Source organism: Streptomyces sp. NPDC031379 (assembly GCF_055569615.1).
The window spans coordinates 103,275-215,422 of sequence record NZ_JBVIIT010000001.1 but is presented as its reverse complement, the minus strand read 5'-3'; the positions used below and the strand labels follow the sequence as shown (position 1 = coordinate 215,422).

103 protein-coding genes, 1 tRNA gene and 1 riboswitch (1 of these 105 only partly in view) are annotated in these 112,148 nt (G+C 72.3%); of the genes, 52 read left to right on the top strand and 52 right to left on the bottom strand.

The features are described from left to right. The 4 genes from ACZ5CW_RS01065 to ACZ5CW_RS01050 form a co-directional block, all read right to left on the bottom strand. Nucleotides 1-647 carry the 5' end (the start) of an acyclic terpene utilization AtuA family protein gene (locus ACZ5CW_RS01065; RefSeq protein ID WP_468597208.1) on the bottom strand. Its footprint begins 1,030 nt before the window's first position, so the window shows 647 of its 1,677 coding nt (coding positions 1-647); it begins with the start codon at nt 645-647; the stop codon falls past the left edge of the window. Further along, complete coding sequence (locus ACZ5CW_RS01060; RefSeq protein ID WP_468597206.1) at nt 644-1,438, bottom strand: TIGR03084 family metal-binding protein; 795 nt, start codon at nt 1,436-1,438, stop codon at nt 644-646. The genes ACZ5CW_RS01065 and ACZ5CW_RS01060 overlap by 4 nt, the downstream gene beginning before the upstream one ends. 95 nt (nt 1,439-1,533) lie before the next feature. Next, the gene (locus ACZ5CW_RS01055) at nt 1,534-2,889 is read right to left on the bottom strand and encodes a glycosyltransferase (RefSeq protein WP_468597204.1); all 1,356 of its coding nucleotides are present in this window, start codon (nt 2,887-2,889) and stop codon (nt 1,534-1,536) included. A gap of 38 nt (nt 2,890-2,927) precedes the next feature. Further along, nucleotides 2,928-3,104, bottom strand: a complete 177-nt coding sequence (locus ACZ5CW_RS01050; protein ID WP_468597202.1) for a hypothetical protein — start codon at nt 3,102-3,104, stop codon at nt 2,928-2,930. A 216-nt stretch (nt 3,105-3,320) separates the two neighbouring features. Here ACZ5CW_RS01050 and ACZ5CW_RS01045 point away from each other — a divergent pair, with 216 nt between their 5' ends. Then, nucleotides 3,321-4,166 (top strand): helix-turn-helix domain-containing protein, encoded by an 846-nt coding sequence (locus ACZ5CW_RS01045; RefSeq protein WP_468597201.1) that lies wholly within the window; start codon nt 3,321-3,323, stop codon nt 4,164-4,166. Then, complete coding sequence (locus ACZ5CW_RS01040; RefSeq protein ID WP_468597199.1) at nt 4,126-4,338, top strand: DUF397 domain-containing protein; 213 nt, start codon at nt 4,126-4,128, stop codon at nt 4,336-4,338. The genes ACZ5CW_RS01045 and ACZ5CW_RS01040 overlap by 41 nt, the downstream gene beginning before the upstream one ends. Before the next feature lie 63 nt (nt 4,339-4,401). Here the strand turns inward: ACZ5CW_RS01040 and ACZ5CW_RS01035 are convergent, their stop codons facing one another. The 6 genes from ACZ5CW_RS01035 to ACZ5CW_RS01010 form a co-directional block, all read right to left on the bottom strand. After that, nucleotides 4,402-5,340 (bottom strand): EamA family transporter, encoded by a 939-nt coding sequence (locus ACZ5CW_RS01035; RefSeq protein ID WP_468597197.1) that lies wholly within the window; start codon nt 5,338-5,340, stop codon nt 4,402-4,404. Between the two features lie 130 nt (nt 5,341-5,470). Continuing rightward, nucleotides 5,471-7,339: an ABC transporter ATP-binding protein gene (locus ACZ5CW_RS01030; RefSeq protein ID WP_468597195.1), complete on the bottom strand. Its 1,869-nt coding sequence runs from the start codon at nt 7,337-7,339 to the stop codon at nt 5,471-5,473. 86 nt (nt 7,340-7,425) lie between these two features. Beyond that, nucleotides 7,426-7,557: a hypothetical protein gene (locus ACZ5CW_RS01025; RefSeq protein ID WP_468597194.1), complete on the bottom strand. Its 132-nt coding sequence runs from the start codon at nt 7,555-7,557 to the stop codon at nt 7,426-7,428. Nucleotides 7,558-7,726: 169 nt separating this feature from the next. Further along, nucleotides 7,727-8,848 carry a lipid II:glycine glycyltransferase FemX gene (locus ACZ5CW_RS01020; protein WP_468597192.1) on the bottom strand — a complete coding sequence of 374 codons (1,122 nt, stop codon included), beginning with the start codon at nt 8,846-8,848 and terminating at the stop codon, nt 7,727-7,729. 36 nt (nt 8,849-8,884) lie between these two features. Beyond that, a complete protein-coding gene (locus ACZ5CW_RS01015; protein WP_468597191.1) occupies nt 8,885-9,730 on the bottom strand; it encodes a metallophosphoesterase family protein in 846 nt (281 codons plus the stop codon). 1 nt (nt 9,731) lies between these two features. Further along, nucleotides 9,732-12,629 (bottom strand): FAD-binding and (Fe-S)-binding domain-containing protein, encoded by a 2,898-nt coding sequence (locus ACZ5CW_RS01010; protein WP_468597189.1) that lies wholly within the window; start codon nt 12,627-12,629, stop codon nt 9,732-9,734. Nucleotides 12,630-12,785: 156 nt separating this feature from the next. On the opposite strand from ACZ5CW_RS01010, the gene serC reads away from it, so the two are divergent. Then, the gene (gene serC / locus ACZ5CW_RS01005) at nt 12,786-13,904 is read left to right on the top strand and encodes a phosphoserine transaminase (protein ID WP_468597187.1); all 1,119 of its coding nucleotides are present in this window, start codon (nt 12,786-12,788) and stop codon (nt 13,902-13,904) included. Between the two features lie 58 nt (nt 13,905-13,962). Here the strand turns inward: serC and ACZ5CW_RS01000 are convergent, their stop codons facing one another. Further along, nucleotides 13,963-14,934, bottom strand: a complete 972-nt coding sequence (locus tag ACZ5CW_RS01000; RefSeq protein ID WP_468597185.1) for a WD40 repeat domain-containing protein — start codon at nt 14,932-14,934, stop codon at nt 13,963-13,965. 88 nt (nt 14,935-15,022) lie between these two features. Here ACZ5CW_RS01000 and ACZ5CW_RS00995 point away from each other — a divergent pair, with 88 nt between their 5' ends. The 3 genes from ACZ5CW_RS00995 to ACZ5CW_RS00985 all read left to right on the top strand — a co-directional run bounded on the left by ACZ5CW_RS00995 (nt 15,023) and on the right by ACZ5CW_RS00985 (nt 17,126). Beyond that, a complete protein-coding gene (locus ACZ5CW_RS00995) occupies nt 15,023-15,706 on the top strand; it encodes a GDSL-type esterase/lipase family protein (RefSeq protein WP_468597183.1) in 684 nt (227 codons plus the stop codon). 246 nt (nt 15,707-15,952) lie between these two features. Continuing rightward, on the top strand, nt 15,953-16,084 hold the full coding sequence (locus tag ACZ5CW_RS00990; protein WP_468597181.1) for a hypothetical protein: 132 nt from the start codon (nt 15,953-15,955) through the stop codon (nt 16,082-16,084). 49 nt (nt 16,085-16,133) lie between these two features. Further along, a complete protein-coding gene (locus tag ACZ5CW_RS00985) occupies nt 16,134-17,126 on the top strand; it encodes an aldo/keto reductase (protein WP_468597180.1) in 993 nt (330 codons plus the stop codon). Nucleotides 17,127-17,345: 219 nt separating this feature from the next. Here the strand turns inward: ACZ5CW_RS00985 and thpR are convergent, their stop codons facing one another. Further along, nucleotides 17,346-17,918: an RNA 2',3'-cyclic phosphodiesterase gene (thpR, locus tag ACZ5CW_RS00980; RefSeq protein WP_468597178.1), complete on the bottom strand. Its 573-nt coding sequence runs from the start codon at nt 17,916-17,918 to the stop codon at nt 17,346-17,348. A gap of 40 nt (nt 17,919-17,958) precedes the next feature. Here thpR and ACZ5CW_RS00975 point away from each other — a divergent pair, with 40 nt between their 5' ends. Continuing rightward, entirely contained in the window at nt 17,959-18,474 is a 516-nt protein-coding gene (locus ACZ5CW_RS00975) for a GNAT family N-acetyltransferase (RefSeq protein ID WP_468597176.1), read from the top strand. Nucleotides 18,475-18,495: 21 nt separating this feature from the next. On the opposite strand, the gene ACZ5CW_RS00970 is transcribed toward ACZ5CW_RS00975, so the two are convergent. Continuing rightward, the gene (locus tag ACZ5CW_RS00970) at nt 18,496-19,845 is read right to left on the bottom strand and encodes an MFS transporter (RefSeq protein WP_468597174.1); all 1,350 of its coding nucleotides are present in this window, start codon (nt 19,843-19,845) and stop codon (nt 18,496-18,498) included. A 27-nt stretch (nt 19,846-19,872) separates the two neighbouring features. Continuing rightward, nucleotides 19,873-20,310 (bottom strand): MarR family winged helix-turn-helix transcriptional regulator, encoded by a 438-nt coding sequence (locus ACZ5CW_RS00965; protein ID WP_468597172.1) that lies wholly within the window; start codon nt 20,308-20,310, stop codon nt 19,873-19,875. 154 nt (nt 20,311-20,464) lie between these two features. Here ACZ5CW_RS00965 and ACZ5CW_RS00960 point away from each other — a divergent pair, with 154 nt between their 5' ends. Next, a complete protein-coding gene (locus tag ACZ5CW_RS00960; protein WP_468597170.1) occupies nt 20,465-20,647 on the top strand; it encodes a ribbon-helix-helix protein, CopG family in 183 nt (60 codons plus the stop codon). 19 nt (nt 20,648-20,666) lie between these two features. Here ACZ5CW_RS00960 and ACZ5CW_RS00955 read toward each other — a convergent pair whose 3' ends face one another. After that, nucleotides 20,667-22,118: an NCS2 family permease gene (locus tag ACZ5CW_RS00955; protein ID WP_468597168.1), complete on the bottom strand. Its 1,452-nt coding sequence runs from the start codon at nt 22,116-22,118 to the stop codon at nt 20,667-20,669. Between the two features lie 150 nt (nt 22,119-22,268). On the opposite strand from ACZ5CW_RS00955, the gene ACZ5CW_RS00950 reads away from it, so the two are divergent. Continuing rightward, entirely contained in the window at nt 22,269-22,535 is a 267-nt protein-coding gene (locus tag ACZ5CW_RS00950) for a DUF2530 domain-containing protein (RefSeq protein ID WP_468597166.1), read from the top strand. A gap of 94 nt (nt 22,536-22,629) precedes the next feature. Continuing rightward, the gene (locus tag ACZ5CW_RS00945) at nt 22,630-25,023 is read left to right on the top strand and encodes an HAD-IC family P-type ATPase (protein WP_468597164.1); all 2,394 of its coding nucleotides are present in this window, start codon (nt 22,630-22,632) and stop codon (nt 25,021-25,023) included. 31 nt (nt 25,024-25,054) lie between these two features. Here the strand turns inward: ACZ5CW_RS00945 and ACZ5CW_RS00940 are convergent, their stop codons facing one another. The 3 genes from ACZ5CW_RS00940 to ACZ5CW_RS00930 form a co-directional block, all read right to left on the bottom strand. Beyond that, nucleotides 25,055-25,885 (bottom strand): hypothetical protein, encoded by an 831-nt coding sequence (locus tag ACZ5CW_RS00940; protein ID WP_468597162.1) that lies wholly within the window; start codon nt 25,883-25,885, stop codon nt 25,055-25,057. Nucleotides 25,886-26,107: 222 nt separating this feature from the next. Beyond that, nucleotides 26,108-26,866, bottom strand: a complete 759-nt coding sequence (locus tag ACZ5CW_RS00935; protein WP_468597160.1) for a calcium-binding protein — start codon at nt 26,864-26,866, stop codon at nt 26,108-26,110. Nucleotides 26,867-26,988: 122 nt separating this feature from the next. Further along, the gene (locus ACZ5CW_RS00930; RefSeq protein WP_468597158.1) at nt 26,989-30,165 is read right to left on the bottom strand and encodes a sacsin N-terminal ATP-binding-like domain-containing protein; all 3,177 of its coding nucleotides are present in this window, start codon (nt 30,163-30,165) and stop codon (nt 26,989-26,991) included. 735 nt (nt 30,166-30,900) lie between these two features. Here ACZ5CW_RS00930 and ACZ5CW_RS00925 point away from each other — a divergent pair. The 3 genes from ACZ5CW_RS00925 (at nt 30,901) to ACZ5CW_RS00915 (ending at nt 34,379) form a co-directional block, all read left to right on the top strand. After that, entirely contained in the window at nt 30,901-32,304 is a 1,404-nt protein-coding gene (locus ACZ5CW_RS00925; protein ID WP_468597156.1) for a sporulation protein, read from the top strand. A gap of 58 nt (nt 32,305-32,362) precedes the next feature. Continuing rightward, nucleotides 32,363-33,397 (top strand): sporulation protein, encoded by a 1,035-nt coding sequence (locus ACZ5CW_RS00920; RefSeq protein WP_468597154.1) that lies wholly within the window; start codon nt 32,363-32,365, stop codon nt 33,395-33,397. Between the two features lie 79 nt (nt 33,398-33,476). Beyond that, the gene (locus ACZ5CW_RS00915) at nt 33,477-34,379 is read left to right on the top strand and encodes an alpha/beta fold hydrolase (RefSeq protein WP_468597152.1); all 903 of its coding nucleotides are present in this window, start codon (nt 33,477-33,479) and stop codon (nt 34,377-34,379) included. Between the two features lie 34 nt (nt 34,380-34,413). Here ACZ5CW_RS00915 and ACZ5CW_RS00910 read toward each other — a convergent pair whose 3' ends face one another. Beyond that, nucleotides 34,414-35,340 carry a DUF3027 domain-containing protein gene (locus ACZ5CW_RS00910; protein ID WP_468597150.1) on the bottom strand — a complete coding sequence of 309 codons (927 nt, stop codon included), beginning with the start codon at nt 35,338-35,340 and terminating at the stop codon, nt 34,414-34,416. A gap of 301 nt (nt 35,341-35,641) precedes the next feature. Between ACZ5CW_RS00910 and ACZ5CW_RS00905 the strand changes: the two genes are divergently transcribed. The 4 genes from ACZ5CW_RS00905 to ACZ5CW_RS00890 all read left to right on the top strand — a co-directional run bounded on the left by ACZ5CW_RS00905 (nt 35,642) and on the right by ACZ5CW_RS00890 (nt 39,185). After that, nucleotides 35,642-37,042 (top strand): MFS transporter, encoded by a 1,401-nt coding sequence (locus ACZ5CW_RS00905; RefSeq protein WP_468597149.1) that lies wholly within the window; start codon nt 35,642-35,644, stop codon nt 37,040-37,042. A 106-nt stretch (nt 37,043-37,148) separates the two neighbouring features. Continuing rightward, nucleotides 37,149-37,619, top strand: coding sequence for a DUF2771 domain-containing protein (locus ACZ5CW_RS00900; RefSeq protein ID WP_468597147.1), 471 nt, complete (start codon nt 37,149-37,151; stop codon nt 37,617-37,619). An 11-nt stretch (nt 37,620-37,630) separates the two neighbouring features. Beyond that, nucleotides 37,631-38,341, top strand: coding sequence for a futalosine hydrolase (locus ACZ5CW_RS00895; protein ID WP_468597146.1), 711 nt, complete (start codon nt 37,631-37,633; stop codon nt 38,339-38,341). Continuing rightward, the gene (locus ACZ5CW_RS00890; RefSeq protein ID WP_468597145.1) at nt 38,328-39,185 is read left to right on the top strand and encodes a 1,4-dihydroxy-6-naphthoate synthase; all 858 of its coding nucleotides are present in this window, start codon (nt 38,328-38,330) and stop codon (nt 39,183-39,185) included. Before ACZ5CW_RS00895 ends, ACZ5CW_RS00890 begins: the two co-directional genes overlap by 14 nt. 34 nt (nt 39,186-39,219) lie before the next feature. Here the strand turns inward: ACZ5CW_RS00890 and ACZ5CW_RS00885 are convergent, their stop codons facing one another. Continuing rightward, the gene (locus tag ACZ5CW_RS00885; protein ID WP_397985359.1) at nt 39,220-39,603 is read right to left on the bottom strand and encodes a cold-shock protein; all 384 of its coding nucleotides are present in this window, start codon (nt 39,601-39,603) and stop codon (nt 39,220-39,222) included. Between the two features lie 174 nt (nt 39,604-39,777). On the opposite strand from ACZ5CW_RS00885, the gene ACZ5CW_RS00880 reads away from it, so the two are divergent. After that, a complete protein-coding gene (locus ACZ5CW_RS00880) occupies nt 39,778-40,029 on the top strand; it encodes a hypothetical protein (RefSeq protein ID WP_468597143.1) in 252 nt (83 codons plus the stop codon). On the opposite strand, the gene ACZ5CW_RS00875 is transcribed toward ACZ5CW_RS00880, so the two are convergent. Together ACZ5CW_RS00875 and ACZ5CW_RS00870 are read right to left on the bottom strand one after the other, a co-directional pair. Next, complete coding sequence (locus tag ACZ5CW_RS00875) at nt 40,005-40,634, bottom strand: HAD family hydrolase (protein WP_468597142.1); 630 nt, start codon at nt 40,632-40,634, stop codon at nt 40,005-40,007. The genes ACZ5CW_RS00880 and ACZ5CW_RS00875 overlap by 25 nt on opposite strands. 150 nt (nt 40,635-40,784) lie before the next feature. Then, entirely contained in the window at nt 40,785-41,849 is a 1,065-nt protein-coding gene (locus tag ACZ5CW_RS00870) for a hypothetical protein (protein ID WP_468597141.1), read from the bottom strand. 135 nt (nt 41,850-41,984) lie between these two features. Here ACZ5CW_RS00870 and ACZ5CW_RS00865 point away from each other — a divergent pair, with 135 nt between their 5' ends. Then, on the top strand, nt 41,985-44,546 hold the full coding sequence (locus ACZ5CW_RS00865) for a helicase-associated domain-containing protein (protein WP_468597139.1): 2,562 nt from the start codon (nt 41,985-41,987) through the stop codon (nt 44,544-44,546). Between the two features lie 7 nt (nt 44,547-44,553). Here ACZ5CW_RS00865 and ACZ5CW_RS00860 read toward each other — a convergent pair whose 3' ends face one another. Continuing rightward, a complete protein-coding gene (locus ACZ5CW_RS00860) occupies nt 44,554-45,093 on the bottom strand; it encodes a hypothetical protein (protein WP_468597138.1) in 540 nt (179 codons plus the stop codon). A gap of 191 nt (nt 45,094-45,284) precedes the next feature. On the opposite strand from ACZ5CW_RS00860, the gene ACZ5CW_RS00855 reads away from it, so the two are divergent. Both ACZ5CW_RS00855 and ACZ5CW_RS00850 read left to right on the top strand, forming a co-directional pair. Then, complete coding sequence (locus tag ACZ5CW_RS00855; RefSeq protein ID WP_468597136.1) at nt 45,285-46,391, top strand: RICIN domain-containing protein; 1,107 nt, start codon at nt 45,285-45,287, stop codon at nt 46,389-46,391. A gap of 104 nt (nt 46,392-46,495) precedes the next feature. Continuing rightward, the gene (locus ACZ5CW_RS00850) at nt 46,496-48,139 is read left to right on the top strand and encodes a DNA repair helicase XPB (RefSeq protein ID WP_468597135.1); all 1,644 of its coding nucleotides are present in this window, start codon (nt 46,496-46,498) and stop codon (nt 48,137-48,139) included. A gap of 16 nt (nt 48,140-48,155) precedes the next feature. On the opposite strand, the gene ACZ5CW_RS00845 is transcribed toward ACZ5CW_RS00850, so the two are convergent. The 3 genes from ACZ5CW_RS00845 to ACZ5CW_RS00835 are packed head-to-tail and all read right to left on the bottom strand — an operon-like array spanning nt 48,156 to nt 49,825. Further along, nucleotides 48,156-48,491: an SH3 domain-containing protein gene (locus ACZ5CW_RS00845; RefSeq protein WP_468597133.1), complete on the bottom strand. Its 336-nt coding sequence runs from the start codon at nt 48,489-48,491 to the stop codon at nt 48,156-48,158. Then, a complete protein-coding gene (locus ACZ5CW_RS00840; RefSeq protein ID WP_468597131.1) occupies nt 48,455-49,624 on the bottom strand; it encodes a glycosyltransferase 87 family protein in 1,170 nt (389 codons plus the stop codon). The genes ACZ5CW_RS00845 and ACZ5CW_RS00840 overlap by 37 nt, the downstream gene beginning before the upstream one ends. 18 nt (nt 49,625-49,642) lie before the next feature. Then, entirely contained in the window at nt 49,643-49,825 is a 183-nt protein-coding gene (locus ACZ5CW_RS00835; RefSeq protein WP_468597129.1) for a hypothetical protein, read from the bottom strand. A 439-nt stretch (nt 49,826-50,264) separates the two neighbouring features. On the opposite strand from ACZ5CW_RS00835, the gene ACZ5CW_RS00830 reads away from it, so the two are divergent. The 6 genes from ACZ5CW_RS00830 (at nt 50,265) to ACZ5CW_RS00805 (ending at nt 56,963) form a co-directional block, all read left to right on the top strand. Then, entirely contained in the window at nt 50,265-50,375 is a 111-nt protein-coding gene (locus tag ACZ5CW_RS00830; RefSeq protein ID WP_468597127.1) for a keywimysin-related RiPP, read from the top strand. A gap of 34 nt (nt 50,376-50,409) precedes the next feature. Further along, the gene (locus ACZ5CW_RS00825) at nt 50,410-52,257 is read left to right on the top strand and encodes a lasso peptide isopeptide bond-forming cyclase (RefSeq protein ID WP_468597126.1); all 1,848 of its coding nucleotides are present in this window, start codon (nt 50,410-50,412) and stop codon (nt 52,255-52,257) included. 62 nt (nt 52,258-52,319) lie between these two features. Beyond that, nucleotides 52,320-52,574, top strand: a complete 255-nt coding sequence (locus ACZ5CW_RS00820) for a lasso peptide biosynthesis PqqD family chaperone (RefSeq protein ID WP_468597124.1) — start codon at nt 52,320-52,322, stop codon at nt 52,572-52,574. Then, nucleotides 52,571-52,996, top strand: a complete 426-nt coding sequence (locus tag ACZ5CW_RS00815; protein WP_468597122.1) for a lasso peptide biosynthesis B2 protein — start codon at nt 52,571-52,573, stop codon at nt 52,994-52,996. The genes ACZ5CW_RS00820 and ACZ5CW_RS00815 overlap by 4 nt, the downstream gene beginning before the upstream one ends. Further along, on the top strand, nt 52,993-54,792 hold the full coding sequence (locus ACZ5CW_RS00810; RefSeq protein ID WP_468597121.1) for an ABC transporter ATP-binding protein: 1,800 nt from the start codon (nt 52,993-52,995) through the stop codon (nt 54,790-54,792). The genes ACZ5CW_RS00815 and ACZ5CW_RS00810 overlap by 4 nt, the downstream gene beginning before the upstream one ends. A gap of 119 nt (nt 54,793-54,911) precedes the next feature. Then, complete coding sequence (locus ACZ5CW_RS00805; protein WP_468597120.1) at nt 54,912-56,963, top strand: HelD family protein; 2,052 nt, start codon at nt 54,912-54,914, stop codon at nt 56,961-56,963. A 15-nt stretch (nt 56,964-56,978) separates the two neighbouring features. Here the strand turns inward: ACZ5CW_RS00805 and ACZ5CW_RS00800 are convergent, their stop codons facing one another. After that, nucleotides 56,979-57,671: a copper homeostasis protein CutC gene (locus ACZ5CW_RS00800; protein ID WP_468597119.1), complete on the bottom strand. Its 693-nt coding sequence runs from the start codon at nt 57,669-57,671 to the stop codon at nt 56,979-56,981. 78 nt (nt 57,672-57,749) lie between these two features. Then, the gene (locus ACZ5CW_RS00795; protein WP_468597117.1) at nt 57,750-58,418 is read right to left on the bottom strand and encodes a maleylpyruvate isomerase family mycothiol-dependent enzyme; all 669 of its coding nucleotides are present in this window, start codon (nt 58,416-58,418) and stop codon (nt 57,750-57,752) included. 51 nt (nt 58,419-58,469) lie between these two features. Between ACZ5CW_RS00795 and ACZ5CW_RS00790 the strand changes: the two genes are divergently transcribed. The 4 genes from ACZ5CW_RS00790 (at nt 58,470) to ACZ5CW_RS00775 (ending at nt 65,476) form a co-directional block, all read left to right on the top strand. Next, a complete protein-coding gene (locus ACZ5CW_RS00790; protein ID WP_468597115.1) occupies nt 58,470-59,132 on the top strand; it encodes an HD domain-containing protein in 663 nt (220 codons plus the stop codon). 9 nt (nt 59,133-59,141) lie between these two features. Next, nucleotides 59,142-60,245 (top strand): GNAT family N-acetyltransferase, encoded by a 1,104-nt coding sequence (locus ACZ5CW_RS00785; protein ID WP_468597113.1) that lies wholly within the window; start codon nt 59,142-59,144, stop codon nt 60,243-60,245. A 97-nt stretch (nt 60,246-60,342) separates the two neighbouring features. Beyond that, nucleotides 60,343-60,717 (top strand): Pepco domain-containing protein, encoded by a 375-nt coding sequence (locus ACZ5CW_RS00780; protein ID WP_468597111.1) that lies wholly within the window; start codon nt 60,343-60,345, stop codon nt 60,715-60,717. A 13-nt stretch (nt 60,718-60,730) separates the two neighbouring features. Further along, nucleotides 60,731-65,476, top strand: a complete 4,746-nt coding sequence (locus ACZ5CW_RS00775; protein ID WP_468597110.1) for a caspase family protein — start codon at nt 60,731-60,733, stop codon at nt 65,474-65,476. Here the strand turns inward: ACZ5CW_RS00775 and ACZ5CW_RS00770 are convergent. Further along, the gene (locus tag ACZ5CW_RS00770; RefSeq protein WP_468597109.1) at nt 65,391-65,672 is read right to left on the bottom strand and encodes a DUF4031 domain-containing protein; all 282 of its coding nucleotides are present in this window, start codon (nt 65,670-65,672) and stop codon (nt 65,391-65,393) included. The genes ACZ5CW_RS00775 and ACZ5CW_RS00770 overlap by 86 nt on opposite strands. 7 nt (nt 65,673-65,679) lie before the next feature. Beyond that, nucleotides 65,680-66,060 carry a hypothetical protein gene (locus tag ACZ5CW_RS00765; protein ID WP_468597108.1) on the bottom strand — a complete coding sequence of 127 codons (381 nt, stop codon included), beginning with the start codon at nt 66,058-66,060 and terminating at the stop codon, nt 65,680-65,682. 56 nt (nt 66,061-66,116) lie between these two features. Between ACZ5CW_RS00765 and ACZ5CW_RS00760 the strand changes: the two genes are divergently transcribed. The 4 genes from ACZ5CW_RS00760 (at nt 66,117) to ACZ5CW_RS00745 (ending at nt 70,170) form a co-directional block, all read left to right on the top strand. Further along, the gene (locus tag ACZ5CW_RS00760) at nt 66,117-67,022 is read left to right on the top strand and encodes a MurR/RpiR family transcriptional regulator (RefSeq protein ID WP_468597107.1); all 906 of its coding nucleotides are present in this window, start codon (nt 66,117-66,119) and stop codon (nt 67,020-67,022) included. 46 nt (nt 67,023-67,068) lie between these two features. Beyond that, the gene (gene murQ / locus ACZ5CW_RS00755) at nt 67,069-68,016 is read left to right on the top strand and encodes an N-acetylmuramic acid 6-phosphate etherase (protein ID WP_468597106.1); all 948 of its coding nucleotides are present in this window, start codon (nt 67,069-67,071) and stop codon (nt 68,014-68,016) included. 16 nt (nt 68,017-68,032) lie between these two features. Continuing rightward, nucleotides 68,033-69,523 carry a PTS transporter subunit EIIC gene (locus ACZ5CW_RS00750; RefSeq protein ID WP_468597104.1) on the top strand — a complete coding sequence of 497 codons (1,491 nt, stop codon included), beginning with the start codon at nt 68,033-68,035 and terminating at the stop codon, nt 69,521-69,523. 71 nt (nt 69,524-69,594) lie between these two features. Next, complete coding sequence (locus ACZ5CW_RS00745) at nt 69,595-70,170, top strand: hypothetical protein (RefSeq protein ID WP_468597103.1); 576 nt, start codon at nt 69,595-69,597, stop codon at nt 70,168-70,170. Between the two features lie 5 nt (nt 70,171-70,175). On the opposite strand, the gene ACZ5CW_RS00740 is transcribed toward ACZ5CW_RS00745, so the two are convergent. The 6 genes from ACZ5CW_RS00740 to thrC all read right to left on the bottom strand — a co-directional run bounded on the left by ACZ5CW_RS00740 (nt 70,176) and on the right by thrC (nt 77,256). Then, nucleotides 70,176-71,723: a carboxylesterase/lipase family protein gene (locus ACZ5CW_RS00740; protein ID WP_468597101.1), complete on the bottom strand. Its 1,548-nt coding sequence runs from the start codon at nt 71,721-71,723 to the stop codon at nt 70,176-70,178. A gap of 55 nt (nt 71,724-71,778) precedes the next feature. Continuing rightward, nucleotides 71,779-72,903, bottom strand: coding sequence for an NADH:flavin oxidoreductase (locus ACZ5CW_RS00735; protein WP_468597099.1), 1,125 nt, complete (start codon nt 72,901-72,903; stop codon nt 71,779-71,781). Nucleotides 72,904-73,116: 213 nt separating this feature from the next. Next, a complete protein-coding gene (groL, locus tag ACZ5CW_RS00730) occupies nt 73,117-74,739 on the bottom strand; it encodes a chaperonin GroEL (protein WP_468597097.1) in 1,623 nt (540 codons plus the stop codon). Between the two features lie 311 nt (nt 74,740-75,050). Further along, entirely contained in the window at nt 75,051-75,254 is a 204-nt protein-coding gene (locus ACZ5CW_RS00725) for a cold-shock protein (protein ID WP_004929928.1), read from the bottom strand. Between the two features lie 443 nt (nt 75,255-75,697). Next, entirely contained in the window at nt 75,698-75,976 is a 279-nt protein-coding gene (locus ACZ5CW_RS00720; protein ID WP_468597095.1) for a MoaD/ThiS family protein, read from the bottom strand. After that, the gene (gene thrC / locus ACZ5CW_RS00715) at nt 75,973-77,256 is read right to left on the bottom strand and encodes a threonine synthase (RefSeq protein WP_468597093.1); all 1,284 of its coding nucleotides are present in this window, start codon (nt 77,254-77,256) and stop codon (nt 75,973-75,975) included. Before thrC ends, ACZ5CW_RS00720 begins: the two co-directional genes overlap by 4 nt. A 17-nt stretch (nt 77,257-77,273) precedes the next feature. After that, a riboswitch (SAM riboswitch) is annotated at nt 77,274-77,439 on the bottom strand. Between the two features lie 172 nt (nt 77,440-77,611). Here thrC and ACZ5CW_RS00710 point away from each other — a divergent pair. Beyond that, complete coding sequence (locus ACZ5CW_RS00710) at nt 77,612-78,556, top strand: glucosyl-3-phosphoglycerate synthase (RefSeq protein ID WP_468597736.1); 945 nt, start codon at nt 77,612-77,614, stop codon at nt 78,554-78,556. 91 nt (nt 78,557-78,647) lie between these two features. Continuing rightward, on the top strand, nt 78,648-80,075 hold the full coding sequence (locus ACZ5CW_RS00705; protein ID WP_468597091.1) for an alpha,alpha-trehalose-phosphate synthase (UDP-forming): 1,428 nt from the start codon (nt 78,648-78,650) through the stop codon (nt 80,073-80,075). Here ACZ5CW_RS00705 and otsB read toward each other — a convergent pair. From otsB to ACZ5CW_RS00690, 3 genes are read right to left on the bottom strand one after another with little or no spacing between them, the layout of a single operon-like run. Continuing rightward, nucleotides 80,063-80,938 (bottom strand): trehalose-phosphatase, encoded by an 876-nt coding sequence (gene otsB, locus ACZ5CW_RS00700; RefSeq protein ID WP_468597090.1) that lies wholly within the window; start codon nt 80,936-80,938, stop codon nt 80,063-80,065. The genes ACZ5CW_RS00705 and otsB overlap by 13 nt on opposite strands. A 36-nt stretch (nt 80,939-80,974) precedes the next feature. Continuing rightward, nucleotides 80,975-81,199, bottom strand: coding sequence for a DUF3263 domain-containing protein (locus tag ACZ5CW_RS00695; protein ID WP_468597088.1), 225 nt, complete (start codon nt 81,197-81,199; stop codon nt 80,975-80,977). 34 nt (nt 81,200-81,233) lie between these two features. Beyond that, nucleotides 81,234-82,520 carry an extracellular solute-binding protein gene (locus tag ACZ5CW_RS00690; protein WP_468597735.1) on the bottom strand — a complete coding sequence of 429 codons (1,287 nt, stop codon included), beginning with the start codon at nt 82,518-82,520 and terminating at the stop codon, nt 81,234-81,236. A 112-nt stretch (nt 82,521-82,632) separates the two neighbouring features. On the opposite strand from ACZ5CW_RS00690, the gene ACZ5CW_RS00685 reads away from it, so the two are divergent. From ACZ5CW_RS00685 to ACZ5CW_RS00675, 3 genes are all read left to right on the top strand, one after another. Next, entirely contained in the window at nt 82,633-83,577 is a 945-nt protein-coding gene (locus ACZ5CW_RS00685; RefSeq protein ID WP_468597733.1) for an ROK family protein, read from the top strand. A 92-nt stretch (nt 83,578-83,669) separates the two neighbouring features. Next, nucleotides 83,670-84,797, top strand: coding sequence for an N-acetylglucosamine-6-phosphate deacetylase (nagA, locus tag ACZ5CW_RS00680; protein ID WP_468597731.1), 1,128 nt, complete (start codon nt 83,670-83,672; stop codon nt 84,795-84,797). Between the two features lie 121 nt (nt 84,798-84,918). After that, entirely contained in the window at nt 84,919-85,848 is a 930-nt protein-coding gene (locus tag ACZ5CW_RS00675; RefSeq protein ID WP_468597086.1) for a 1-phosphofructokinase family hexose kinase, read from the top strand. Nucleotides 85,849-85,863: 15 nt separating this feature from the next. Here ACZ5CW_RS00675 and ACZ5CW_RS00670 read toward each other — a convergent pair whose 3' ends face one another. From ACZ5CW_RS00670 to cdgB, 3 genes are all read right to left on the bottom strand, one after another. Further along, nucleotides 85,864-86,751, bottom strand: a complete 888-nt coding sequence (locus ACZ5CW_RS00670) for a hypothetical protein (RefSeq protein WP_468597085.1) — start codon at nt 86,749-86,751, stop codon at nt 85,864-85,866. A 250-nt stretch (nt 86,752-87,001) separates the two neighbouring features. Then, nucleotides 87,002-87,946, bottom strand: a complete 945-nt coding sequence (locus ACZ5CW_RS00665) for a carbohydrate-binding protein (protein WP_468597083.1) — start codon at nt 87,944-87,946, stop codon at nt 87,002-87,004. A 118-nt stretch (nt 87,947-88,064) separates the two neighbouring features. Next, on the bottom strand, nt 88,065-89,720 hold the full coding sequence (cdgB, locus tag ACZ5CW_RS00660) for a diguanylate cyclase CdgB (protein ID WP_468597082.1): 1,656 nt from the start codon (nt 89,718-89,720) through the stop codon (nt 88,065-88,067). A gap of 337 nt (nt 89,721-90,057) precedes the next feature. On the opposite strand from cdgB, the gene ACZ5CW_RS00655 reads away from it, so the two are divergent. Both ACZ5CW_RS00655 and ACZ5CW_RS00650 read left to right on the top strand, forming a co-directional pair. Next, nucleotides 90,058-90,630, top strand: coding sequence for a flavin reductase family protein (locus ACZ5CW_RS00655; RefSeq protein ID WP_468597080.1), 573 nt, complete (start codon nt 90,058-90,060; stop codon nt 90,628-90,630). 48 nt (nt 90,631-90,678) lie between these two features. Further along, nucleotides 90,679-91,137 carry a GNAT family N-acetyltransferase gene (locus ACZ5CW_RS00650; RefSeq protein WP_468597078.1) on the top strand — a complete coding sequence of 153 codons (459 nt, stop codon included), beginning with the start codon at nt 90,679-90,681 and terminating at the stop codon, nt 91,135-91,137. Nucleotides 91,138-91,240: 103 nt separating this feature from the next. Here ACZ5CW_RS00650 and ACZ5CW_RS00645 read toward each other — a convergent pair whose 3' ends face one another. Together ACZ5CW_RS00645 and arfB are read right to left on the bottom strand one after the other, a co-directional pair. Further along, nucleotides 91,241-92,146: a sigma-70 family RNA polymerase sigma factor gene (locus ACZ5CW_RS00645; RefSeq protein WP_468597076.1), complete on the bottom strand. Its 906-nt coding sequence runs from the start codon at nt 92,144-92,146 to the stop codon at nt 91,241-91,243. Nucleotides 92,147-92,256: 110 nt separating this feature from the next. Next, entirely contained in the window at nt 92,257-92,694 is a 438-nt protein-coding gene (gene arfB, locus ACZ5CW_RS00640) for an alternative ribosome rescue aminoacyl-tRNA hydrolase ArfB (RefSeq protein WP_468597075.1), read from the bottom strand. Nucleotides 92,695-92,854: 160 nt separating this feature from the next. Here arfB and ACZ5CW_RS00635 point away from each other — a divergent pair, with 160 nt between their 5' ends. The 3 genes from ACZ5CW_RS00635 (at nt 92,855) to ACZ5CW_RS00625 (ending at nt 96,398) form a co-directional block, all read left to right on the top strand. Then, nucleotides 92,855-93,430: a TerD family protein gene (locus tag ACZ5CW_RS00635; protein WP_468597073.1), complete on the top strand. Its 576-nt coding sequence runs from the start codon at nt 92,855-92,857 to the stop codon at nt 93,428-93,430. 141 nt (nt 93,431-93,571) lie between these two features. Then, nucleotides 93,572-94,510 carry a GNAT family N-acetyltransferase gene (locus tag ACZ5CW_RS00630; protein WP_468597072.1) on the top strand — a complete coding sequence of 313 codons (939 nt, stop codon included), beginning with the start codon at nt 93,572-93,574 and terminating at the stop codon, nt 94,508-94,510. A 328-nt stretch (nt 94,511-94,838) separates the two neighbouring features. Beyond that, entirely contained in the window at nt 94,839-96,398 is a 1,560-nt protein-coding gene (locus ACZ5CW_RS00625; protein WP_468597729.1) for a M4 family metallopeptidase, read from the top strand. A 37-nt stretch (nt 96,399-96,435) separates the two neighbouring features. On the opposite strand, the gene ACZ5CW_RS00620 is transcribed toward ACZ5CW_RS00625, so the two are convergent. Further along, a complete protein-coding gene (locus tag ACZ5CW_RS00620) occupies nt 96,436-97,827 on the bottom strand; it encodes a M1 family metallopeptidase (protein ID WP_468597070.1) in 1,392 nt (463 codons plus the stop codon). 70 nt (nt 97,828-97,897) lie between these two features. Here ACZ5CW_RS00620 and ACZ5CW_RS00615 point away from each other — a divergent pair, with 70 nt between their 5' ends. Beyond that, a complete protein-coding gene (locus ACZ5CW_RS00615; RefSeq protein WP_468597068.1) occupies nt 97,898-98,398 on the top strand; it encodes a hypothetical protein in 501 nt (166 codons plus the stop codon). Nucleotides 98,399-98,401: 3 nt separating this feature from the next. Here ACZ5CW_RS00615 and ACZ5CW_RS00610 read toward each other — a convergent pair whose 3' ends face one another. Beyond that, a complete protein-coding gene (locus ACZ5CW_RS00610) occupies nt 98,402-99,094 on the bottom strand; it encodes a pentapeptide repeat-containing protein (RefSeq protein WP_468597067.1) in 693 nt (230 codons plus the stop codon). A 142-nt stretch (nt 99,095-99,236) separates the two neighbouring features. On the opposite strand from ACZ5CW_RS00610, the gene ACZ5CW_RS00605 reads away from it, so the two are divergent. Both ACZ5CW_RS00605 and ACZ5CW_RS00600 read left to right on the top strand, forming a co-directional pair. After that, on the top strand, nt 99,237-100,397 hold the full coding sequence (locus ACZ5CW_RS00605) for an FAD-dependent oxidoreductase (RefSeq protein ID WP_468597065.1): 1,161 nt from the start codon (nt 99,237-99,239) through the stop codon (nt 100,395-100,397). A gap of 58 nt (nt 100,398-100,455) precedes the next feature. Next, on the top strand, nt 100,456-101,466 hold the full coding sequence (locus ACZ5CW_RS00600) for a zinc-binding dehydrogenase (protein ID WP_468597064.1): 1,011 nt from the start codon (nt 100,456-100,458) through the stop codon (nt 101,464-101,466). Between the two features lie 233 nt (nt 101,467-101,699). Here the strand turns inward: ACZ5CW_RS00600 and ACZ5CW_RS00595 are convergent, their stop codons facing one another. Further along, entirely contained in the window at nt 101,700-103,106 is a 1,407-nt protein-coding gene (locus tag ACZ5CW_RS00595) for an NAD(P)/FAD-dependent oxidoreductase (protein WP_468597062.1), read from the bottom strand. A gap of 10 nt (nt 103,107-103,116) precedes the next feature. After that, nucleotides 103,117-103,770, bottom strand: a complete 654-nt coding sequence (locus ACZ5CW_RS00590) for a rhomboid-like protein (protein WP_468597728.1) — start codon at nt 103,768-103,770, stop codon at nt 103,117-103,119. On the opposite strand from ACZ5CW_RS00590, the gene ACZ5CW_RS00585 reads away from it, so the two are divergent. Further along, a complete protein-coding gene (locus ACZ5CW_RS00585) occupies nt 103,769-104,680 on the top strand; it encodes an aminoglycoside phosphotransferase family protein (protein ID WP_468597060.1) in 912 nt (303 codons plus the stop codon). The genes ACZ5CW_RS00590 and ACZ5CW_RS00585 overlap by 2 nt on opposite strands. A 37-nt stretch (nt 104,681-104,717) precedes the next feature. On the opposite strand, the gene ACZ5CW_RS00580 is transcribed toward ACZ5CW_RS00585, so the two are convergent. Beyond that, nucleotides 104,718-104,791 (bottom strand) — tRNA-Thr (locus ACZ5CW_RS00580). Between the two features lie 262 nt (nt 104,792-105,053). On the opposite strand from ACZ5CW_RS00580, the gene ACZ5CW_RS00575 reads away from it, so the two are divergent. The 3 genes from ACZ5CW_RS00575 (at nt 105,054) to ACZ5CW_RS00565 (ending at nt 107,710) form a co-directional block, all read left to right on the top strand. Then, nucleotides 105,054-106,190, top strand: coding sequence for an ABC transporter ATP-binding protein (locus ACZ5CW_RS00575; protein WP_468597058.1), 1,137 nt, complete (start codon nt 105,054-105,056; stop codon nt 106,188-106,190). 208 nt (nt 106,191-106,398) lie between these two features. Then, the gene (locus ACZ5CW_RS00570; RefSeq protein WP_468597056.1) at nt 106,399-106,857 is read left to right on the top strand and encodes a hypothetical protein; all 459 of its coding nucleotides are present in this window, start codon (nt 106,399-106,401) and stop codon (nt 106,855-106,857) included. A gap of 121 nt (nt 106,858-106,978) precedes the next feature. Further along, entirely contained in the window at nt 106,979-107,710 is a 732-nt protein-coding gene (locus tag ACZ5CW_RS00565) for a nucleotidyltransferase family protein (RefSeq protein ID WP_468597055.1), read from the top strand. A gap of 86 nt (nt 107,711-107,796) precedes the next feature. On the opposite strand, the gene ACZ5CW_RS00560 is transcribed toward ACZ5CW_RS00565, so the two are convergent. From ACZ5CW_RS00560 to cysS, 3 genes are all read right to left on the bottom strand, one after another. Beyond that, nucleotides 107,797-109,452 (bottom strand): DoxX family protein, encoded by a 1,656-nt coding sequence (locus ACZ5CW_RS00560; protein ID WP_468597053.1) that lies wholly within the window; start codon nt 109,450-109,452, stop codon nt 107,797-107,799. 128 nt (nt 109,453-109,580) lie between these two features. Continuing rightward, nucleotides 109,581-110,522 (bottom strand): 23S rRNA (guanosine(2251)-2'-O)-methyltransferase RlmB, encoded by a 942-nt coding sequence (gene rlmB, locus ACZ5CW_RS00555; protein ID WP_468597051.1) that lies wholly within the window; start codon nt 110,520-110,522, stop codon nt 109,581-109,583. A 101-nt stretch (nt 110,523-110,623) separates the two neighbouring features. Further along, complete coding sequence (gene cysS, locus ACZ5CW_RS00550; protein WP_468597049.1) at nt 110,624-112,024, bottom strand: cysteine--tRNA ligase; 1,401 nt, start codon at nt 112,022-112,024, stop codon at nt 110,624-110,626. Between the last annotated feature and the right edge of the window lie 124 nt (nt 112,025-112,148).

Sequence of the window (112,148 nt, the reverse complement as noted above, 5' to 3'; positions counted from 1 at the left end):
GCGTGGATCTCGGCGAGCGGGAAGCCGGGGCGGCGTACGTCGCCCTCGCGGAAGAAGGAGTAGTTCCCGCCGGTCGCCTGCGGCCCGCACTCGAGCACGTGCCCGGCGACCACGGCACCGGCGAGCCGGTCGAACTCCCCCGGCTGCCAGCCGAAATGGGCGGCGGCGGGCCCGGTGACCAGGGAGGCGTCCGTGACGCGGCCGGTGACGACCACGTCCGCGCCCGCCCGCAGGCAGGCGGCGATGCCGAAACCGCCGAGGTAGGCGTGGGCGGCGAGGGCGCCGGGGTGTCCGGCGGTGAGGTCGTCGCCCTCGACGTGCGCGACGCGTACCGGGATGCCGAGCCGCTCGCTCAGCTCCCGTACCGCCGCCGCGAGTCCGGCGGGGTTCAGGCCGCCCGCGTTGGTGACGATCCGCACCCCGCGCGCGTGGGCGAGGCCGAGGGTGTCCTCCAGCCGGCGCAGGAAGGTGCGGGCGTATCCGGCGGAGGGGTCCTTCAGCCGGTCGCGGGCGAGGATCAGCATGGTGAGTTCGGCGAGGTAGTCGCCGGTGAGGACGTCGACCTCGCCGCCGGTGAGCATCTCGCGCAGGGCGTCGGAGCGGTCGCCGTAGAAGCCGGAGAAGTTGCCGACGCGCAGCGGGTTCACCGGGCGCCCTCCTTCGGCGGGCGGCCGGTGCCGGGCGGGCCCGCGAAGGCCTGGGCGATGTCGAGCCAGCGGTCCGCGTCCGGGCCCGCCGCGGTCAGGGCGAGGTCGGCGCGGTGGGCGCGCTGGGTGACCAGGAGGCAGAAGTCGAGGGCGGAGCCGGTGACGCGCTGGACGGCGTCCTCGGGACCGTACGTCCACACCTCACCGTCGGGGGCGGCCAGTTCCACACGGAACTCCTCGGCCGGCGGGGTGAGGCCGTGCACCCCGAAGGCGAAGTCGCGGGTCCGCACCCCGAGCCGGGCCACATGCCGCAGCCGGCCGGTGGGCGGGCGCACCACGCCCAGGGCGTCGGCGACGTCTCCCGCATGGGCCCAGGTCTCCATGAGCCGGGCGGTGGCCATGGAGGCGGCCGACATGGGCGGGCCGTACCAGGGGAAACGGGCGCCGGGCGGTGCTGCGCGCAGGGCGTCGGCGAGGGCCGCGCGCCCGGTGCGCCACAGCGCCAGCAGCTCGGCGGCCGGGAGCCGGGCGCCCTCCTGAGCCCCCTCGTCCACGAAGGAGCCGGGGGCGGCGAGCGCCTTCTCGACCAGCGCCTGGAAGGCGCCGGCGTCGGTGACGGCCACCAGCGCCGAGCGGTCGGTCCAGGCGAGGTGCGCGATCTGGTGCGCGACGGTCCAGCCGGGCGCGGGGGTGGGAAGGGCCCACTGCTTCGGGTCCAACTCGGCGACGATCAGGTCGAGTTCGTCACTCTCGGCACGCAGGTCGTCGATGACGGGCGTCGGGTCGGCCATGGGGGGAGCATGACAGCGGGGGCAGAAACAATCAAGCGTGCTTGCATGGATTTCCTGCCCGCACCTCGGCCGGCGGTCACAGGGCCGCCGGCGCCTCAGCCGGTGGGTGCGAGATCCAGCTCGACCTTCTGCCGCGTGCCCCAGCCGGTGCGGTAGCACGTCGCCATGGCGTACCAGCGGACCACGCGGAAGACGGTGAAGGCGAAGAGCTGCGCCAGCGGCGCCGCCGCGAACGTCAGGAGCTGGGCGGCGAAGGGCTCGTCACTGCGCCGGAAGCTCAGGTACCTGAGCGACTGGCCGTACCCCACGAGGACGGGGATGAGGAGCAGTTCCCACGTCCAGACGCCGCGCACGAGCGGCAGGTACAGGAAGAGGGCGACGAAGATGGCGGTGGAGAGCACCATCTGGATCCATCCGATGAGGTGGCCCCAGTAGGCGTAGTTGTCGAGCCGCAGGTAGCGGAAGCGCCAGAACGTGCGGATGAAGGCGCCGCGCATCCAGCGCGTGTACATGCGGAAGAGCTGGGAGAAGTTGTCCGGCATCAGGGTGGTGGCGAACGCCGTGGGCTGCTGTACCGCCTTGCCGTGCTGCAGGGCGTAGATGGTCAGCATGGAGTCGTCGGAGAACTCGACCTTCCGGCCGAGGAAGGTCTCGTTGAGGTAGCCGTCGAGGTTGTCCTCGACGACATGGGCCCGGTAGGCGGCCAGCACACCGGAGTTGACCAGGACACCGCCCAGGGCCGACTGCGCCGACCGGTCCACCAGCTGCCCCACCACGAACCACAGGTCGGTGAGCCGGACGAGCACGTCCCGCCAGCGCCTGCGCTCGCCCTTGCCGTTCACGTTGCCGCGCAGGTTGGAGGCGAGCACGATGCCGGCCACGGACTGCGTCTCCCGGTCCGCGAACGGCTTGAGGATCTCCGCGATCGCCTGGCGGTCCAGGTTGGCGTCGGAGTCCACGGTGACGTAGACGTCCGTGGTGATCCCGGCCCTCCGTGCGGCGGCCAGGGCCATGCCCTGCGCGTGGCGCTTGCCCGGCACCGGAGTGCTCTCCCAGAGCAGCGGGACACCCCGCTCCTCGCACACTCCCTCGAACCAGGTGCGGACGGCCGTGTAGTCGACGCAGTTGTCGTTCTCCACCACGACCACGCACTGCGGAAGGCGCGCCTGGCCGACGATGGACGCCAGGCAGGCCTTGAAGGCGTTGGGGCCCTCGTTGCGCACCGGTACGGGCACCGTCACCCGCAGCGCGTCCAGCTCCGCCTGCTGTTCGGGCGTCACCTTCCGCGGCCGCTCGCAGAAGTAGAGCACGCACTGCCACATGAGCAGCAGGAACGCCAGGGCGTACACCGTGGCGAAGTGCTGCCCGTGCCCCTGCCAGGTGCTGATGCCTGAGTAGATGTGCCGGACCAGCCAGACGGTGAGGGCCGCCACCGAGAGGGCGGCCCCCACCAGAATGCGGGTCCGGGTTCGGTGTACCCGGATCGCCTTCATCGCTCGTGAACCGCCTTCCCGCGGCGGAACGAGGTGCGTACGAGTACGGCTCCGAGGCCGACCACGACGGCCGCCAGGCCCATCAGCCACAGCTGCTGGAAGGCGATCCCCCCGATCGTGATGGCCCCGGCCCCGGTCGCGGCGAGAGAGCCGCTCCCCCCTGTGTAGTTCATCCAGCAGCCTTTCTCCGGTGCTTTCGATGCTCTTGCTCGAAACACAGAGTCAGGCCAGGGCCATGGGCAAATCCGGCTTTTCCCCGTTCGTGCGAGGATCGGCGCTCAAGTTCGAGGCGTATTTCGATCATGGTTTCGCACTGTCGTTCGGGTTCTTGGAAGTCCGACTCCCATACGCACATCCGTCGCTACTCTCGGTGAACGGAGGTGGTTGGTATGCGAAGCCGGGAACTGGACCCTGGTGCGTCGCCGCTGGACTACTACGGCTACGAACTCCGCAGAGCGAGGGAGGCGGCGGGCCTGACGCTGGCGCAGCTGGGGTCGATCGTCTTCTGCACGGGGTCGCTGATCGGGATGATCGAGACGGCGGCGAGGGTGCCGCAGCGGGAGTTCTCCGAGCGGGTGGACGCGGCGCTGGGGACGGACGGCCTCTTCTCCCGGCTGGTCGGGCTGGTGTTACGCAGCCAGTTGCCGAGCTGGTTCCAGCCGTATGCGGAGATGGAGGCGAAGGCGGCGTACATCTCGACGTTCCAGGCGCAGCTGGTCGACGGTCTGCTGCAGACGGAGGCGTACGCCCGCGCCGTACTGGGCCTGCGTGACGGCGTGGGACTCGATGCGAAGGTGGCCGCGCGATTGGAGCGGCAGCGGATCCTGGAACGCGAAGACGCGCCGGCGACCTGGGTGGTGCTGAGCGAGGCCGTACTGCATCAAGAAGTCGGTGGCCGGGACGTCATGCGGGAGCAGCTCACACACCTGGTGAGCATGCGGAACCGCGCGTGGGTGAACGTGCAGGTGCTGCCGTTCGAGGCCGGAGCCCACACCGGACTGATGGGCTCCTATGCCCTCCTGCGCTTCGAGAAGGACCCCGACATCGTCTACACCGAGGACTTCGTCCAGGGGCACATGACGGCCAATCCCCAAGCAGTCAAGGAGGGTTCGGTCCGTTACGATCAGCTCCAGGCTGCGGCGCTCTCCGCTGAGGACTCGGCGGCGCTGATCACGCACGTGATGGAGGAGCGTTATGGAAACGAACCGGAACCTGACGGGCGCGACCTGGCGTAAGTCCTCGTACAGCGGCGACACCGGCGGCCAGTGCGTCGAAGTGGCCGACCTCACCCCCCACATCGCCGTCCGCGACTCCAAGGCCCGGCGTGGCCCGGCGCTGTTCTTCCCCGGCGTCGCCTGGGCGGCCTTCGTGGAGTCGGTCAAGCACCGGGAGACGCCGGCCGGCTGATCCCGCGGCGGGGTCGGTCAAGCACCGGGAGACGCCGGCCGGCTGATCCCGCGGCGGGGTCGGTCAGGCCTCGGGGGCCTGGACCGGGACCTTGCCCCGTCCCACCTGCGTCCGCACCGCGCCGATGCTCGCCGCGATCACCAGGGCGATCGCGGCGGCCTCCGGCGCGGACAGGGCCTGGCCGAGGATCAGGAAGCCGGCCGTCGCCGCGATGGCCGGCTCCAGGCTCATCAGGATGGCGAAGGTGGAGGCCGGCAGCCGGCGCAGGGCCAGGAGTTCGAGGGTGTAGGGCAGGACCGAGGAGAGCAGGGCCACCGCCGAGCCGAGGGCGATGGTGGTGGGGTTCAGCAGGCGGGTGCCCGCGTCGGCGATGCCGATGGGGAGGAAGAGCAGGGCCGCGATCGCCATGGCCAACGCCAGGCCGTCCGCCTGCGGGAAGCGGCGGCCCGTACGGGCGCTGAAGACGATGTACGCCGCCCACATGGCGCCGGCCCCCAGGGCGAAGGCGACACCGATCGGGTCGAGGTCGCTGAAGCCTCCGCCGCCGAGCAGGAAGACGCCCGCGAGCGCGAGGCCGGCCCAGACCGCGTTGACCGCCCGGCGCGATGCCAGGACGGACAGGGCCAGCGGGCCGAGGACCTCGAGGGTGACCGCGGGGCCCAGCGGGATACGGGCGACCGCCTCGTAGAAGAGTCCGTTCATCGCGCCCATGGCGATGCCGAACACGATCACCGTGCCCCAGTCGGTGCGGGAGTGCCCGCGCAGCCTGGGGCGGCACACCACCAGGAGGACCACGGCCGCCGCGAGCAGCCGCAGGGTCACGACACCGAGCGCGCCGGCCCGGGGCATCAGCGTCACGGCGAGGGCTCCGCCGAACTGCACCGAGACTCCGCCGGCCAGCACCAGCCCGACCGGGCCGAGCGAGCCGAGGCGGCTCGGGGCGCCACCCGGGGATGCGGGTGCGTGCTGCGTCGAGGGTGCGGCGGCGCTGGAGGTGCTCACGGGGCGGTCCTGGGCTGGCTCGGGATCAGAACATGTTCATCTCGATGTACTTCCGAGTCCAGGGTAGTAGACCAACGTCAGGAGTGTGAAGCCCTTATGTCACTGTCCTGGATGCTGAGATGGGTGGTGTTCAGATGCCGGGCCAGGGCGTGGGCGGGTACGCGTACGCCGGGACCGGAGCCGTCGGCCACGCGAGCGGTAGGCGCAGCTCGCCCGTGTCCGTCGCCCAGTCGTTCTGCGAGCGGTGCAGTCGCGCGTACGCCCCGCCCCGGGCCAGGAGTTCCTCGTGCCGGCCGGCCTCGACGACGCGTCCCCGGTCGACGACGAGGATGCGGTCGGCGTCGGGGGCGAGGTTGAGGTCGTGGGTGATCATGATCGTCGTGCGGCCGGCCATCAGGCGGCGCAGGGGTGTGACCACGCGGCGGGCGGCCATCGCGTCCAGGCCGGTCGTCGGTTCGTCCAGGACCAGGACGGGGCCGTCGCGCAGGATGGCGCGGGCGATGGCCAGGCGCTGGAGCTGACCGCCGGACAGACGAGCCGAGTGGGGGTCGATCCGGGTGTCGTAGCCGTCGGGGAGGCGGACGATGAAGTCGTGCGCGTCGGCCGCCCGGGCCGCCTCCTCGATCGCCCGGTCACTGGCGCCGGGCCGGCCGCAGGCGATGTTGGCGCGGACCGTGTCGTGGAGTACCAGGGTCTCCTGCGGGAGCAGGGTGACGTACTCGCGCAGGCGGGCCAGCGGGAAGTCGCGCAGCGGTACGCCGTCCAGCAGGATCCCGCCCGCGTCGGGGTCGTAGAAGCGCAGCAGGAGCTTGGAGACCGTGGACTTGCCCGCGCCGCTCGGGCCGGTGATGATCACCAGCTCACCGGGGCTGACCGTGAAGGACAGCCCGTCCAGGGCGGTGCGGTCGGCGCCCGGGTAGCGGAAGGAGACGTCCCGGACCTCCACCGTGCCGTCCGGGCGGCCCGTCCGCGTATCCCGGCGGGGGTCGGTGACCGCCGGCCCGACGTCCAGGATCTCGATGAGCCGCTCGGCGCCCGCGGTGGCCGCGGTGACCGTGAGGCCGAGCTGGGCGAGTCCGCGGACGGGCGGGTAGAGGTAGCCGAGGAAGGCGGCGAAGGCGAGAAGCTTGCCGAGGGTCATCCGGCCGGTGGAGATCTCCCAGGCGCCGACGCCGATCACGGCGAGCACGCAGACCGTCTCGATGACCTGGACGAGCTGCTCATAGGCCTCGTTGAGGCGGGTGGAGCGGACGGAGGCGCGGAACCAGGCGGTCGCCTCCTCGTGCAGTCTCCGGCGCTCGGCGTCCCGGCGGTCGTAGGCCTGGGTGAGCACGATGTTGCCGAGGGACTCCTCCACCACCGAGGTGATCGCGCCGTCGGCGGCCCGGCCCTCGCGGGAGACGTCCTTGATGGAGCCGGAGAAGCGGCGGGCGGCCAGCCAGAACAGGGGCGCGAGGACGAACGTGGCGGCGGCCAGGTCCCAGCGCAGCCAGAACGCGGCGGCCGCGTAGAAGAGGGCGGAGAAGGCCGCCGAGGCGGCGCCGACCAGCCCGGAGACGACCATCGTCTCGATCGCCTCGACGTCACTGGTCAGCCGGGAGAGCAGGTCGCCCTGCCGGTGACGCTGGAAGAAGTGCGGCGGCAGCCGCTGGACGTGGTCGAAGACGTGCTCGCGCAGCCGCATCACGAACCGCTCGGTCGCCCACGCGGCCAGGGAGTTGCCCGCGTACGCGACGAGCGCACCGGCCACCGCGATGCCCAGCCACTTGGCGGCCGGAGCCCAGAACGCGGCCAGTGAGCCCTTCTGCAGGGCGTGGTCGGTGAGATCGGCGAACAGCAGGATGGCCTCGGTCTCGGCGAGTGCGGCGAGCACGGTGCACAGCCAGACGATGAGCAGCCATTTCCTGAGCCCCTTGGTCAGCGGCCAGAAACGGCGAAATGCTGTACGGGCGGGAATGGTCGGGGTCTCGTATGCGAATTCGCCACCCTCGCCAGTCATCGGAATCCCTTTCCCCTCACCTTCCCGCAGGAAGAAGAAAAGGGGGTCGATGGTGCACCATCGGCCCCCTTCGGCTCAGCGCCGGATCAGTGGCCCTGGCCGGGCAGCGGCTTCGGAAGCGGCTTGTGCGCGTGCTTCTTGGGCTTCGCCTTGGGCGGCGGCGGGAGCTGCTTCGTCTGGGACTTGGGGGGCAGCGGGGCAAGCTTCCTGAAGCTCATTTCCGACTCCTATCGCTTCGCAGTTTCTGAGGTTCGAGAATTCCGCGTCCGGCTCCCGACACCAAAGAACCTACACGCCACCCCGGCCCCCGAACGGCAAAAAAGGCAAAGGAGCGCTGTGAATCCCCTGGGAAATGCTGAGGGTTTGCCGGAAAAGCTGAGAACGGCCTCAGCGGCGGGCCATGTAGACGTCGAGCGCCTTGTGCAGCAGCCGGTTCAGCGGGAAGTCCCACTCCCCCACGTACTCCACGGCCTGCCCGCCCGCGCCCACCTTGAAGCGGAGCAGGCCGAGCAGATGGTTCGACTCCTCCAGGGTGTCGGTGATGCCCCGGAAGTCGTAGACGTGGGCGCCCAGTTCATGGGCGTCGCACATCATGCGCCACTGCATCGCGTTGTTGGGCTGCACCTCGCGCCTGCGGCTGGTGGAGGCGCCGTAGGAGTACCAGACGTGCCCGCCGACGATCAGCATCGTGGCCGCGGCCAGCACCTCCCCCTCGTGCTGGGCGAGGTACAGCCGCATCCGGTCGGGGTGTTCGGCGGTGAGCGCGCTCCACATCCGCTGGAAGTACGGCAGCGGACGCGGGATGAACCGGTCCCGCTCGGCGGTCTCGGTGTAGAGGCCGTAGAAGACCGGCAGATCCTCCTGACCGCCCCGGACGATCTTCACACCCGCCTTCTCGGCCTTCTTGATGTTGCGCCGCCACTGCTGGTTGAGGCCGCGCTGGACGTCTTCCGACGACCGCCCGGCAAGCGGCACCTGGCACACGTACCGGGGCTGCCCGGCGGCGAACCCGTCCTCCCCGCCGGGCTCGCTCTGCCGCCAGCCCATCCGGCGCAACCGGTCGGCCAGATCGGCGGCCCCCTGCTCGCACGACGTCGGCGCCACGTCCCGCAGGCGGTGCGCGCCGGGGTCGGCGATCGCGGCCTTGACCGCCTCGGGGCTCCACCGCCGCGCCACCACCGGCGGCCCCATCTTCACCGAGAAGGCGCCCCGGCTCTTCAGATGGGCCAGCATCGGCTCCAGCCAGCGCTCCGGATCAGGCGTGTCCCAGTCGATGACCGGCCCCTCGGGCAGATAGGCCAGATACCGTTTCAGCCTGGGCAGCGGCCGCAGCAGCACCAGCCCCACCCCGACGAGCCGCCCGTCCGCCTCGAACCATCCCAGACTCTCCGCCCGCCAGTCCGGCTTCACGTCCCCCCACGACGGCAGCTGCAGATGGCTGGCCGAGGGGCGGCTGTCCACGAAGGCGAGATGCTCGGCACGGCTGATCGGCCGGAGGGTGAGGCTCATGCGCGGGGCTCCTTGGAGATCGTGGGCCATCGCACCCTATGAATCACCCCGCCCGTCCGCCGGTTCCCATGCCGCCAGCACCTCCGTGTCGGTCGCCCGCGCGTGCAGGAAGTAGTCGGCCCACGCGGCGATGTCCGGGTAGCCGCACTCCCGGACCAGCCGGGCCACCGCCGCCGCCCGGTCGTACGAGGTCACGCGCAGGTCGGCGCCGGGTCCCAGGAGGCACCAGTGGGCGCCCGGGCGGCCGTAGGGCATGCCCACGCTGCCGGGATTGACCACCAGACGGCCGTGGGCCAGCCGGACGTAGGGCATGTGGGTGTGGCCGCAGACCACCGTGCCGATGCCGGGGTCCAGGCCGGTGAAGACCTCGGCCCAGCGGTCGGGGCGGGAGTCGACCAGCACCAGCTCCTCGTCGTCGCGCGGGGTGGCGTGGCAGAACAGGACCCTGCCGAGGCCGCGCACGCGCAGGGTGAGCGTCCTGGGCAGCGCAGCGAGGAAATCGACCTGTTCCCCGGTGAGCGCCTGGGCCGCGAAGGGGCCGATCGGGTCGGGTATCTCCGTCCGCTCGCCCCGCCGGAACTCCACCAGCTCCCGGTCCGCGTTCCCGCCGATCCACAGCACCCGCTCGCCCTGCGCCCGCAACAGCTCCAGCACCTCGGCCGGCTGCGGGCCCGCCGTGATGTCCCCGGTGAGGACGATCCGGTCGGCCGCGGCCACCTCGGGCTCCGCCAGCACGGCCTCCAGCGCGGGCAGCACGCCGTGGATGTCGGACAGGACGGCCAGTCGGCCGTACTCCTCGGTCTCCTGGGTCTCCTCGGTCTCCTCCTGGGTCTCCTCGGCGGCCTCGGCTGCGGGCTCCTCGGCTCCGGTCCTCCCGGTCATGTCACTCCCCCGCTCGCTGTTCTTCCGCGTCCAGCGCCTGCGCCAGCACTTCCGCCAGATGGCGTCCCCGTACCCCCGCCAGCTGTTCCAGCTGCGTGCGGCAGGAGAACCCGTCCGCGAGGACCACCGTCCCCTTCGGCGCTTCCCGTACCGACGGCAGGAGGTGTTCCTCCGCGCAGGTCCGTGACACCTCGAAGTGGCCCTTTTCGAAACCGAAGTTGCCCGCGAGTCCGCAGCAGCCTCCGCTCAGGTCGCCGGTGAGACCCGCGGACTCGCGCAGGCGCCGGTCGGGGGCGTCACCCAGCACCGCGTGCTGGTGGCAATGGGTCTGTCCGGCGACCGGGCGGTCCACGGCGGGCGGCACCCAGTCGGGGGCGTGTTGTTCCAGGACCTCGGCGAAGGTGCGGACCGCCGAGGCCAGCCGGGCCGCGCGGGGGTCGTCGTGCAGCAGCTCGGGCAGGTCGGTGCGCAGGGCCGCGGCGCAGCTCGGCTCCAGGACGACGACCGGGACCCCGGCCCGCAGCACCGGCTCCATCAGGTCCAGCGTGCGGCGCAGTACCGCGCGGGCGTGGTCGAGCCGGCCGGTGGAGACGTAGGTCAGGCCGCAGCAGACCCGGGCCCGGCGGGCGGTGAGCAGCGCGGTGGCCGCCCTCGACCTGCCGTCACCGATCGCTCCCCCGCGCGGGATCAGCGTCGGCGGCAGCGCCACCCGCAGTCCGGCGGCCTCCAGCACGCGGACGGCGGCCCGGCCGACGGACGGGGACAGATGCTCGGTGAAGGTGTCCGGCCACAGGACGACCAGGTCCCCGGGGTCCTGGACGGAGCCGGCGGCACCCTGGACCGGCTTCCGCCCGCGCCACCAGCTCGTGAAGGTCCGCGTCGCCAGCCGGGGGAGCTGCCGCTCCGGGGCGAGTCCGCCCAGGCGTTTCGCCAGGTACGCCAACGGCCGTACCCGGGCGAGGGCGTTGAGCAGCGGGGCCGTACGCGTGCGGGCGACCCAGCGCAGCCACTCCGGCAGCCGGCCCATGCTGTGGTGCGCGGCGGGGCGGCGCCGGCCGGCGTAGTGGTGGTGCAGGAACTCCGCCTTGTAGGTGGCCATGTCGACTCCGACCGGGCAGTCCGAGCGGCAGCCCTTGCAGGCCAGGCAGAGGTCGAGGGCGTCACGGACCTCCGTGGACCGCCAGCCGTCGGTGACCAGATCGCCCGCGAGCATCTCGTGCAGCAGCCGGGCCCGGCCGCGCGTGGAGTGCTCCTCCTCGCCGGTCGCCCGGAAGGAGGGGCACATCACGGCGGGGCCGGACGCCGCGGTCGTACGGCACTTGGCGACGCCGACGCAGCGGCGGACGGCGGCGCGGAAGTCGCCGCCGTCCGCCGGATAGCCGAACGCCACGTCGACCGGGCGGCGGGGCAGGACGGAGAAGCGCAGGCCGGCGTCGAGGGGCGCGGGGCGGACCAGCATGCCGGGGTTGAGCAGGTCGTCGGGGTCCCAGACCGCCTTGGCGCGCTCGAAGAGGGCCACCGTCTCCGCGCCGTACATGCGGGGCAGCAGCTCCGCGCGGGCCTGCCCGTCGCCGTGCTCCCCGGACAGCGAGCCGCCGTGCTCCACCACCAGGTCGGCGAGGTCCTCGGAGAAGCGGCGGAAGCGGCCGACACCGGCCTCGGTGAGCAGGTCGAAGTCGATGCGGACGTGGATGCAGCCGTCGCCGAAGTGGCCGTACGGGGTGCCCCGCAGGCCGTGGGCGGCGAGCAGGGCGCGGAAGTCGCGCAGGTAGGCGCCGAGCCGGGCGGGCGGTACCGCGCAGTCCTCCCAGCCGGGCCAGGCCTCCGTGCCGTCGGGCATGCGGGTCGCCGTGCCGCTCGCGTCCTCCCGGATGCGCCACAGCGCCCGCTGGGCGGCCGCGTCCGTCACCACCAGGGAGTCGACGACGTCGGCCGCGCGCACGATCCGCTCCGCACGCGCGCGTGCCTCGGCCGCCGACTCCCCGCCGGTCTCCACGAACAGCCAGGCACCGCCCCTCGGCAGCCCGGCCGGCGAGCGCACCAGGTCGGCCGCCATACCCTCCACCGTCAGCGGCCCGTGCGCCAGGAGTCCCGCGGCCGCCTCGGCGGCCGCGCTCTCGTCGGCGTACGCCAGCACCGCGAGGGCACGCTCGCGAGGGGCCTCCACCAGCCGGACGACCGCCTCGGTCAGGAGGGCGAGGGTGCCCTCGGAGCCGCAGAAGGAGCGGGCGACGTCCGTGCCCTTCTCGGGCAGCAGGGCGTCCAGCGCGTACCCGGAGATGCGGCGGGGCAGGTCCGGGAACCCCGTGCGCAGGCGGGCCCGCTCGTCCTCGGCCAGTCCGCGCAGCCCGTCCGGTGCCCCGGCCCAGCCCCGCCCGAGCCGCAGCCGCTGTCCGCGCGCGGTGACGACGGACAGCTCGCGCACGCTGTCCGCGGTCGTGCCCCAGGCGACCGAGTGGGAGCCGCACGCGTTGTTGCCGATCATCCCGCCGAGCGTGCACCGGCTGTGGGTGGACGGGTCCGGGCCGAACCTGAGTCCGTGCGGGGCGGCGGCCTCCTGGAGCCGGTCGAGGACGAGGCCGGGCTGCACGACGGCCGTGCGGGTGTCCGGGTCCAGTTCCAGCAGGCCGTTCATGTGCCGGGTGAAGTCCAGCACCACGCCCGTGCCGGTCGCCTGTCCGGCGATCGACGTGCCTGCGCCTCGGGCCACCACCGGCACCCCGCGCGCCCGGCACACCTCGAGCACGGCCGCCACGTCGTCGGCGTCCCGGGGGGCCACCACCCCGAGGGGGACACGCCGGTAGTTGGACGCGTCCATGGTCACGAGCGCCCGGGAGGTGACGTCGAACCCGACCTCACCCCGGACCGCCCCGCGCAGTTCGCCCGCGAGATCTGTCATGCGTCCAGGATGCATCCGATCACGTACAGTCACCGAGAGTTGTCCACAGCCCCGCCCGTATCGTCGTACAACCTCACAAGTCCACGGCTCGGCACTCTCGTCTCATCGGACGGACACCGCTCCACCTCGCTTTCCCCCACCGGCTAACCTCCTTTCGTGGCCGACATCCAGATCCCCGCTGACATCAAGCCCGCCGACGGACGTTTCGGCGCGGGCCCCTCCAAGGTGCGCACCGAGGCGCTGGACGCCCTCGCCGCCACCGGTACGTCCCTCCTGGGTACCTCCCACCGCCAGGCGCCCGTGAAGAACCTGGTCGGCAAGGTCCGCGAGGGCATCTCCGAGCTGTTCTCCCTGCCCGAGGGCTACGAGGTGGTACTCGGCAACGGCGGCTCCACCGCCTTCTGGGACATCGCCACCCACGGCCTGATCGAGAACAAGTCCCAGCACCTCACCTTCGGCGAGTTCTCCTCCAAGTTCGCCAAGGCGGCCAAGCTCGCGCCGTGGCTGGCCGAGCCGACCGTCGTCTCCGCCGACCCCGGCACCCACCCGCAGGCGCAGGCCGAGGCGGGTGTCGACGTCTACGCCTTCACCCACAACGAGACCTCCACCGGTGTCGCCATGCCGATCCGGCGGGTGGCCGGCGCCGACGAGGGCGCGCTCGTCCTGGTGGACGCCACCTCCGGCGCGGGCGGCCTCCCGGTCGACATCGCCGAGACCGACGTCTACTACTTCGCCCCGCAGAAGTCCTTCGCCTCCGACGGCGGCCTGTGGATCGGCGTCTTCTCCCCGGCCGCGATCGAGCGCGCCGAGCGCGTCCACGCGTCCGGCCGCCACATCCCGGAGTTCTTCTCGCTCCCCACGGCGATCGACAACTCCCGCAAGAACCAGACGTACAACACCCCGGCCCTCGCCACCCTCTTCCTGCTCAACGAGCAGCTGGAGTGGCTCAACGGCCAGGGCGGCCTGGCCTTCTCCACGGCCCGCACGAAGGACTCCTCGACGCGCCTGTACAGCTGGGCGGAGGAGTCGAAGCACGCCACCCCGTTCGTCGCGGACCCGGCCAAGCGCTCGCAGGTCATCGGCACGATCGACTTCTCGGACGAGATCGACGCGGCCGCCGTCGCCAAGGTGCTGCGCGCCAACGGCGTCGTGGACACCGAGCCGTACCGCAAGCTCGGCCGCAACCAGCTGCGCGTCGCGATGTTCCCGGCGATCGACCCGGCGGACGTCGAGGCGCTGACGAAGTGCATCGACTACGTGATCGAGAAGCTGTAGTCCTCTCGCCCGCAGCCGCGAAGGGCGCCCGGCGTTCGCCGGGCGCCCTTCGCGCGTCTCACCCCCGGCGCCGCAGCCGCCGCACCCCGAACAGGGCGGCCGCGCCGACGGCCAGGACGACGGCGCCGACCTTCAGGCTCGCGCTGCCGGCCCGGTCCCCGGCGGAGCCGGAACCGCCCTCCCCCGAGGGGGACGAGGAGGCGGGCCGGTCCGGCGCGTCCTCCGCCTGTACGGAGCTGCCCGCGCCCTCGCTGCCGTACATCAGCTTCGTCCCGTCGGCGGAGTACGACAGGGACTCCCCCTGCCCCTGCAACGGCACGTCCAGGCTGCCCTTGCGCTGGATGCGGCCGCCGTTCCAGTCGTAGTGGATGCCGCCGAAGTAGCCGCGCACGGCGAGCTGTTGCCCGTCCGGGGAGAACGCGGCGTCGGTGGCCCAGAGGTCGACGGCGGCGATCGGCCTGAAGATGTTCGCGCCGGAGGTGGAGAGGGTCGCCGGGCCCTCGTACAGGTGCCCGCCGTCCTCCTTCTTGTCGACGATGTAGACGCGCCCGGTCTTCGGGTGGACGAGCAGTGACTCGGCGTCCCGCGGCCCGTTCTCGTACTTCACGACGTACTGCGTGGCCGTGACCGTCTGGTCCTTCAGCACCTTCGGCTCGGGCAGCCGGTAGATCCACACGTACGGCCACCTGCCGCCGAAGTTGTCACCGATGTCGCCGACGTAGATCTCGTTGTGCGGCCCGATCGAGATGGCCTCGACATCGCGCGGGGCCCCGATGCCGCGCAGGGTGAGCCGGGCGACGGTCCGGCCGGTCCGGCTGTCGACGGCGTAGAGGTACGGCCCGTCGTCGCTGTCGTTGTGCGTCCAGTAGACGCCCGGGTGGAGGTGGGAGGCGGCGAGCCCGCTGGACTCGGTTATCCGCGTGTCCTTGATGACGAACCCCTGGTCGCCGTCACCGCCGGCGGCGGAGGCGGGCAGCGCGCAGGCACCGGCGAGCAGCACCCCGGCGAGAACGGCGAAAGATCGGCGCATGCCCCAAGCCTGCCATCACCGCCGGTGGTTCGCGGGACGTGGTGGGCCTCACACTCCATGCGCCCCCGTGATCGTCCATCATGAGCGGATGCTCAGGTTCATGCCCGTAGGTGACTCCATGACGATCGGGAGCGCGGGCGAACACACCTGGCGTCACCGGCTGTGGCAGCACCTGTGCTCGACGTACGGCGGTCCCTTCACCTTCGTCGGGCCGCGCGAGGAGCTGTACGACAAGACGGCCGACGCCCCGACGTCCCTCGCCTATGCCGACCCCGACTTCCCGCGCGCCCATCTGGCAGGCTGGGGCGAGGGCTGGCTGCACATGGTCCCCCTGGTCGGCGACGCGATACGGGCCCACCGCGCCGACGTCCTGCTGGTCTCCCTCGGCCTGATCGACCTGGGCTTCTACACGAACGCCGAGCAGACGGCGGAGAACGTGCGGGCCTTCGTCGCCGCCGCCCGGGAGGCCGCGCCGCGCATCCGCATGGTGCTGCTGCCGGTGATCCCCAACATCCGGGCCGCCGCGGACGAGGCCTTCGCCGCCCAGGTGAACGACTTCAACGTCCTGCTCGCCAAGGCGGTGGCCGACCTGGACGAGCCCCGCTCCCCGATCCTGCTCGCCTCGCCGCCGAAGTCGTACGACATCCACGCCGACACCTACGACGGCACACATCCCAACGCGAGCGGGGAGCACCGGATCGCCGGGGCCTTCGCGGAGGCGATGTGGGAGGCGTGGAACCTGGGAGAGGCGTACGCCGCCGGAACGGATTGACCTGCTCCCAGCGCTTCGGGGACGTCGTCCGTATCGTTGTACCGCACGGCCGCGCCTGTCCGGGGGCAGCCGGGGAGGAGCGCCACGATGACCATCTTGAGCGTATGCCCGTCCCCGAAGGATTCAGGGTCGAGATCGTCGGGGGCAACGTCCATATGACGCCGCAGCGGAACACAGACTGACAGATCATCCGCCGGATCCTGCGGGCCCTGGAGTCTACGTCATCGCCGACCCCTACCAGGGGCGGTGCCACGTCTACACCCACCCAAGGGCGGCGACTACGCCATGAGGACGTCGGTGGACTTCGGCACCGACGTCGATCTGACCGGCACGGTGGCCGACCTCGTCCTCGAGACCGGTGACTTCCCCCGCGACTAGCCGGGCCGCCCTTGCCTAGAGCGCACTCCAGGCCGTTGGCTGGATGACCATGAAGTACACGCAGCTTGGACGCACAGGACTCAAGGTCAGTCGACTCGTCCTCGGGACGATGAACTTCGGGCCGCAGACCGACGAGGCCGACAGCCACGCGATCATGGACGCGGCGCTGGACGCCGGCATCAACTTCTTCGACACCGCCAACGTGTACGGCTGGGGGGAGAACAAGGGGCGGACCGAGTCCATCATCGGCAACTGGTTCGCCAAGGGCGGCGAGCGGCGCTCCAAGGTCGTCCTCGCCACCAAGGTCTACGGCAACATGGGCGCCGACGGCGAGGCCTGGCCCAACCACGACAAGCTCTCCGCGCTGAACATCCGGCGGGCCGTGGACGCCAGCCTGAAGCGGCTGCGGACCGACCACATAGACCTCTACCAGTTCCACCACATCGACCGGAACACCCCCTTCGAGGAGATCTGGCAGGCGATCGACGTCCTCGTCCAGCAGGGGAAGATCCTCTACGTCGGGTCCTCCAACTTCCCCGGCTACAAGATCGCCCAGGCCAACGAGACCGCCGCCCACCGCGCCGGCACCATCGGCCTCGTCAGCGAGCAGTGCCTGTACAACCTCGCCGAGCGCCGCGCCGAGATGGAGGTCATCCCGGCCGCGCAGGACTACGGCCTCGGCGTCATCCCGTGGTCGCCGCTGCACGGAGGTGTGCTCGGCGGTGTGATCAGGAAGCAGGTGGAGGGCGGTCGCCGCGCCTCCGGGCGGGCCGTCGACGCCCTCGCCGACCCCACCACCCGCGCGCGGATCCAGGCCTACGAGGATCTGCTCGACAAGCACGGACTGGAGCCCGGCGAGGCCGCTCTGGCGTGGCTGCTGACCCGTCCCGGCGTGACCGGCCCGATCGTCGGCCCGCGCACCGCCGAGCAACTGGAGTCGGCACTCAGGGCCGTGGAGCTGGAGCTGAGCGGGGAACTGCTGTCCGGCCTGGACGAGATCTTCCCGGGCCCGGGTCCCTCCCCGGAGGCGTTCGCCTGGTAGTGCCCCCCTTCTCGGCGGCGCCCTGGGGGGGCAGCGCCCGACGGGGTACGGGGAACCGCGCGACCGGCCCGGACGGGTCCGCGCCCGGCGAGCCGGCCGTGGTTCCCCGGCCCCGTCGGGGACTACCTGACAGCCGCCGCGGCGGCGACCACAACGAACATCAGCACAAGCACACCGGCCATGATCCGGTTACGGGTCTTCGGGTCCACGGGTCCGAGCCTAACCAACCCCGCCGAGCCGCCAGCGGGCGACCGCCTCGTACCGGGGCTGCTCGCCGGGCACGCCGGACCGCGGCAGACTGCTGCGCATCAGCACCAGCTCGCCCACCGTCCAGGTCCGGCCGGTGAACTCGTGCAGCAGATCGACATACGGCCGTACGTCGAACGAGTCCCGGCTCCGCGCCACCGTCAGGTGGGCCTTGTACCGCCGGTGCTCCCCCATCGGCACCCCGGCCTTCCGCGCCGCCGACTCCGCCCGGTCGGCCAGCAGCCTCAGCGCGTCGACCTCTCCCGAGGCCCCCGTCCACAGGGCCCGTCCGTGCCCGAACTGGCCGCCTCCGGAGAGGGCCAGGGCGAAGGGCGCGGTGCGGTGGGCCGCACGGGCCAGGCGGTCCGACAGCTCCGGCACGAGGTCGTCGGCGACCTCACCGTAGAAGGCGAGGGTGAAGTGCCAGCCCGGGCGGTTGGTCCAGCGCAGCCGCTCCGCGCCGGGCAGCCTTCTCAACTCGGCCACCTCGGCCGCGAGTTCGTGGACGGCTTCCTCCGGGGGGAGCACCGCGGCGAAGAGTCTCATGCCTTCACCTTCCCAGACGGGCGTGGGCATGATGGGGTCCATGACGATCACCATCCGCGAAGGCGGCCCCGACGACGCCCCCCTGATCCTCGGCATGCTCGACAGCGCCGTGGAGTGGCTGGTCTCACAGGGCCGAACCGGGCAGTGGGGGACCGAGAGCTGGTCGGGCAACGCCCGGGCCGTGGAGCTGGTGCACCGGTACGCCGCCGAGGGCACACCGTACTTCGCCGAGATAGACGGCGTCCCCGCGGCCACGCTCACCCTCAGCAAGGGCCCCGGCCCCTATCTGGAGCCCGCCGACGAACCCGAGCGGTACATCCACCTCTTCGCCGGCGACCGGCGGTTCAAGGGCCGGGGCGCCGGTGCCGCGCTGCTCGCCCACGCGGCCCAGGTGACCCGGCGGGAGGGGATCTCCCTGCTGCGCGTGGACTGCTACGCGGGTGACGACGGCAAGCTGGTCGCCTACTACGAGAGCAACGGTTTCATCCGGACGGAGCCCTACACCCACGGCGAGGAGAAGTGGCCGGGGCAGGTGCTGGCCCGGAGGGTCCTGTAGCGGACCCTCCGGCCGGACGGATCACGCCGCCGTCGCCAGCTCTTCCCGCTCCCTCGGCACGAAGCGGACCCGCGGGTGGCCGCGGTGCCAGCCCACCGCCAGCCGCAGGCCGCCGATGCGGGCGAGGACCAGGCCGATGACGGCCGCGGCCCCGGCGGAGATGATGCCGCCCAGGGCGAAGCCGACCCGGGCGCCGTAGGTGTCGGTGATCCAGCCGACCACCGGTGCGCCCAGCGGCGTACCCCCCATGAACACCATCATGAACAGGGCCATCACCCGGCCGCGCATGGCCGGGTCGGTGGCCATCTGCACGGCGGTGTTCGCGGTGACGTTCACCGTCAGGCCGAAGACGCCGATCGGGACCATGAGCAGCGCGAACAGCCAGTACGACGGCGCCACCGCGGCCACCGTCTCCAGCGCGCCGAAGGCCAGCGCGGCGGCGATCAGCACGCGCAGGCGGGCCGTGCCGCGCCGGGCGGCCAGCAGGGCGCCGACCAGGGAGCCGACGGCCATCAGCGTGTTGAAGAGGCTGTAGGAGCCGGCGCCGGAGTGGAAGACGTCGTCCGCGTAGGCCGACAGCCACACCGGGAAGTTGAAGCCGAAGGTGCCGATGAAGCCGACGAGGACGATCGGCCAGATCAGCTCCGGCCGCTTCGCCACGTAGTCCAGCCCCTCCCGCAGCTGCCCCTTGCCGCGCGGCGCGCGCTCGACCACGTGCAGTTCGCGGGCGCGCATCAGGAGCAGGCCCGCGATGGGCGCGGCGAAGGACAGGCCGTTGGCGAGGAACGCCCAGCCGGTGCCCACGCCGGTGATCATGAGACCGGCGACGGCGGGGCCGACCAGACGGGCCGACTGGAAGTTCGCGGAGTTCAGGCTGACCGCGTTCTGCAGCTGCTCGGGGCCGACCATCTCGGAGACGAAGGACTGCCGGGCCGGGTTGTCGACGACCGTGGCGAGGCCGACGGCGAAGGCGGCGACGTAGACGTGCCAGACCTGGACGTGGCCGGAGAGGGTCAGGAAGGCGAGCGCGAGGCCCGTGACGGCCATCGCCGCCTGGGTGACCAGGAGCGTGGGCCGCTTGGGCAGGCGGTCCACGAGAACGCCGCCGTAGAGGCCGAACAGGAGCATCGGCAGGAACTGCAGGGCCGTCGTGATGCCGACGGCCGCGGAGGAGCCGGTGAGACTGAGAACGAGCCAGTCCTGGGCGATGCGCTGCATCCAGGTGCCGGTGTTGGAGACGACCTGGCCGAGGAAGAAGATGCGGTAGTTCCGGATCCTCAGCGAGCTGAACATCGAGGACTTGCGGGCGGTGGGGGTGGTGGTAGGAGCGGTCGGTGCGGGGGCGGAAGGTGCTCCGGATCCCGTACTCAAAGGTGTTCGCCTCCTCTGGTGGGCTGCTTACAGGTGTGCGAGCTTCTCCAGCACGGGAGCGGCGGCGCGCAGCTTGGCCCACTCGTCCTCGTCGAGGCCCTCGACGAGGCCGGCCAGGAACGCGTTGCGCTTGCGGCGGCTCTGCTCGAGCATGGCCTCGGCCTGCTCCGTCTGGGTGACGACCTTCTGGCGCCGGTCCTCCGGGTGCGGCTCCAGCCGGACCAGCCCCTTGGCCTCGAGCAGCGCGACGATGCGGGTCATCGACGGCGGCTGGACGTGCTCCTTGCGGGCCAGTTCGCCCGGGGTGGCGGTGCCACAGCGGGCCAGGGTGCCGAGCACCGACATCTCGGTGGGGCTCAGCGACTCGTCGACCCGCTGGTGCTTGAGTCGGCGGGACAACCGCATCACGGCGGAGCGGAGAGCGTTCACGGCGGCAGCATCGTCGCCATGGGTAAGGTCCGGCATGTTCTTTAGAGTAACTCATTACCCTCTCTAAAGACCACTCGGCGCGCATGCGTTGCCCGTGACGCCGGCCACTGAATCTTATGATCACCCGTACGAGTGAGTCGGTTCCGGAAAGTGACGCACGGGGTGGCCCGATGTGGCGACCCTCGTACCCATGGGGACCAGTGTGCTCAGCCTGCGGATAGACGGGGAGCTGCTCGAAAGGCTCCGGCTCCACGCGGCGAAAAGAGGAATGAGCGTGCAGGACTATGTGGTCCGCACGCTCATTCGGGACGACTTCGACGAGCGGTTCCAGGCCGCCGTCGAGGAGACGGAGAAGTTCTACGGCGTCACCTGACGCCGTGGACGAGGACGGCTCAGGTCAGCCCCAGGGCCGGCATCAGGTAGTAGAAGGTGAAGACCGCCGAGACGACGTACATCGCGACCGGGATCTCCCGGGCCCGGCCGGCGGCCAGGCGCAGCACCGTGAAGGTGATGAAGCCCATGCCGATGCCGTTGGTGATCGAGTAGGTGAACGGCATCATCAGCATCGTCACGAAGGCCGGGATCGCGATCGTGTAGTCCGCCCAGTCGATCTCCTTGACGGAGTTGGACAGGATCAGGAAGCCGACCGCGATCAGCGCCGGGGTGGCCGCCTGGGACGGGACCATCGTGGCGATCGGGGTGAGGAAGAGCGCCACCGCGAAGAGGCCGCCGGTGACGACGTTCGCCAGGCCCGTACGGGCGCCCTCACCGACGCCCGCCGTGGACTCCACGAACGCGGTGGTGGCCGAGGAGGAGCTGGCACCGCCCGCCGCGACCGCGAGACCGTCGACGAAGAGGACCTTGTTGATGCCCGGCATGTAGCCCTCGGCGTCGGTCAGCTTGGCCTCGTCGCCGATGCCCATGATCGTGCCCATGGCGTCGAAGAAGCAGGACAGCAGCACCGTGAAGACGAAGAGGATGCCGGTCAGCACGCCGACCTTGGAGAACCCGCCGAAGAGGCTGACCTGGCCGACCAGGCCGAAGTCGGGGGTGGCCACCGGGTTGCCCGGCCACTTCGGGACGGTCAGGCCCCAGGACGGGATCGTGGCCACCGCGTTGATGATCACCGCGAGGACGGTCATGCCGACGATCGAGATCAGGATGGCGCCCGGCACCTTGCGGACGATCAGCGCGAAGGTGAGCAGCGCGCCCAGGATGAAGACCAGCACCGGCCAGCCGGTGAGGTGACCGCCGACGCCGAGCTGGAGCGGGACGGTGGTCTGGGCGGCGTCCGGCATCCGGGTGACGAAGCCGGCGTCGACCAGGCCGATCAGCATGATGAACAGGCCGATACCGATCGAGATCGCCTTGCGCAGGCCGAACGGCACGGCGTTCATCACGCGCTCACGCAGGCCGGTGGCGACCAGCAGCATGACCACGAAACCGGCCAGGACGACCATGCCCATGGCGTCCGGCCAGCTCATCCGGGGCGCCAGCTGGAGCGCGACGACGGAGTTGACGCCGAGGCCGGCGGCGAGCGCGATCGGCACGTTGCCGATGACACCCATCAGCAGCGTGGTGAACGCGGCCGTCAGCGCCGTCGCCGTCACCAGCTGGCCGTTGTCCAGGTGGTGCCCGTACATGTCCTTCGCGCTGCCGAGGATGATCGGGTTCAGCACGATGATGTAGGCCATCGCGAAGAAGGTCGCGAGACCGCCGCGGACCTCACGGGCGAGGGAGCTGCCGCGCTCGGAGATCTTGAAGAAGCGGTCGAGGGCGCCGTAGGCGGGCGCACCGCCCGGCTTTTCGGGGGTGGGGACCTTGGCAGGTGCCGAGGTGGACATGCGAGACCTCATCACCAACGGGGTTCCCCCGAGCCTCGTTGGAGTTTCATACGAGCAGAAGTGGTCAAAGACAAACGGTTTCAGTATGAACGTATGAGTGCCAGATCGCTATCTCCGCGCGTAGACACCTACGGCGCTTAAGCTGTGCGCATGGCTAAGTGGACCCCCAAGCACGAGGCGCCGGAGCCCCTGGAGGGCCCCGTGGTCGCCACCATCACCGGCGGCACGATCGTGTGGTTCGTCCTCTTCCTCGTCCAGCTGCCCTTCTACGGCTGGTTCGAGGACCACGACCGTGTGTGGTGGCTGTGGACCTGCCTGGCCGGCGGCGGACTGGGACTGATCGGCATCTGGTACGTGCGCAAGAGGGACGCGGCGATCAAGCGGGACGCGGCACTGAAGGCGGCGTCGGCGAAGTAGCCGTACAACCAGGGCAGGACGCGCCTCCTCCCCAGGTCGGAGATCCGCTCCGTTCGGCAGGTGAACGGGCAAATCCGCACGTACCGTCGAATGCATGACCCATATCGACGCGGGAGCCGAACTCGACCCCGTGCACCCCGTGGCCCTGCCCGGGAGCCGGACGGGGCTGACCGGCGCCGAGGTGGCGGAACGGCGTTCGCGCGGGCAGGTCAACGACGTACCGGTGCGCAGCAGCCGGTCGCTGGGCGAGATCGTCCGCGCGAACGTCTTCACCCGGTTCAACGCGATCATCGGTGTGCTCTGGCTGGTCATGCTGTTCGTCGCGCCGATCCAGGACAGCCTCTTCGGCTTCGTGATCCTCGCCAACACCGGCATCGGCATCGTCCAGGAATGGCGTGCCAAGCAGACCCTCGACTCGCTCGCGGTGATCGGGGAGGCCCGGCCGACGGTCCGGCGGGACGGGGTCGCGACCGAGGTGTCCACCAACGAGATCGTCCTCGACGACCTCGTGGAGATCGGCCCCGGCGACAAGATCGTCGTCGACGGGGTGTGCGCGGAGGCCGAGGGCCTGGAGATCGACGAGTCGCTGCTCACCGGCGAGGCCGACCCCGTCGTCAAACGCCCGGGCGACCCGGTGATGTCCGGCAGCTTCGTCGTCGCCGGCGGCGGCGCCTTCCAGGCCACCAAGGTCGGCCGCGAGGCCTACGCCGCCCAGCTCGCCGAAGAGGCCTCCCGCTTCACCCTCGTCCACTCCGAGCTGCGCACCGGTATCTCCACGATCCTCAAGTACGTGACCTGGATGATGGTCCCGGCCGCCATCGGCCTGGTCGTCACCCAGCTCGTGGTGAAGAACAACGGGCTGAAGGACGCCGTGGCCCGCACGGTCGGCGGGATCGTCCCGATGGTCCCGGAGGGGCTGGTGCTCCTCACCTCCGTCGCCTTCGCCATAGGGGTCATCCGGCTGGGCCGCAAGCAGTGCCTCGTGCAGGAGCTGCCGGCGATCGAGGGACTGGCCCGTGTCGACACCGTCTGCCTGGACAAGACCGGCACGCTCACCGAGGGCGGCATGGACGTCACCGAGCTGCGGGCGCTGGACGGGGCCGACGCGACCTACGTGCGCCGGGTGCTCGGCGCCCTGGGCGAGTCCGACCCGCGTCCCAACGCCTCGCTCCAGGCGATCATCGACGCCTACCCCGACAGCGAGGACTGGCGCTGCGTCGAGTCGCTGCCCTTCTCCTCCGCCCGCAAGTACAGCGGGGCGGCGTTCAGCGAGGGCGACGGCGAGACCAGCACCTGGCTGCTGGGCGCCCCCGACGTCCTGCTCGCCGACGGCGCCCCGGCCCTGGCCGAGACCGAGCGCCTCAACGAGCAGGGGCTGAGGGTGCTGCTGCTGGCCCGCACGCACCGCGACCTGGACGACCCCGAGCCGGCCCGGGGCGCCCGCCCCACCGCCCTCGTCGTCCTGGAACAGCGGCTGCGGCCCGACGCCTCCGACACCCTGCGCTACTTCGCGGACCAGGACGTCCGCGCGAAGGTGATCTCCGGGGACAACGCGGTGTCGGTCGGCGCGGTCGCCGCCAAGCTGGGCCTGGACGGTGCGGCGGTGGACGCGCGGCGGCTGCCCGCCGAGCGGGCCGGGATGGCGGACGCGCTGGACGCGGGGACCGTGTTCGGGCGGGTCACCCCGCAGCAGAAGCGGGACATGGTCGGTGCGCTGCAGTCGCACGGGCACACGGTCGCGATGACCGGGGACGGGGTGAACGACGTGCTCGCGCTCAAGGACGCCGACATCGGTGTGGCCATGGGCTCGGGTTCGGAGGCGACCCGCGCGGTGGCGCAGATCGTCCTGCTGGACAACAGCTTCGCGAGCCTGCCGTCGGTGGTGGGCGAGGGCCGCCGGGTGATCGGCAACATCACGCGCGTGGCGACCCTGTTCCTGGTGAAGACCGTCTACTCGGTGCTGCTGGCGGTGCTGGTGGTGTGCTGGCAGGTCGAGTACCCCTTCCTGCCGCGGCACCTGACCCTGCTGTCCACCCTCACCATCGGTGTCCCGGCCTTCTTCCTGGCCCTCGCCCCCAACAAGGAACGGGCGAGACCCCACTTCGTGCGCCGGGTGATGCGGTACTCGGTGCCCGGCGGAGTGGTGGCGGGCGTGGCGACCTTCGTGACCTATCTGGTCGCCCGCCACCACTACACCGGCCCCGGCGCCCTGGACGCCGAGACCAGCGCGGCCACCCTGACCCTGTTCCTGATCTCCATGTGGGTCCTGGCGATCATCGCCCGCCCCTACACCTGGTGGCGGGTGGTCCTGGTGGCCACGATGGGCGTGGCCTTCCTGCTCGTCCTCGCCGTACCGGCCCTGCAGAGCTTCTTCGCGCTCAAGCTGGTCGGCGTCACGATGCCGTGGACGGCGGTGGCGGTGGCCGTGGTGGCGGCGGCCGCCCTGGAGTTCCTGTGGAAGCTGGTCGACCGCCGCGAGCCGCGCTGAGCCGGGGCCGGGCCCGGCCCCGGGCGCTAGCTCACTGCACGTCGACGTAGTCGGCCGTGGACGTGACCGCCGGGGTGTACGAGTTGCCCGCGAAGCTGAGGCGCCAGTAGCCGTCGTACTGGGCGGTGACGGCGGCCTTCACGTTGCCGGAGGAGTCGGAGTTCACCGTCTTGACGGTGCTGTACCCGCTGCCGCCCGCCTTGTAGAACTGCAGCTTGACCGGCTGGGCGGTGTAGCCGTGGTAGAGGTTGTCCTCCCAGTTGGCGCGGGTCAGCTTGCCGGTGGTGGTGAGGGTCTTGCCCTTGACGACCGGCTCCGGGCCCGCGTTGGCGGTCAGCTTGGAGTAGCGCTGCAGCAGGGTGGTGGCCATGCCGCCCTGGTCCTTGAAGCCGACCTTGCTCAGATCGGGGTTCTCCGGGTCCTGGCCGTTGAAGGCGATGGCCTCGGCGCCGACCGACCAGCTTCCGGAGTCGGCGTTCTTCAGCTCGCCCTCGCCCGGGTAGAAGTCGACGGTGCCGGTGCAGGTGGCGGTGGTCGACGTGACGACCTTGCAGGTGGCGGGGTTGTCGCCCTCGAGCGTCTTGCTCGGGGCGTCGAAGGAGCCGCGGTAGAGGTAGGCGTCGCTGTAGAAGTCGGACGCGGTGACGTCGACGCCCGAGCCGTGGGTCAGCGTGAAGCTGTACGTGGTGCTGACCTTGTTGGTGGTTCCGACCTTGGTCGCCGAGGCGATCTTGAGGTTCGAGAAGCTGACGTCCATCGTGTACGGCGTGCCGCTGGTCCCGGCGGCGTGCGCGGCCGGGACGACGAGAGCGGTGAGAGCCAGGGCGCCGGAGACGGCGGCCACGGTGGCACGTATGCGCATGTGCGTTCCCCTGGAGGGAGAAGTGATCGTGGAGTCGGTTGACTCGCGCGATCAGACTCGTGAGGCAGGGGGCCGGTTGTACGACAAGATTCGATCTGGCCAGATTTTGTGACCGGATTGCCGTTCCGTTGCGCAGATGAGGCCGTTCCTTGACGTAAGTGAGAGGAAACGTTCCGGCAGCCCCGGGAGCGGCACGCGCTCCCGGGACCGCAGGGGTGCCTCTTACTGCACGTCGACGAAGTCGGCGGTGGAGCTGACCGCCGCGGTGGTCGAGCCGCCCGCGAAGGAGAAGCGGTAGTAGCCGTCGGCCGTCGCGGTCGTCGTGGTCTTCAGGTTGCCCTTGGTGTCCGCCTTGATGGTCTTCAGCGTGGTGTAGCTGCTGGCGCCCTTCTTCTTGAACTGGAGCTTGACCGACTGCGAGCCGTAGCCGGCGTACTTGAGCGACTCCCAGTTGGCGCGGGTGAGCGCACCGGTGACGGTGACGGTCTTGCCCTTCTTCACCGGCTCGGGAGCGGCGTTGGCGGTGAGCTTGGCGGCGCGCTGGAACGAGAAGGAGCCGGCCTTCTCCTTCCAGATGTAGTCGTCGTCCTTGGCGTCGACCCAGGCGTCCACGTACCAGGTGCCGGCGCTCTTGTTGGTGAGGTAGTCGGTCTTCGGGTCGATCTTCACCGAGGCGGTGCAGGTCGCGGTGGTGGCGTTGACCTGGGTGCAGGTGGGCTTGCCGGTCGTCGCGAAACCGTTGTCGGGACCGAAGAGGGCGAACTCGTCGGCCCCCTTGATGCCGGAGTTGTCCGTGGCCGTCACGCTGACCTTGAAGGTCACCGCGTTGGACGTGCCGATGGACACCTTGTTGTCACCGTCCACCACGACCTTGGTGATCTTGGTGTCACCCTGGCTGCCGTCGGCCTGCGCGGCCGGCACGGCGAGGGCGGACAGGGCCAGAGCGCCGCCGACGACGGCGACTGAGGCTCGGATGCGCATGTGTTCCCCTGCGTGCGTAGTCAAAGGAGAGTCAGTCGACTCCGGCTGATCAGACTCGGCACGCAGGGGAACGGTTGTACGGGATTTGAAGATTCAGTGATGAACTTCTGGAGATCCGGCGGTCAGTCGAACCACCGGTCCCGCGCCAACTCCTCGGTCCGGGACGGGTCCTCCAGCAGCGCGGCGACCTCGAAGCGGCGCGGCCACTGCCCCGCCGCCCAGGCCAGACCCGCCGCGACCCCTTCCAGGGTGGCCGCGTGCAGCACCCCGTCGTCGGTCAGCCGCCAGTCGATCTCGACGCCGTCCACGACGAGTTCGTCGTGCTCGACGTACGTCCTCGGCGTCCGCGGCCCGAGCAGCACCCGCACCGAGTCCGGTACGTCGTGCTCGGTGCCCTCGGAGTGCACCTCACCGGTGACGGACTCGCTCAGTCGCCGCACCTGGAACAGCTCGGCCAGCTCGGCGGCCCGGGACGGCCGGACCGGCAGCAGCGCCACCCCGGCGGTGAACGGCAGCAGATCGGGTGAGTCGACCACGACCGCGTCGGCGGCGTCCACGACCTCCACCCGTCCGTCGACCACGGCCCGCAGGTCGTCCGGCAGGGTCACCTGCTCCGGGTCCAGCTCGGCCAGCGCACCGTACAGCCCGTGCAGTTGGGCGGGCGTGACCGGCCGCTCGGGGTCGGCGAGCCGGTCCAGCAGCTCGGCCGCACCACCCGGCTCGTCCAGCAGGGCGCCGACGGAGGTCCGCACGCCGAGCGCCCGCAGCACCTGCTCGTCCTCGAACCCGGTGGCGTCGGCCTCGTCGTACAGGCCGCGCAGGAGCGGGTCGCCACCGGCCGCGAGGAGACCGGCGGGGCGACGGCCGTCGAGGACCGGATGGCCGCGCAGCCACCACGCGGTGTACGGCCGTACGACCTCGTGCGTCCCGTCGTGCAGCAGGATGCGCACGGGCTGGGTGAGGGCGTCCCGCAGCGGCGGCCGGGCGAGCAGCGCGAGCGCCTCGGGCCAGTGCCCGTCGTCCACCAGGTCGAGGTCGCGGACGGCGACGAGTTCGGTGGCGACCGGCGGGACGGGGCTGTCCGGGAACCGGTCCAGGATGTCCTCGCACCACACGTCCACGGCGTCCAGCAGCCCCGCGTCGTCCGGCTCGGCGAAGTCACCCTCGCGGGGCTCCAGTTCGTCCGGGTCGAGGACGACGTCGGTGGCGCGGACCAGCGCGAAGTCGGCGAGCACCCCGCAGGCGGTCAGCGGCTGCTCGCCCCACTTCTCCGCCAGATCGGCGTCCACCCGGGCCAGTTCACCCTCACGGATCACCCGCGCGAAGGCACTGCCGGGAAGTACGAGTTCACCCGCCGGGGCCGGCTCCCCGTCCTCGTCGAGCAGGGCGAGGGCGCCGAGCCACGGCTCGTCACCGGGCTCCAGACCGGCATCGCGGACGAGCGCCAGCACCGTGTCGGCCAGTTCCTCGGCGTCCGGCGCGTCCTCCTCCCAGCCGATCCCGCCCCCCTCGTCCAGGGAAGCGGCCACCGCGGCCCGCACCTGCGGGGTCGTCAGCACCGCGCGCGCAGTGGCGGGCAGTGCGCCCAGCTTCTCCAGCAGCGGGTGCGCGGCGTCCTCGTGGGCGACCTTCAGCCCGAGCCGCCCGAGGACGTCCGGGTCGACGCTGGCGCCGTCCGGCGTGGGCAGCAGCACCTGCCGGGGCCCGATGGCCGTCCTCGCTCCCCCCGCGCCGAAAGCCCGGGAGGTGCCCCCGGCGAGCGGCACCGGCAGTCCGGACAGCCGGTCCGGGTCGATCCCGGCGAGGCTGTCGTAGAGCCGCCACCACCAGCCGGGGTCCTTCTCCAGGCCGGCGAGCCGGTCGACGGCGTCCGCGAGCGGCAACCGGGCGACGCCGAGGGTGCGCAGCTCGGCGCGCCGCTCGAGGCCGGCGGGCAGGAGGGTGGGCAGCACCTCGGCGAGCACCCGCACGGTGTCCGCCCCGGCGCCCTCCACGACCTCCGCGTCCCTGGGCCGCAGCGCCTCCGGCAGCTCCTCCTCCCCCTCGGGCTCGACGGCCGGGGGCAGGAACGCGGTGCGCGGCAGCCGGTCCAGGACCGCCTGCCGCAGGGCCCCGTCCAGCTCGCCCCTGCCGAGCGGGCCGGGCACGAGATCGATGATCCCGTCCGTCACCGGCCGCCAGCCGGCGAGCAGTTCGGTGTAGGCGTCGGCCGCGCGCTGCACCAGGAAGTCGGTGAGCGGTCCGGGCGCCGCGTGCCGGCGGGTGGTGTCGAGGGGGAAGGAGGCGATGAGAAGGGCCGGCACCCCGAGGGGCTCGTCGCTGGGCGTGGGGGCGTGCACGACCGGGGTGGTACGCGGCCGTGCCGGGCGCCCCTCCTCGTCCTCCGGTACCGCCCAGGTCACCGACCAGTGCGGGCGCAGGCGCTCCTCCACCGGCCGGTCGGCGAGCAGTTCGGGCGTGAGCGGGCCGTGTGCGGCGGCGGTACGCCACCGGGTGGTCCCCTGCCGCGAGTCCTCGACGACGGTGACGGCGCCCTCGCTCCGGCGCCGCAGGGTGCGCGGCGCTTCGCCGTCGACCTCGACGACGACCTCTTCCAGCCCCGGCAGGGCGAGGAGCAGAGCGTCGTCGACGGCGTTGAGCAGCCGCTCGGCGAGGTCGGTGGCGGCGGCGTCCCGCAGCGGCAGGATGACGGCGGTGTCGTACGGTTCCGGGGCCGTGCCCTCGGCGGCGAACGGCAGCCGGAGCAGCGGCACATGGCCGTCCCGCCGCCGGATCTCGTCGCCGAGACCGGGGCTGTGCCGGGCGGTGCCGGCGGCCAGTTCGCGCGCCTCGGCCAGGGACCAGCGCACCCCGCCGTGCCGCCCGACGACGGCGGGCTCGTCGGTGACGGCGAGCACGGCGGCGAACCCGACACCGAACCGGCCGACGGCACCGTGGGTGGTCTCGGTGTCCCGCTTGGCGGAGGCCCGCAGCGTGGACAGCGACTCCACGCCGGCCGCGTCCAGCGGGGCACCGGTGTTCGCGGCGACCAGCACGCCGTCGCGGAGGGTGAGCCGCAGCCGTCCCGTGGTTCGCGCGCGGGCCGCGGCGTCGGCGGCGTTCTGGGCCAGCTCGACCACGAGCCGGTCCCGGTAGCCGCCCAGGACCAGGTCCTCCTCGGCGTTGGCGTCCTCACGGAACCGGGCGGGGCTGGTGGCCCAGGCGTCGAGGACACCGCGGCGCAGCCGGGCCGTCCCGAAGGGATCGGCACCTTCGGGCGCCGGCCGCACGAACTTGCTGCTCACGTTAACTCTCCTCATCGACGTGAGGACGAAGGTACAGCGCGGGCGGGCGCGGACGCCTGCCTCCTCCCGGGCCGCCCGGGGCCGGCAGGACGGTGCAGCGGGGGGCGGCCGGGGCGGGGGCGGCGGGTGGCCGCGGGGCGCCGTGTGCCCGGGCCGGGGCGGCGGCCGCAGTGGTACGCGCGGTGCATCGGGCGGGCCCGGCGGGCCCCTCGGCACGGTGGGCGGTCGCCCTCCCGTGCCCGGTCGCCGCGCGCCGTCCGGTCGCCGTGCGGTGAGCAGGGGCCGTGGGATGAGCGGGGGCCGTGGGATGAGCGGGGACCGTGGGATGAGCGGTCGTCCTCGGCCGGCAGGAGGACGGGCAGCGCGGTGAGCAGGGCCAGGGCGTTGAGCAGCGGCGCCGGCAGCAGGGGCGAGGGCAGTTCGCCCGCCAGGGGGACGTAGGCGCACAGCACCGCGGCGGCCCACCGGGCCGCGCACACCGCCCGGCGCCGCATGCGATCGGAATTCCACTTTCCGTTGTTCCGCGCTCGCTGGAGCGTTCCATTCCGCTCGTTCATCCGCCCTTCCCTCCATTTTCTCGACCGGGTATTTCCTGCCACCCTTCGCGGGCTTTTCATCAGGAGATCAGATCCCGGCGGACCGCCGGCAGGGCTCATGGGGGGGCTCATGGATCGCGACCTACGCTCACGTCAACTCGTCGCCGCTATGCTGGAGTTCTAGCGTAGTCGGCCCTCGGAGGAGGTGGCGTGCGTGACTGACGTGACAGCGGAGAAGAATTCGCGGCCGCAGCGGAACGTCAGGCTGGAGAGCCTGATCATAGAATCCGGCCTGAGTCACAAGAGAGTCGCCCACCGCCTCAATCAGATATGCCAGTCGCACGGAATCACCAGCGAATACACCCACACGTCCGTGGCCAACTGGTGCCGGCGCGGTGTGCGGCCGCGCTGGCCCGTGTCGCGGCACCTGTGCGAGGTTCTGTCCGAAGGGCTGGGCAGGCCGGTCGGGCTGGAAGAGATCGGCATGGACCGGCCCGGCCATCTGGACCAGGACTCCGGCCTGGACTTCCCGAGGGGCCAGCGCGACGCGATCACCGAAGCCTCGTCGTATTGGAGCACCTTGAACCGGCGGACCTTCCTCGCCAGCTCGCCCTTCGTCGTCTCGGCCTTCTCGGAACCCGTGACCCGGTGGCTGGTCAACCCGACCGAGCCGCTGTCACCCCCTGCCGGCCGCATCGTCGTGGGCCCCTCGCACATCCAGGAACTACGGGCGGCCGCCGACTCCGCCCGGCTGTGGGACTCCCGCTTCGGCGGGGCGGCCTGGAAGTCCCAGTCGCTCTCCGCCTACCTGTACGAACGGGTCACCCCGCTGCTCGGGGGACGGTACTCCGAGCGCGACGGGCACGAACTGTTCTCGGTGACCGCCGAGATGGCGCGGCTCGCCGGCTGGACCGCCTTCGACGCCGGCCAGCACCAGGTCGCCCAGCGACACTTCATCCAGGCGCTGCGGCTGGCCAAGGCGGGCAGCGACATCCACCTCGGCTCCTACGTGCTGAGCACCATGGCCATGCAGGCGCTGATGCGCGGCTTCACCTCCCAGGCCATCGACATGGCCCAGGGCGCCTACGAGCGCGTTCCCGCCGCCGATCCGCGCGTGCTGGGGTTCGCCAAACTCATCGAGGCGCGCGCCCACGCCCGGCAGAAGGACGCGCGGGCGGCGGCCTCGTGCCTGGCCTTGGCCGAACACCTCCAGGAGCGGGGCGCGGCCGAGGGGACCGGGGAGCGCACCTGGATCGAGTTCTTCTCCCGCCAGCGGATCGTCACCGACGCCACGGAGATCTTCCGCGACCTGGGCCAGCCCCGGGCCACCTTCGCCTGGCACGCCCTGGGCTCGATGCCGGGAGACGCCTACGCGCGCTCGCGCGGCATCCGCCTGTCCGTCCTGGCGACCGCCCACGCGCAGGCCGGGGAACTGGAGCACTCGCTGCGGCTGGGCGGGGAGTCGCTGCGGCTGTTCACCCGGCTGCAGAGCGTCCGCGGCATCGACTACCTGAAGATCTACACCGAGTCGCTCGCCCCCTGGCGCCGCGAACAGGCCGTGGTGGCGTACCTGAACGACGTACGGAACCTGGCCGGAGACCTGGCCAGGGCCGCCTGAGCCGCACCGCGGCGCACCCCGCACCGGCGAGCACGGCCCCACGATCGGAGGTCGCCCCATGGACCGTCGAGTCATCCTCTCCGCGGCGGGCGGCGGCCTGCTCGCCGCCGCCCTGCCTCCGGCCGTCCCGGCCGGCGCCGCGGGCCCCGGGCACCCCGGGGCCGGCCCCTGGGGCCGCCGTCGGGTCGGCCGGGAGGAGGTGGCGGCCCTGCACCGGGCCGTCGCGGCCGTCCGGCACGGCGACTCCCGCCACGGCGGCGGCAGCGCGCAGGCGCAGGCCGCGGCCCATCTGCTCGACCAGTGGGCGCTGCCGCTGTTCGGCCGGCCGCTCACCGCGAGCCGCGAACGCGAGCTGTGCGTGATCAGCGCCGAACTCGCCCGGCTGGCGGGGTGGGCCGCGCTCGACACCGGACGGCACGCGGCCGCCCGCCGCCACCTCGACCGCGCCCTGTACTGGGCCCGTGCGGCGGGTGATCCCGACACGTCGGCGTACGTGCTGACCACCATGGCGCTGCACGCCACCCTGTACGGCCGTCCCGCCACGGCCCTCGCCCTGGCCCACGGCGCGCTCGCCGGGGCCGAGCACCACGCGAGCACCCGGGTCCTCGCGTTCGCCCGGCTCATCGAGGCCCGCGCCCACGCCCGCGCCAGCGACGCGCGGGCCGCCGGGGCCTCGCTCGCGGCCGCCGAGCACCTGCTGGAGGTGGCCCGCCCCGGCGACGCGCCGGAGTGGATCGACTTCTTCACCCACGCCCGCCTCGCTGCCGACGCCGCCGAGATCCACCGCGACCTCGGCAACCCCCGGGCCTGCTTCGCCTGGCACGACCAGGCGTCCACGATGGCCCCGAACGCGTTCACCCGATCGGTGGGCATGCGGCTCACGGTGGTCGCCACCGCCCATCTGAAGGCCGGGGACCTGGAACAGAGCCTGGTCCTCGGTCACCGCTCGGTGGACATCCTCAAGCAGGTCGACTCCCGCCGCGCCCGAGGCTACGTCCACCGGCTGGTCACCGGCCTCGTCCCGCACCAGGACCTGCGCCCGGTGGAGGCCTTCCTCACCCGGGTACGGCGGGAACTCGGCCCGGCGGTATGACCGAACCGGGGGCGGAGCAGGGGCAGTTGCGCGTCCGGCGGGAGACAAGGGCGCCCCGCCGCTCCCGTAACCTCGCCCCATGAGCCGACCGCCGAGCCTCTGCCTCCCCCCGCGGACGCGCGTGCGCCGCCTGGAGACCGACCGCGGCCCCTTCACCGTCCTGGACTGCGCCCCGCCGAAGGAGGCGGAGCACGCGGGCACCGTGCTGCTGGTGCCCGGTTTCCTCGGCAGCAAGGAGGACTTCCTGCCGTTGCTGCGGCACCTGGGCGCCGCCGGGTACCGGGCGGTCGCCGTGGACGGGCGCGGTCAGCACGAGACGCCGGGCCCCGCCGACGAGGACGCCTACGCCCAGCACGAACTGGCCGCCGACGTCCTGGCTCAGACGGCCGCGCTCGCGGCGGCGCCGCTGCACCTCGTGGGCCACTCCATGGGCGGGCTCATCGCGCGCGCGGCCGTCCTCTCCGCCGCGTCTCCCCGCCCCTGGGCCTCCCTCACCCTGATGGGCTCGGGCCCGGCCGCCATCCGGCCGGAGCAGCGCGAACGGGTCCGGCTGCTCGTCGACTGGCTGCCGCTGCTCGGCAAGGAAGCCCTGTGGGAGGAGATGCGGAAGGAGGACTCCGCGGCCGGCGAACTTCCGGCCGAGGTGCTCGAGTTCCTTCGCCGCCGCTGGCTGAACACCGTGCCCGAGCAGCTGACGGCGACCGGCCGCCGGCTCGTCACGGAGCCGGACCGGGTGGCGGAGCTGGCCGCCGTGCCCCTGCCCAAGCTGGTCCTGTCGGGCAGCGACGACTACGCCTGGCCCGTCCCCTGGCAGGACGAGATGGCCGTACGCCTCGCCGCCGACCGGGTGGTCGTCGACGGCGCCGGCCACTCACCGAACGTGGACCGCCCGGCGGAGACGGCCCGTGCCCTCGTCGCGTTCTGGCGGTCGGCCGGCACGCGCGGCCGGACGGCGGGAATCCCCGCCGGCCGGCGCGGCTGACGTCCTCCGCGCGGCCGTCCGGGACCGCCCCGGCCTACGAGTGACCGAGTTCGGCCGTCTCCTCGTCGCCCGCCTCCGGGACCGAGCCCGAGTCGCGCGCCGGGCGGAGGGGGAAGGGGTCGACCCGCGTCTCGTCGATGACCGGCTGGGCCGGCTGGGGCGGCTTCGGCATGACCGCCGCCTCCGAGTGGCCGCCGCAGCCGTAGGCGAGCGAGACCACACGGCCGTCGGCCGGGGAGAACTCGTTCGCGCAGACGCCGAAGGCCTGGCCGAGGGAGCCGCCGATCGGGGTGAGGAAGCCGCAGCTCATGCAGGTGGCCGGGGCCGCCTGCGCCATCGGGGTCTTGGCGCCGAACCCCTCCTCCCAGCGGTCGGCGGCGACGTGCAGGCCGTAGCGGGACAGGACCCGGGCGCGGCGCATGCCGAGTTCCTCGGCGACGGCGGCGATCGAGCCCCGGGTAGGCGTCGTCTGCTGGACGGCCGGGGCGCCCGGAGCGACGTCGGCGTCCTCCGCCTCCGCCAGCTCCGCCATCTCCTCGGACACCGCGGCGTTGGGCGTCGGCTGGTCCTCGCCGGTGTAGCCCGGCTCCAGGCGCAGGTCGTCCTGGTCGGTGGGGAGCAGATCGCCGGGCCCGAGGTCGCCGGGGCGCAGGCGCTCGCTCCAGGGGACCCACTCGGGGGCGAGGAGGGCGTCGGGGCCCGGGAGGAGGACCACCTCGTCGAGGGTGACGATCTTGGCGCGGGAGGCGCGGGCCACCGTCACCGCCCAGCGCCAGCCCCGGTAGCCCAGCTCCTTGCACTCGAAGAAGTGCGTGACGACGCGGTCGCCCTCCGAGACCAGGCCGGCGTGCTCGCCGACCACGCCGGGCGCGGCGGCCTCCTCGGCGGCGCCGCGGGCGAGGTCGACGGCCTCGGCGCACAGGCGGTCGGGGGTGCGGCTTCGCGTGGTCGCTGCGCTCACAGGTATCGCTTCTCTCCTACGCCGTCTCATCGAGTGCGGCTGCCTCCGGCGGGTTGGCCGACGGAGCGGACCGGGGGACCGCATCGACGTCTGCATCCGCGCGCTCGGGCGCACCTCTGCCATCCATTCTGCGTTATGGCTGAGATACGCACGCTACACCGAACAGGATTCGTTGCCGCTACGTGGCAGGTTTTCCCGCCCTCCCACCCGTCCCGCGCGGCCGGAAGACGCGGGTTCCGCGCGGCACGGATCACCGCCATACGTGCCGGATCCGCACTATCCGGCCGCTTCTCGGGGCACTATGAACCACGTGGCGACCGCGGACAGGCGTCGGGTTCGGGGTGGCGGTGCGAGCCGGGTCGGTGGTGCCGTCCGTTCCGTCGCGCGTGCCCTGCACTTTCCGGTCACCGGTGCCGCGCGGGGCATCCGCAAGGCCACGCACGCCCATGGCGCGGGCGAATCGGGGCTGGGCAAGCTGATCGAGCTGCACGCGGTGAACGGCGCGGGGGACGTGATGGTCACCGTGGCGCTCGCGTCCACGGTGTTCTTCTCCGTGCCGACCGACGAGGCGCGGGGGCGGGTCGCCCTCTACCTCGCCATCACCATGGCACCCTTCACCGTCCTGGCCCCCGTGATCGGCCCCCTCCTCGACCGGCTGCCGCACGGGCGGCGCGCCGCGATGGCCGGGTCGATGCTGGCCCGGGCGCTGCTCGCGCTGATCGTCTCCGGGGCCGTGGCGAGCGGGAGCCTGGAGCTGTATCCGGCCGCGCTGGGCGTGCTCGTGGCGTCCAAGGCGTACGGAGTGGTGCGCAGTGCCGTCGTACCGCGGCTGCTGCCGCCCCGGTTCTCGCTCGTGAAGGCCAACTCCCGGGTCACGCTGGCCGGCCTCCTGGCCACCGGTGCCGCCGCGCCGGTCGCGGCGGGGCTGCACGCCGTCGGTGATCCCTGGCCGCTCTACGGCGCCTTCGTGATCTTCGTGGCGGGAACGTTCCTGTCGTTCTCCCTGCCGCCGGAGGTGGACTCGGCCAAGGGCGAGGACACGGCGCTGCTGGCGGCCGACGAGCGGCATCTGCACGGGCCGCACCGCAGGCAGGTCAAGCGGCCGGGGCTGCGGACCGTGGGGCCCGCCGTCACGCACGCGCTCGGCGCCAACGCCGCCCTGCGCTGTTTGTCCGGCTTCCTGATCTTCTTCCTCGCGTTCCTGCTGCGCGAGCATCCGCTGACCGGGGAGAGCGCGGCGGTCTCGCTGGGGATAGTGGGTGTCGCGGCCGGTGCGGGCAACGCGCTGGGGACGGCCATGGGGGCGTGGCTGAGATCACGCGCTCCGGAGATCATCATCGTGACCGTCGTCGCCGTGGCGCTCGGGACGGCGGTCGTGGCCGCCGTGTTCTTCAGCGCGTTCGTGGTGGCCTGTCTCGCCGCGGTCGCCGGGTTCGCGCAGGCGCTGGCCAAGCTGTCGCTGGACGCGCTGATCCAGCGGGACGTGCCGGAGCTGGTGCGCACCTCGGCGTTCGCGCGCTCGGAGACGCTGCTGCAGATGGCCTGGGTGTTCGGCGGCGCGGTCGGCATCGTGATGCCGCTGAACGGCACCGTCGGCCTGCTGGTCGCCGCTCTGTTCGTGGCCGTCGGCTGGCTGACCACCGTGAAGGGGCTCCTCGCCTCGGCCCGGCACGGCAACCGGTCCCGGGCACGGGTGGCCTAACGAACCGGCCACGGTCTCCTGCGTCACCGGCACACCTGGCGTAACGAACCGGGCACGCCGCACCCCACATGGGCGGACGGCTCCGGCCGCCCGATAGCCTTCGGCCATGACCACGCTGCAATCCGTTGTGCGACGCCGCGCCGTCGCCGCCGCCGGCGCCGTTTCCGCCGGACTGCTCGTCCTGTCGGCCTGCGACAAGCCGACCCCCGTCGCGACGATCACCGTCGGCCGAGACTCGGTCAACGCCGAGGCGATCTGCTACAACGACGGCAAGAAGCTGGACGTCAAGGCGCTGGAGAAGTGCCAGGGGAAGGCCGACGAAGCAAAGTCGATCAAGGTCGACCAGGACCAGACGGTCCGCTTCGGTGTCGACCCGAAGATCGCGGACAGCGGCTGGATCATCCTGGTGAACGGCCGCCAGTTCACCGACGCCAGCAAGAAGACCTACCGCACCATCCCCGGTAGCGCGTTCTTCAACGCCCAGTACGGCACCCAGGGCACCAGCAACACCGTCTCCATCCAGATGGGTGAGAAGGGCGCCAAGGGTTTCTGGTCGTTCAAGCTGAAGAAGGCCTGATCACGCCCCCCGTGCAGGTCCTCGTGGCCACCGCGGTCCCCGCCGAACGGGACGCGGTGGCACGGGCGTTCCCCGGGGCGGCCGAGGACGTGCGTCTGCCGGGCGCCCTGCTCCGCCGTACGGCCGCGGGCTGCGATCTGCTCGCCGCCGGGGTCGGCCCGGCCCTCGCCGCCGCCTCCACCGCCACCGCCCTCACCGCCGCCGCGCTGGCCGGCTCGCCGTACGGCTTGGTCGTCTCGGCCGGGATCGGCGGCGGCTTCGCGCCCGGGGCGCCGGTCGGCTCGCTCGTCGTCGCCGACGCGCTCACCGTGGCCGACCTGGGCGCCGAGACCGCCGACGGCTTCCTCCCGGTCACCGAGCTGGGTTTCGGGACCGTCACCCACCGGCCACCGGAATCACTCGTACGAGTCGTGTCCGAGGCCACCGGCGCCCGTACCGGCACCGTCCTGACCGTCTCCACCGTCACCGGCACCGCCGCCCGCGCCGCCGAGCTGCGTGCCCGGCACCCCCGCGCGCTCGCGGAGGGCATGGAGGGGTTCGGGGTGGCGGAGGCGGCCGCCGCGCACGGGGTGCCCGTGCTGGAGGTCCGCGCGATCTCCAACCCGGTCGGCCCGCGCGACCGCGCCGCCTGGCGCATCGGCGACGCCCTCACCGCCCTCACCGAGGCCTTCGGGAAGCTCGCCCCCGCATTGGAGAGTTGGAACCCGCATGACGACCAGTGAGCAGCACGCCCTGCAGATCGCGTACTCGCCCTGCCCGAACGACACCTTCGTCTTCGACGCCCTCGCCCACGGCCGCGTCCCCGGCGCCCCCGCGCTGGACGTGACCTTCGCCGACATCGACATCACCAACGGCATGGCCGAGCGCGGCGAGTTCGACGTACTGAAGGTGTCGTACGCCGTCCTGCCGTACGTCCTCGACGAGTACGCGCTGCTGCCGTGCGGCGGTGCGCTGGGCCGGGGCTGCGGGCCGCTGGTGCTCACCCGGGAGCCCGGCGCCGAGCTGACGGGGCGTACGGTCGCGGTACCGAGCGAGAGGTCGACCGCCTACCTGCTGTTCCGTCTCTGGGCCGCGGACGTGCTGCCGGGCGGGGTCGGCGAGATCGTCGTGATGCCGTTCGACGAGATCATGCCGGCCGTGCGGGACGGCAAGGTGGACGCCGGACTGGTCATCCACGAGGCCCGGTTCACCTACCGGAACTACGGGCTGCACAAGCTCGCCGACATGGGCGAGCACTGGGAGCGGACCACCGGGCTGCCGATCCCGCTGGGCGCGATCATCGCCAAGCGGTCGCTGGGCGCCGCCGCCCTGGACCGGCTCGCCGAGTCCGTCCGGGCCTCCGTACGGGCCGCCTGGGACGACCCCGAGGCCTCCCGGCCCTACGTCATGGAGCACGCGCAGGAGATGGATCCGGCCGTCGCCGACCAGCACATCGGGCTGTACGTCAACGAGTTCACCGCCGGCCTCGGCGAGGAGGGCTACGCGGCCGTCCGCGGGCTGCTCACGCGTGCGGCGGCCGAGGGTCTCCTGCCTCCCCTCGGCCCGACGGCGCTCGCTTTCCCGTAGGACGGCCGGAACGCGTTCGCTCTCCCGTGGGGTCTCAGACGTCCAGCTGGTCGGCGACCGCGCGGAGCAGGCCGGCGATCTTCTTGCCGGAGGCCTTTTCCGGGTAGCGGCCCTTCTCGAGCATCGGCGTGATGTTCTCGAGCACGGTCGTCAGGTCCTGCACGATCGAGGCCAGTTCGTCCGGCTTCTTGCGCTGGGCGGCGGCGACCGACGGCGTCGGGTCGAGCACGGTCACCGAGAGCGCCTGGTCGCCGCGCTGACCGGCGACGACGCCGAACTCCACACGCTGTCCCGGCTTGAGCACATCGACTCCGGCGGGGAGAACCGAGGAATGGACGAAGACGTCACCGCCGTCGTCGCGGGAGAGAAAGCCGAAGCCCTTCTCGCTGTTGAACCACTTGACCTTGCCGGTAGGCACGTCTGTCCTCGTCCTCGTACTCGTCGGGAAAACTGCTCGGAAACGGCTCTTGATAGCACTGAAGCGGGTCGACCATGACCCGCCGATACCAAGCGCTACCAAGGCTAACGGTCTTCAGGCGGGTGACAAGACGTCCCCCGGTTGTTCTCTCGCGCAGGGAACTACCCTGGTCCGGTGCGTGACAAAACCCAAACGAATTCCGCCGCGCCGGGTGACCGGCTGATCCGCGCCGGTGCCGTCGTCTTCTTCATCGGGGCCGCGGCCACCCTCGTCACGGTGGCCCCGCTGTTCTTCGGCGCGAAGCCTTTTCCGACCTACATGTTCGGGCTGAGCATGCTCATGGCCGTCGGTTTCCTGATCGCCGGCGCGGGTGTGCTGCGCTCGGTCACCGCCGGACGGCGTCAGGCACGGGGCGCCTCCCGGTAACCGGCCAGCCACCCCGGGAAGGCGGCGAGGTCGTCCAGGACGACGTCCGCCCCGGCCGCCCGCAGCTCGTCGGCGGGGCAGGGCCCGGTCGCCACGGCAACCGACAGCGCGCCCGCCGTCCGGGCCCCGCGCACGTCACCGGTGTGATCGCCGACGTACACACCGGCGCCGTGCGCGCGCAGCGCCTGCGCCTTGCGCTCGGCCCACAGGTCGCCCACGACCACGTCCGGTTCGATGCCCAGGTGGGCGAGGTGCAGCTTGGCGTTCGGCTCGTACTTCGCCGTCACCACCATCGTCCGTCCGCCGGCCGTCCGCACCGCGTCCATCGCCTCCCGGGCCCCGGCCATCGCGGGGCTCGCGGCGACGGCGATCGACGGGTACATCTCCCGGTACAGGTCGGCCATCGCCGGGACCTGCTCGGCCGGGAACCAGTTGACCAGCTCGTCGGCGAGCGGCGGCCCGAGCCGGGTCACCGCCAGATCGGCGTCGATGTACGTCCCCGTCCGCTCCGACAGCGCCAGGTAGCAGGCACGGATCCCCGGCCGGGAGTCTATGAGGGTCATGTCGAGGTCGAAGCCGACGGTGAGGGAAGCCATGGGGGTCATTGTGCCGGGTGGCGCCGGCGGGCGGGGCGGATGATCGCCGGAGTGGGTGCGGGCCGCTTGCCGGGTGCGGGTCCGTCGTGGTCACCCGCGCGGTTCCCCGCGCCCCCGCGGCGCGCGCTCGCGGCGGGACGGACGACCGCCCCGACGGCGTCATCTGCTCCGCTGTGAGCGCCAGACCAGGTACAGGGCCGAGGCGACCGCCGCGCCCCGGACGACCCACGGCCAGGTCTCGTCGACGGCGTCCGCCATGTGGCCCTGGACGATCGGCTCGCCCCAGCGGCCGTCGTTCCTGCCCCACAGCCATGCCAGTCCGGCCGCGACCGCGGTGCCGGGCAGGACCATCACGGCCCACTTGATCTCCGCGGGCGTCAGCCGCCGCGAGCCGTAGGCGATCAGCCAGCCCAGGAGCATCGCGAACAGGTTGCCGAGCACCGCACCGGCGACCAGCGCGGCGGCGGCCAGGAGCAGCAGGGGATTGGACCAGCCGGCCGCGGGGCCGGGGAGGAGACGGCGTGTGGGGGCCTCGGCCGCGGCGGGTGCGCCGGTCCGGCGGGTGAACAGGCGGCGGCGCGGGGCCGGCGCGGCCTCGGCCGGGTCCGCTTCCGGCGCGGTGTCCCGGGCCGCGGCCTCCTCCGTCTCCTGCGGCGGCCGCTTGAGCAGCTCCGGGATCTCCACGCCGCCGACGAACCCCGGCACCGGGTCGGTCTCCCCGAAGGGGCCGGCCGCGGGGCCGCCGAAGGGGGCGCCGCCCACGCGCCACCAGTCGGGCGGTGCGGCGCCGTCCCCCAGTTCGTGCGCGGCGGCGAGGTGCGGCGGGGACGGCGCGGCGCGCGGGGCGGGGGGCTCGGGTTCGGCCGGGCGCGGGCGGGGCACGGCCCGGCGCAGCCCCTTCGGCCGTTCCTCCGCCGCCGGCTCCGGCTTCCCCTTGCCCGGCACGGGCTGTACGGGCACGGCGGCGGGCGACTGCGCGCCGCGGGCGGTGCCCGCGGCGCCGCCCGCGGCCTCGACGATCTCGTCCGGGCTGCCCAGGAGGTCCAGGATGCGGCGGACGGCGGCGGGAGAGTCCACGGTCGCCTTGGCCCGGCGCCGGTCGATCTCGTTGCGCAACTCCGACACGAGCCGCATCCGCGTGGCCGACGGCAGCTGCCGCTGCTGAGCGACGTCTCCCACGCGGCTCAGATACTCGTAGACGACCTGGTCGCTCTCGATCCCCACGGAACCCCTCCGGGGTGACGGCGATGAACCCCGGTGAGGACGGTACCGCTTCCTTCCGGTCGACCGGGGCCGGTGCCGCCGTCCGCTCACGCGACGCGCTCGGCTGGAACGTGCTCACCCGCTACCGTTGGCCGGATGAGCAACGAGGAGAAGTCGGCGGCAGCCCCCCGGTCCCTCGCGGAGGCGCTCCGGGCCCGGGACGACGCCTCGCTGGGCGCGCTGTTGCGCAGCCGCCCGGACCTCGTCACCCCTGTCCCGACCGACCTCACCCAGCTGGCCACCCGGGCCGGCACCCGGGCCTCGGTGCTGCGTGCCCTGGAGCGGCTGGACCGGTTCGCGCTGCAGACGGCGGAGGCGCTGGCCGTGGCCCCGGACCCGGCGCCGTACGGGACGCTGCTCGGGCTGATGGCCGGGGACGCCGGGGACGAGGCCGTCGCCGCCACGCTGCCGCGGGCCGTCCACACCCTGCGCGAACAGGCGCTGGTGTGGGGCGACGACGACCGGCTCCGGCTCGTGCGCACCGCCCGGGAACTGCTCGCGCCGTCGCCGCAGCATCCGTCCCCGACCGGTCTCGGGCCGACGGTGCAGGAGGCCACCTCGGGCATGTCGCCCGGCCGGATCCAGGAGATCGTGACGACGGCCGGGCTGCCCTCGTCCCATGACTCGGTGTCCGCCGTGGCCGCGCTCACCGCGCTGTTCACCGACCGGAAGAAGATGGCCCGGCTGCTCGCCGGGGCCCCGGAGGCCGCGCGCGAGGTGCTGTCCCGGCTGCTGTGGGGGCCACCGTACGGGCAGGTCACCCCGGATCCGGCCGCGCATCTGCGCTGGCTGCTGGACCGCGGCCTGCTGCTGCCGACCGCGCCCGGCACGGTCGTCCTGCCCCGCGAGGTCGCCCTGCATCTGCGCGCGGGCCGCGCCCACCAGGGGCCCGAGCCGCTGCCGCCCGCCGTGGACCAGGCCGCGGCCCACGGTCCACAGGTGGTGGACGCGACGGCGGCCGGGCAGGCGTACACCGCCCTCGCCACCGTCGAGGAGCTGCTGAAGGACTGGGACGAGGGCGGTCCGGCCGTGCTGCGGGCCGGGGGGCTCAGCGTGCGCGATCTGAAGCGGACCGCCGTCGCCCTCGACGTGTCGGAGCCGGTCGCCGCGTTCTGGGTCGAGCTGGCCTACGCGGCCGGCCTGCTCGCCTCCGACGGCGAGGCCGACGAGCGGTACGCGGCCACCCCCGCCTACGACGAGTGGCTGGAGCGGCCCCCCGCCGAGCGCTGGGCCCGGCTCGCGGAAGCCTGGCTCCTGGGCACCCGCACGCCGGGACTGGTCGGCGGCCGGGACGCGAAGGACCGTACGCTCTCCGCGCTCGGCCCGGGTCTCGACCGCTCGGCCGCGCCCGAGGTACGGCACCGGGTGCTGACCCTGCTGGCCGGGCTGCCGCAGGGCACGGCCCCGGACACCGAGTCGCTGCTGGCCCGGCTGCGCTGGGAACGGCCGCTGCGCGGTCCGCAACGCGACGAGGACCTGCGGATCCGGCTGGCCCGCTGGACGCTCGCGGAGGCGGAACTGCTGGGCGTCACCGGGCGCGGCGCCCTGTCCGCGCAGGCCCGCGCGCTCCTGGGCGCACCGTCGGCCCCCGCGGCCGGCGCACCGGCCGCCACCGCGGCGGCCGGCTCAGCGGAGTCCCCCGGCCCCGGCGACAAGCTTCCGGTGCACCATCACCGCCCGCCCGTGTCCCACGCACCCCTCTCCCCCGCCGAGCAGGCCGTGGCCACGACCGCCGCGGCCCGGATGCTCGCCCCGCTGCTCCCCGAGCCCCTGGACCACGTCCTGCTCCAGGCCGACCTGACGGCCGTGGCCCCGGGTCCGCTGCGGCGCCCGCTCGCGGAGACGCTGGGCGTGCTCGCGGAGGTGGAGTCCAAGGGCGGGGCGACCGTCTACCGCTTCACCCCGGCTTCGGTGCGCCGCGCCCTGGACGCCGGCCGGACCGCCGGCGACCTGCACGCCTTCCTCGCCCAGCACTCCCGCACCCCGGTCCCGCAGCCGCTCGCCTACCTGATCGACGACGTGGCCCGCAAACACGGCCATCTGCGGGTGGGCGCGGCCTCGGCGTACGTGCGCTGCGACGACGACACCCTGCTGAACGAGATCCTCGCCGACAGGCGGGCCGCCGCCCTGGGGCTGCGCCGCCTCGCCCCGACCGTCCTGGCCACCCAGTCCGACCCGGCGACGCTGCTGGAGGGCCTGCGCGCGATGGGCTACGCCCCGGCCGCCGAGTCCGCCGAGGGCGATGTCCTGATCACCCGGGCCCACGCCCACCGCACCCCGCCGCGCACCGCCCCCGAGCCGGTGCCGGACGGCCCGCCGCCGCCCGACGCCACGCTCCTGGCGGCGGCGATCCGCGCGATCCGGGCCGGCGATCTGGCCGCCACCACCCCGCGCAAGACCGGCGGCTCGTCCCTGGCGGGCGGCGAACTGCCCCGCACCTCCTCCGCCGAGACGCTGGCCACCGTGCAGGCCGCCGTCCTCACCGGGGAGTCCCTGTGGATCGGCTACGTCAACGCCGAGGGCAGCGCCAGCCAGCGCGTCATCGCGCCCATCCGTGTGGAGGGCGGCTTCGTGACGGCGTACGACCACACGGCGGACGAGGTCCGGACGTATCCCCTGCACCGGATCACGGGGGTGGCCGAGCTGGCGGACGACTGAGGTCGCCTCAGCAGTCCCCGACCGGCGCGTGCGCGGGCAGGCCGAAGTGGGCGCGCGCGGCGCGCTCCAGGCTGTCGGAGGACATCGGTTCGTCGAGGGAGGTGCGTTCGAACCCGCCGAAGTGCGCCCGGGTCCACCGGGTGTGGCCCTCGCCGTCGGGTGCCTGCTCCCGCGACACCACCCGGTATCGGCCGTCCGCGTCCCGCGCCAGCCGCACCACCTGCGGGGCCTGCCCGCCGCTGCACTCCACCAGGCCTCCGTCGCGCATCCCGTACTCGACGCACAGCGTTCTGACTCCCGCCCGCACGTCGTCCCCGTGCTGCTCCAGGTCGAGCGCCTCCGCCCGGCAGAACCAGCGCGCGTCGAGCGCGGGCACGGCCTCGCCGTACCCGGACCCTCGTGAATCCGCCGCGAGCCGGGCCTCGATCACCGGCCGCACCTCGCCCCACAGCGGCGTGTCGACGTGCCCCCGCCCCATCGCCCAGGCTCCGGTGGCGATCAGCACCACCACGGCGCCGACGCCGGTTGCCCCTCTGCGTACCGACATCCGTGCACTCCTCCCCGCGCCGCCCACACCGCGCCTCCCGCCGGTCAAGACACACGAGCGGGGGAAGGGGTTGCGCGACCGGTTCTCCGCCCACTCGGGCGACGTGGACGTCAAGGGCCCGGACCCGGCGTCCGGCGACTTGTCCTGAAAGGGTTTTGTTCCATGGCAGGCCCACAACAAATATGGGTCCCATGGACCAGAGATCCCTCGCGTTGCAGGAATTACGGACCGCGGCGGACCTGAACGCGGAACTGCGCGAGCTGAAGGCGCGCTCCCGGCTGACGTACCGCCAGCTCGAGGAGCGCGCCGCCCGGCACGGCGAGCTGCTGCCGCGCAGCACGCTGGCCGACGTGCTGCGCAACGGCTCGCTGCCCCGGCAGGAACTGCTGGTGGCCTTCGTGCGGGCCTGCGGGGAGGGTGATCTCGTGGACGCATGGCTGGCCGCCCGGAAGCGGGCCGCGAGGTCCCCGGCGCAGGGTCCGGCCTCGGGGGACTCGGCGGGCTCAGGTGGCTCAGGGGACTTCGGGGCCTCAGGGGACTCAGGGGACTCAGGGGACTTCGGGGCCTCAAGTGGCTCAGGGGACTCAGGGGGCTCAAGTCGCTCAGCAGCCTCAAGTCGCTCAGGGGACTCGGGGAGCGGGCTTCCGGGGGCGAAGGGCCCTGGCCCGGTCCGGCGGCTCATGGGTCTGCGCCGTACCCGGGTCGTCGCCGCGTCCCTCCTCGCCGTCGCGCTGATCGCGGCCGTCACCTGGTCCCTGCGGGACTCCGGCGGCTCGGGCCCCTCCGAGGACCCGGGGGCCTCCCGACCCGTGCGGCTGCCGCGCGGGCACGTCCTCCTCCGGCCGCTCGCCTCCTCCGGCCTGTGTGTGACGGACGGGCAGGTCACGGACGGGCGGTACGGCTCCCTCGTCGCCGTGCAGCGCCCGTGCGACGAGACGAAACCGCAGACCACGACCCTGGAACCGGTGGGCAAGGACGCCTACCGCATCACCTGGTACCGCCCCGGCCAGGGGAAGGGCTGTCTGAAGGCGCTCACCTCCGGGCCCGGCGAGGGGCTGCTCGAGCCCTGGGAGGCGTGCGAGCAGACCACCGTCTTCCGCTTCGTGCCCACGAAGCCCGCGAAAGCCGGGCGGTCCACGACGTCCGAGAAGTCCGTCGGCCGGAGCTATCTGATCCGGATCGACGGCGGCAGATGCGTGGGCATCAGGGGTGCGAGCACCGACGCGGGGACGGAGGCCGTCGTCGAACCCTGCACCGGCGCGGACGCCCAGCTCTTCCTCGTCCACACCACGCCGTGAGCCCCGCCCCGACCGGGAAGGGGCGCTGATCTCGGGGCCTGCCGCCGATCCCGCCCGATGAGGCACACTGGACGTTTGGCCGTTGTGGAAAGGGTGTGCCGCGCGTGAATGGTCCACTGATCGTCCAGTCCGACAAGACCCTGCTCCTGGAAGTCGACCACGAGCGGGCCGACGACTGCCGTCGGGCCATCGCGCCCTTCGCCGAACTGGAGCGGGCGCCCGAGCACATCCACACCTACCGGGTCACGCCGCTCGGCCTGTGGAACGCGCGGGCAGCCGGGCATGACGCCGAGCAGGTCGTGGACGCCCTCGTGCAGTACAGCCGCTACCCCGTGCCGCACGCCCTGCTGGTGGACATCGCCGAGACGATGGACCGTTACGGCCGCCTGACCCTCTCCAAGCACCCCGCGCACGGACTCGTCCTCACCAGCACCGACCGGCCGGTGCTGGAGGAGGTCCTGAAGTCCAAGCGGATCACCCCGCTGGTCGGCGCCCGCATCGATCCGGACACCGTCGTCGTGCACCCCTCAGAGCGGGGGCAGATCAAGCAGACGCTGCTCAAGCTGGGCTGGCCGGCCGAGGACCTCGCCGGGTACGTGGACGGCGAGGCGCACCCGATCGAGCTGCTGGAGCACGGCTGGAACCTGCGGCCGTACCAGAAGCAGGCCGTGGAGAACTTCTGGCACGGCGGCAGCGGGGTCGTGGTGCTGCCCTGCGGCGCCGGGAAGACGCTGGTCGGCGCGGGCTCGATGGCCCAGGCGAAGTCGACGACGCTGATCCTCGTCACCAACACCGTCTCCGCCCGGCAGTGGAAGCACGAACTGGTGAAGCGGACCTCGCTCACCGAGGACGAGATCGGCGAGTACAGCGGGACGAAGAAGGAGATCCGCCCCGTCACCATCGCCACCTACCAGGTCCTCACCACCAGGCGGAAGGGCGTCTACCCCCACCTGGAGCTGTTCGACTCCCGGGACTGGGGACTGATCGTCTACGACGAGGTGCACCTGCTGCCGGCCCCCGTCTTCAAGTTCACCGCCGACCTCCAGGCGCGGCGGCGGCTCGGCCTGACGGCCACCCTCGTCCGCGAGGACGGCCGCGAGTCGGACGTGTTCTCCCTGATCGGGCCCAAGCGGTTCGACGCGCCCTGGAAGGAGATCGAGGCGCAGGGCTACATCGCGCCCGCCGACTGCGTCGAGGTCCGGGTCAACCTCACCGACTCCGAGCGGCTCGCCTACGCCACCGCCGAGACCGAGGAGAAGTACCGCTTCTGTGCCACCACCGCCACCAAGCGGAGGGTCACGGAGGCCATCGTCCGCCGGTTCGCCGGGCAGCAGATCCTCGTCATCGGCCAGTACATCGACCAGCTCGACGAGCTGGGCGAGCACCTGAACGCCCCGGTGATCAAGGGGGAGACGTCCAACGCCCAGCGCGAGAAGCTCTTCGACGCCTTCCGTGAGGGCGAGATCAGTGTGCTCGTCGTCTCCAAGGTCGCCAACTTCTCGATCGACCTGCCCGAGGCCACGGTCGCCATCCAGGTGTCCGGCACCTTCGGCTCCCGCCAGGAGGAGGCCCAGCGGCTCGGACGCGTGCTGCGCCCGAAGGCCGACGGCCACCAGGCCCACTTCTACTCGGTCGTCGCCCGCGACACCATCGACCAGGACTTCGCCGCGCACCGCCAGCGCTTCCTGGCCGAACAGGGATACGCCTACCGGATCATGGACGCGGACGAGATCCTGGCCGAGGGCTAGCGGGCCGAGGGGCGGTCTAGAAGAACGCGTAGCTGTCCATCCAGCCCTTGGTCTTGCCGGACTTGCCGTAGTACCAGGTGACGCCCTTCTTGTACGCGGTGCAGTACACGCGCACCTTGCTGCCCGCGAACACGGACTTCTTGACCTTGTACGTGTACCCCGGGCCGGTGTGCATGTCGGCGTGGTCCCACTGGACGACCTGCAGGGTCTGGTCCTTGATGTTCTTGGTGCAGCCGGAGGAGCCCACGGCCGAGGCGCTGGGCGCGGCCAGGACGGTGGCGCCGAGCGCGAGCGCGGTGGCGGCGGTCAGACCGCTCACCGCCTTGCGGATCGAAAGGGTCGAGAGAGGCATGCCTGTTTCCCCGTTTGCTCGGTCGAAAGGATCGGACAACGGCTGATCATGCTGTCATACGAGGTGATCAGCGCGAGGGCCAGGATCGGATAAGCGGCTGCCAACGGCTGCTGCCACCACGGCAGTTCGAGGTCCAGGGGACCCTCGTGGGGCACCAGCCACATCGTCCGCGCGGTGAAGACGAGGACCACCAGTGCAGCGGCAGGGGTGCGTCCCTCCGCCAGCAGCACGGCGAGCAGCGGCACGCACCACACCCAGTGATGGGTCCAGCTGATCGGGCAGACCAGCAGGGCCGTGAACGCGGTCAGCAGGATCCCGTGGCTGTCCCGGCGGGTACGGGCCGCCAGCACCAGGCCCGCCACCGCGACCACCGCCGCCGGGAGCGCCCAGGCGAGGCCCGGCTCGGGATCGCCCAGGGCCCGCGCGATCAGCCCCCGCAGGGACTGGTTGTCCACGATCCACGCCTTGCCCACCCGGCCGGTCTCGTACAGGCGCCGGGTCCAGAAGTCGGCGCTCGCGGAAGGGAGCAGCGCGGCGCCCAGCGCGAGCGTGCCCGCGAAGGCCGCCACCGCCGTCGCCGCCTCCCGGACGCGGCCCCGCAGGAGCAGGTACACCACGAACACCGCCGGGGTGAGCTTGATGCCGGCCGCGATCCCGAGGGCCATGCCCTTGGCGCGGGCGCCGGCCGGCCGGGTCAGGTCCCACAGGGCCAGGCAGGCGACGGCCAGGTTGATCTGACCGAACAGGAGCGTCTGGAAGACCGGTTCCAGCCAGAGCGCGGCGGCGGTGGCCGCGCAGAGCAGGGGCGCGGACAGGGTGCGGGACGCCAGGCGGGCGGAGAGGGCGACCAGGCCCGCGAGCAGGAGCGCGTTGCCCGCGAGGAAGAGCGCCTTCAGGACCGGCACGGAGAGCCAGGCGGCCGGGACGAACAGGAGCGCCGCGAAGGGCGGGTAGGTCGCGGGGAGCCGCCACCGGGTGACCGTGAAGCCGTAGAGATCGGTGCCGTGGGCCACGGCCGCGCCCTCGGCCCGGTAGACGAGTAAGTCGGCCATGGGGGCGCCGTGCAGGACGCACAGCGTGCCGAAGGAGGCGAGGGAGAGGGCGAGGAGAGGCAGGGCCGTCCGTTTCCGCACGGACGTGACCCTATGACGTCACTTGCGGCGTATGCCCGCTTCCTCGCCGTACTCGCCGAGGACGACGACGCCGAACGCCGCCTCCGCGAACACCTTGACGGCCCGCAGGGCGCTGCCGACGAGGTGGCGATGAGGCCCGTCGACGGCCGTGGCTCCGGCCGGGGGGCGGGCGGGGGCTGGGTGGATGGTCGCTGTGCTCATGTCTTCATAGTCGCTCTCGCACGGCGTGATCGGCATCGGTCTTCGGGGCCGACCCGGCCGCCCGTCACGTCCCCCTCCGGACGGAGCGCTCCCCCTACGCCGGGCGGATTCGTCCCCTAGGGGACCGCATCCGGTATCGCGGCCCGCCACCGGAGTACGCCCCTACGGATCCCTCCCGCGCCCCCCTTCCGGCCGGGGCGTCGCCGCCGGGCCCACGGTCCACCAGGAAACGTTCCTTCGGCACACACCCCCGGCACCTGTGCGATGCGGCCGGCCGGCGGACTGGCTCCCGTTCAGCACTCGAACGCACCACCAACGAATAGACTTTACAGACAATATGACCATTCTCCTCGGTCTTGTCGCGGCACTCCGCTCCCCGGCTAGCTGGTGACACGCCGCCCTCGATGGGCGGAGGGACAACCCGTAGGGAGAACAGGTCATGAAGAAGGCTTACGAAGCACCGACCCTCGTCCGTCTGGGTTCCTTCCGGAAGGAGACCGGCCTCCTGCAGTTCTCCGGCAACGACCGGCTCATCCTGAGCAAGAACTGAACGGCGGACGAGCGACGGCCTCTGCCTCGACGTCATGACTGATCTGCACTCACGTGCGGGGACGGGCCACGGCGACGCGCACTTCGCGGTCTTCGCCGACCGCGCGGACGCGGCCGCCGTGGCCCGCTCCTTCGCCCGCCCCGGAACCCGCAGCCTCGACCACGCCAGTGGCCGGCCCTGGCTGGTCGGCCACTGGCACGACCAGGAGATCGTCAGCGCGCGGTGCGGATCCGCGGCCCTCGCCCTCGTCGGCTGCGTCCCCGTCGACAGCACGGAACTGGAACGGGTCGCCCGTTCCCTGCGGGACCTCGCCGCACTGGACCAGTGGGCCCGTTCACTGCCCGGCAGCTGCCACCTCGTCGCCGCCCTCGACGGACGGATCCGGGTCCAGGGCACGGCCTCCGGCCTCCGGCTGGTCTTCCACGCCCTGGTGCACGGCACCCGGGTGGCCGCGACGCGTGCGGACCTCCTGGCCACCGCGCTCGGTGCCGAACCGGCGCCGGACCGCCTGGCCGTGCGGCTGCTCTGGCCCGTTCCGCACCCCCTGCCGGACGAGCCGCTGTGGCCCGAGGTCACCGCCGTCGCCCCGCACGAGGCGCTGGTCCTCGCACCCGACGGACGCGACGCACGCCATACCCGGTGGTGGACGCCCCCGGAACCGGTCGTCCCGCTGCGCACGGGCGCTCCCCTGGTCCGCGAGGCCCTCGAGAAGGCCGTCGCCGCACGCACCCGGCACGGCGGCACGGTCAGCTGCGACCTCTCCGGCGGTCTCGACTCCACCTCCGTCTGCTTCCTCGCCGACCGCTCACCGGCCCGCGTCGTCGCCTCCACCTGGCCCGGACGCGACCCCGCCGACACGGACCTGCACTGGGCCCGGCGGGCCGCGGCCGCCCTGCCGGACGTCGAGCACGTCGTCTGGGACGCCGAGGCCTCCCCCCTCGTCTACGACGGACTGCTCGCCATCGACGACCTGCTGGACGAGCCCACCATCGGCGTCATGGACCGCGCACGCGTCCTGCACCACCTGCCGGCCATGGCCGAACGGGGCAGCCGGGTGCACCTGACGGGCATCGGCGGCGACCACGTGGCCTGGTGCTCCGAGGCGTACTACCACCGGCTGGCGCGGCGCCGCCCGCTGTTCGCGCTGCGGCAGCTGCGCGGCTTCAAGGCGCTGTGGCAGTGGCCGCTCGGCCCCATGCTGGGCGCCCTGGCCGACTCCCGGTCCTACGGCACCTGGCTGGCGGACACGGAGCACCGGTTGCGCGACCCGCTGCCCTCGACGGTGACCACGAGCCTCGGCTGGGGCATGACCCCGCGCCTGTTCGAGTGGGTCACCCCCGAGGCGGAGCACCTGGCCCGTACGGCGCTGCGCACGGCCGCCCGGCGGGCGCAGCCCCTGCACCCCGACCGGGGGCTCCACGCCGACCTGGAACAGATCCGCGGCTGCACCCGCATCATCCGGCAGTGGGACCACATGGCGGCCCGCTGCGGGCTGCCCATGGCCTCGCCGTTCCTGGACGACCGGGTCATCGAGGCCTCCCTCGCGGTCCGCCCCGACGAACGCGTCTCGCCCTGGCGGTACAAGCCGCTGCTGACCGCGGCCATGCGCGGCGTCGTGCCCGAGGACTGCCTGCGCCGGACCAACAAGGCCACCGCCTCGATGGACGCGGCCGACGGGCTGCGCGAGCACCGCGGCGACCTCATGGCGCTGTGGGAGGACTCGCGGCTGGAACAGCTGGGGCTGGTGGACGGCGACGCGCTGCGCCGCCTCGCGGAGCGCCCCGCCACCCGGCACCTGCGGGAGGCGGTCCTGTACTCGACCATCGCGGCCGAGGTGTGGCTGCGCGCGCTCGGCCGTACGACGCAGGACGTGGGCAACTGACCCCGGAGCCCCGGGGACTCGGGGACACGGACACGGACACGTACAGAGAAAGGAAGGCCTTCATGACATTGCGGTTCGGTGCCGACGTCTGCACCGCGAAGACCGACTACGGCACCGTCCTCCTCGACCAGCGCTCCGGCGAGTACTGGGAGCTGAACCCCACCGCGACCCTCGTGGTCGACACGCTCATGGCGGGCGGTGACGAAGCGGCCGCGGCGGCGGCGGTCGCGGAGGCGTTCGACGTCGACGCCGACCGCGCACGCGCCGACGTCACCGCCCTGGTGGAGCAGCTGCGCTCCGGCGGGCTGGCCGAATGACGACGCCCAGCGCCCTGGAGCGGCCGTGCGGCGTACCTCTCGGCCGCCGGCTCGCCGCCCGTGCGGTCCTCCTCCCCGCCGTCGTCCTCTCGCTGCTGCCGCCGCGCCACATCCGGGCGGTCCTCGGCCTGCTCCGCCGCGGCGCCGCCCCCGCGAGCGTGCTCCAGGCCCGGCGCGCCCGCGACGCCGTGTGCGCGGTGAGCCTGCGCTGCGCCGGACCCAAGGGCTGCCTGCCCCGCTCCCTCGGCGCCGCCCTCCTGTGCCGCCTCGGCGGCACCTGGCCGACCTGGTGCACGGGCGTGCGCGTCGTGGCGCCGTTCACCGCACACGCCTGGCTCGAGGTGGAGGGCCGGCCGGTGGGCGAGGACGTACCCGACGGCTACTTCGCCCCTCTGATGTCCGTCGGCCCGATGCCCCGATGACGGCGAGCGACGAGGAGGAGGGCACGGACCGGTCCACACGGGCCGCGATCATCGCCGTCTACCGGCTCACCGCCCGGCACCGCGGTGCGATCGCCCTGGCCGCCACGCTGACCCTCGTGGCGTCCGCGCTGGGGCTCGCACAGCCGTTGCTGGCCAAGCGGGTGGTGGACGCCGGCAGCGGGCAGCAGCCCGTGTGGCCGCCGCTTCTGCTGCTCGCCGCCCTGTTCGCCGCCGAGGCCGCCACCGGTGCCGTCGGCCGGTTCCTGTTGGAGCGGATGGGCGAGGGCGTCGTACGGCAGCTGCGCCACGACCTGGTGGGGCGGCTGCTGCGCCTGGAGATGCGGCAGTACGACCGGCAGCGCGGCGGTGACCTGATCGCGCGGGTGACCGCCGACACCACCCTGCTGCGCGAGGTGGTCGCCCAGGCGCTGGTGGACCTGGTCACCGGGGCCCTGGTCGCCACCGGCGCGCTGGTGCTGATGGGATGGATCGACCCGCTGCTGCTCCTGCTCGTGACGGCGACGGTGGCCGGCGCGGCGGCCGTGGTCGCGCTGCTGCTCCGGGGCATCCGCACCGCCTCGGAACGCATGCAGTCGTCCGTCGGCGCCGTCGCCGCCGACCTCGAACGCGCTCTGGGGGCCCTCGCCATGGTCCGGGTGTACCGCGCCGAACAGCGTGAGGCGGCCCGCATCGGCGCCCGCGTCGACGAGGCCCGAGCCGCCGGAGTGCGTGGTGCGAAGTTCGCCGCGGTCATGAGTTCGGCCGTCGAACTCTCCGTCCAGGGATCCTTCCTGCTGGTCCTCGTCATCGGAGGCCTGCGCGTGCACGGCCACGGTCACTCCCTGGGCGACCTGGTCGCGTTCCTGCTGTACGCCTCGTACCTCGTCGTGCCCCTGTCCTCGGTGTTCCGCGCGGCCGGTCTGATCCAGCGGGGCATGGGTGCCCACCTGCGGGTCGAGCAGACCCTGCGGCTGCCCGTGGAGCCCAGCGGCCCGGCCGGACCGCCCGCCCCGCCCGCGCCCGCGCACGTACCGGCGCTCGCGCTGGACGACGTCCACTTCGCCTACCGGCCGGACCGGCCGGTGCTGCGCGGGGTCTCCTTCACCGTGCCCCAGCGTCGGCAGGTCGCCCTCGTCGGACTCTCCGGTGCGGGCAAGAGCACGGTGTTCGCGCTGATCGCCCGGTTCTACGAGCCCGACGCGGGCCTGCTCCGCTTCCACGGGCGCCCCGCCACCGAACTTGGCCGCGGCAGCTGCCGGGCACAACTCGCGATCGTGGACCAGAGCAGCCACGTCGTCCGCGGAACGCTCCACGACAACATCACCTACGGCCGGCCGGACGCCACGGAGGACGAGGTGCGCCGGGTCCTGCGGCTGGCCCGGCTGGAGCAGGTGGCCGAGCAGCTGCCCGGCGGCCTGTACGGCACCGTCGGTGAGCACGGCGCCAGCCTGTCGGGCGGCGAACGCCAGCGCGTCGCCCTGGCCCGCGCCCTGCTCACCCGCCCGGCACTGCTGCTCCTCGACGAACCCACCTCTCACCTCGATGCCCTCAACGAGGCCGCGCTCACCGCCGCCCTGCGGGACGTCACCCGGGAGTGCGCGGTCCTCGTGATCGCGCACCGGCTCTCCACCGTCCAGCACGCGGACCAGATCGTCGTGCTGGACGAGGGCCGCGTCACCGCCTGCGGACGTCATGAGGACCTGCTCTCCGCCAGCTCGGTGTACCGACGGCTGGCGGCGGCCCAGACGGTCCGGGCGGCGGATGCGTCCGCGCGTAATTCGCTGGCCCGTCCCTGAGTGCCTCCCTTAGAATCTCCGCTCTTGCCCGCCTCCCCCATGGAGCGCCGCCGCCCGGACGGAAACCGGGCGGCCCCGTCATGCCCCAGTCATGGAAGAGCAGATCCGGAGGCACCCCCTTGTCCACGCCCGCCCACGACCCGCTCGACGATCCCCTGGCCCGAGAGCGCTCCCACCTCGCCGCCTCCCGTGCCGCCCTGCGTGCCATGCGCGAGGACGTGGAGGCGCTGGACATCCGGGACGTCACCGCCAACTGGGTCAACGCCGAGGTGCTCGCCCGGCAGATCGACGAACGCATCAAGGCGCTGGCCGACCTCAGCGACACCCCGCTGTTCTTCGGCCGGCTCGACTTCCTGCACGCGCCGGGGGCGGCGCAGGCCGAAGGGGCCGAGGGGGAGCAGTTCTACATCGGGCGGCGGCATGTGCACGACGCCGACGGGGACCCCATGGTCATCGACTGGCGTGCGCCGGTCTCGCAGCCGTTCTACCGGGCGTCCAAGAAAGACCCCATGGACATCGGGCTGCGCCGCCGTTTCGGCTACACCGGCGGCGACCTGACCGCCTACGAGGACGAGCACCTGTCCGACCCGGCCGAGGCCGCCGCCACCAGCAAGCTGCTCCAGCAGGAGATCGAGCGGCCGCGCGTCGGCCCGATGCGGGACATCGTCGCCACCATCCAGCCCGAGCAGGACGAGATCGTCCGCTCCGGCCTGTCCGGCACGGTGTGCGTGCAGGGCGGCCCGGGGACCGGAAAGACCGCCGTCGGCCTGCACCGGGTCGCGTATCTGCTGTACGCCCACCGGGAGCGGCTCGCCCGTACCGGCACGCTCGTCATCGGCCCGAACCGGTCCTTCCTGCACTACATCGAGCAGGTCCTGCCCGCGCTCGGCGAGCTGACCGTGCAGCAGGCCACCGTGGACGACCTGGTCGCGCAGGTGGAGGTGCGCGGCACGGACGACGCGGCCGCCGCGGTCGTCAAGGGCGACGCCCGGATGGCCGAGGTGCTGCGCCGGGCCCTGTACTCCCACGTGAGCATGCCCACCGAGGCGGTCGTCGTGGTGCGCGGCTCGCGCCGCTGGCGGGTCGCGGCGTACGAACTGGAGCAGATCGTCCGGGAGCTGCTGGAGCGGGACATCCGCTACGGCGCCGCGCGCGAGGCCCTGCCCCAGCGGATCGCGCACGCGGTGCTGGTGCAGATGGAGCGCTCCGGGGAGGCGCCGGACGACCGGGTGCAGGACGCCGTCGCCCGCAACAGCGCGGTGAAGGCGGCGGTGAAGGAGTTCTGGCCGGCCGTCGACCCGGCGAAGCTCGTCCTGCGGCTGCTGACCGACGCGGACTTCCTCGCCGAGCACGCCGGCGGCGTCCTGGACGAGGACGAGCAGAAGACGATCGTGTGGGCGAAGCCGGTGCGGAGCGTGAGGTCGGCCAAGTGGTCGGCGGCGGACGCGGTGCTGATCGACGAGGCGGCCGACCTGATCCAGCGCACGCACTCGCTCGGCCATGTCGTCCTGGACGAGGCGCAGGACCTGTCCCCCATGCAGTACCGGGCCGTCGGCCGCCGCTGCACGACGGGCAGCGCGACGGTGCTGGGAGACCTGGCGCAGGGGACGACCCCGTGGGCGACCCGCAGCTGGCAGGAGGCCCTTACCCACCTCGGCAAACAGGAGGGGCACATCGAGGAGCTGACCGCGGGCTTCCGTGTCCCCACGGACGTCATCACCTACGCGTCCCGCCTCCTGCCCCACATCGCGCCCGGCCTCACCCCGGTCGCCTCCGTCCGGGAGAACCCGGGCTTCTTCGAGGTCCGCTCGGTCACGGAGACGGGCGAGACCGTCGCCGCCTGCGAGGAGCTGCTGCGCAACGAGGGCTCGACGGGTCTGATCGCCGCGGACGCCCGTGTCCCCGCGCTCGCCGAGGCGCTGACGGCGGCGGGGATCACGTATCTCGCGCCGGGTGAGGAGACCACCCGCGAGACCCGCCTCACCCTGGTCCCGGCCTCCCTCGCCAAGGGCCTGGAGTACGACTACGTGGTCCTGGACGAGCCGCAGGCGGTGGTGGACGGCGAGCCGGACGAACGGACGGGGCTGCGGCGGCTGTACGTGGCGCTGACGCGTGCGGTGTCCGGCCTGGTCGTGACCCACTCGGCACCGCTGCCCGCGCAGTTGGCGTGAGCGCGGCGGGGCCGCTCACCTGCCGTCCAGCACCCTCCGCCACTCCGCGACGGCCGCCTCCGACACCGGCCCCGCCCATCCGGAGGGCCGTGCCGCGCCGCCGATGTGGAACCCCTCGATGCCGGCGGCGCGCAGCCGGGGCACGTGAGCGAGGCCCAGGCCCCCGCCCACCAGGATCTGCTGCTCGTACCCGGGCTCCCCGGTCCGGGCCGCCTCCGCGAGCAGCGTCGGCAGCCCCTCGGCCACGCCCTCGGCGGCACCGGCCGTCAGATAGGTGTCCAGGCCCGGCAGGTCCGCGAGCTGCTTGCGCAGCGCGTCGCGGTCGGCGGCCCGGTCGATCGCCCGGTGGAAGGTCCACCGGCAGCCGCCGAGCGCGCCGACGACCCGCTCCACCGCGGCCAGGTCGACCCCGCCGTCCGCGTCGAGGAACCCGAGCACGAACTGGTCGGCGCCCGCGTCCCGCATCTCCCGCGCGACCCCGACCAGCCGCTCCACGTCACCGGCCGCGAACCCGTCCGCCAGGCGGAGCATCACGCGCAGGTCGATGTCGACGGCGGCACGGATCCGGGCGACGGTGGCGGGGGACGGGGTGAGTCCGTCGGCCGCCATCTCGGTGACCAGTTCCAGGCGGTCCGCGCCTCCGGCCTGGGCGGCGACCGCGTCCTCGACGTCGAGGGCGATCACCTCCAGGACTGCACGCTTGCTCATGGCACCCCATTCATCGGCGTTCAACGGGCGGCTACAGGTCTAGTCCAATTTAAGGGTACGCCTGTGCCGGAGCGCCCTTCACCCGAAGATGTTCAGCTCCCCCGCCCGCGCCCCCGCCAGCTCGTACACCGTCCCGTCCACCGGCCGCCCGGCGTACAGCCGGACGAGCGTGGCCGCGTCGCCGATGTACCGGGCGGGCGGTCCCCCCGCGGCCACGGCCCCCAGCAGCAGCGGCTCGTCCAGGTCGTCGAGGTCGGCGTGCAGCGGCACGTGCCCCTTCTCACGGGTGATCCGGGCAAGCAGCGTCAGCGCGTCCGGCAGGCCGGCCCCCGCGTACGCCCCCGGCTCCCCGAGGACGTCCCGCACATCACCGGCGTGCACCCACTCCCCCAGCGCGATCATGTCCAGCACCCCGCCGGCCTTGGCGATCACCGGCCCGGCCTCGGTCATCCCGCGCTCCAGCTCGTCCACGACCCGTGCGTTCGACCAGTGCGCACGGTCGGCTATGTCCCGGTCGTTGGACTCGGGCGAGAACACCCCCTTCTCGAACCGGCTCTCCACCACCCGCATCAACGCGGCCGAACAGTGCGCCAGCACATCCCGTACCGACCAGCCCGGACACGCGGCGGCCGGCAGCGCGAAGTCGGCGTCCGGCCGCGACCGCAGCAGCGGTATCAGGGCGTCCCGCTCCACGGACAGCAGCCGCCCGGGCAGTTCGGGATCCCGCACTTCCCCTACGTCAGTCATGGGAGCCACGCTAGGGGCGCCGGACGGCAGGCGTCACGGAAGAATGGGCACATGGCCGATCTCGACGCCCTGCGCCTCCGTTTCGCCCGTGCGCTGGAAGCAGCCCGCGCCCCCGACGGCGGCCCGGACCCCGCGCCCTACGCCGACGACCTGCTCGCCCGCTGGCAGGAGCCGCAGCGCCGGTACCACACCCTGGCCCACCTCACCGCGGTGCTCGACCGCGTCGACGTGCTGGAGGAGTACGCGGCCGACCCGGACGCCGTACGCCTGGCCGCCTGGTTCCACGACGCCGTCTACCTCCCCGAGCGGTCCGAGAACGAGGAGCGGTCCGCGCGGCTCGCCGAACGCGCGCTGCCGGAGGCGGGCGTGCCGGACGCCAGGACGGCCGAGGTGGCGCGGCTGGTCCGGCTCACCGTCACCCACGACCCGGCCGACGAGGACCGCGACGGACAGGTCCTGTGCGACGCCGACCTCGCGATCCTGGCCGCGCCCCCGTCGGCGTACGCCACCTACACCGCCGAGGTCCGCGAGGAGTACCACTTCGTCCCCGGCGACGCCTTCCGTGAGGGGCGTTCGTCGATCCTGCGCCAGCTCCTCGGACTGCCGAGACTGTTCCGCACCCCGTACGGGCAGCGGCACTGGGAGGCCACCGCCCGCTACAACCTCGCCTCGGAGCTGGAATTGCTGTCGACCCGAGCGGGTGGCGCCTCCTAAGGTGCGCCCATGCGACCGATAAGCGGGGACGATGTGAACAGTGCCGTCGCGGGTGCGGTGGCGGCACTGCGGCCGGCGGTGGACCGGGACTGGGAGACCACCGGGGCCGGACGGCTGGAGTGGAGCTGCCGGAAGACGGCCGAGCATGTCGCGAGCGATCTCCTCGCCTACGCGGGCCAGTTGGCGGGCCGCGCCCAAGAGGCCTACGTCCCCTTCGACATCGTCCTGGACGAGGGCACCGACAACGCCGGCCTGCTGCACGTCATCGAGACCACCGGCGAGCTGCTCGCCACGACCGTGCGCACCACACCGCCCGGCGTCCGCGCCTTCCACCCCTACCCCTTCCGCAGCGCCGACCGCGAGGGCTTCGCCGCGATGGGCATCGCCGAGGTGCTGCTGCACACCCACGACATCGCCGAGGGCCTGGGCCTCGCCTACGAGCCGGCCGACGACCTCGCCGAGTCCGTCCTGACCTGGCTCTTCCCGCACGTCCAGCCCGGACCCGCACCCTGGCCGACCCTGCTGTGGGCCACCGGCCGCGGTGAACTGCCCGGCCGCGCCCCGGTCACCGACTGGCGCTGGCGCAACAACCTCGTCATCCCCGCCGAACGCCTCACCCTCACCGGTGTCCGCCCGGCCGCCGCCCGCGATCTGCGCCTCGGCGGCGACGGCGGCCTCGAGTGGATCGAGGGCGGGCCCTACGAGGGCACCCGGGAGGCCGCCGGCTTCCTGGTCAAGGCGTACGAAGCGGGCGTGCACCGGCCGGAGTTCGGGGTCTTCGCCCTCGTACGGCACACCGACGGCCGCGCGATCGGCGGCATCGGCTTCCACGGCGCCCCGGACGAGGAGGGCCGGGTGGAGATCGGCTACGACCTCGTCGAGGGCGCCCGCGGCCGGGGCTACGCCACCGAGGCGCTGCGGACCCTGACCGAGTGGGCCCTGGCCCGGGAGGACGTCGACCTGGTCTTCGCGACCGTCGAGGCGGACAACCTGCCCTCCCAGGGCGTCGTGACCCGGGCCGGGTTCACCCGGGCCACCGTGGAGGAGGAACGGACCGCCCACGAGGACCACGGCATGGAGGGCGGACTCCTGCTCTACATCCGGCGCCCATGAGAAGCGGCCACAACGTTCCGCGTCGCCACTAGAGTTGTCCCCTACCTATTCGACGGCATGCCGCGGTGGGGCACGGCCGGGGGGGCAGGGGGACGACATGAGCGAGCAGGCCGTGGACGGCATCTCGATCCAGGGCGAGGCGGACGGGCAGTCGCTGCCCTTCTGGGTGACGGCGTCCGAGGAGGACCTCGCCGAGGCGGCGCGGGGCGGCGACACCATGGGCCTGTTCAGCCGGGACGGTGACGCGGTGCTGCGGTCGGTACCGCTCGGTCCGCTGCGCAAAAACCTCGCCGACACGGTCGACGCCCTCCAGCGGGTCTTCCAGGACGTCGCCGACCGCGGCGGCCCGCTCCCCCTTGCCGAGGCCCAGCTCTCCTTCCAGGTGACCGCGAGCGGTGGCGTCCAACTCGTCGGCACCGGACAGATGCAGGGCACACGTGGCCTGACGCTGACGTTCAAGCGGCCCGCCTGACCGCGCGCCGCCCATGACCCGGCACAAGGCACTGCTCATCGGAGCAAGCGATTACGACGACCCGAGGATCGGGGACCTGCCCTTCGTCCGGGACGACCTGCAGCGGCTGCGCGACCGCCTGATCGCCCGCGGCTTCGCGCAGGCCGACATCCTGGAGAACAGGCGTGGCATCACACAGAACACGGTGCGCGGTCCCATCCGCCGTTTCCTGCGCGAGGCCGGCCCCGAAGACACCCTGCTCCTGCTGCTCAGCGGACACGGCGTGCACCACAAGGGGCAGGACTACCTGGTCCCCGAGGACGCCACGTACGACTCCCATCCCTTCACGGACAGCTGCATCCCGATCGCCTGGGACGAGGAGGTGCAGGAATCCCCCGCGGCCCGTGTCGTCTTCCTGATCGACGCCTGCCGCGAAGGGATGGAGCTGGACACCATGGCTCCTCCGGGCACGAAGCCGTGGCAACCACGCAAGATCATGGCCGCCCTGCGCCGAAAGGTCGCGTACGTCTACGGCTGTGCCCAGACGAGCGTGTCCTACTTCGTTCGCGAGACGGACACGGTACGCCCCGGCTGCGACCTGGGAACCCAGCCCGGCGAGTCGTTCAGCATCTTCTCGCGCGCCCTGGCCGACGTCATCGCCGGGGATCCGCATGCCCTCGGGTTGCGCGAGTTCTTCCGGCAGGTGCAGGAGCGCGTCGACCAGCTCCATCGCGGCTACGGCAAGCCGATCGACCCGCAGCAGGTCAAGCTGGCCGTGGAGACCGGGGCGGCGGGCGGCGGGGACTTCCCGCTGCTTCCGGGGCCCGACCGGCAGACCGATGCCCACCCGTGGGTACGCGGCATCGAGAGACACCCGATCTGGCAGCACACCCCCGAGGGGGCCGCGCGCGACACGCTCCGGCAGCTCTGCGGCACGCTGGCGGCCCGCCTGGCCGCGGCTCACGACACGGCGGCACGGGCTCTCGCCGACGACCCGTGGCACGACAGTGAACTGGCCGGGCGGTGCCACGACCGTCTGGGGTTCCTCGTCGGCCGCTTGGCGGACGGGGTGCGGCTGTCCCCGACCGAGGCCGCCCTCGCCGTGCTCTTCCCCCTGGTCACCCAGACCTACTGGACCCAGGAGGCGGCCCAGCGCATGGGCATGCTCATCGGCGACGCGAAGTCCCCCGGGCCCGACCGCCACCGCTTCGACAAGTTCGCCCAGGGCTATCCCCGCCTCAAGCGCCGGCTGCGCGCTCTGCACCACCGCAACGAATCCGGTGACTCGTCACTGCGCATCCGCTGGTGGCTGTACCACCGCTGGCTCATCCAGCAGCCCGAGCTGTACACGCCCGAGAGCCTCAAGTCGCTTCTCGGTGACGTACCGTCCGACCGGGAACACCCGGCCTGGGTCGCCGACGCGATCTCCGGGGAACGTCTGGCGCGTCTTTTGCGCGAGCACCGGGCGGCACCCTTCGGCATGCGCCGCTCCACCACCCCGGAGCTGCGCAGGGCTCACCCTCACGACGACGAGCACGACGTCATCGCCGCGAGCACCGGCGACGAGCACGAGATACGCACCGCTCTGGTCAACGCCCTGGTCAAGTCCGCGTACGCGATGGCCGTCGCGCCGGTCGACCTGCCCGAGATCGTCGTCGAGCACATCGGCGTCCACGACAGCGTCGACCTCACCGACCTGCTGAACACGGTGCGCCGCTCGGACTGGCGTGTCTCCGGTCTGGGCCGCTCCCTGAACGCCGTGTGCACCCACCCGGCAGTCCAGGTCGCCCTGCGCGAGCACGCGGCCCGGGTCGACGTGCTGCTGCGCGACATCAACCGCGGCGACATGCCCGCCCTCGCCCCACTGCTCACCCTCCCGCCCTATGCCGACGGCAGCCGGGTCCGGCTCGACGGCAACACCCCCGACCAGCTCTCCGACGGCATCCGCTTCCAACTGGCCGAGGATCGCGTCCAGGAACTGCTGATGGGCGAGGAACTGTACGGCGACAGCGACCTGGCGGTGCGGGAGCTGTACCAGAACGCTCTGGACGCCCTCCGCTACCGCGACTGCCGCACGCAGTACCTGCGCCGCACGGGTCGGGCAGCGGCGGACTGGGAAGGCCGGATCGAGTTCTTCCAGGGCGTCGGCTCCGACGGCCGTCCCTATCTGGAGTGCCGTGACAACGGCATCGGCATGGGCATCACCGAGCTGAGCACCGTCTTCTCACAGGGCGGCGCCCGCTTCGTGGACCTCCCCGAGTACGTCGAGGAGCAAGCGGCCTGGGCGCAACTGCCCGAGCCGAAGCTCGAACTGCACCCGAACTCCCGGTTCGGCATCGGCGTGCTCAGCTATTTCATGCTCGCCGACGAGATCGTCGTGACCACATGCCGGATGGGCCGCGAGGGGCGGCCGGGCCGGTTGCTGCGGGTGACGATCGCGGGACCGGGCAACTTCTTCCGGGTGGAGGACCTGGGCGAGGGCGACGACGCCGGCACCACGGTGCGACTGCTGCTGAGCAGGGAGCGCAGATCGGTGTCGTGCGTGAGCGCGCTGAACTCCGTGCTCTGTGTGGCGCCGTACCGGACGTCGGCGAGTCATGGATCGCGGCATCGGGAGTGGGCGCCGGGAGAGCTTCCCCCGGAGAGCATCCGCCATGTCGTCCGGTACCCCCGCAGGAATCACCCGGTCTGCCTCCCCTCGGACGACACGGACCTGTGGTGGGTGGACGGTGAAGGGGTGCTCCTCGCGGACGGCTTGGTGGTGGAACCCGAATACCGGCAGCGGCTGTACGGCGCCGTGGTGAACCTGAGCGGTGAACACGCCCCCGAGCTGACCGTCGACCGCAAGAAGGCGCGCTCCTACGACAGGGATCACGTGCTGCGACTCATGCGGTCCGCGGTGGCGAGCCTGACCGAGCCCGGAGCGGGGGTGCTCACACCCGCGTGGCTCGACGCCGCCGGCAGGCGCGACCTGCCCTTCGCCGATCACGTGGCGGAGCAGGCGTGCCGATCCGGCCTCGAGTGGATGCTCTGGGACGAGGCCGTCGTTCCCGTCGCCGGCGGGGGGTTCTTCCCGCCGGACATCGATCTGCTGCCGCTCGTGACCGGACGCTACCGGGACTCCGAACGGCTGGGGATCGCCTCCTTCCTGGTCACCGTGCCCCTGCCCGTGCTGCGGTGGCGGATGCGCGCGCTGTACGGCGCGGGCCTCGGCGGCGGGGACGCGCTGTCGACCGCCCTGGACGGGGACGTGCCGGTCGCCCGCCCGTCGGACCTGGTCCTGCTCCTGTGCGACACGGACTTCCCCGACTGGCGCAGCAGGCGCGAGCAGTGGCTGCGGGGACCCTCGGCCGCCTTCGGATTCATGGACGACCAGCCGTCCCGGCAGCTTGCCGAGACCGGACTGTCGAGCCTGGGCAAGCTGTTCGACTGGCGAGACCCGGACATCGTCGTGAGCACGGCGACCCTCTTCTCCCTGAGCAACGCGACCCGAAGGCCACCGGCTGAGATCGCGCAGCGGCTGGTCGCGCTGGGCTACCAGGTGCAGCCACTGCAGGGCTGTGCGGAAGCGTCGTGCGCGGATCTGCCTCTGCTGCGCCCGTTGGGCGACGACGCGAACGGCTGGCTGGCGCCCGGGGCCGCGCTGCCGGTGGCCCAGATCTGTGTCAGCGCGATACGGGCCCGTTGCGGCACGCCGCACGCGGCGCAGCGGCTCAGTGAGCTGGGCTTCACCGTGCCGGCGGACATCCCGGTCCGGGACCGCTGGAGCGCGGACGAGCGGACTGTCGTCTCCCGTCTGTGGTCCGCGTGCGCCCGAACTCCCTCGCCCGATGACGCCGTGGACGTCTCCGCCGCGCAGCTGACGGCGGTCAGCCACGCAACGGATCTGCCGATCCGCTCCGTGACCGCAGCCCTGGAACAGTTGGGCTTCCACCTGCCGCCGGACGCGGCACAGCTTCCCGAACTGACAGACGACGACAAGGCTCTTCTCTCGGAGAGCAACACGCCGCCTGTGGACGAAAGCCTGACGCTGCACCTCGTGGTGGAAGTGTCCCGCGACCTCAACCGTCCCCCTCACGCCGTGGCCGCCAGACTCAGGGAGCTGGGATACACGGTGGACGAGGTGCCCGACGACGACCAACTGCCCTCCCTGGAGGATCTCGCCTTCCTCGGCATCAGATCCGAGTTCGCGGATGCGGGCCTGTCCCTCCACGTGGTGGCTGGGGTCGCGATGGCGGTCGACGTTTCGCTGGCCGAGGCGGTGAAACGGCTGTCCCAGCTGGGTTGCAGCTTCGCCTTCCGCCCCGAGGTCGTCGCGTCACTGAGGGAGAACGACGCCAGGTTCCTCCGTTACTGGCGGCCGACCGCGGCAAGGACGTCCGTCTCCGCCGACGTCACCCGCGCGCTGGCCCACCACACCGGCCGGACCCACGACGAGATCGTCACCTCCCTCACCGCCCTCGGCTTCGACGTCGTGCCGCCCACGGAGGAGTGGCTCGGGGAACGCGCCGTGGAAGACGTCCTGTCGGAAGCGCTCAGCACGCCCGGTCAGCATCCGATCCCCTTCGGAACCGGCAGCCGGACGATCTCACTGACCACGCTGGCCATGGCGGCCATGCGCGCCGGCACCACCTTGCGCGCCGCCGCCGGAAGGGCCACGGAACTCGGCCTGCGCCACGAAGCGGAGACCTGGTTCAGCCCGACGCCGGCGGAGCCTGACGCCCCTTCGGCCGGCGCAGACCCGACGCCCGCAGCAGCCGCACCACCTCGCGGCTGCTGATCTCCACGGCCCCGGCGGCCACCGCCTCCGCGTACCGGTGCGACGGAATGTCGTAGTGGTCGCGTTCGAAGGCCCGCCGGGGCACGCCCAACCGCTCGGCGAACCCGTGCAGTTCGTCGTACGACACATCGCTCACCAGGTGTGACCACATGCGTCCGTGGCCGGGCCAGGCCGGCGGGTCGATGTACACGGTCACGAGCGCCTCACGAGGACACCCCGCCCATGGCCGACCCCAGCGAGCCGACCGCGGCGACCTTCACGCCCGCCTTGTGGCACACCCAGTGCGGGTCCGGGCCCAGTTCCGGCTCCACGTCCAGCGCGTGGGGGTCGCCCGAACCGCACACCGGGCACAGCGGCCAGCGGCCGTACCGCTCCAGCAGAGCGTCCTGTACGTCCTGCGCGATCAGCCCGGCGACATAGGCGGCCCCGTCCGGCCACTGCTCGACCCACCAGCGCCGCTGCACGACGGACTCCTCGACCATCGAGACCACGTCCGCCTCCGCGACCTGGCGCGCGACCAGATCGGCGAGCACCAGGGCGCGCGCGGCGTGCAAGCACTGCTCAAGGGGACTGATGGGCTCCATACAACCCATTGTGCGCACTCTTGACCCCAGGACCGAACCGAAAATATCTTTCATGCGTGACCCAGGACATGAAGGAAATTTTCGGCAGTCCGGGCGGCTCACTCGCCGCCAAGGTGCGCACCCTCGCCCCCTCCATGACCCGGTCCATGCAGCGCGTCGCCGAGGCCGTGGCGAGCGACCCGGCCGGCTGCGCCGCCCTCACGGTCACCGGCCTCGCCGAACTCACCGGCACCAGCGAGGCCACGGTGGTCCGCACCGCCCGCCTCCTCGGCTACCCCGGCTACCGCGATCTGCGGCTGGCCCTCGCCGGGCTGGCCGCACAGCAGCAGTCGGGCCGGGCGCCCGCCATCACGACGGACATCGCGGTGGACGACCCCATCGCCGACGTCGTCGCGAAACTGGCCTACGAGGAACAGCAGACCCTCGCCGACACGGCCGCCGGACTCGACACCGTCCAACTCGGCGCGGCCGCCACCGCGCTGGCGGGCGCCCGGCGCACCGACGTGTACGGCATCGGGGCGTCCGGGCTCGTCGCCCAGGACCTGACGCAGAAGCTGCTGCGGATAGGGCTCATAGCCCACGCGCACAGCGACCCGCACCTCGCGGTGACCAACGCGGTGCAGCTCCGTTCGGGTGACGTGGCCATCGCGATCACGCACTCCGGCTCGACGGGGGATGTCATCGAGCCGTTGCGGGTCGCCTTCGAGCACGGGGCCACGACCGTGGCCATCACCGGACGACCGGACTCGCCGGTCACCCAGTACGCCGACCACGTACTGACCACGTCCACCTCACGGGAGACCGAGCTGCGGCCGGCCGCGATGTCCTCGCGGACCAGCCAACTGCTGGTGGTGGACTGCCTGTTCGTGGGAGTGGCCCAGCGGACGTACGAATCGGCCGCGCCGGCCCTGGCCGCGTCGTACGAGGCGCTGGCCCATCGGCATCGCACCAACCCCAGGTGAGTGAAAGCACGCGAACCCGCACCTGAATCGGAGAGAGCCGCCCCCCATGACCTCCCACGACACCACCCGCCCCACCTCCCACGACCTGCGCGGGGAGCTGGCTTCCCTGACCACCGAAGCCTTCCGCCCCGAACTCGCCGAGATCGACCGTCTGCCCACCCTCGACATCGCCCGCCTGATGAACGGCGAGGACACCGCCGTGCCCGCCGCCGTCGCGGCCCGGCTGCCGCTGATCGCCGCCGCCATCGACGCCGTGGCGCAGCGGATGACGCGCGGCGGACGCCTGATCTACGCCGGCGCGGGCACCGCGGGCCGCCTCGGCGTACTGGACGCCTCCGAGTGCCCACCCACCTTCAACACCGACCCCGCCCAGGTCGTCGGCCTGATCGCGGGCGGCCCCGAGGCCATGGTCACCTCCGTCGAGGGCGCCGAGGACTCCGGGGAACTGGCCCGCAAGGACCTCGACGCGCTCCAGCTGACCGCCGACGACACGGTGGTCGGCATCTCCGCCTCCGGCCGCACCCCCTACGCCGTTAGCGCCGTCGAGCACGCCCGTGCACTGGGCGCCCTGACCATCGGTCTCGCCTGCAACGAGCACAGCCCGCTCGCGGCCGCCGCCGAGCACGGCATCGAGGTCGTCGTGGGCCCGGAGCTGATCACCGGCTCCACCCGGCTGAAGGCGGGCACCGCCCAGAAGCTGGTCCTGAACATGCTCTCGACCATCACGATGATCCGGCTCGGCAAGACGTACGGGAACCTGATGGTCGACGTCCGTGCCTCCAACGACAAACTCCGGGCCCGCTCCCGCCGGATCGTGTCCCTGGCCACGGGGGCGAGCGACGAGGAGATCGAGAAGGCCCTGACCGAGTCCGGCGGCGAGGTGAAGAACGCGATCCTCACCCTCCTCGCCGACGTCGACGGCCCGACGGCCGCCCGCCTTCTGGAGGAGTCCGGCGGCCATCTGCGCGCCGCGCTGGCGCACACGGCCGGCTGACCCGCACGCTCGGGGCGTGCGCAACGACCCCGCCTTCCTCGCGACCGCCGTCCTCCACCGGGTCGGCGGCCCGGCCAACGTCACCTCCGTCGCCCACTGCATGACCCGGCTCCGGCTGGGAATCGCCGATCCGGCGGCGGTGGACCAGGAGGCCCTGAGGGCCGTGCCCGGCGTGCTCGGGGTGGTGGACGGCGGGGCCGTCCAGCAGATCGTGCTCGGACCCGGGGTGGTCGCCGAGGTCACGGCGGCGGTGGAGACGCTGCTGGCCGGAGGGACGGCCGACGGCCGCGCCCGCCCGGAGGAGCGGCCGCCCGCCGGAGCACCGGCCGGCGCGGCCGCCCGAGCGGGGGAGGAACCCGTCGCCGCGTCGGCGGCCGATGAGGGCGCCCGCCTGAAGGAGCGGTTGCGCCAGCGCAACGCCACGCCGGTCAAGACCGCGCTGCGGCGCGTCGCGGGCGTCTTCGTGCCGCTCATCCCCGCCCTGATCGGCTGCGGCATCCTCGCCGGGCTCAACGGGCTGCTGCTGAACGCCGGATGGCTGCCCGGGCTGACCCCCGCCCTGTCCGCCATCGCCTCCGCCTTCATGGCGCTGATCGCGGTGTTCGTCGGCCACAACACGGCCAAGGAGTTCGGCGGCACCCCGGTGCTGGGCGGCGCGGTGGCGGCCGTCGTCGTGTATCCGGGCGTGGCGAAGGTGACGGCGTTCGGGGTGCACCTGGCGCCCGGGCAGGGCGGGGTGCTCGGCGCGCTCGCGGCGGCGCTGCTGGCGACCCGGGTGGAGAAGTGGTGCCGGGGCCGGGTGCCGGGCGCGCTGGACGTCCTCCTCACCCCCACGGTCACCGTGCTCGTCTCCGGCCTGGTGACGCTGTACGGCCTGATGTACGCGGCCGGCACGGTGGCCTCCGCCATCGGCACGGCGGCCGACTGGCTCCTGTCGAGTGCCGGTGCCGCGGCCGGACTGGTGCTGGGCGGTCTGTTCCTGCCCCTGGTCATGCTGGGCCTGCACCAGGCGCTCATCCCCGTCCACACCACCCTCATCGAGCAGCAGGGCCACACCGTCCTGCTCCCCCTGCTGGCCATGGCGGGCGCGGGCCAGGTGGGCGCGGCCCTCGCGGTCTACGTCCGCCTGCGCCACGACGTCTCCCTGCGTACGACGATCAGGTCGGCCCTCCCGGCGGGCCTGCTGGGCGTCGGTGAGCCCCTGATCTACGGCGTCTCCCTGCCGCTCGGCCGGCCCTTTCTGACCGCCTGCGCGGGCGGGGCGGCGGGCGGGGCCTTCGTCGGCTTCTTCGCCATGCTGGGCACCGAGGTGGGCGCGACGGCGATCGGCCCGTCGGGCTGGGCCCTGTTCCCGCTGCTCGCGGGGAACAGGAGCCCGGCCATGCTGGCCGCGGTCTACGCGGGCGGGCTGCTCACCGGCTATCTGGTCGGCTTCCTGGCGACGTACACCACCTTCCGGCCCTCCGTCACCGCCGCCGGTGGCCCGTCACCCGGGCGATCCGCTTGATGAACTCCCCGGATGGCTCGGTAGGGTCGGTCGCGATCACCGCGAGGCACCATGGAGGGCGGGAGGCAACCATGAACCACGCCCAGCTCACCGCCCTCGGGCGGGCCCTCCGGCTGCTCGGGGAGCACGGGGAGGCCCTCACGGCCGACACCCCGGACGCCCGGCTGCACGAGGTCAAGGCCGATCTGCGCAGGGCACTGGACCTGCTGGACGAGAGTGTCACGACCAGTGCGCCCGCCACCCGCTGCCCCGAGCACCCGCAGGGACCGGTGGACGAGGGCGCGCCCGATCTGTGCCTGCTCTGCGAGACCCGGCGCCGGGCGGCGCGGCGGTCGGAGTACCAGAGCGGCGGCAGGACCCGCCCCGCCGAAGCCGCCGCCTCGGCCCCCTCCCGTTACGGCGTGCGCGGTGACCGGCCCCAGCCCCAGCAGCGCTGGCTGCCGGAGCTGTGGAACGGGCAGGAATGGCAGCTGTGCGGGACGCCGAGGCGGGACCGGCGCGAGGCCGAGGCGTACCTCGCCGCCCAGCGGCGCGGCTCCCGGCCCGCCATGGCGTACCGGCTCGTGCACGAGTTCACCGACTACGAGGTGCTGCGGGTGTGGGGGACGCCGGTGCGCGTGGACATCGAGCCCATGGGCAACCTGTAGCGCCGTCAGTCCAGCAGGGGCAGGGGCGGGAAGTCGAACCCCTCCCAGATGCGCCTGCTGCTCTCCTCGGGGTACGCCGTCACCCTCGGCTCCGCGTCCAGCACCTGGACCGGACGGGTCCGGGTGTCGTACTCCGGCCAGCCGGGGTCGCCGGTGCGCGCGAACGCCGTCCAGGAGCGGCGCAGGAAGCCGGAGAGGCGCTCCGCGTCCGGGGTGGGCCGCCCGCCGGGGAAGAGCAGGGCGCCCAGGTCCGCGCCGAACGTGCCGAAGAGCAGCGGGATGTCCAGGCCGTGGCAGGCGCCCAGTACGCCGTCGCTTCCCGGGGCCTGCCAGGTCAGTTCGTAGACATGGGACCGGCCGCCGCCCAGCAGCTGGGCCTCGGCCAGACGCAGACTCGGTATCCCGAACAGCCAGTCCGTCTGGACGCGTTCGAACAGTTCGGCGGGGGACGCCGTGGGGAATGCCTCGCGGTAGGCGCGCTCGCCCGGCTCGCCGCCCGGGGCCAGCAGGCGCAGGGCCTCTGCCGCCCGGTCCTCGGTGATGGTGCCGAGCATGCCGCCGATGAACATGAACAGGCGGAACTCGTCGCGGTTGTGGCCGACCAGCAGGTCCACCTCCCGCGCCGCGCCCGAGGCCAGCGCCTGCCAGGGGGTCGTGGTCAGCACGTCGCCGTCGACCACCGGGGAGAAGGGCGTGACCGTGGGCGCCGCCCGGCCCCAGCGGTCCACGTACTGGGCCATCTTGGCCGACAACGACTGCCCGGCCTCGGTCAGTCGCCGGGGGTCCACGGCGGCGAGATCGGCCGCGGTGGGCTGCCGGCCCGCCTCCGCCGCCAGCGCCCTCGCCATGTCGCGGGCCAGGTCGGCCGAGAAGAACGTGCCGGGCACGCTCTGTGCCACCGCCCGGTGGAACAGGCCCCGTGCCCTCTCCATCGCCAGCAGGGAGGCGATGGAGCCCGCGCCCGCCGACTCACCGAAGAGCGTGACCCGGGCCGGATCGCCGCCGAACGCGCCGATGTTCTCCTGGACCCACTCCAGGGCCGCGACCTGGTCCAGCAGGCCACGGTTGGCCGGGGCGCCCGCCCAGAGGGCGAAACCCTCCATGCCGACGCGGTAGTTGAAGGTGACGACCACGACGTCGCCGTCGCGGGCCACGTGCCGGGCGTCGTATCCCGGCTGACCGCCGTGGCCCAGTTTGTACGCCCCGCCGTGGATCCACACCATCACCGGGCGGGCGGCGGACGGGTCCGGGTCGGGGGTCCACACGTTCACCGTGAGCCAGTCGTCGCCCGTGGGACCGGCGGGGCGGGCCGTGCGGCCCAGGACGCCCGGCTCCTGCGGGGGCGGCGGGCCGAAGGCGTACGCCTCCCGGACGCCGTCCCAGGAGCGGGCGCGGCGCGGGGCCCGGAAACGGGCCTCGCCGACCGGGGGTTCGGCGAAGGGAATGCCCCGGAACACCGACAGCCCCTGCTCGCGCAGGCCGCGCACCGCGCCGGAGGCGGTGCGCACCAGGGGGCCGTCGGTGTCCGGGGCCGGGGACTCGCTCGTCGTCATGCTCGCTCCTCACTGGTCATCGGGGGAACGGACGGGAGCGATCACGAGTGCCCGGTCAGCTGAGGGTCTTGATCGCCGCCGCGTCGTACGACTTCAGCTCGTCGAAGCGGTCGGAGAGGACCTTCGCCGCCCACTCCGGGTCCTGGAGCAGGGCACGGCCGATGGCGACGAGGTCGAACTCCTCGGCCTCCAGGCGGTCCAGGAGGTTGTCGATGCCCTTGATCGGGGCGCCCTCGCCCTGGAAGGCGTTGATGAAGTCGCCGTCGAGGCCGACGGAGCCGACGGTGATGACCGGCTTGCCGGTGAGCTTCTTGGTCCAGCCCGCGAGGTTGAGGTCGGAGCCCTCGAACTCCGGCAGCCAGTAACGGCGGGTGGAGGCGTGGAAGGCGTCGACGCCCGCGGCGGCCAGCGGGGCGAGGATCGCCTCCAGCTCCTCGGGGGTCTCGGCGAGGCGGGCGGTGTAGTCCTGCTGCTTCCACTGCGAGTAGCGGAAGAGGACCGGGAAGTCGGGGGACACCCGCTCGCGGACCGCGGCGACGATCTCCGCGGCGAACTTGGTGCGGGCCACCGGGTCGCCACCGTAGGCGTCGGTACGGCGGTTGGTGCCCGCCCACAGGAACTGGTCGAGGAGGTAGCCGTGGGCGCCGTGGAGTTCCACGCCGTCGAAGCCGATGCGCTCGGCGTCCGCGGCGGCCTGGGCGAACGCGGCGATCACGTCGTCCAGGTCCGTCCGCGTCATGACCTTGCCGGTGGGCTCGGCGCCCGCGGCGACGAGGCCGGAGGGGCCGACGGCGGGGGCGTCCGGGAAGGGGGCGTCGCCCTGCTTGCGGACCATGCCGATGTGCCACAGCTGCGGGACGATCGTGCCGCCCGCCGCGTGCACGTCCTCGGCGACCTTGGCCCAGCCCGCGAGCTGCTCCTCGCCGTGGAAGCGCGGGACGCGGTCGCTCTCGCCGGCCGAGTCGTGGCCGACGTAGGTGCCCTCGGTGACGATCAGGCCTACGCCGGCGGCGGCGCGGCGCGCGTAGTAGGAGCGCACGTTCTCCCCGGGGACGCCGCCCGGGGAGAACATACGGGTCATCGGCGCCATCACGATCCGGTTCGGGACGGTGAGGCCGCCCAGGTCGATCGGGCGGGAGAGGATCTGGGCCGCGCGGGAGGCGGGCGTGGTGACGGTCACGTGGGGGGCTCCTCGTGAATGACTGGGGTAACCGGCTGGTATGTGCACGCGCATTGTTGCACCTTCTGAAGCAACAGCCTATGCGGTGGCCCACATTCCCCGTCCGGCGGAGAACGCCCGCGTGACGCCGGACACGCCCGAGGGCGGCACCCCCTGCCACAGACAGGGAGTACCGCCCTCGTACGAAAGGACTGGTGCCGATCCTCGGAAGGATCAGAAGTCCATGTCACCGCCCGGCATGCCGCCGCCGGCCGGCGCGGCGGCCTTCTCCGGCTTGTCGGCGATGACGGCCTCGGTGGTGAGGAACAGCGCGGCGATGGAGGCGGCGTTCTGCAGCGCGGAACGGGTCACCTTCGCCGGGTCGATGATGCCCTCGGCGACCAGGTCGACGTACTCGCCGGTCGCGGCGTTCAGGCCGTGGCCCGGGGTCAGGTTGCGCACCTTCTCCACCACGACACCGCCCTCGAGGCCGGCGTTGACGGCGATCTGCTTCAGCGGGGCCTCGAGCGCGAGCTTCACGGCCTGCGCGCCGGTCGCCTCGTCACCCTCCAGCTCCAGCTTCTCGAAGACCTGGGAGGCCTGCAGCAGGGCCACGCCACCACCGGCGACGATGCCCTCCTCGACGGCGGCCTTCGCGTTGCGGACGGCGTCCTCGATGCGGTGCTTGCGCTCCTTCAGCTCCACCTCGGTGGCGGCACCGGCCTTGATGACCGCGACACCGCCGGCGAGCTTCGCCAGGCGCTCCTGCAGCTTCTCGCGGTCGTAGTCCGAGTCGCTGTTCTCGATCTCGGCGCGGATCTGGTTCACCCGGCCCGCGACCTGCTCGGAGGAGCCGGCACCGTCGACGATGGTGGTCTCGTCCTTGGTGATGACGACCTTGCGGGCCTTGCCCAGGAGGTCGAGGGTCGTGTTCTCGAGCTTGAGACCGACCTCCTCGGAGATGACCTCGCCGCCGGTGAGGATGGCGATGTCGTTCAGCATCGCCTTGCGGCGGTCGCCGAAGCCCGGGGCCTTGACGGCGACGGACTTGAAGGTGCCGCGGATCTTGTTGACGACCAGGGTCGACAGGGCCTCGCCCTCGACGTCCTCGGCGATGATCAGCAGCGGCTTGCCCGACTGCATGACCTTCTCCAGCAGCGGGAGCAGGTCCTTGACCGAGGAGATCTTGGAGTTGGCGATCAGGATGTACGGGTCGTCGAGGACGGCCTCCATACGCTCCATGTCGGTGGCGAAGTACGCCGAGATGTAGCCCTTGTCGAAGCGCATACCCTCGGTGAGCTCCAGCTCCAGACCGAAGGTCTGGGACTCCTCGACGGTGATGACGCCTTCCTTGCCGACCTTGTCCATGGCCTCGGCGATCAGCTCGCCGATCTGGGTGTCGGCGGCGGAGATGGACGCGGTGGAGGCGATCTGCTCCTTGGTCTCGACGTCCTTCGCCTGCTCCAGCAGGGCGGCGGAGACGGCCTCGACGGCCTTCTCGATACCACGCTTCAGAGCCATCGGGTTGGCGCCGGCGGCGACGTTGCGCAGGCCTTCCTTGACCAGGGCCTGGGCGAGCACGGTCGCGGTGGTCGTACCGTCACCGGCGACGTCGTCCGTCTTCTTGGCGACTTCCTTGACCAGCTCGGCGCCGATCTTCTCGTACGGGTCCTCGAGCTCGATCTCCTTGGCGATGGAGACACCATCGTTGGTGATCGTGGGGGCGCCCCACTTCTTCTCGAGGACGACGTTGCGGCCCTTGGGGCCGAGCGTCACCTTCACGGCGTCCGCGAGCTGGTTCATGCCGCGCTCGAGGCCGCGCCGCGCCTCCTCGTCGAACGCGATGATCTTGGCCATGTGAAGTGGTCCCTCCAGGACTGGGGGTGATTCCTTCGGACCGCGCCCGCGCCCGCGACGGACGGCTCGCCGGCCTGTGGTTCCTTGCCCCACCTGGCCTGCGGGCCTCACCGACCCGGTCCTTCTTTGTCACTCTCACCTTCAGAGTGCTAACGCCAATGATTAGCACTCGGCATGGTCGAGTGCAAGCGCCTCCGGGGGGAACGGGGGGCACTCAGCCGCCCGCGAACAACGGGACGCCGGGCACGACCCCGGGCACGACGAAGGGCCCGCACCCTGTGCCGGTGCGGGCCCTTCGTCACAAGAAACGTTCAGGCGCTGAGGCGAACCATGTCGGCCTGCGGGCCCTTCTGGCCCTGCGAGATCTCGAACTCCACCCGCTGGCCCTCTTCCAGGGTGCGGTAGCCGTCCATCTGAATGGCGCTGTAGTGGACGAAGACGTCCGCACCACCGTCGACCGCGATGAAGCCGTACCCCTTCTCCGCGTTGAACCACTTGACGGTGCCCTGAGCCATGCCTAACTCCCCTATTACTGGCCCTTGCACAGATCCGCACTTCGCGGACCCGGGTCAGACCTCACCCCCCATGGGACGGGGGCGTGCGCCGGAACGCGTCGACCGCGGCTGAATGTATCTGTCCAACTGCCGTCTGCAACAGGTCAATCGGACGAGAATTCCGGACGAGCCCGATCCGGAATGTGCCGAGAATTCGTCCGAATTCAGGGCAAGTCGGGCTCCACAAAAGGAACAAAAGCCGCATGAAACCCGCATACTTTGGCTACTTCTTGTCGGGCTGTGCGGCGCGAATACAGGGCTCGCGACCCGAAGACCACGACCGTGTTCCCCAACTGTACCGCGCTCAATCACACAGAATTGCCCCCTCCGCTTCTCTCACGGAGGGGGCAATCCGATGAACAATACGTAACCGCTGTTACCGAAGGTAATGATCGGTCATTCGGTCAGCAGCCGCCGGCGACGGCCGGAATGATCGAGACGCCCGCGCCGTCGGGGGTCGCCGTCTCCAGGCCCTGCTCGAAACGGACGTCGTCGTCGTTGACGTAGACGTTGACGAACCGGCGCAGCTTGCCCTGGTCGTCCAGCACCCGGGCGGCGATTCCCGTGTGGTTCTTCTCCAGGTCCCCGATGACCTCGGCGAGGGTCCCGCCCTCGGCGGTGACCTCGGCCTGGCCGCCGGTGTAGGTGCGCAGGATGGTCGGGATGCGAACGGTCACGCTCATGCGAGGCCAGCCTCTCGGAAGGAGTCCAGGGTCGGGCGGATGGTGGCGGTGAGGCCGGTGCCGGCCACCGCGTCGAGGGTCTTCAGGCCGTCACCGGTGTTGAGGACGACCGTGGTCTTCGCCGGGTCCAGCACGCCGTCCTTGAGCAGCTTGCGGGTGACGCCGACGGTCACCCCGCCGGCCGTCTCCGCGAAGATGCCCTCCGTGCGGGCCAGCAGCTTGATGGCGTCGACGACGTCCGCGTCCGTCACGTCCTCCACGGCACCGCCGGTGCGGCGCGCGATGTCGAGGACGTACGGGCCGTCGGCCGGGTTGCCGATCGCGAGGGACTTGGCGATGGTGTTCGGCTTCTGCGGGCGGACCACGTCGTGGCCGGCCTTGAAGGCCGTGGACACCGGCGAGCAGCCCTCGGCCTGCGCACCGAAGATCTTGTACGGCTTGTCCTCGACCAGACCGAGCTTGATCAGCTCCTGAAGGCCCTTGTCGATCTTCGTGAGCTGGGAACCGGAGGCGATCGGGACCACGATCTGGTCCGGGAGCCTCCAGCCGAGCTGCTCGCAGATCTCGTACGCCAGGGTCTTGGAGCCCTCCGCGTAGTACGGCCGCAGGTTGACGTTGACGAAGCCCCAGCCCTCACCGGCGGGGTCACCGATCAGCTCGGAGCAGAAGCGGTTCACGTCGTCGTAGTTGCCCTCGATGCCGACGAGCTCGCCGCCGTAGACCGCGGCCATGACGACCTTGCCCTGCTCCAGGTCGTGCGGGATGAACACGCAAGAGCGGAAGCCGGCCCGGGCGGCGGCGGCGCCCACGGCACCGGCGAGGTTGCCGGTGGAGGAGCAGGAGAGCGTGGTGAAGCCGAAGGCGCGGGCGGCCTCCAGGGCCTGGGCGACGACACGGTCCTTGAAGGAGTGCGTCGGGTTGCCGGAGTCGTCCTTCACGTACAGGCCCCCGGTGACGCCCAGTTCGCGGGCGAGGTTGTCGGCCTTGACGAGCTTGGTCCAGCCCGGGTTGAGGTTGGGCTTGTCGGCCACGTCGGCGGGGACGGGCAGCAGGGGCGCGTAACGCCAGATGTTCGCGGGGCCCGCCTCGATGCGCGCGCGCAGCTCTTCGGTGTCGTAGGCGGAGAAGTCGTAGGCGATCTCCAGCGGGCCGAAACACTCCTCGCACGCGAAGACCGGGCCGAGGGGCACGCGGTGACCGCACTCGCGACAGCTCAGGGCGGCGGCGGGACCGAGGTCGACGGCGGGATTGCTGGTGCTTGCAACTGTCTGCACAGCCATGGAGGCGAGGCCCTTTCTCCTCATCTTCCTCACGACGCATCTCGCCGTGAGACGGATTTGGCACCTTCCCTAGCCGGGAGCCTCGCGGAGACGATCAGAACGGAGCGCTCTGATCTACGAGAACCGGCTGGAGGGTTGCCGGGGCTTCATCGGGCCGTGTCCCTCTGCCCCTCTGGATGAGCTGTATGCGGTTGTGTACGCCGGTGACCCCCGACATGCGATGGTCATCGGCGTTGTTCAAGACTGTAACCGAAGGCCAGGACAGTTGAGATAGTCGTCCGAACCGCGAGATGGATCACAGAGGCGCCGCACGGCGTCACCGCGTGTGATCACGAACAGTGAGGAGCCGCAGACCGTGCTGGAAGAAGTCGAGCGCTGGCTGGCCACCCGCTCCTGGTCCGTGACCGATCGCCCTCTCCACCGGATACTGGCCGCCAAGCAGCGCACGGGGCAGACGATCAGCGTCGTGCTGCCCGCGCTCAACGAGGAGGAGACGGTCGGCGACATCGTCGCGGTCGTCCGTCACGACCTCGTGGAGCAGATCCCGCTCGTCGACGAGATCGTCGTCGTCGACTCGGGTTCCACCGACCGCACCTCGGCGGTCGCCGCCGCCGCGGGCGCCCGGGTCGTCCACCGCGACGACATCCTGCCGCGCATTCCCACCGTCCCCGGTAAGGGTGAAGTCCTGTGGCGATCGCTGCTCGTCACCGGCGGGGACATTCTCTGTTTCATCGACGCGGACCTGAGGGAGTTCTCCTCGGACTTCGTCTCCGGGATCGTCGGTCCGCTGCTCACCGACCCCGGGGTGGACCTGGTCAAGGGCATGTACGACCGCCCGCTGGGGGGCTCGGCGGGGCAGGGCGGCCGGGTCACCGAGCTGATGGCCCGCCCGCTGCTGAACATGCACTGGCCCCAGCTGGCCGGCTTCGTGCAGCCACTGGGCGGTGAGTACGCGGCCCGCCGCTCCCTGCTGGAACAGCTGCCGTTCCCGGTCGGCTACGGCGTGGAGCTGGGCATGCTGGTGGACGCCCTGCACCTGGTGGGCCTGGACGCGCTGGCCCAGGTGGACGTGGGGGTGCGCAAGCACCGGCACCAGGACGGGCAGGCGCTCGGCCGGATGGCGGCGGCGATCTACCGCACGGCCCAGCTGCGGCTGGCCCGCGGGCATCTGGTCCGGCCCGCCCTGACCCAGTTCGAGCGGGGCGAGGACGGTTTCGAGCCGCGCACCTACTCGGTGGACACCGAGGAGCGGCCGCCGATGGCGGAGATCGCGGAGTACGCGGCACGCCGGGTGGCGTGAGGCGTGTGAACGCGGAAGAACGGCCGTATACAGCCCCTTCCGGGGTGGACCGTACGTTTGAGCGTTTCCGGGCCGGGCTAGGTTGAGGCTTATGGCTTCCACGCACGGTGCTGAGGTGCTGGTCGCGTCCAATCGCGGCCCGGTTTCGTACACGGTGGACGAGGGCGGCTCGCTGCGCGCCAGGCGGGGCGGCGGCGGGCTGGTCTCGGGGCTGTCGGCCATCGGGCCGGACGCGGGCTCGGTGTGGGTGTGCGCCGCGCTGGGCGACGGCGACCGGGAGGCCGTACGGCGCGCGGACGGCGGACTGCTGCCGGCCGAGGAGACCGGCGGGCAGCGGGTGCGGATGCTGGACATCGACGCGACCGTGCACGCGGAGGCGTACAACGGCATCGCCAACTCGGTCCTGTGGTTCGTCCACCATCTGCTGTACCAGACCCCGCTGGAGCCGGTCTTCGACGCGGAGTTCCGCCGGCAGTGGGCGTCGTACGAGGCCTACAACCGGGCGTTCGCCGAGGCGCTGGCCGAGGAGGCGGCCGAGGGCGCGGCGGTGCTGATCCAGGACTACCACCTGGCCCTCGCGCCCCGGATGCTGCGCCGGCTCCGCCCCGATCTGCGCATCGGCCACTTCTCGCACACTCCGTGGGCCCCGCCGGACTACTTCCGTCTGCTGCCGGACGACATCGCCGCCGAGCTGCTCACCGGGATCCTGGGCGCGGACCGGGCGGCGTTCCTCACCCACCGGTGGGCGGACGCGTTCAAGGACTGCTGTCACGCGGTGCTGGGGCCCGGGATCCCCTCGGGCACGCGGATCGGTGTGCACGGGCTCGGCGCGGACGCCGACTTCCTGCGCGAGCGGGCCCACGAACCCGACGTGGACGAGCGGATGGCGGCCCTGCGGGCGGAGATCGGCGAGGGACGCAAGACGATCGTCCGCGTCGACCGCACGGAACTGTCGAAGAACATCGTGCGCGGGCTGCTGGCGTACCGGCAGCTGCTGGACGACCACCCCGAGTGGCGCGAGCGGGTCGTCCACGTGGCGTTCGCGTATCCGTCCCGGCAGGACCTCGCCGTGTACCGGGACTACACGGCCGAGGTGCAGCGGGTGGCGGACGAGATCAACGCCCGGTACGGGACGGCCGACTGGACGCCGGTGGAGCTGCACGTGAAGGACGACTTCGCGCGCTCGCTGGCCGCGTACCGGCTCGCCGACGTGGCGCTGGTCAACCCCATCCGGGACGGCATGAACCTGGTCGCCAAGGAGATCCCGGTCGTCTCGGACGAGGGAGTCGCGCTGGTGCTGTCCCGGGAGGCGGGGGCGTACGAGGAGCTGGGCGAGGACGCGATCGTGGTGAACCCGTACGACATCGGGGGCACGGCCGAAGCGTTGCACGCGGCGCTGGCCATGCCGGCCGGTGAGCGGGCGGAACGGTCGAAGAGGCTGGCCGCGTCCGCGACGGCGCTGCCGCCCGCCCGGTGGTTCCTGGACCAGTTGCACGCCCTGGACGATCAGTCCAGCTGAGCCGCCAGCCGCCGCAGCAGGTCCACGACGCCTGCCGGGCCGTCCACCACCAGGTCGGCCCGTTCGGCCAGTTCGGTCACCTCCGTGCTGCCGCTGCAGACCAGGAGACCGGGGACGCCGTCGGAGCGGAGTTCGTCCACCGCGGCGAAGGCGGGGAGGTCGCCCAGGTCGTCGCCGGCGTAGAGGACCGACTCGGCGCCGACCTTGCGGGCGTACTCGCCGAGCGCGACGCCCTTGTCCATGCCCGGCGGGCGCAGTTCCAGCACCATCCGGCCGGGCTCGACGATCAGGCCGTGGCGCCCGGCCAGGTCGGTGAGGGGCCCCCGCAGGGCCTCGAACGCGGCCTGCGGGTCCTCGGCGCGGCGGGTGTGGACCGCGACCGCCCGGCCCTTCTCCTCGATCCACGTGCCCTGCCAGGCGCCGACGCGGTCGAGCAGGCCGGGCAGCTCCGCGCGGACCGCCGCCACGCCGGGGTGCGGGGCGGGGGCGGTGACCGTGCCGGTGGCCGCGTCCCAGCGTTCGGCGCCGTAGTGGCCGAGGACGGTCAGATGCTCCAGGCCGGGCACGCCGGCGAAGCCGCCGTAGCGGACCGCGACACCGGCGGGCCGGCCGGTGATCACGGCGACGGACGTCACTTTGGGAGCGAGCGCGGCGATCGCGGGCACCGCTTCGGGGTGGGCGCGGGCCTGCTCGGGGTCGGCGACGATCGGGGCCAGCGTGCCGTCGAAGTCCAGGCCGATCAGCGCGGTGCGGGGCCGCGCGAGCAGGGCGGCGAGTCCGTCCCGGCCGGGCCGGGTGGCCGGGGTCGGCAGGGGTTCCATCGGGTTGGTGGGGTCCGGGGAGTCCGTCGTATGGGTGCCCATACGGCGACACTATCCGCGGAACGGCGAGTCCACTCCTCAGCGCTCCTGGCGGCGGGCCTGCCGTACCCGGCGCAGGCGGTTCACCGTCACCGGGTCGTGGGCCAGGGCCCGCTCGTCGTCCAGGAGGGCGTTGAGGAGCTGGTAGTAGCGCACGGGCGAGAGGTCCAGCTCCTCGCGTATCGCGCGTTCCTTCGCGCCGGGGCCGGGAAAGCCCCGGCGCTCCAGCGCGAGGATGGCCTGTTCGCGGCGGCCGAGTTCCATGGGGCCACCGTAACGCCGGGCACCGACAGCGGGGTCAGTTGACGTTGCTGCTGTCGGCCGCCGTGGCCGACGCCTGCAGGCGGGTCAGGACACCGGAGGGGCTGCCGCCGGGGGCGACCGCCTGGCCGATGTCCTTCTTCACGGCCGCGCTGACCGACGCCCAGGAGGTCTTGCCGACCGGGTACAGCTCGGAGGTGGGCAGCTGGTCGAGGAAGGGGTGCAGGGCCTTGTCCGGGGCCGCGTCCGACTCGCTCATGGTGTTGGAGGCGGTGCCGGTGACCGGCAGCAGCCCGTACTCGCGGGAGAAGGCGAGCACGTTCTTCTCGCTGTAGACGAAGTCGAGGAAGTCGCCGGCCTGGTCGGCGTGCCCGTTCTGCTTGAAGCCCATCATCCAGTCGGTGACACCCATCGAGGCCCTGGACGTACCGGTGCGGCCCGGCATCGGCACCATGCCGAACTTCACGCCCTTCGCGGCGGCCTGCTGGATCAGCGTGGGGTGCCCGTCGACCATGCCGACCTGGCCGTCGGCGAACGCGGCGAAGGCGTCCGCGCGGTTGAGCTTGCCGGGCGCGACCGGGCCGGTCAGGCCCTTGCCGACCAGGTCGTCCCTGAGCCAGGTGAAGGTGTCGACGTTCTGCGTGGAGTCGATGGTGTAGGTGCCGACGTCGTCGGTGTAGCCGCTGCCTCCGTTGCCGCCGCTCAGCAGCCACTGCATGGTCTCGGCCTGGGCCTCCTCGGGGCCGAGGGGCAGGGCGTAGGGGTACTTCACGCCCTTGCCCTTGAGCGCCTCCGCGTCGGCGGCCAGCTCCTCCCAGGTGGTGGGCGGGGTGGTGATGCCGGCCTTGGCGAAGAGGGTCTTGTTGTAGAAGAGCACGCGGGTGGAGGCGGCGAAGGGGATGCCGTACTGCGTGTGCTTCCACTGGCCCGCGTCGGAGAGCTGGGAGAGGAAGTCGGCCTGGGTGCGTATGGAGAGCAGGTCGGAGACCGGGTAGAGCTTGCCGGCGGCCGCGTAGTCGGCGTAGGCGCCGATCTGGGCCAGGTCCGGGGCCTCGCCGGCGTCGACCATCTCCTTGACCTTGCGGTCGACGTCGTTCCAGGAGTAGACGCTGACCTCGACCTTCACGTCGGGGTGCTTGGACTCGTACTCCTCGGCGAGGGTCTCCCAGTACTTCTTGGAGCTGTGGGCGGCCGAGTCGCCGTAATCGGCGGCGACGAGTCTGAGGGTGACGTCGGAGGAGCCCGTACTCCCGCAGCCGCCGAGGACCGCCGTCATGCCCAGTGCGGACACCACCGCGATCGTTCCTGCTGTACGCCGACGCACCGTCAAAGCCCCAACCCTGCTGTCTGACCGTTCAATATATGGACACATAAGGTCTACACCACGCGAGTGGACTAGACCTCTCCCGGGTGCGAGGGTCACACTAGGCCCCGTGGTGAGACATGTCATCGCCCTGGACGTGGGCGGTACCGGGATGAAGGCCGCCCTCGTCGGCGACGACGGCGCGCTGCTGCACCGCGCCCGCCGCGCCACCGGCCGCGAGCGCGGACCCGACGCGGTCGTCGCGGCGATCCTCGACTTCGCCGCCGAGCTGCACGCCCACGGCGTGCAGCGCTACGGCGAGCCGGCCGCCGCGGCCGGCATCGCGGTCCCCGGCATCGTCGACGAGCAGCGGGGCATCGCCGCCTACGCGGCCAACCTCGGCTGGCGGGACGTCCCGCTGCGCGCCCTGCTCGCCGAACGGCTCGGGGTGCCCGTCGCCCTCGGCCACGACGTGCGCACCGGCGGGCTCGCCGAGGGCCGGATCGGCGCGGGACGGGGTGCCGACCGGTTCCTCTTCGTGCCGCTCGGCACCGGGATCGCCGGCGCCATCGGCCTGGACGGCCGGGTGGAGGCGGGCGCGCACGGCTTCGCGGGCGAGATCGGCCACATCGTCGTACGCCCCGGCGGCACCCCCTGCCCCTGCGGGCAGCACGGCTGCCTGGAGCGGTACGCCTCCGCGTCCGCCGTCAGCGAGGCCTGGGCCGCGGCCTGCGGGGACCCGGAAGCCGACGCCGCCGACTGCGCCAAGGCGGTCGCGTCCGGTGACCCGAACGCCGTCCGGGTCTGGCAGGAGGCCGTGGACGCGCTCGCCGACGGACTGGTCACCGCACTCACCCTGCTGGACCCGCGCACGCTGATCATCGGTGGCGGCCTGGCCGAGGCGGGGGAAGTGTTGTTCCCACCGCTGCGGGACGCCGTCCGGCGGCGGGTCACCTTCCAGAAACTGCCGGCCATCGTCCCCGCCGCCCTCGGCGACACCGCCGGCTGCCTGGGCGCGGGACTCCTCGCCCGGGATCTCCTGACGACCACTCCTACGACTCCGGAGGTAAGCACCTGATGGCAACCGAGCGGGACAATCAGGCGCCGGCCGGGAACAGCGCCCCGGAAGGGGCGCGGGGAACGGCGCGACAAGCCCCCACCGGCCCGCAGGTGCTCACCGGCGCAAAGGTGGTGCTCCCCACCGGAACCGTGGAGAACGGCCAGGTGGCGATCGACGGCCGGCACATCACCGCCCACCCCCCGGCCGACGCCCCGCTGGTCGACGTGAGCGGCCACTGGGTGCTCCCGGGCTTCGTCGACATCCACAACCACGGCGGCGGCGGAGCCTCCTTCTCCGGCACCGCCGACCAGATCCTCACCGCCGTCCACACGCACCGCCTGCACGGCACCACCACCCTGGTCGCCTCCACCGTCACCGACGAGATGGACCTGCTGGTGCGGCAGGCCGGGCTGCTGAGCGAACTCGCCGAGCAGGGGGAGATCGCCGGCATCCACTTCGAGGGGCCCTTCATCTCGCCGTGCCGCAAGGGCGCGCACTCCGAGGCGCTGCTGCGCGACCCGGAGCCGGCCGAGGTCCGCAAGCTGATCGACGCGGCGCGCGGCAAGGCGAAGATGGTCACCCTCGCGACCGAACTGCCGGGCGGCATCGACTCCGTACGGCTGCTCGCCGAGCACGGCGTGATCGCGGCGATCGGCCACACGGACGCCAGCTACGAGCAGACGGCCGAGGCGATCGACGCGGGCGCCACCGTCGCCACCCACCTCTTCAACGCCATGCCCGCCCTCGGTCACCGCTCCCCCGGCCCGGTCGCCGCCCTGCTGGAGGACGAGCGGGTCACGGTCGAGCTGATCAACGACGGCACACACCTGCACCCCGCCGCGCTGGAGCTGGCCTTCCACCACGCCGGCGCGGGCCGGGTCGCGTTCATCACCGACGCGATGGACGCGGCCGGCATCGGTGACGGCCGCTACATGCTCGGCCCGCTGGAGGTCGAGGTCAGCGAGGGCGTGGCCCGGCTGGTGGAGGGCGGCTCGATCGCGGGATCCACGCTCACGCTGGACCGCGCGTTCAAGCGGGCGGTGACCGTCGACCGGCTCCCGGTGGAGGACGCCGTGACCGCCCTCTGCGCCAACCCGGCCCGTCTGCTCGGCCTCTGGGACCGCATCGGATCCCTGGAACCCGGCAAGGACGCCGACCTGGTGCTGCTCGACGCGAACTTCGACCTCAAGGGCGTGATGCGCCGGGGCGAGTGGGTGGTAGCGCCCCGACTGACCTGATCCGCCCCTCTTCTCCCGCGACGGCGGCCGACTCACGACTGGGCCGGCCGCCGTCTGTTTGGCATGATCGAGGCCCCGGAAGCCGAGACAGGCACATGGACTTCGAGGGAGGTCGGCCCGGGTGATCCTCACGGTCACACTGAACACCGCTCTCGACATCACCTACCGCGTACGGTCGTTGCGACCGCACGCCTCGCACCGTGTCTCGGAGGTCACCGAGCGGCCGGGCGGCAAGGGCGTGAACGTGGCCCGGGTGCTGGCCGCCCTCGGGCACCGGGCGACGGTCACCGGGTTCGCCGGCGGCTCCACCGGCCGGCAGGTGCGCGAACGGCTGTCGGACACGCCCGGTGTGACGGACGCGCTGGTACCGGTCGCCGGGGCGACCCGGCGCACGATCGCCGTCGTGGACGAGGTCTCCGGTGACACGACCCAGTTGAACGAGCCGGGCCCGCAGATAGCGCCCACCGAGTGGGGCACCTTCCTGGACCGGTACGAGGAACTGCTGCCGGGCGCCTCGGCGGTGGCCCTGTGCGGCAGTCTGCCACCGGGCGTACCGGTCGGCGCCTACGCGAACCTCGTCCGCCGCGCCCGTGCCTTCGGCGTTCCCGTCCTCCTCGACACCAGCGGCGAACCCCTGCGCCGCGGGGTGGCCGCCCGCCCCGACATCATCAAGCCGAACGCCGACGAGCTGGCCGAACTCACCGGCTCCCACGAGCCGTTGCGCGCCACCCAGGACGCCCGGCGCCGCGGGGCGCACGCGGTGGTCGCCTCCCTCGGCCCGCAGGGCCTGCTCGCGGCGACCCCCGAGGGCCGCTGGCGGGCCACCCCGCCCGCCCGCGTGCACGGCAACCCGACCGGCGCGGGCGACTCGGCGGTGGCAGGCCTGCTGTCGGCCCTCGTCGAGCGCCTCCCCTGGCGGGACCGCCTGTCCCGCGCGGTCGCCCTGTCGGCGGCGACCGTACTGGCGCCCACCGCGGGCGAGTTCGACCGCTCGGCGTACGAGGGACTGCTGGCCCGGGTCGCGGTGACCGCAGAGGTCAGCGCGGCCTAGGGGGTTTCGTTCGGATCAGGTCGCGGACCCGCTCGACTGGACCTGCCGCGCGCGTTCGCTGATGATCCGCATCAGCTCCTGCACGTGGTCCGAGTAGGCCGGCTGGTCCTCGACGGGGCCGTACTTCATCACGATGAGGACGGTGCCGATCCGTGCCACCGACACGACATGGTCGCCCGCCTCTCCGGGGGCCAGCAGGTAGTCGTCCTCGACGGTGTGGACCGTGGTCCTGCTCTCGTCGCCGAACCGCGGCAGGGAGATCTCCCGCTGGCGCGGGTAGGCCTCCTCCTCGAGGAGTTCGGTGTACCCGCCGTCCGCGATCGACGTCTTCGAGCAGGCGTACACCTCGAACTCCACCTCGAGGAACCGGGGGTCGGACGGCTCGTAGCCGTACTTCGCCGATCCCGTGCGGCACTTCTTGTCGCCCCGGGCTCCCCGCTCCGAGACGACCGTCCAGTCCGCGGGCATGTCCTGGATGCCGGGAAGGACCTCCCGGGTCTCCGCCACGTTCAGCGCCCGCGGCGTGAACGGCTTGCGCCCTTCCTCCGCGGGTGAGTTGTCGAGGGCGATCACCCGGACCCCGCCGTAAACGGTGAGCGCCAGCACGGTCAGGAGCCCGGCCACCAGCGCCACGAGCCCGCCCGTCGTGGAGGGCTTGGTGATCGTCACGGGGCCGAGGTGGATCCGGGACCGCGAGACCCGGCCGCCCGTGATCACGACACTGCCCGTCGCCTGGGTCGCCGGTGCGTTCAGGTGCAGCTGGAGACGGTGGCCCAGGGCGGGGTCGCCCGATCTCCTCCCGCAGCACCGCTTCGGCCCCGTGGCGAGCGGCAGGGTCGTCCGCCGCGGCGTCCAGTCCCGCCAGGGCCCGGCGGCCGCGTTCCGACGCCACCAGCCGCTCACGCACCACCTGGACGACGGCGGCGCCCGTCTGTTCGCCTACGCCGCTGGCGGTACCGGTCACCGCGGCGGCGAGCACCCCGATGGCCGTCGAGGCAAGCGCACCGGCCTCCATCACACCCCCCGTGTCCGGAACTCCCAGGAGTGCGGGTTTTCCCCCGGCCGGGACGGAAGACACCCTTCCATGGGACAGGAACCGGGAATTGGCCGACTCAGGGCGGTGCGAACCGGGCGGCGGGGCGGACTGCGCTGCCTAGCTGTCCCGCTTGACCTGGCCCTTCCTGATCCAGAGCTGGTCGATCAGGACGTTGCACTTGTCGCCGGCCTGGCAGGAGAGGGAGATGGTGTTGGGGCCCTTCTTCAGGGTCGGCCACACATAGGAGGTGGTCCAGCCCTTGGCGAAGTCACCGTCGGCGGCGTGCCGGTAGTTGTCCATTCCCAGCTTGCTGCCGAACGGCTGGCCGTTGACGGTGACCGACATCGACTGGTCCTCGCCGGTGGCGCTGTAGTTCACGAAGAGGGTGTACGCACCGTCCTCGGGGATGTCGTTCAGCGTCCAGGTCACCGAGGCGCCGACCTGGTTCAGCCCGCTCACGTAGCTGCCGTCCGCGGACCGCGCCCCGGAGACGTCCGAGGCCGCCGCGGCACCACCGGCCAGCTGGAGGCTCTTGTTGGAGCCGTCGGCCCGCGGCAGGTCGCCGCTCCCCGCCGAGCTGCTGCCCGAGGGGCTCGGCTTGCTGCTCTGGGACTGGGTCGGCGTGGCGTTCGCCACGGTGTCGGACTTGCCGTCGTCCGAGTCACCGTTGATCATCGCGACGCCGATGCCGATGACGACCGCGGCGACCACCGCGATCGCGCCGATCAGCAGGCCCTTGGTGTTCGGGCCGCGGCGGCCACCGCCACCGGCGGGCGGCGCGGACTGCCGGCCCGTCGGGGCACCGCCGGGCAGGGTCTCGGGTGCCTGGTAGTAGGCGTTCGGCTGACCGTACGCGCCCTGCTGCTGCGGCACGGAGGGCTGGCCGTACTGCGGCTGCTGGCCGTACTGGCGCTCGCCGACCGTCCGCACCCTGCTGACCGAGTTCGGGTAGCCGTAACCACCGGACGGCGGCTGGGCTCCCCGGGCCTGGCCGTCTGCGTACAGGTAGCCGAACGGGTCGTCGTCCTCGGGCGTGCTCGCGCCGTTGTCGCCGGGCGTCATCCCTTGGTACTCCTCAACAGGTGCGGGCGGATGCGGTACGGGTGTGGAATGGCGAGCCTACCCGCTTCCGCTGCCCCAAACGGGTGACTCAGACCGCATCAACTCACTGACCTGCGGTTCATCCGGCGCGTCGATGTTGTTTGGGACGAGATCGTTTCTCTACGTACATCCGCTCGTCGGCCGACTTCAACACCTCGTCCGCCGTCATGCCGCAGTGCGCCCAGCCGATGCCGAAGCTCGCGCCCACCCGGACGGCCCGGCCCTCGGCCCGGATCGGCTGGATGATCTCGCTGCGCAGCCGCACGGCGAGATCCTGGGCGTCGGCCCGGCCGAGGCCGTCGGCGAGGATCACGAACTCGTCGCCGCCGAGCCGGGCCACCGTGTCGCCGTCCCGGACCCCGCCGGACAGCCGCCGGGCCACCTCGATGAGGACCGCGTCACCCGCGTTGTGGCCGAAGCGGTCGTTGATCGACTTGAAGCCGTCGAGGTCGCAGAAGAGCACCGCGAGGCCCTTGGTGCCGTCGTCGCGGCCGTCCTCGGGGGCGACGGTGTGCACGTGGTGGTCGTAGGCGTCGTACGCCTCCGTGCCCTGCATGAAGTCGAAGCCGTGGCCGGCGGGAGGGTCGAAGGCGGGGTGGCCGTAGGCCGCGTCCAGGGACTCCACGGCGCCGGGGTGGGCCGGACGCCGGCACAGGCGGGCCGACAGGCGTGAGCGCAGCTCGGCGGAGTTGGGCAGGCCGGTCAGGGAGTCGTGGGAGGCGCGGTGGGCGAGCTGCAGCTCGCGGCGCTTGCGCTCCTCTATGTCCTCGACGTGGGTGAGCAGGAAGCGGGGGCCGTCGGCGGCGTCCGCGACGACGGAGTTGCGCAGGGACACCCAGACATAGCTGCCGTCGCGGCGGCCGAGCCGGAGTTCGGCGCGTCCGCCCTCCGCCGAGGTGCGCAGCAGGGTGCCGATGTCCTCGGGGTGGACGAGGTCGGAGAAGGAGTAGCGGCGCATCGCGGAGGCCGGGCGGCCCAGCAGGCGGCACAGGGCGTCGTTGGTGCGCAGGATGCGGCCGTGCTGGTCGCCGCCCATCTCGGCGATGGCCATGCCGGAGGGGGCGTACTCGAACGCCTGCCGGAAGCTTTCCTCGCTGGCGCGCAGGGCCTGCTGCTCGCGCTCCAGACGGACCAGGGCCCGCTGCATGTTGGCCCGCAGGCGCGCGTTGCTGATCGCGATGGCGGCCTGGAAGGCGTACATCTGCAACGCCTCGCGGCCCCAGGCGCCGGGGCGGCGGCCGTTGCGCGGCCGGTCCACGGATATGACGCCGAGCAGCTCGCCGGAGGAGCCGCCCTGCAGGCCGGGGGTGTACATCGGCGCGAAGAGGCGGTCGGCGGGGTGCCACTCGTCCTCGAAGCGGGGTGCGGGCCCGTCGGTGTGCCACTGCGGGACGTCGTCGTCGTCGAGCACCCAGCCCTCGGTGTGCGGTATGAACACCAGGTCGCCCCACTGCTCGCCCATGTTCAGCCGCCGCTCCCAGGACTCGCGGGAGCCGACCCGGCCGGTGATCAGGGCCTCGGCGGCGGAGTTCCCGGAGAACGCGGCGACGACGAGGTCGCCGTCGGGGCGTACCAGGTTCACGCACGCCAGCTCGTACCCGAGGGCGTTCACGGCGCCGTTGGCGACGGTCTGCAGTGTGTCCGCCAGGCTGCGTGCCGTGTTCATGTCGGCCATGACCTGGTGCAGCTGCCGCAGGGACGCAAGGCGGACATACGGCTCCGACTCGGTCTCCATGCTCGCCCTCCCCCCGAGACCTCGTAGCGAATCAAGGGTTGTCTTCGGCGCTTCTTTACAGTGGCTCTTAGGGTGCCCTTGCGGCTCCCCAGCCACTGAATCACAGCGCGCTGCCCACTCGGTACACAGGGTCAACAATTCCTGCCCCTTGTGACTCAAGTCACAGGGGAACGTGAACAATTGAGTGGAGTTTCTGCATTTGGCCTGTGCGTTTCCTGAACGCAAGGTTTGTCGGTGAGTGCACATCATGCACACGGCGGTGGTCCGCTGGTCCTAGGACCAGGCTCGGGCGGAGGCCCGATGCGGCCCCCCGGAGGCGGAGACTAGCGTTTCCGGCGTGCTGAACACTGCCTCCCCCACCGCCCTCACCGCTTCCGGGCATGCTGAGGGGGTGAGCGACGACGAGTTCCGGGCCGCGATGTCCCGGCTGGCCGCGGGCGTGGTCCTGGTGACCGCGCAGGAACCGCCGCTGGACCCCGACGATCCCGAAGCGCCCGGCATCGAGGACGTCGGCATGACCGCGACCGCCTTCATGTCCGTCTCCCTCGACCCGCCGCTGGTCATGGTCAGCCTGCGCGAGGGCTCCCGCATGGACGACCTGCTCGACGAGCAGCCCCTGTGGGCGGTGTCGGTCCTCACCGAGAGTCAGCGGCACATCGCGGGCCGCTTCGCCATGAAGGGCCGCATCAGCGACCGGCTGCTCTTCGAGGACATCCCCTACGCCCGCGGCGAGGCCACCGGCGCCCCGCTGGTGGGCGGCGCGCTGGCCACCCTGGAGTGCCGCACCGAGCAACGGGTGGCCGCCGGGGACCACACCCTGGTCATCGGCCGCGTCCTGACCGCCCAGGTGCCGAGTGCGGAGGGCGGCCCGCTGCTCTACTTCCGCAGCCGGTACCGGCAGTTGGGCTGAGCACGAAATCCCCTGGTCGGCGGTGATCGACGCGCCTAGGGTGCGCGGGTGACACTTCGCCTGGAAGAGATAACCCCCAAGAACCTCGACGCCGCTCTCGCCGTCCGCGTCCGCCCCGACCAGGAGCACGCGGTCGGTCCCGTCGTGAAGTCCCTCGCCGAGGCCTACGCGCACCCCGCGGGCGTCGCCTGGCCCCGGCTGATCGTGGACGGCGACCGCCCGGTCGGCTTCCTGATGGCCCACCTCGACATCGACTGGTTCGAGAACGGCACCGCGCTGCGCTCCGGGCTGTGGCGGCTCAACATCGCCGCCGACGAACAGGGCAAGGGCTACGGCCGCTTCGCGGTCGACTCCGTGGCCGGCGAGATCCGCCGTCGCGGCGGCACCCGGATGTACGTCACCTGGCATCCCGGTCCGGACGGCCCCGAGGAGTTCTACCTCCGCCTGGGCTTCCGCAGGAACGGGGAGACGAGCGGGGGAGAGACGGTCGGGGTCCTGGAGCTGTGACACACGGGAGCCGCGGTCACCGCCCCCACGGACGACCCTCGCCGACGCCGCGCGGGGGGCCGGCCTCGAGCCGTACGCCGACCGCCCGCCTCGCGCCGCCCGGCTAGGCCGGCTCGACGGTCAGCTCCGCCAGCCGGGACGGGTCGGTCACGATGTCGATGACGGTGATGCGGTCGGCCGCGAAGGCGAAGGCCAGGACGCGCTCCAGGCGGCCGCCGGTGACGACGGCCAGGCCGGTCGCGCCGTCGATCAGGGCCGGACGCGCGAGGCCCGCGAGCCGGGCGAAACTCGTCGCGCCGGCGGCGACCCCCGCCGCGCCGCTGGTCACACCGGCCTCGCTGCGGGCCACCACATCCGGGTCGAGCACCGCCAGCAGCCCGTCGAAGTCGCCCTCCCGCGCGGCCGCCAGGAAGGCGTCCACCACCTCCCGCTGCCGGGCCAGGTCGGTCTCCGGCGCGTCGGCCCCCCGCACCCGGCGCCGGGCCCGGCTGGCGAGCTGCCGCGCCGCGGCGGGGTTGCGCCCGAGGATGCCGCCGACCTCCTCGAACGGCACCCCGAACAGGTCGTGCAGCACGAAGGCCAGCCGCTCGGCCGGCGAGAGCGTGTCGAGGACGACCAGGAGAGCCGCCCCGACCGAGTCGGCGAGCACGGCGTCCTGCGCGGGGTCCGGTTCGGCGGAGGGGTCCGGATGCCAGGTGTCCAGGGGCTCCTCGCCACGGGAGCGGCGCGCGCGCAGCATGTCGAGGCAGACCCGGCCGACGACGGTCGTCAGCCAGCCCCCGAGGTTCCCCACCTCGCGCGTGTCGGACCGGCTCAGCCGGAACCAGGCCTCCTGGACCGCGTCCTCGGCCTCGGAGGCCGAGCCCAGCATCCGGTAGGCGACGGACCGCAGGTGCCCGCGGTACGCCTCGAACCGCTCGGCGAGGAAGTCCTCACCCCGGCTCCCGGCGCCATCGCCGTCCACCAGGCTGTCCCGGTGCTGCTCGCGGTCGCTGTGCTGGTCGCTCATCGGCTGGTCCGGCCTCTCCTGCGCGTCGCGTGGTCCCTCACCCGTATGACGCGCCGGAGGCCGTAGATGTGACAGGCGCGCCGCGGACGGGGGAAGGGCGCGCGGGAACGTCAGCCCCAGTCCCGCCCCGAGCGCCCACGCTTCGTCTGCGAGCGCTGCTTCTTCTCCCGCAGCCGGCGTTCGTTGATGCCGCGCGGGATACGGGTCGGCCGGCGAGGTTTGGGGGGAGGCGCGGTGGCCTCCGCGAGGAGGGCCGCGAGGCGTACGGCGGCGGCCTCGCGGTTGCGCCACTGGGAGCGGTGCTCGGAGGCCCGGACCGACACCACGCCGTCGGCGAGCCGGCCGGCCAGCCGCTGCAGCGCCCGCTCCTTCCACACCTCGGGGAGCGCCTCGGTGCCCGCGAGGTCGAAGCGCAGCTCCACCTGGGAGTCGCTGGTGTTGACGTGCTGCCCGCCGGGCCCGGACGACCGCGAGAAACGCCACATCAGCTCGGCCTCGGGGAGCGAGACCGAGCCGCGGATGAAGTAAGGCCCGGACATGCGTTCCATGTTCCCGGCCCGGGGTGCCCCGCGTCATCCGGTTTTCACCCTCGCGGGTAAAAAAGGTAAAGGGATCCGGAACCACCGGGACCCCCCTCGACGTTCTTCCGGGTGACGGTAGCTTCGTCGGCACACATGTGCAGGGATATCTAAGGAAGGGACTCCCAACATGGCTGTAAGCCTGTCCAAGGGTGGCAACGTCTCGCTCACCAAGGAGGCTCCGGGCCTGACCGCCGTCACCGTGGGCCTCGGCTGGGACGTCCGCACCACCACCGGCACGGACTTCGACCTGGACGCCTCCGCCATCGCGGTCAACGGCCAGGGCAAGGTCTACTCGGACGCGCACTTCGTCTTCTTCAACAACAAGCAGACGCCGGACAACTCGATCGTCCACACCGGCGACAACCGCACCGGCGAGGGCTCGGGCGACGACGAGGCGATCAACGTCAACCTGGCCGCGCTCCCGGCCGACATCGACAAGATCGTCTTCCCGGTCTCCATCTACGACGCCGAGAACCGCGGCCAGAACTTCGGCCAGGTCCGCAACGCCTACATCCGCATCGTGAACCAGGCCGGCGGCGCCGAGATCGCGCGCTACGACCTGTCGGAGGACGCCGCCACCGAGACGGCCATGGTCTTCGGCGAGCTGTACCGCAACGGCGCGGAGTGGAAGTTCCGCGCGGTGGGCCAGGGTTACGCCTCCGGCCTGGTCGGCATCGCCCAGGACTTCGGCGTCAACGTCTGACACCCCTGAGCGATCGGCGCGGGAGACACCCCGGCGCCGGACGGGAGCCCCGGACCTGCGAATCGACCGCGGCCGGGGCTCTCGGCGGGGAACTCGAAAACGCCGGAGGCGTTCGGCGTCCTGGGCGATAAGTTGCCGCTCATGATCCTCGAACCCCTGTGCCCCGCCCAGGACATCCCGGCCGCGCTGCTCACCGAGCTGACCGCGCTGTACGCGTCCAACCGCGAGTTCCAGCGGCTCAGCGGCGACTTCCCCGACCCGGACGACATCCGCCCGGAGCAGGTGGCGGCGGCACTGGCCGAGGAGCTGGCCGTGCCGGGGGCCGAGGTGCTGACGGCCCGCACGGAAGAGGGGCGGCTCGTCGGCGTCGCGATCACGCTGGCCCATCACCCCGACCCCGCCGACCCGGACCCGTGGATCGGGCTGCTGATGGTGGACGCGGCCGAACACGGCAAGGGCTACGGCCGCATCCTCGCGGAACTCCTCGAGAACCGTTTCCGCGCGCAGGGCCGCATGGCCGTACGGCTCGCCGTCCTCGACGACAACCCCAAGGCGCTGGCCTTCTGGACCGCCCTCGGTCACGAGGTGATCGACCACCGCCCGGACCACGCTCTCGGCCGCCCCTGCGCCGTCCTGCGCAAGGTGCTGCGCACGCCCCGCCGGGCGGCGCGGATCGCCGTCGTGGACCCGAAGGGCGCGGTGCTGCTCTTCCGGTACGACAACGTCGAGGTGGGCGTCCACTGGGCGCTGCCCGGCGGCGGTCTGGAGCCCGGCGAGAGCCCGCGCGAGGGCGCCCTGCGGGAACTGGCCGAGGAGACCGGCTGGACCGATCTGGAACCCGGCCCGCTGCTGTGCACCTGGGAACACGACTTCACGCACACGGTTCCCGTCCGCCAGCACGAGCACGTCTACGTCACCCGCGGCCCGCGCCGGGACCCGGCCGGCCCCCAGCTCGCCGCCGCGCACGCCGCCGACGGCATTCTGTCCTGGCGCTGGTGGAGCAGGCAGGAGCTGGCCGCGCAGCCGGAACCGGTGTGGCCGCCGGACCTCGCCCGGCTGCTGGACGCGTGGCAGGGCTGAGGCGCGGGGTGTGACGTCGTGCGCCTCACATGCGCTTCTCAGGCGGGGAGTTGAGGGCATTTCCCGCGTCCGTATAACGGATTTCGCAGTACGGATTTCGGATACGAACACGTAAATTCTTGTCAGCGCCCTGTCAAACGGGTGGTTGTGGATGTCACTCTCTCCTCGCTCGCCGCAACCTGTGCACTTCCCGTGACCCACCTGTGTCTCCACCCCACGAGACCAGTCAGAAGGAGATCGAGTGAGACAGCAGCCCCACGTCGCCGGCGCCTCCCCTGCTCCCCGCAAGACCGCCGTGCGCGCCGCCGCCCTGGTCGGTTCGGCGGCGATGGTCGTCCTCGCGCTGCAGAACGGCCCCGCGACCGCCGCCCCGGCGCCCCACCCCTCCGGCGCCACCGCGGTCGCCCTCAGCGCCCCGGCCCGCGCCGCCGCCCTGCAGTCGGCTCAGCAGCACGCCGGCGCGGCGGCCCACCGGATCGGCCTCGGCACCAAGGAGAAGCTGGTCGTCCGGGACGTGGTCAAGGACGCGGACGGCACCGTCCACACCCGCTACGAGCGCACGTACGCCGGTCTCCCGGTGCTCGGCGGCGACCTGGTCACCCATGTGGCGAAGAACGGCTCGCTCAAGGGCGTCGACAAGGCGACCAAGGCCCGGATATCCGTGCCGACCACCACCGCCGCCGTCTCCCCCGCGAGCGCGAAGAAGACCGCCCTCAAGGCCGCCGGCTCCGCCGGCGCCACCGCCTCGGCCTCCCGCAAGGTCGTCTGGGCGGCCGGCGCCGAGCCGGTCCTCGCCTACGAGTCCGTCGTCAAGGGCCTCCAGCACGACGGCACCCCGAGCGAGCTGCACGTCATCACCGACGCGCGGACCGGCGAGGAGATCTACTCCTACGAGGCCGTCGACACCGGCACGGGCACCAGCCAGTACAGCGGCACCGTCCCGCTCGGCACCACCGCCTCCTCCTCCGGCGGCTACGACCTGGTCGACGGCGGCCGTGGCGGCCACAAGACGTACGACCTGAACGGCGGGACCTCCGGGACCGGCACCCTCTTCCACGACGCCGACGACGCCTGGGGCGACGGCACCGTGAACAACCGTCAGACCGCCGCCGTCGACGCCGCCTACGGCGCGGCCGTCACCTGGGACTTCTACAAGTCCGCGTTCAACCGCAACGGCATCGCGGGCGACGGCAGGGCCGCCTACTCCCGCGTCCACTACGGCAACGCCTACGTCAACGCGTTCTGGAACGACAGCTGCTTCTGCATGACGTACGGCGACGGCGCGAACAACGCCGACCCGCTCACCTCCCTCGACGTGGCAGGCCACGAGATGAGCCACGGCCTGACCGCGGCCACCGCGGGCCTGAAGTACAGCCGCGAGTCCGGCGGCCTGAACGAGGCCACCTCCGACATCTTCGGCACCTCGGTGGAGTTCTTCGCGAACAACTCCTCCGACACCGGCGACTACCTCATCGGCGAGAAGATCGACATCAACGGCGACGGCACCCCGCTGCGCTACATGGACAAGCCCAGCAAGGACGGCGGCTCCGCCGACTACTGGTCGCGCAACGTCGGCCGGCTCGACGTGCACTACTCCTCCGGTGTCGCCAACCACTTCTTCTACCTGCTGTCCGAGGGCAGCGGAGCGAAGACGATCAACGGGGTGTCCTACAACTCCCCGACGTACGACGGCTCCACGGTCACCGGCATCGGCCGGGCCAAGGCCGACCAGATCTGGTACAAGGCCCTGACCACCTACTTCACCTCCTCCACCGACTACGCGGGCGCCCGCACCGGCACCCTGCAGGCCGCGGCCGACCTGTACGGCTCGGGCAGCGCCGAGTACAACGCGGTGGCGGCGGCCTGGACGGCGGTCAACGTCAAGTAGCCGCACGGACCGTGCAGTTCGGCAGCCGGGCCGCCCGTCAGGGGTGGTCCGGCTTGCCGTCTCCGTACAGCCAGTCCTTCCAGATGCCGGTGAAGTCCTTGCCCGGTGCCTTCTTCTCCACGTAAGCGGTGAAGTCGGCGGTGGTCGCGTTGCCGTGACGGTGTGCGGCGGCCCAGCCCTGGACGATGGCGTAGAAGGTGTCGTCGCCGACCTTCTGCCGGATCTTCTGCAGGACCATCGCGCCGCGCTCGTAGACGGGACTGTCGGAGATGTGCGCGGCGCTGGAGGGCCTGGCGGGCGGGAAGGCCCAGATCTCCTCGTGGTCGCCCTCGTAGAGATCGGTGAAGGTCTGCTGGGCGCTCTTGCCTCCGTGGTCCTCCCGGTACAGCCACTCCGCGTAGGTCGCGAAGCCCTCGTTGAGCCACATGTCCCGCCAGGAGGCGGGGGTGACCGAGTCGCCGTACCACTGGTGGGCGAGTTCGTGGACGAGGGTGGAGGTGTCCGGGGCGCCGGGGAAGACGGGGCGGCTCTGGGTCTCCAGGGCGTACTTGACATCCTGCGGGCGGTCGATGATCGCGCCGGTGGAGGAGAAGGGGTACGGCCCGAAGTTGTACTCCTCCCAGTCGATGATCTCGGGGATCTTCGCGAGGACGTCCTTGCTCGCCTCGGCCTGGGCGGGATCGACGGCGGTGAGGACCGGCAGGCCGTGCGGGCCCGTGCCGCGGCTGATCGTGAAGTGGCCGACGGCGACCGTGGCGAGGTAGCTCGCCATGGGCTGGGCCATGTGCCAGGTGTACGTGGCGCGGCCGCCCTTGGTGCCTTGGCTCGTCAACTCGCCGTTGGAGACGGCCTGGAGCCCCTTCGGAACGGTGACCGTGATGTCGTACGTCGCCTTGTCGGAGGGGTGGTGGTTGCCGGGGAACCAGGCCATGGAGCCGACCGGCTCGCCGAGACCGAGCGCGCCGTCGGCGGTGGGCAGCCAGCCCTCCTCGGAGCCGTCGGGGTCGGTGAGGGTCCGCGGGACGCCCGAGTAGCGGACGGTGGTGCTGAAGGTTTCGCCCTTGGTCAGGTCGTCGTGGGGGCGGACGGTCAGTTCCTGGCCCGCGCGGCTGACGCGGGCCTCCTTGCCCTCGACGGTGACCGAGTCGACGTCCAGTCCGGCCAGGTCCAGGTCGAAGGCGGACAGGTCCTGGGTGGCGCGGGCGGTGATGACCGCCGTGCCGGTGAGGCGGCGGCCGGCCGGGGTGTAGTCGAGGGTGAGGGCGTAGTGGCTGACGTCGTAGCCGCCGTTGCCGGCCTTCGGGAAGTACGGATCGCGTACGCCGGAGCCGCCCGGGGTGCCCCGCACGCCGCCGTTGCAGGCGGTGCCGGTGAGAGCCAGGACGAGCAGTGCCGCGGCGGCCGGGACAAGACGCACGGATCTGGACATGTCATCGATCTTAGAGGGGTGCGGTGCACCGGAGCAGGGGTGCGGCCGTCGGCGTGACACCATCTCTTGCGTGCTCGACATCGGCTATGCCCTCTCCAACCGGTTCCCGGACCCTCCGCAGACCGACTACCGCCGCGCGGACGTCCACGCGCTGCGGCACGACCTGTTCTGCGGGGACGTCTACCTCGCGGACACCGAGACGGACCGGGAACTGTCCACAGCCTGGGGATGGGTGCCGGTGCTGGACTTCGCGTGGGCGCTGTGCGACATCGTGGAGCGGCTGGACCGGGACCCCCTGGGCTCCCGCGCCGCCCGGCCGCAGCGGGCGGAGCTGGACTTCACCGAGTCGACCGACCGCATGCTCTTCGAGCGCCGCTTCGGCTGGGTCGACATCACCTCCGACTGGACACCCGCCGAGGAGTCCCCGCTGAGCTTCGCCCACGCCGAACTGCGCCGCGAGGCCCGGGACTTCCTCCACGACCTGATCGCGGACCTGACCGACCTCCACGACGACCTGGCGGAGAACCCGGCGATCTGGACGCTCCAGGCCCGCTTCCCCCGCCTGCCCTGAGCCTCACCCCTCCACGCGGATCCCCAGCTCGGCCGCCAGCACCGGTGCCAGGTCGAGCAGCTGACCGGTGCTGATCACCGCCCCGGAGAGCCGGTCCAGCCCGCGTACCACCTCCAGCGGAGCGGCCCCGCGCAGATCCACGTCCGTCAGGGTCGCACCGCCGAAGTCGGCCTCCCTCAGGGCACAGTCGACGAACTCCACCCGCTCCAGTCTCGCGCCCGCGAAGTCCGGCTCGACCAGCACGCAGGACTCGAAGACGACGTCCTTGAGGCGGGCCTCACGGAGGTTGAGGTAGTCGAGCTTGCCGCCGCGGACCACCACCCGCTCCAGCACGGCGCCGTGCAGCTGCGTGCCGCCCAGACGGGCGTCGACGACCTCGACGTCACGGAACGTGGACTCGGCGAGACGGGTGCCGACCCCGCGCAGTCCGGTCAGGACCGAGTCCAGCACCCGGGCCCGGCCCAGTGCCGTCTCGTCCACCGCGCAGCCCGTCAGCGCGCAGTCCATGAACCGGGCGCCCACCCCGTCCTGTCCGGCCAGATCCGCCTCCCGGAACTCCAGCCCGTCGTAGTCACCGTCCGGCTCCAGCTCCCCGCCCGGCCACGGCTCCAGGGGCGGCAGCCGCACCTCCGGCCGTCGCGCGCCCTTCACCGCCGCCCGGCCCGCAGGCCCGCCGCCCATCGCTCTCCTCGCCATGCGCCCATGCTGCACCCCGCCACTGACAACCGGACCTGACCGGGAAACCCCCCGCGGTGAGCCGTGGATGTCACATTCCGGGACGCCAATCGGTCGTACCTCAAGGACCACCAGGCGAACCGACCGAGGGAGATCCCACCCCATGCACCGCATCACCGTCATCGGCGGCGGCTTCGCCGGGCTCACCGCCGCCATCACCGCCGCCGAGGCAGGCGCCAAGGTCACCGTGTACGAAGCCCACCACACCCTGGGCGGCCGCGCCCGCACGGCCGACGGACCGTACCGGACCAACGAGGGCCCGCACGCCCTCTACAACGGCGGGCTGCACTGGTCCTGGCTCAAGCGGCGGGACCTGATCGGACCGCTGGCCCCGATCCCGCCCCTGGAAGCCGCCCGGCTGCGGCTGCGGCACCACGGCGTCCTGCGCCGCACCCCGCCCTTCGCCATGCTCAAACTGCTGCGGCCCAAGGCCGGCCGGGCCCCCGTCGACACCGACTTCCTCGGCTGGGCGACCGGCGTCGCCGGTGAGGAGGGCGCCCGGGCCGCCGCCAACTACGCCGCCGTCGCCCTCTTCCACCACGACCCGGGCATCCTGTCCGCCGCCTTCGTGCAGGAGCGCCTGCGCCGGGCCACCAAGCTGCCGCCGGAAGCGCACTATCCGCGCGGCGGCTGGGGCTCGGTCATCGACCGGATGGCCGCGCGGGCCTGGAACCTGGGCGTGCGGATCGAGACGCTCTCCCGGGTGGACGAACTGCCCGCCGACACACCCGTCGTCGTCGCCACCTCCCTGCCCGCCGCCCGCCGCCTGCTCGGCGACGGCTCACTGACCTGGCCGAGCGGCCGAACCGTCCTGCTCGACCTCGCCGTGCACACCCGGCGCGGGGACGCCTTCGTCCTCTCCGACCTGGACGCGCCCGGCTGGATCGAGCGGTTCACCGCGCAGGACCCCTCCCTCGCGCCGGCCGGGGAGCAGTTGCTCCAGGGGCAGCTCCCGATCGGGCCCGGCGAGTCCCGCGCCGACGGCGTCGCCCGTGCCGAGCAACTGCTCGACCTGGGCTTCCCGGGATGGCGGGGACGCGTCACCTGGCGGCGCGAGGCCGTGGCGGACGGCCGCACGGGCGCCGTGGACCTGCCGGGCCACACCTGGCGGGACCGGCCGGCCGTGGACCGCGGCGACGGGGTCTACCTCGCGGGCGACCAGGTGGCGGCCCCGGGCGTGCTGTCGGAGGTGTCCTTCACCAGCGCGGTCACGGCGGTGTCCTTGATCCTCGACCGGCCCGCCCTTGACCTCAAGCACGCTTGAGGTCAGAGGCTGGGGATCCCGAACCGGTCACGCCGAGTCACACAAAGCGGGGGTCCCCATGCACGCCGTCCGTCTGTACGCCTTCGGGCCGGCCGAGAACCTGACCTACGAGGAGGTCGCGGACCCCGTCCCCGGCCCGGGCCAGGTGCGGATCGCCGTCGCCGCGGCCGGGGTGCACCTGCTCGACGCGGCCCTGCGGGAAGGCCGCCGGGGTCCGCTGCCCCGGACACCCGAACTGCCCACCGTGCCCGGCCGCGAAGTCGCGGGCGTCGTGGACGCGCTCGGCGACGGAACCGACGAGACGTGGCTCGGGAGACGGGTGGTGGCCCACCTGGGCACCGTGCCCGGGGGCTACGCCCAGCTCGCCGTCACCGACACCGAGCGCCTGCACGAGGTCCCCGACGGCCTGGGGCTCGCCGAGGCCGTCGCCATGATCGGCACCGGGCGTACGGCACTGGGGGTCGCGCAGTTCGCCGAACCCGGACCGGACGACATGGTGGTCGTGCCGGCCGCGGCCGGCGGCATCGGCACCCTGCTCGTGCAGTACGCCAAGAACGCCGGAGCCGCGGTGATCGGGCTCGCCGGCGGCGCGGAGAAGACCGCCCGGGTCCAGGCCAACGGCGCCGACCTCGCCATCGACTACACCGCACCCGACTGGCCCGCCGAGGTCCGCGCCCGCCTCGGCGGCCTCCCCAAGGCCCCCGGCCTCGCCCGGGCCGGGACGACTCCGCGCGCCACCATCGTCTACGACGGCGTCGGCGGCACGGTCGCCCGGGAGACCATCGCCCTCCTCGGACCCGGCGGACGGCACCTGGTCTTCGGCTGGTCGGCGGAAGGCATCGGCGACGGGCAGGGCTACCTCGTCGACGGCGTCTCCGAGAGCGTCCTCGGCCCACGCATGCTCGAGAAGGCGGGAGGCCTGCGCGCACTCGAACTGCGCGCCCTCGCCGAGGCCGCCCAGGGCCGGCTGCGCCCGGCCGTCACCCGCTTCCCCCTCGCGGAGGCGGCCGCCGCACACCGGGCCCTGGAGAACCGCGGCACGATCGGAAAAGTGGTGCTGGAGCCCTGAGGCACCCACCCCGCTCCGGCCCCCGGCAGCCCCGCCGCACACCCTGATGCAGCACATCCCGATCCGTGGTCTTCCGGCGGGATGAGTGTCACGTCACCGCCGAGGCCCCCGAACTCGGGGCACCGGCGAAGACCCCGATGGCGGAGTCGGTGCGCTGAGCCGAGTCCGCCGAGCCGAGTACGGCGGCCGAGCACGGCGAGCGCCCGGCCGCCGAGCCGGCCCCGAGATGCGGGTCAGTGCCGCCCCGCCACCCGATCCGCCACCTTGGCCAAGCGGGAGGACTCCACGCCGGGGCGCAGCCGCTCACGCCGGTCCGCAGCGCGATAAGTGGCGTACATGCCCTGCACACCGAGCCAGCGGAAAGGCTCCGGCTCCCACTTGCGCACCCTGTGATTCACCCACGGCAGGTCCGTCAACTCCGTCCGGCCACCCTGACCGGAGTCCTGCTGAACGAGGTCGCGCAACGTGCGGGCCGCCAGATTCGTCGTGGCGACGCCGGAACCCACGTAACCACCGGCCCAGCCAAGGCCCGTGGAACGGTCCAGGGTGACGGTCGCACACCAGTCCCGCGGGACACCGAGCACACCGGACCAGGCGTACTCGACCCGGACACCCGCAAGGGAGGGGAAGAAGCGGGTCAGAATCTCCCGCAGCGCCTCGATCGTCGCCTCCTGCGTACGACCGTCGTTGTCCGTACGCGACCCGAAGCGGTACGGCACCCCGCGCCCGCCCAACGCGATCCGGCCGTCAGCGGTGCGCTGGGCGTACATGTAGGCATGCGCCATGTCACCAAGGGTCTCCCGGCCGCCCCAGCCGATCGCCGCCCACTGCTCCTCGGTCAACGGCTCGGTCGCGATCATCGACGAGTTCATCGGCAGCCAGGTACGCCGCTGACCCTTCAAGGACGCGGTGAAACCCTCGGTACACCGCAGAACGTAGGACGCCCGGACCGTGCCGTACGGAGTGACCGCGTGCCGGGGACGGATCTCCGTCACCGGAGTCGACTCGTGGACGGTCACCCCCAGCGCCTCCACGACGGCCGCCAGCCCCTTCACCAGCTTCACCGGATGCAACCGGGCCCCGTGCGGAGTCCAGCTCGAACCGACCGCGTCCGCGACCCTGATCCGCTCGGCCGTCTCCCGAGCGCCGTACAGCACCCGGTCCTTCTCGCCGTACGACGACTCGTGCGCGTGAAACGCCTTCAACCGCGCCAACTGCGCGGGTGTGGTGGCCACTTCCAGGACACCACCCTTGTGCACGCCGGCGTCGACGCCCTCCGCCTCGGCGACCGCGATCACCTCGTCCACGGTGTCGTTCATCGCCTTCTGCAGCCGTACGGCGGCCTCCCGGCCGTGCAGCTTCGCATACCGGTCGCGGCCCGCGATCCCGTTGTACAACCAGCCCCCGTTACGCCCGGAGGCGCCATAACCGCAGAACTTCTGCTCCAGGACCGTGATCCGCAGGAAAGGAGCCGCCTTCTTCAGGTAGTACGCGGTCCACAGACCCGTGTACCCCCCGCCGACGATGACGACATCGGCCGACGCATCCCCCGACAGCGGCTCACGCACCACCGGAAGGCCGTCGTCCGCGTACCAGAAGGAGACACCGCCGTTGACGACACTGCTTGCCGAACTGCTCATGGCCGGGACGTTAACCCCTGAGACCAGCCAGTGTCTCCTTCGGATTCCATGCTTTTCCACGACCCCTGACCAGCGGATAACAGGCCAACCCGATCAACACGGACACGAAGTGACCGAAGTCGGTGAAGGTCGGACCGGCCGCCAACGGCAAACCGAAGACCAGCAACACCGCCGACAGATACCCGTACCGCCACGGCACCACGATCCGATAGGCAAGCACCGCGACGACCCCGGCCAGCGCGTAACTCACCCCGATGTCCACCGCGTTCACCGCCGAAAGCGGAGCCATACCGTCCCGGATCGCCTTCAGCAACACCGCCTCACTGATCAGCGACGCCAGAACGTGCGCCACCGCACACACCGCCAACCAGCGCCCCGTACCCAACCAGCGCTCGGCCGGCGCGTGGAACACCGTGTACAGGAAGACGTACGGCACCCAGTGCCCACTGTCGATCCACATGGCACTGGTCACCAGAACCCGCACCGGAGAACGCGACAGCTCATAGATATTGGTCGACCGGTGCCGCAAGAAGTGCTCCTCGAACTCCGGCGACATATGGTGCAGCGCAACCGTCGTGACGAACAGGATCCCCAACCACACGTACGTGCCGGCAGCACTGCGGACGTACGCCCACGCCCCGCTCAGGCCCCGGTCAATTCCCATGAGCCGATTCACGCACGCCACTATCGTCCCAAGCGTGATTGACATCCCCGGCGAACTCGCCGAGGCGCAGGAGACCTACAACGGCGCCGCCGGCCGCGCCTTCATCGCCGCACTCCCCGACCTCGCGGACCGGTTCCTGGACCACTGGCGGCTCCGCCTCGACGGCCCCTCCATGAACGGCGTCAGCGCCCTCGTCCTGCCGGTCACCCGCGCCGACGGACTCCGCGCCGCCCTCAAACTCCAGCTACCGGACGAGGAGAGCCGAGGCGAGCCGGTAGCCCTGCGAACGTGGAACGGCGACGGAGCCGTACGGCTCCTCGACCACGACCCGGCCACCGGCACCATGCTGCTCGAACACCTGGACGAAACCCGCATGCTCGCCGACCTGGCCGACACCCGCGAGGCCGTCCTGGTCATCGCCCGCCTCCTGGCCCACCTCACCTCCTTCCCCGCCCCACCCGGGCTGCGCCGCCTCGGCGACATCACCCACCGCATGCTGGAACGGACCCCCCGGGCCCTGGAACACATCCCCGACCCCGAAGCCCGCCGCCTCGTCGCCGCCTGCGCGGCCGCCGTCCGCGAGGTCGCGGACGAGCCCGGCGACCAGCTCCTCCACTGGGACCTGCACGACCGGAACGTCCTCGCCGCCGACCGCGCCGACTGGCTCGCCATCGACCCCAAGCCGCTCGCCGGCCACCCCGGCTTCGAACTGTGGCCCGCCCTGGACAACCGCTTCGAGGCGGCCGAGATCCGCTGGCGCTTCGACGCGATGACCGACACCCTCGGCCTGGACCGGGACCACGCCCGCGCCTGGACCCTCGGCCGACTCCTGCAGAACGCCCTGTGGGACGTGGAGGACGGCCGCCCGATCAAGCCCCGCCAACTGGAGATCGCCCGCAGACTGACATGAAAAAGCCCAGGTGGGACGTGTCCCACCCGGGCTACGGAGCCCCCTGTCGGATTCGAACCGACGACCTTCGCTTTACAAGAGCGGTGCTCTGGCCAGCTGAGCTAAGGAGGCATACGCGCATCGCAATGCCATGCGAGAAAGCTGCTCCACTGTACACAGAGCCTGACTTCCCAGGCCATGAAGTATGCCGGAAGCGATGGAGGGCGAGGCCCGCTCGAGAATTTCCGCGAAGTTCACAGTGGTCCGGGTACTGACAGACCGAGTGAACGCCAGGTACCGTCTCGATCCAGTTCACTCCTGTGGACTACACCAACCACCTTCCTACAACGGATCGTCCGGCACGTTCCTGCCGGTAGAAGGGGGCCCATTCACCATGGCCACTGTCACGTTCGACAAGGCGACCCGGATCTACCCGGGTTCCACGAAGCCCGCCGTCGACCAGCTCGACATCGCGATCGAGGACGGCGAGTTCCTCGTCCTGGTCGGCCCGTCGGGTTGCGGAAAGTCCACCTCGCTGCGGATGCTCGCGGGTCTGGAGGACGTCAACGGCGGCGCCATCCGCATCGGTGACCGCGACGTCACGCACCTGCCGCCCAAGGACCGGGACATCGCCATGGTGTTCCAGAACTACGCGCTCTACCCGCACATGACGGTCGCCGACAACATGGGCTTCGCGCTCAAGATCGCCGGCGTCAACAAGGCGGAGATCCGGCAGAAGGTCGAGGAGGCCGCGAAGATCCTCGACCTCACCGAGTACCTGGACCGCAAGCCGAAGGCGCTCTCGGGTGGTCAGCGCCAGCGTGTCGCGATGGGCCGCGCGATCGTGCGTGAACCGCAGGTCTTCCTCATGGACGAGCCGCTGTCCAACCTGGACGCCAAGCTCCGTGTCTCGACGCGTACGCAGATCGCGTCGCTGCAGCGCCGTCTCGGCATCACCACCGTCTACGTCACCCACGACCAGGTCGAGGCCATGACGATGGGCGACCGTGTGGCGGTCCTGAAGGACGGCCTCCTGCAGCAGGTCGACTCGCCGCGGAACATGTACGACAAGCCCGCGAACCTGTTCGTCGCCGGCTTCATCGGCTCTCCGGCCATGAACCTGGTCGAGGTTCCGATCACCGACGGCGGCGTGAAGTTCGGCAACAGCGTGGTGCCGGTGAACCGGGAGGCGCTGACGGCCGCCGCCGACCGGGGCGACCGGACGGTGACCGTCGGTGTCCGTCCCGAGCACTTCGACGTGGTCGAGCACAACGGGTCGGTCGCCGCCTCCCTGTCGAAGGACGCCGCGGACGCCCCGGCCGGTCTCGCCGTCTCGGTGAACGTCGTCGAGGAGCTGGGCGCCGACGGCTACGTGTACGGCACCGCCGAGGTCGGCGGCGAGGTCAAGGACCTGGTCGTGCGGGTCAACGGGCGCCAGGTGCCGGAGAAGGGCTCCACGCTGCACGTCGTGCCGCGGCCGGGCGAGATCCACGTGTTCTCGACGTCCACGGGCGAGCGGCTCACCGACTGACCCGTCTGAGCAGCACGTTCGCGCGAAGTTGACGCGAGGGGCCCCGCGGATCGCCGCGGGGCCCCTCGCACTGTGCGAGATATACCCCGGCACAGCGATCATTTCGGGCGGGCCGCGTCAACCCCTTACCCGGAAAGAGGCGGCTCTTCATCCCCCGAAAGGGTGACTAAATGTCGCCAAATCATCACCCCGCGCTACCCTCACACGCGTGAAGCACTCCACCAACCCTCAGACGCGACGCGGCCATCGGGGCGGCCCTGCCCGCCGGATCGGCCGCACTCTCGCCCTCGTCCTGCCCGTCGTCCTGGTGCTCTCCGGAACCCTCGCGGTCACCCGGGTCAACTGGACGGGGAGCGCCGGCTCGGTACTGACCGCCTCGGACGTCTCCGCGGCGGAGATCTCCTCCAAGGCTGCCTCCCGTGCCCCGCAGGACGTGCTCCGCGACCAGCTGATGTCCGAACTGCAGGACAAGAACCCGGGGGTGGTCCTCACCCACCTCCAGCAGGCCGTCAACGGACACCCCTCGCTGGCCGGGCACTGTTCCTCCATCGCGCGGGCCCTCGGCAAGGCCGCGGTGCGCATCTACGGCGCCTCGCGTGCCCAGTCGTACGCCCGCCCGGTGTGCGACACGGCCTTCGCCTCGGGTGTGCTGGCCGCGCACAGCTGAGCCCCGGCTCCGCCGTCATCCGCCCGTTTCCGGGCATCCGCGGGTCGTAGGCCGGTAACGACTCCTCCGGGAGCACGTTGCTGCCGACGACCGGCGGTGGGGCGCCACGTACAGTGCGGTCATGACCCATCCGAACGCGGCGTCGCGCCCCACTCAAGCCGTGGTCCTGGCCGGTGGCCAGGGCTCCCGGTTGCGTCCGTACACCGACGACCGGCCCAAGCCGATGGTCGAGATCCCCGGTACGGGCACCCCGATCATCGGCCACCAGCTGACCTGGCTCGCCGAGGAGGGCGTGACGGACGTGGTGGTCTCGTGCGGCCACCTCGCCGAGGTCCTGCAGAAGTGGCTGGACTCGGCCGACCTTCCTGTCTCCGTCACCACCGTCGTGGAGACCGAGCCCCTCGGCCGCGGCGGCGGCCTGAAGTACGCCGCCGCGCATCTCCCGCACCCCGACCGGCCCTGGTACGCCACCAACGGCGACATCTGGACCCGCTTCTCCCTGCGGGACATGGCCGACTTCCACACCGAGCGGGACGCCGTCGCCACGTTGGCCCTGGCTCGGCCGCGGATCCCCTGGGGTGCGGTGAAGACCGACGGGTTCGGGCACATCACCGACTTCATCGAGGCGCCGCCGTCCACGTTCGAGATCAACGCGGGTGTGTACGTGTTCTCGCCGGAGTTCTCCTCGCTGCTGCCCGAGCGGGGGGATCACGAGCGGACCACGTTTCCTCGGCTGGCCCGGGAGAAGAGGCTCGCGGGGTTCCCCATTCCGCAGGGCGCGTACTGGCGGGCCATCGACACCGCGAAGGACCTCACGGAGGCGGCCAGGGAGCTGGCGGCTCTGGGGCGGTAGCCGTCCGGAAGGGGCACGGAGCCTCGTCGCATGCTGAAGAGGGCCCCGTACCTTCCGCGGTACGGGGCCCTCCGCTTCCTGCCGGGCTAGCCGAGCAGGCCGCCCACCAGGCCCGGCTGGCCGGACGTCGAGCTGCTGGTGCCGCCCGAGGACGTGCTGCCGCCGCCTGTCGTCGAGCCGCCGGTGCTGGTGCCGCCCGTGCTGGTCGGGCCGGCGGTCGTGCTCGGGACGCCGCCGGTCGGGGCGGACCGGCGGGGCGGGATCTGGCCCGTGGTGCCCTGGGTCTGGCTAGGGGCGGCGGTGGTACCGCCGGTGGTCCGGGTGGCGCCCGGGGTCGTCGCCGCGCCGGAGGGGCTCGCGCCGGCCGTGGCGCCGCCCGTGGGTGAGCTGGAGGCCGCCGGGGTCCCGAGCCGCTCGTCGGGCTCCTGCGGGAGCGGGGAGCCGGGGACGTTGTTGCGGGGGGCCTCGCCGGGGCCGGGGACGACCACCCGGCTGGAGTCGCGGACCGCGCCGCCCAGCAGGGAGCCGACGAGCAGGGTCAGGCCGACGATGACGGCCGTGATCAGCGCGCCGCGGCGCAGGACGTAGCTGCGCAGTTCCCAGATGTCCGAGCGGGGGCCGAGGCGCCGCCAGGCGCTGCCGGCGAGGCGGCCGTCCACGGAGTAGACGGGGGCGCCGGCGATGATCAGTGGGGACCAGGCGGCGAGGTAGATGATGTCGGGGGCGTCGTAGGCGGGGACCGTCTTCCAGCTGACGGTGACGATCAGGGCGGCCGAGAGCAGGGCGCCGACCACCGCGGCCACGCGCTGCCAGCAGCCGAAGATGGTCAGGACGCCGACGACGACCTGGAGGAAGGCGATGACCAGCCCGGAGCCGACCGGGTGGTGCAGGGCGAATTGGCGCAGCGGCTCGGCCACGTCCCACGGGTGCAGGGTGTTGAGCCACTTGACCATGGAGCCGCGTTCGCCGCCGTCGAAGTAGACGGGGTCGCACAGCTTGCCCATGCCGGCGTAGATGGAGATGAAGCCGAGGAAGACGCGCAGCGGGAGCAGGACGACGCCGAGGTTCATCCGGCGGCCCGGGTAGTAGGCGTGCCGGGCCGGGTCGTCGCCGTGGCGCTTGGCGGAGCGCGGGGTGTCGGTGTCGGCGGGTTCCGCACCGGTGTCGTACGGCTCGAGGTCGTCGTCCGTGTAGGGGGGTTCGTCGTAGGCGCCGCCGACCGTGCGCATGGGGGGCAGCAGGCGGGTGCCGCCGGCGTCGGGGGCGGTGCGCTGGTGGCCGACGAGGGGGGTCTCGACGGTCTGGTCGAGTGCGTCGTAGGCGTCCGCGTAGGCGGTGTCGATGCGCGGGATGACCTGGGTGGCGCCGGCCTCGGGCTCGTCGGCGTGGCGGACGCTGCTGCCCCGCACGGCCTGGAGGAGTCTGTGGGCGCCGGTGTCGTCGGGGGCCGACTTGCCGCTCCACACGACGGGGCGGCGGCGGCCGGCCGCGGCGCCGGACCGGCTCGACGTGCCCACGACCGGCGTGCGGGCGGAGTCCTGGGTGGCGCTCAGGTGCCGGGCGATCCGCGGGGATTGGCTGCGTCTCGCCGACGCGCCCAGCTGCACGCGGAAGCTGGCGTGATTGACGATGACCTGCGCCGGATCGCTCGGCACCTTCACCATGCTCAGCGCGGGAGCGTCGTCGTATCCCGACGAGCGGTCCCCCGTGGGTGTGCGGGGTGTTCTGGTGTCCACACTCATCTAACCGAGTGACGTGGAGTTAGGACACTGCTTTGACCGTCCAGATGTGTCCGGACCGCGTCAAAGCCGTCCCTGACGCCATATGGGCGCCGGAATCACCCCGCCCGGGTGAAATACCGCACGCGCGTTCAGGCGCGTCGGCGCGCCGCCTCGTACAGCACGATCCCCGCCGCCACACCGGCGTTGAGGGACTCGGCGCCGCCCGGCATGGGGATGCGCACGCGGAAGTCGCAGGTCTCGCCGACCAGTCGGGACAGGCCCTTGCCCTCGCTGCCGACGACGATGACGACGGGACCGCCCAGGGACTCCAGGTCGCCCAGTTCGGCCTCCCCGTCGGCGGCCAGGCCCACGACCGTGATGCCGGCCTTCTTGTAGGCCTCCAGGGTGCGGGTGAGGTTGGTGGCGCGGGCGACCGGCGTGCGGGCGGCCGTGCCGGCGGAGGTCTTCCAGGCGCCGGCGGTCATGCCGGCCGAGCGGCGCTCGGGGACGACCACGCCGTGGCCGCCGAAGGCGGAGACCGAACGGACGACGGCGCCGAGGTTGCGCGGGTCGGTCACGCCGTCGAGCGCGACGATCAGCGGGTCCTCGCCCTCGTCGTAGGCGGCCGCGGTGAGGTCCTCGGGGTGCGCGTACTCGTACGGCGGGACCTGCAGGACCAGGCCCTGGTGGTTCAGGCCGTTCGTCATGCGGTCCAGCTCGGGGCGCGGGGCCTCCATGAGGTTGATGCCGCCGCGCTCGGCGGCCAGCTGGAGTGCCTCGCGGACGCGCTCGTCGTTGTCGATGAACTGCTGGACGTAGAGCGTGGAGGCGGGCACGCCCTCGCGCAGCGCCTCGACCACGGGGTTGCGGCCGACGACCAGCTCGGAGGACGACTTGCCGCCCCGGCCCCGGGGGGCCGGGCGGCGCACGGCCTGCTTGGCCCTGGCGTTGGCGATGCGGTTCTTCTTGTGACCCTTGCGCATCTCGGCGGGCGGGGTCGGGCCCTTGCCCTCCAGGCCCTTGCGCCGCTGGCCGCCACTGCCGACCTGCGCGCCCTTCTTGCCGGACATGCGGCGGTTGTTCGCGGCCATGAGTTACCTGTCTCTGCTCTCTTCGGGAAACGCTTTTCGTACGTACGTCTTATGCAGTGTGCCGCCCGGAGGGCCGGACGGCACAGTCGATCAAGTCGGGGCTAGCGCGGCCCGAGGCTCCAGCGCGGGCCCTGCGGGCTGTCCTCGATGGCGAGGCCCGACTGGTTGAGCTGGTCGCGGATGGCGTCCGCGGTGGCCCAGTCCTTGCGGGCGCGGGCGGACTCGCGCTGGTCGAGGACGAGCCGTACGAGGCTGTCCACCACGCCGTGCAGGTCTTCGCCGCGGTCGGCCTCGCCGGCCCAGTGCGGGTCGAGCGGGTCCAGGCCGAGGACGCCGAGCATGGCCCGCACCTCGGCGAGCCGGGCCACGGCGGCCTCCTTGTCGTCGGCGGCCAGCGCGCTGTTGCCCTGCCGGACCGTGGTGTGCACGACGGCGAGGGCCTGCGGGACGCCCAGGTCGTCGTCCATGGCCTCGGCGAAGGCGGGCGGGATCTCGGCGGCGGGCTCGACGACTCCCCCGGCCTTCTCCATCACACGCTGCACGAAGCCCTCGATCCGCGCGAACGCGGACTCGGCCTCGCGCAGGGACTCCTCGCTGTACTCGATCATCGAGCGGTAGTGCGGGGTGCCCAGGTAGTAGCGCAGCACGATCGGGCGCCACTGCTTGACCATCTCGCTGACCAGCACGCTGTTGCCGAGCGACTTGGACATCTTGTCGCCGGCCATGGTCACCCAGGCGTTGTGCACCCAGTACCGGGCGAAGTCGTCGCCGTAGGCCTTGGCCTGGGCGATCTCGTTCTCGTGGTGCGGGAAGATCAGGTCCAGGCCGCCGCCGTGGATGTCGAAGGCGGCGCCCAGGTACTTGTGGGCCATCGCCGAGCACTCCAGGTGCCAGCCCGGGCGGCCCGGTCCCCAGGGCGTCGGCCACGTCGGCTCACCGGGCTTCGCCGCCTTCCACAGGGCGAAGTCGCGCGGGTCGCGCTTGCCGGTCTCGCCCTCGCCGGAGGGCTGGAGCAGGTTGTCCAGTTCCTGCCGGGACAGCTCCAGGTACGACGGGAAGGACCGTACGTCGAAGTAGACGTTGCCGTCGGCCGCGTACGCGTGGCCGCGCTCGATGAGGCCCTGCATCATCTCGATCATCTCGGTGATGTGGCCGGTGGCGCGTGGCTCGTACGTGGGCGGCAGGCAGCCGAGCGCGGCGTAGCCGTCGTTGAAGGCGCGCTCGTTCTCGTAGCCGATCGACCACCAGGGCCGGTTCCGCTCGTGGGCCTTGGCGATGATCTTGTCGTCGATGTCCGTGACGTTCCTGATGAACGTCACGTCGTAGCCGCGGTGTTCGAACCAGCGGCGCATGATGTCGAAGTTCAGGCCCGAGCGGATGTGCCCGATGTGAGGGGCCGCCTGCACGGTGGCGCCACAGAGGTAGATCGAGACGCAACCCGGCTTGAGCGGGGTGAAATCACGGATCTGCCGGGCGCTGGTGTCGTACAGGCGAATAGTCACCACTCCAGAGTAGTGGGGGGGGGGGGGGGGGGGGGGGGGAGGCGGGGGGGGGGGGAGGGGGGGGGGGGGGGGGAGAGGGGCTCGGGGGGGGGGGGGGGGGGATCCGAACGGCGTGGTGCTTGCC

What these genes read in the sequence shown, in the direction of transcription:
- ACZ5CW_RS01060 (WP_468597206.1), bottom strand. Translation starts at nt 1,438, where the DNA reads ATGGCCGACCCGACGCCCGTCATCGACGACCTGCGTGCCGAGAGTGAC.
- ACZ5CW_RS01050 (WP_468597202.1), bottom strand. Translation starts at nt 3,104, where the DNA reads ATGAACTACACAGGGGGGAGCGGCTCTCTCGCCGCGACCGGGGCCGGG.
- ACZ5CW_RS01045 (WP_468597201.1), top strand. Translation starts at nt 3,321, where the DNA reads ATGCGAAGCCGGGAACTGGACCCTGGTGCGTCGCCGCTGGACTACTAC.
- ACZ5CW_RS01040 (WP_468597199.1), top strand. Translation starts at nt 4,126, where the DNA reads ATGGAAACGAACCGGAACCTGACGGGCGCGACCTGGCGTAAGTCCTCG.
- ACZ5CW_RS01030 (WP_468597195.1), bottom strand. Translation starts at nt 7,339, where the DNA reads ATGACTGGCGAGGGTGGCGAATTCGCATACGAGACCCCGACCATTCCC.
- ACZ5CW_RS01025 (WP_468597194.1), bottom strand. Translation starts at nt 7,557, where the DNA reads ATGAGCTTCAGGAAGCTTGCCCCGCTGCCCCCCAAGTCCCAGACGAAG.
- ACZ5CW_RS01020 (WP_468597192.1), bottom strand. Translation starts at nt 8,848, where the DNA reads ATGAGCCTCACCCTCCGGCCGATCAGCCGTGCCGAGCATCTCGCCTTC.
- ACZ5CW_RS01015 (WP_468597191.1), bottom strand. Translation starts at nt 9,730, where the DNA reads ATGACCGGGAGGACCGGAGCCGAGGAGCCCGCAGCCGAGGCCGCCGAG.
- ACZ5CW_RS01010 (WP_468597189.1), bottom strand. Translation starts at nt 12,629, where the DNA reads ATGACAGATCTCGCGGGCGAACTGCGCGGGGCGGTCCGGGGTGAGGTC.
- ACZ5CW_RS01000 (WP_468597185.1), bottom strand. Translation starts at nt 14,934, where the DNA reads ATGCGCCGATCTTTCGCCGTTCTCGCCGGGGTGCTGCTCGCCGGTGCC.
- ACZ5CW_RS00995 (WP_468597183.1), top strand. Translation starts at nt 15,023, where the DNA reads ATGCTCAGGTTCATGCCCGTAGGTGACTCCATGACGATCGGGAGCGCG.
- ACZ5CW_RS00985 (WP_468597180.1), top strand. Translation starts at nt 16,134, where the DNA reads ATGAAGTACACGCAGCTTGGACGCACAGGACTCAAGGTCAGTCGACTC.
- thpR (WP_468597178.1), bottom strand. Translation starts at nt 17,918, where the DNA reads ATGAGACTCTTCGCCGCGGTGCTCCCCCCGGAGGAAGCCGTCCACGAA.
- ACZ5CW_RS00975 (WP_468597176.1), top strand. Translation starts at nt 17,959, where the DNA reads ATGACGATCACCATCCGCGAAGGCGGCCCCGACGACGCCCCCCTGATC.
- ACZ5CW_RS00965 (WP_468597172.1), bottom strand. Translation starts at nt 20,310, where the DNA reads ATGCCGGACCTTACCCATGGCGACGATGCTGCCGCCGTGAACGCTCTC.
- ACZ5CW_RS00960 (WP_468597170.1), top strand. Translation starts at nt 20,465, where the DNA reads ATGGGGACCAGTGTGCTCAGCCTGCGGATAGACGGGGAGCTGCTCGAA.
- ACZ5CW_RS00955 (WP_468597168.1), bottom strand. Translation starts at nt 22,118, where the DNA reads ATGTCCACCTCGGCACCTGCCAAGGTCCCCACCCCCGAAAAGCCGGGC.
- ACZ5CW_RS00950 (WP_468597166.1), top strand. Translation starts at nt 22,269, where the DNA reads ATGGCTAAGTGGACCCCCAAGCACGAGGCGCCGGAGCCCCTGGAGGGC.
- ACZ5CW_RS00945 (WP_468597164.1), top strand. Translation starts at nt 22,630, where the DNA reads ATGACCCATATCGACGCGGGAGCCGAACTCGACCCCGTGCACCCCGTG.
- ACZ5CW_RS00940 (WP_468597162.1), bottom strand. Translation starts at nt 25,885, where the DNA reads ATGCGCATACGTGCCACCGTGGCCGCCGTCTCCGGCGCCCTGGCTCTC.
- ACZ5CW_RS00935 (WP_468597160.1), bottom strand. Translation starts at nt 26,866, where the DNA reads ATGCGCATCCGAGCCTCAGTCGCCGTCGTCGGCGGCGCTCTGGCCCTG.
- ACZ5CW_RS00930 (WP_468597158.1), bottom strand. Translation starts at nt 30,165, where the DNA reads ATGAGGAGAGTTAACGTGAGCAGCAAGTTCGTGCGGCCGGCGCCCGAA.
- ACZ5CW_RS00920 (WP_468597154.1), top strand. Translation starts at nt 32,363, where the DNA reads ATGGACCGTCGAGTCATCCTCTCCGCGGCGGGCGGCGGCCTGCTCGCC.
- ACZ5CW_RS00915 (WP_468597152.1), top strand. Translation starts at nt 33,477, where the DNA reads ATGAGCCGACCGCCGAGCCTCTGCCTCCCCCCGCGGACGCGCGTGCGC.
- ACZ5CW_RS00905 (WP_468597149.1), top strand. Translation starts at nt 35,642, where the DNA reads ATGAACCACGTGGCGACCGCGGACAGGCGTCGGGTTCGGGGTGGCGGT.
- ACZ5CW_RS00900 (WP_468597147.1), top strand. Translation starts at nt 37,149, where the DNA reads ATGACCACGCTGCAATCCGTTGTGCGACGCCGCGCCGTCGCCGCCGCC.
- ACZ5CW_RS00890 (WP_468597145.1), top strand. Translation starts at nt 38,328, where the DNA reads ATGACGACCAGTGAGCAGCACGCCCTGCAGATCGCGTACTCGCCCTGC.
- ACZ5CW_RS00875 (WP_468597142.1), bottom strand. Translation starts at nt 40,634, where the DNA reads ATGACCCCCATGGCTTCCCTCACCGTCGGCTTCGACCTCGACATGACC.
- ACZ5CW_RS00865 (WP_468597139.1), top strand. Translation starts at nt 41,985, where the DNA reads ATGAGCAACGAGGAGAAGTCGGCGGCAGCCCCCCGGTCCCTCGCGGAG.
- ACZ5CW_RS00860 (WP_468597138.1), bottom strand. Translation starts at nt 45,093, where the DNA reads ATGTCGGTACGCAGAGGGGCAACCGGCGTCGGCGCCGTGGTGGTGCTG.
- ACZ5CW_RS00855 (WP_468597136.1), top strand. Translation starts at nt 45,285, where the DNA reads ATGGACCAGAGATCCCTCGCGTTGCAGGAATTACGGACCGCGGCGGAC.
- ACZ5CW_RS00845 (WP_468597133.1), bottom strand. Translation starts at nt 48,491, where the DNA reads ATGCCTCTCTCGACCCTTTCGATCCGCAAGGCGGTGAGCGGTCTGACC.
- ACZ5CW_RS00835 (WP_468597129.1), bottom strand. Translation starts at nt 49,825, where the DNA reads ATGAGCACAGCGACCATCCACCCAGCCCCCGCCCGCCCCCCGGCCGGA.
- ACZ5CW_RS00830 (WP_468597127.1), top strand. Translation starts at nt 50,265, where the DNA reads ATGAAGAAGGCTTACGAAGCACCGACCCTCGTCCGTCTGGGTTCCTTC.
- ACZ5CW_RS00825 (WP_468597126.1), top strand. Translation starts at nt 50,410, where the DNA reads ATGACTGATCTGCACTCACGTGCGGGGACGGGCCACGGCGACGCGCAC.
- ACZ5CW_RS00820 (WP_468597124.1), top strand. Translation starts at nt 52,320, where the DNA reads ATGACATTGCGGTTCGGTGCCGACGTCTGCACCGCGAAGACCGACTAC.
- ACZ5CW_RS00815 (WP_468597122.1), top strand. Translation starts at nt 52,571, where the DNA reads ATGACGACGCCCAGCGCCCTGGAGCGGCCGTGCGGCGTACCTCTCGGC.
- ACZ5CW_RS00810 (WP_468597121.1), top strand. Translation starts at nt 52,993, where the DNA reads ATGACGGCGAGCGACGAGGAGGAGGGCACGGACCGGTCCACACGGGCC.
- ACZ5CW_RS00800 (WP_468597119.1), bottom strand. Translation starts at nt 57,671, where the DNA reads ATGAGCAAGCGTGCAGTCCTGGAGGTGATCGCCCTCGACGTCGAGGAC.
- ACZ5CW_RS00795 (WP_468597117.1), bottom strand. Translation starts at nt 58,418, where the DNA reads ATGACTGACGTAGGGGAAGTGCGGGATCCCGAACTGCCCGGGCGGCTG.
- ACZ5CW_RS00790 (WP_468597115.1), top strand. Translation starts at nt 58,470, where the DNA reads ATGGCCGATCTCGACGCCCTGCGCCTCCGTTTCGCCCGTGCGCTGGAA.
- ACZ5CW_RS00785 (WP_468597113.1), top strand. Translation starts at nt 59,142, where the DNA reads ATGCGACCGATAAGCGGGGACGATGTGAACAGTGCCGTCGCGGGTGCG.
- ACZ5CW_RS00780 (WP_468597111.1), top strand. Translation starts at nt 60,343, where the DNA reads ATGAGCGAGCAGGCCGTGGACGGCATCTCGATCCAGGGCGAGGCGGAC.
- ACZ5CW_RS00775 (WP_468597110.1), top strand. Translation starts at nt 60,731, where the DNA reads ATGACCCGGCACAAGGCACTGCTCATCGGAGCAAGCGATTACGACGAC.
- ACZ5CW_RS00765 (WP_468597108.1), bottom strand. Translation starts at nt 66,060, where the DNA reads ATGGAGCCCATCAGTCCCCTTGAGCAGTGCTTGCACGCCGCGCGCGCC.
- murQ (WP_468597106.1), top strand. Translation starts at nt 67,069, where the DNA reads ATGACCTCCCACGACACCACCCGCCCCACCTCCCACGACCTGCGCGGG.
- ACZ5CW_RS00745 (WP_468597103.1), top strand. Translation starts at nt 69,595, where the DNA reads ATGAACCACGCCCAGCTCACCGCCCTCGGGCGGGCCCTCCGGCTGCTC.
- ACZ5CW_RS00740 (WP_468597101.1), bottom strand. Translation starts at nt 71,723, where the DNA reads ATGACGACGAGCGAGTCCCCGGCCCCGGACACCGACGGCCCCCTGGTG.
- groL (WP_468597097.1), bottom strand. Translation starts at nt 74,739, where the DNA reads ATGGCCAAGATCATCGCGTTCGACGAGGAGGCGCGGCGCGGCCTCGAG.
- ACZ5CW_RS00725 (WP_004929928.1), bottom strand. Translation starts at nt 75,254, where the DNA reads ATGGCTCAGGGCACCGTCAAGTGGTTCAACGCGGAGAAGGGGTACGGC.
- ACZ5CW_RS00720 (WP_468597095.1), bottom strand. Translation starts at nt 75,976, where the DNA reads ATGAGCGTGACCGTTCGCATCCCGACCATCCTGCGCACCTACACCGGC.
- thrC (WP_468597093.1), bottom strand. Translation starts at nt 77,256, where the DNA reads ATGGCTGTGCAGACAGTTGCAAGCACCAGCAATCCCGCCGTCGACCTC.
- ACZ5CW_RS00705 (WP_468597091.1), top strand. Translation starts at nt 78,648, where the DNA reads ATGGCTTCCACGCACGGTGCTGAGGTGCTGGTCGCGTCCAATCGCGGC.
- otsB (WP_468597090.1), bottom strand. Translation starts at nt 80,938, where the DNA reads ATGGGCACCCATACGACGGACTCCCCGGACCCCACCAACCCGATGGAA.
- ACZ5CW_RS00695 (WP_468597088.1), bottom strand. Translation starts at nt 81,199, where the DNA reads ATGGAACTCGGCCGCCGCGAACAGGCCATCCTCGCGCTGGAGCGCCGG.
- ACZ5CW_RS00665 (WP_468597083.1), bottom strand. Translation starts at nt 87,946, where the DNA reads ATGACGCCCGGCGACAACGGCGCGAGCACGCCCGAGGACGACGACCCG.
- cdgB (WP_468597082.1), bottom strand. Translation starts at nt 89,720, where the DNA reads ATGGAGACCGAGTCGGAGCCGTATGTCCGCCTTGCGTCCCTGCGGCAG.
- ACZ5CW_RS00645 (WP_468597076.1), bottom strand. Translation starts at nt 92,146, where the DNA reads ATGAGCGACCAGCACAGCGACCGCGAGCAGCACCGGGACAGCCTGGTG.
- arfB (WP_468597075.1), bottom strand. Translation starts at nt 92,694, where the DNA reads ATGGAACGCATGTCCGGGCCTTACTTCATCCGCGGCTCGGTCTCGCTC.
- ACZ5CW_RS00635 (WP_468597073.1), top strand. Translation starts at nt 92,855, where the DNA reads ATGGCTGTAAGCCTGTCCAAGGGTGGCAACGTCTCGCTCACCAAGGAG.
- ACZ5CW_RS00630 (WP_468597072.1), top strand. Translation starts at nt 93,572, where the DNA reads ATGATCCTCGAACCCCTGTGCCCCGCCCAGGACATCCCGGCCGCGCTG.
- ACZ5CW_RS00625 (WP_468597729.1), top strand. Translation starts at nt 94,839, where the DNA reads ATGGTCGTCCTCGCGCTGCAGAACGGCCCCGCGACCGCCGCCCCGGCG.
- ACZ5CW_RS00620 (WP_468597070.1), bottom strand. Translation starts at nt 97,827, where the DNA reads ATGTCCAGATCCGTGCGTCTTGTCCCGGCCGCCGCGGCACTGCTCGTC.
- ACZ5CW_RS00610 (WP_468597067.1), bottom strand. Translation starts at nt 99,094, where the DNA reads ATGGCGAGGAGAGCGATGGGCGGCGGGCCTGCGGGCCGGGCGGCGGTG.
- ACZ5CW_RS00605 (WP_468597065.1), top strand. Translation starts at nt 99,237, where the DNA reads ATGCACCGCATCACCGTCATCGGCGGCGGCTTCGCCGGGCTCACCGCC.
- ACZ5CW_RS00600 (WP_468597064.1), top strand. Translation starts at nt 100,456, where the DNA reads ATGCACGCCGTCCGTCTGTACGCCTTCGGGCCGGCCGAGAACCTGACC.
- ACZ5CW_RS00595 (WP_468597062.1), bottom strand. Translation starts at nt 103,106, where the DNA reads ATGAGCAGTTCGGCAAGCAGTGTCGTCAACGGCGGTGTCTCCTTCTGG.
- ACZ5CW_RS00585 (WP_468597060.1), top strand. Translation starts at nt 103,769, where the DNA reads ATGAGCCGATTCACGCACGCCACTATCGTCCCAAGCGTGATTGACATC.
- ACZ5CW_RS00590 (WP_468597728.1), bottom strand. Translation starts at nt 103,770, where the DNA reads ATGGGAATTGACCGGGGCCTGAGCGGGGCGTGGGCGTACGTCCGCAGT.
- ACZ5CW_RS00575 (WP_468597058.1), top strand. Translation starts at nt 105,054, where the DNA reads ATGGCCACTGTCACGTTCGACAAGGCGACCCGGATCTACCCGGGTTCC.
- ACZ5CW_RS00565 (WP_468597055.1), top strand. Translation starts at nt 106,979, where the DNA reads ATGACCCATCCGAACGCGGCGTCGCGCCCCACTCAAGCCGTGGTCCTG.
- ACZ5CW_RS00560 (WP_468597053.1), bottom strand. Translation starts at nt 109,452, where the DNA reads ATGAGTGTGGACACCAGAACACCCCGCACACCCACGGGGGACCGCTCG.
- rlmB (WP_468597051.1), bottom strand. Translation starts at nt 110,522, where the DNA reads ATGGCCGCGAACAACCGCCGCATGTCCGGCAAGAAGGGCGCGCAGGTC.